A 115,343-nucleotide genomic window follows, 5' to 3' on the forward strand; every position below is an offset into this window, starting at 1 on the left:
CCTGCGACACAACAAAGAGGTGGAATGGGTTTATCACGATATAAGCCCAAGCTACATTGTCGAAGAGATGCTGTGCGATAACAACAACCTGCCCCTGCCCGACTATAAAATCACATGCTTTTTCGGCAAACCAGTCATGATCTGGAAGGACACAGACCGGTTTGGAACCCACTATCAGGATATCTTCACACCGCAATGGGAGCCCATCAAAGCTCAGCTCCTGTATCCAGGCAGCCCTAATAAGAAACCCGAAAGACCAGATAGTCTCGAACGGATGCTGGAAATCGCTCGCATCCTTTCCGAAGGGTTTAGCTTTATTCGCGTCGATCTGTATTCAGACAATCAAAAAGTATACGTGGGAGAACTGACCAGCTTCACTGAAGCAGGTAACTTTGTGTACACCCCCAGAGAATTCGACCAGCACCTTTACAAGCTCTACCTGCAACACCGAGCCGATTGGATCAGTAAGCAACGGAAACACTATAAAAACAAAGCAATGCAAAAGCTTAGGAAAGTTGATACCCCAGCTTACTAGTCGGTTCAAATCCGCCCACCACATTTGAAAGACGGACTTCACCTTTCATAGGTGCTACTTTCAGGAATGCCCTACACATCCATTTCTAATCAAGATTCGCTCTTCATCCTACGTCCAAACAAAGGGGTGCATACGCCCCAGCTTTGGAGCCCCACGATGAACAGCGATCTGGAAGCAGCAGTTAAAAAGGGAAGCCAGAAGTGGCGAAATGCCTTTAACTCCGGAGATGCAGAAGGCTGTGCAGATTGCTACGAGGCCAATGCCATCATGGAAGCCCAGCCCTTTGGAACCTATCATGGACGCGCTGAAATTCTGGCATTTTGGCAAATGCTCATCCGCGAGGGCTTCTCCAATATGGAATACATCAACCCCAAACTCGTCGCGGCAGGCGACTGCTCAGCTATTCTCTCCGCTGACTGGAAAATGAACAAAGCCCACGGCAATATCTCAAAAGAACTATGGATCCTACAGTCGGACGGCACGGCACTGTTGCGGGAGGATTACTTCAAGGCTGCCTCGTAAAACAGGGAGCCTAAGCCAATGACCGCAGGCCTGTCAAAAAGGCAGATTCGCCGCCATTCCCTTCCACGCGCACCCGCTTCCAATACCTATAAAACCACGATCCCGGAATGTTTCGCGTGATTTTCAGGCTCAACATGTATCGTAACACGCGCACCTGGCATTTTATCTGCAATGCCTTCCTCGATGCGGTCACAGATCGCATGAGCATCCAGCACACTCATCTCACCGGGCACCACAAGGTGAAAGTCAACGAAGGTCACATGTCCGGCATGACGCGTTCTCAGGTCATGCGCTTCCAGTGCCCCATCACCAAACTTTGAAATCAGGGCCCGGATCGCAATTTGCTCTTCCTCCGGTGCAGCTTCATCCATAAGGCCACCCACAGATTCCCGCATAAGCTTCCAACCGGACCACATGATGTTCAGCGCGACAATACCTGCAAGGATCGGGTCAAACATCTGCCAACCCGTTGCCCAAACAAGCGCGATACCAACCAACACACCAACAGATGTATAAACATCTGTCAAAATGTGCCGCGCATCTGCTTGTAAAGCGGGTGACCTGTGTACCTTACCAATTCGCATCAACGCCATCGCCCAAACGCAGTTGATGACGGAGGAAAGGAAGTTCAGAGCAATACCTTCAATGCTGAAATCAAGTTCATACGGCTCGGTCAAACCCATATAAACCTTACGCAGAATAAGGATTGCGGCCAGAACGATCAGCACACCTTCCAAGACAGCAGCAAAATACTCGACTTTGTAATGCCCATAAGGATGGTTTTGATCAGCAGGCTTCCGCGCCAGGTACAACGCCCCGGCAGCAGCACACGCACTGGCAATATTGATCGAACTTTCAAGAGCATCAGAGTAGAATGCGATGGAGCCAGTCATCACATAGGCAAAGTATTTTAGCGCTAATACCAAAATACCGATAACGATGCTGCCCAGCGCAAAGCGCATGCTCTGGTCCATTTACCACGCCCACCTTAATTCAAACTCAATGACTGCTACGAAGGTTGTTCGTCATCTATCAGGTTTCAGCGGCATATTAAACAAAGGAACGTATTCAAAAAGGCAATTTTTCTCTTATTTACGCGCAGACTCTCGAAAAAATATCTCTTGGCTTCGATCAATAAATTCTACTCATCATAGAACGCGGCACCAATGATTTCCCCTGGCATGTCGCCAGAGTTTGCCTGCACCAAAACAGCCCAGTTTTTAGAATTGAACATCTTCAACGCGGTACGCGGTAAGCGGAACACCTCTGCGGTACCAGACCACATTCCAATCGGCAGAATGCTACGCACCACGTTTGTGTAGGTTTGAGTTGTGCCTGCGTTTTCACCGCGCAGGATCTTCACCACAGCTTCTTTTTCGATCCCAAGAAGATAGACATCAGCTTTCTTATCTAGCTCTTTTAATGAGCTGGAAAGCTGAACCTCCAGCGCATGCTCGTCCAGCATTGCATCAACCTTCACGCTCATACCAGACGCGTCCTTGATTGCGCGTTTGATCGCATCGCGGTCACTGCCAACCATATGCGTAAGCCCGTTTATAACCACCTGAGGCGTATAGACCTGTGCATCACCACGGCTCTTGGCATAATCCTTCTGGCGCTGCGTAAACACGGGCGAAGCCAGCGTGTCCTTCCAGCCGAAGTAGTCCCAATAATCAACGTGATATGAAAGGGTGATAACGTCCGTCTGGTCAGAAACAAGATCTTCCAGAAATTGATCTGCGGGAGGGCATGAAGAGCAGCCCTGACTGGTAAACAGCTCAACCACCGCTGTGGGGTTTTGTGCCTGAGCAGCAAGAGAAGCCGCAGACACTGCCCCTGCTGCAAAAAACCCAATCGCTAAACTAAATAATGAAAACCGCCGCATTTAGGCCCTTTGCAATCGTTCAAGTCATCGCTAACGCAGGGCTAACCTAAACAATAACCAGGTAACTGTAGAATCACATCCCAGTGAGCCCCTAAGAACTATTAGGCTTAGGGGCCTTGGTTTCACTTCGCTTCATTTAGAATTTTTTCTAGCTCAGGCAAGAAAACATCGCGGTAGCTGGCCTCACTTAGTGGCCCGACAAACTTGTATCGGATCTGTGCCTTCTCATCGACGATGAAAGTCTCAGGAACGCCGTAAACACCCCATTCGATACCAACACGGCCAGTGTCAAAACCAACCCGATCATATGGATTTCCCAGCTCGCTCAAGAACCGGTTCGCCTTCACATCGGTGTCCTTATAATTAAGACCTGCGATCTGAAAACGGTCATCCTTGCTAAGGTCCATCAAGTATCTGTGCTCAGCACGGCAAGGCGCACACCAGGATGCAAAAATGTTTACGACAGTGACCTGACCAAGCAAATCGCTGTGCTGGAACCCTGGAACCGGCATGCCATCACGCTCCAGCCCAATAACAGAAGGCAACTTAAACTCAGGCGCAGGTTTATTAATCAGCGCAGAAGGAAGTTCCTGCGGATCACGATCCGAGAACATCATTGCTGCAAACAAAATTGTAAGAGCCCCAAAAATAATCAGTGGCATAAGAAAAAGCGGTGAAATACCCGTTTTTTTTTCTTCGTCCATATCGTTTGCCATTCCCGCTAGGTCCCACTTTTTTCGTCAGGTGAAGTAGAGTTCACCTGATTTTTCTCAGTAGCTGCCCGACGTGACGAGCGGCGGCGAATACCGCTTGCTTCCAACGCCTGCATTTCTTTTTCCAACCGTGATTTGTCTGAACGTATCCAAAGGATAAGCCCGGCAACAACAACCGCAGCCATCGAATAAGCAGCAACCACATATTCAGCGTGACGACCAAACTCTGAAAAATCCATGATCCTTACCTCACACCTGCAGGAGCTGCTTTTGTAACTGTGCTGCTCGAAGCAGCTGGTGCAATGGATGCCGCACGCATCCGCATTGCTCTGATCCGACGGCGCATAATCTCGTTACGCATACTCATCAGGTGCAAAGTCAGGAACAAAAGCACAAAAGCTATAGCCATCGATGCAAGCGGAATGAGGATGGAAGAGTGAATGGAAGGGCCACCGCTACGAATAATGCTGGCTGGCTGGTGCAAGGTGTTCCACCACTCAACGGAAAACTTAATAATGACCACATTGATCACGCCAACCAGTGTGATGATTGCGTTCACCTTTGCCGCCTTAATGGGGTCTTCAATCGCCTTCCACAGCGCAATAATGCCCAAATACATTATCAGCAGCACGAGAAAAGACGTCAGTCTTGCGTCCCACACCCAGAACGCTCCCCACATTGGCTTCCCCCAAACAGCTCCGGAAAACAGCGCAAGGAATGTAAAAGCAGCGCCGATCGGGGCAGAAGCCTTGGCAGAAACGTCTGCCAACGGATGCTTCCAGACCAATGAGCCAACAGAAGACAACGCCATCATCACATAACACATCATCGCAAGTTGAGCCGCTGGCACATGCACAAACATAATGCGCACCGTCTGGCCCTGCTGATAGTCTTCAGGAGAGGCAAAAAACGCGAAGTACAAGCCAACTGCAAGAGCAGCGACAGTCGCTACGACAAGCCATGGAAGCACAGCTTTCACAAGCTTCAGGAACCGGGTTGGGTTTGCAAGATCGTATAAGGTCATAGAGCCGTTCTAAACTGAGAATGACGAAGCATCAATGTGTACATAGTGTCACGGATCGACCACAGTCTTTGATTACGCGCAATTTGTAGCTTCACTTCTTTAAAATTCACCAATTTTAGGCGAATTTACATAGACTTAATGCTTCAGGTATTTTCTTCTGTGCCACAATCGCACGTGTTAGTCACCTGAAATGCGAAGCGCAGCTGCTGCTGCAAGCGGTCCAATAACGAGGCCAAAAAGTGTCAAAGCACACAAGAACAAGAACGGAGCTATGAAGTTATTCGAGCTTATCGTGTCCGCAGTTGCCGCACTCACACCAAAAATCAGAATTGGAATTGCCAGCGGAATAACCAAAATGGAAAGCAGAACCCCGCCACGGCGCATGGAAACAGTAACGCCTGCCCCAACCGCACCAAGCAGTGTTAACGCCGGAGCCCCAACAAGCAACGTCAGTGTCACCATGAGGATACTTTGAAAATCCAGGCCCACAAAGAGCGACAGGATCGGCGTTGCCAGGACGAGTGGCAATCCAGTAGCTGCCCAATGTGCCGCGCATTTTATCAACACCACCAATTCAAGCGGTCGCCCAGACATAATCAAAAGCTCAAGAGTGCCATCTTCCCGATCAGCCTGAAACAGGCGATCCAGCCCCAACAAGGTCGCCAGCAACGCGCCGATCCATAAAATCGCAGCCCCGATGCGGGACAACAAAATCATATCCGGCCCGACACCAAATGGAAAAATGGTCACCACTGCGAGAAAGAACAAAACACCGATCAAAGCACCGCCACCAACACGATTCGCCAATTGGTATTCGCGGAGAAAAAGGCTCTTCATCCACCCCATGATCAGTCCTCCCCCTGCTCAAAATAATCATCGAGATCTCTGTCAGCAAACATATGCTCACTCTCAGTCGTAATTGGTGACAGGTTGAGAAACTTGGTGTTTGGCAGGTTGAGTGGCAAATGGGTTGCAGCAACAACAAGGCCACCAGAGTGAATATGGTTGGCAATCAGGCCCAGCAGCACTTCTTCAGAGGCTTTATCCAGCGCAGATGTCGGTTCATCAAGCAACCAGATAGGGCGAGGAACCACAAGCAACCGCGCCACGGAAAGGCGTCTGCGTTGCCCGGCGCTCAAGTACCCAGCTGGTAAGCTGGCAGTATGCGCGATACCCAGAGTTTCCAGCGCTTCCAGCTCAGTCATGTTTTCGCGTTCTTTGCCGTCACCAAAAGGCGCAGGTTCAAAGAAGCTTCGCCAAAAACTCAGGTTCTCAAGCACTGACTGCAGCGGCTTCAAAGCATCAAGATGCCCAAAGTAATGAGATTGTTCAGCAACTGATCGCTCATCCACTCCGCCATGCAGCTCGATAGAGCCATGGGCCTTTGCCACAAGCCCTGCTATCACGCGTAGCAAGCTGGACTTGCCAACCCCGTTGGGGCCTTGCACAATCAGCGCTTCACTTGAGCCAACTTCAAAGTCGACGTGGTTTAATACTCTGCGGCCACCACGATCACAGGCAACACCTTGGCAGATTAACTTCAAATTGAACATCGCGCCCGAAATCACCACAACAGCTCACGCCATATCCCCGAAAAATGGATCCTAATTTCGGATAGGAATACGCTTCAACAACGATTTAAAGCAGTCTGCATGATCCCGTTTTGCGCATACCACTTCATTCAGAAGGCCGTATCACATTCGGCACTCCCTTTGCTCCCATAAACACGGCTAGAATTCGCGTCGGCACTGTCCCGGTATTTTGTCCGTAGTGCCAAGTGTTTAAGGCCTCGATCAACGCCTCTCCCTTTTTGACGGTCACAGGAGCCTCTTCCTCATAGGTGATCGTCAGCTCCCCATCAAGTATATATCCGTAAAGCGGAACGGGGTGCTTATGCTCTTTCACCACCTCACCAGGGGCAAGGGTGATAATCAAAGACGTGATCTGAGCCTTCCCTTCACTCGGATAATAAAAGGGCTGCTTCGTGATCGTTGTCTCGCTCTTATCGAGCAGAACCTCAGGAGCATTATAAGCCTTTTCGGAGTCCTGAGCTGCCGCAGCACCCGGAAAACCACTCATCAACAAACAGCATGCACCTGCAACAATGAGAGATCTCATAGTGACACCCTTCCTATAATTCTTGCGGTTATCCGCCCATTTCCAGCTAGAATGAAGTCTCTGTATCTCATGGGAATCGACGTTTTTAAAGCGCGCACTGTGCTCGCTCCTGAAATCCCCGCATGCGCCCAAAGAACGCTGGACAAATTGTATACCGATGTATATAAGCCGCGACAAACAGATCACAATTTGACGGGGTGGCGAGTGCTGTACCAACTCCACCTCGCTCCGGATAATTTATTAGCCTTCTGCCGCGGTTCGACTGGAACCTGCGTCAGAAAGACGCTATAGGGACGACAACTATAAGCTGATTGATTTTCGCGAAGCACTTTTAATGCATATGTTAATTAATCAAGCTAACGCCATGACAACGAGCCGCTCAACTCCGGTAAGTCCCGGAGCAGTTCGTAAGATCAAAGCTCCGTGCTCTGCTCAGCGCAGATTACGAAATAAGGAGATCGCCGAATGACTCAATCTCTAGACAGTTTTAAGGCCAAAAGAACGCTGCAAGTCGGCGACAAGTCTTATACTTACTATTCCATTCCAGAAGCAGAAAAAAACGGCCTGACTGGCGTTTCCAAGCTGCCTAACTCTCTGAAAGTGGTACTGGAAAACCTGCTGCGCTTTGAAGATGGTCGCACCGTCACCAAAGAAGACATTCAGGCAATTGCTGATTGGCTCGGCTCACGCAAATCCACGCACGAAATCGCTTACCGCCCAGCACGTGTGCTGATGCAGGACTTCACCGGCGTTCCAGCTGTTGTTGATCTCGCTGCTATGCGCGATGCAGCGGTTAGCCTGGGTGGCGATCCGAAAAAAGTGAACCCACTGGTTCCTGTTGATCTGGTAATCGACCACTCCGTAATGGTTGACTACTTCGGCACCACCTCCGCTTTCGCACTCAACGTTGAGCGTGAATATGAGCGTAACGGCGAGCGCTACGAATTCCTGCGCTGGGGCCAGTCTGCATTTGATAACTTCCGCGCTGTTCCTCCAGGAACCGGTATCTGTCACCAGGTCAACCTTGAGTACCTTGCACAGACCGTTTGGACCAAAGAAGAAAACGGCGAAACCATTGCATACCCAGATACTCTGGTAGGCACTGACTCCCACACAACCATGGTGAACGGCCTTGCTGTTCTGGGTTGGGGTGTTGGCGGAATTGAAGCTGAAGCAGCAATGCTCGGCCAGCCAATCTCCATGCTGATCCCAGAAGTTGTTGGCTTTAAGCTGACAGGCGAACTGGCAGACGGCATCACCGCAACTGACTTGGTTCTGACTGTTGTTGAAATGCTCCGTAAACAAGGCGTTGTTGGCAAGTTTGTAGAATTCTACGGCCCTGGTCTCGACAACCTTTCCCTGGAAGACGAAGCAACCATCGCCAACATGGCCCCAGAATACGGTGCAACCTGTGGCTTCTTCCCGGTTGACGGCGACACCATCAAGTACTTGAAGGCAACTGGCCGCGAAGCCGACCGCATCGCGCTGGTAGAAGCTTACTCAAAGGCACAGGGCATGTACCGTGAAAGCGGCGCAGCTGAGCCTGTCTTCACCGACACTCTTGAGCTGGACATCTCCAACGTTGTTCCATCCATCGCAGGTCCAAAGCGTCCTCAGGATCGTATCTCCCTCGTAGATGCATCTGAAGGCTTCGCTAAAACCATGGCGGATGAGTTCAAGAAAGCTGGCGAACAAGGCAAGCGCGCTGCAGTTGAAGGCCGCGACCACGACTTGGGTAACGGCGATGTTGTAATTGCTGCGATCACATCTTGTACCAACACCTCCAACCCATCTGTGTTGATCGGTGCTGGCCTCGTGGCTCGTAAAGCGCTCGCAAAAGGCCTCAAAGTTAAGCCTTGGGTGAAGACATCACTGGCGCCAGGCTCTCAGGTTGTTACCGACTACCTGGAAAAAGCTGACGTTCAGAAAGACCTTGATGCGCTTGGTTTCAACCTCACCGGTTACGGCTGTACAACATGTATCGGTAACTCCGGTCCGCTGCCGGAAGAAATTTCCAAGTCCATCAACGACAACGATCTCGTCGCGTGTTCCGTTCTGTCCGGTAACCGTAACTTCGAAGGCCGTGTAAACCCAGACGTTCGTGCAAACTACCTGGCATCTCCGCCACTGGTTGTTGCCTACGCGATCGCTGGCTCCCTGAACATCAACGTTGCAACTGATGCTCTTGGCGAAGATCAGGACGGTAACCCAGTTTACCTGAAAGACATTTGGCCAACCACTGCTGAGATCACCGACCTGATCCGTTCTTCCATCACTGAAGAGATGTTTGAAGAGCGCTACGGCGATGTATTCAAAGGTGATGAGCACTGGCAGGGAATTAAAGTTGAAGGCGGCATGACCTACGGCTGGCCTGCAGCGTCTACCTACGTTCAGAACCCGCCTTACTTTGAAGGCATGACCATGGAGCCAACGCCACTGACTGACATCGAAGATGCAGCAGTCATGGGCTTGTTCCTGGATTCCATCACAACCGACCACATCTCTCCTGCAGGTGCGATCAAGGCAGACAGCCCGGCTGGCGAATACCTTGCGTCTCATCAGGTTGCAGCGAAAGACTTCAACTCCTTCGGCTCCCGCCGTGGTAACCACCAGGTTATGATGCGCGGTACCTTCGGTAACATCCGCATCAAGAACCAGATGGTTCCAGGTGTTGAAGGTGGTTACACCATGAAGGACGGCCAGCAGCGTTGGATCTACGACGCTTGCATGGAATACAAAGACGCAGGCACTCCACTTGTAGTATTCGCTGGTAAAGAATACGGCACCGGCTCTTCTCGTGACTGGGCTGCAAAAGGCACCAAGCTTCTGGGCGTTCGCGCTGTAATCGCACAGTCTTTTGAGCGTATCCACCGCTCCAACCTTGTTGGCATGGGCGTTCTGCCATTTACCTTCAAAGAAGGCGAAAGCTGGCAGTCTCACGGCATCGAGGGCACTGAAAAAGTGACCATCCTTGGCGTCGCAGACCTCAAGCCACGCCAGATGGTCAACATTCAGGTTGAGTTCGCCAACGGCACCAAGAAAGATATCGAAGTGCTTTGCCGCATCGATACCGAAGACGAACTGGAATACATCAAAGCTGGCGGCATCCTGCACTACGTTCTGCGTAACCTCGTAACCAGCTGAGACTATTCAAGACAACGCAAATAAAGAAACGGGCCTCCAAGGCCCGTTTTTTTTGACCACAGTACTTTCCTGAGCGAACGCTCCCCTCGTGCCCCTTCACCATCCCCCACCCAGGACATCCCGGACAAGCGAAGCGCAGAGCCGGGGGCCATAGCCGCCTGACGGTAAACACAGAACTCACGCCATGCAGCAATCGCCGGGTGGATCCCGGCAAGCCGGGATGACACCAATACGGGTGCACACGCCCTAATTCGGCGTTGCCTCCATCACCCTGACTAAGCGCTGCCCCATCTCTCCCCAACCAACACGGCGGGTGCGTGCGAAAAAAGTTATTCCCGTAGGCCAAAGCCCCCCTATTCTAAATCCTGTGCTCACGTAAACGGGCAGCTGGCGGACCGTCCGTCAGTGCGGCGTGAGCTGGGCGGAGCTACTGGAAGAAGTAACGTATCTTTCAGCGGGTTCGTTGAAACACCCCTTGAAAGCCAACAGTGCAGAGGCCAAGCGGAAGCTGGTCAACCTGATGGGTGTCGGCACTGGTAGGTAACTGTCGCAAACAGTTATTTACTCACAATGCCTGTCGGGGATGACCTTGTTTCATACAAAAACGCCCAGGCAAGGTGTTCAGCCAATGCCGAAGAATTATATTTAACAAACAGCGCAGGTATTGCCTGCTCGCCTTGCCACTCCCGTTCCTACGGTACACAGGAGCGCTAACACTGCATGGGAATCCATGCGGTGTTATGCGGGTTTTCCAGACACAGCACAAAACCAGCGCCTCAAGCTGCGGCGCGCTCTTTGGTCATGTGCAACCGCTGGGTATCTTCCCCTTGAAACTTATAGCCAAGCTGCTCGATGAACACTTTCGCAGGGTGCGTTTTGATCGGGCAGAACGTCCAGTGGCTAAAGCCTTTTCGCTGAATATCCTCTTCAGTACGCTCAAGCAGGTATTTCGCTAACCCGTACCTGCGAAAGTCCGGATGAACATAAACATTGAAGATATGGGCACTCTCGTTTTTGAGCCCCCAATAACAATAGCCTTTGATCTCATCGGCGATCTCGGCAACAAACGTGCGCTGCAAAACATCTTCCATACGCTTGCGGTGCACTGCTTCGCACGCTTTCCAGCGCTCAAAATTGTGCGGTTCCAGCTCAGCCATATAGTGAGACTCAAGCTCAAACACTGCCGGAATATCCTTGGAATCAGAAATTTTGATAATGGGAACAACCATGTCCGACCCTTTTATGTCACCAGCGTTACCTTGCCCGTTTCAAGGTCATAAACCCCGCCAACAACCTTTAAAGTACCATCTGCAAAGTGTTTGGACAAAATAGGAGAAGCCTGCTGCAGCCCTTTCACGCCCCAAAGAACATTTGCCATAATAGCATTCTTCAAGATGTCGCCCTTTTCTGCCTGCGCCTTCTCCACCGGTGGCCGCATCAGATCAACAAGGTCCTGAATATGACCGGGGAACTGGTTTCCACTTTGAACAGAAGAAATAGCAGCCTTTACCGCACCGCACCTTTCATGACCCAGCACCATTATGAGCTGGGTTCCAAGCACATCAACGCAGAACTCAAGACTCGCCAGTCCCTCAGTGGTGACCACATTGCCTGCAACACGCACTACAAACAGGTCCCCCCGTCCAGTATCAAAGGTTAGCTCCGGCGCAACTCGGGAGTCAGAACAGCCTAAAATCGCGGCAAATGGGTTTTGTCCAGCAGCCAGTGCTTCACGCGTACTGGCGAAATCAACAGGCGAAACACTGCCCTCTACATAGCGTTTGTTTCCATCCACAAGGCGCTTGAGAGCATCGCTTCCATCAATCTCATTTTTCGGAATTGGAGACTGCTGCGCATTGGCGGAAGTTGCCAGACTCACGCTACCTGTCGCCAGCGCTGCGCCGAACACGCCGGCTGTTTTTAAAAACCGACGACGCTCTGGGGACCCGATCAGCCCCGCTTTTTCATTGCACATCCAACACATAGGCATCTCCTGGCCAAACCAACGAATGTTGCATCCAGCTTAAAAGCCCATTCTGGAAATTCTGTTGTTGAATTAAGTGAAACAGCGCCAAACAGAAAGAACTCGCAAATGCGCCTAAATTTCTCTTTCCAACCGCGGGCCAATTTCTCTGAATTCGTTATGAAGATAAAAACTCAGAGTTGTTTTCCAGGCTGGCTGTCGCGGCGCACCCACTTCTAGGTAAGGCCAACCCATCTCCCGGCCCTTGTGCATCGCATGATTCAGCAAGGTTTTGCCAACACCAGCACACCGTCCGGAAGGCACAACATAAAACTCGATGATTTCGCCAAAGCGCCCGCCAGCATAAATGGCTTTCTTCTCAACCAGAGTAATGAGCCCCAAAAGCTCTCCTTGAGACCGCGCCAGAAAAGCCCAGTAGCGCGAGCCATCATCAAAAAGAATATCCTCTGCGACCAACCTGAATCGCTCTACATCAAAGCCACCTTCAGGCCAGAGTTCGCGCTCCATCGCAAAGACAAGCTCTCCAAGGCGCTGCGCGTCCTCTTTTCTGGCAGGCTCAACTATAATCTCTTCAAATATCACCGACCAATCTCCCAAACCCAGTCGCCTTGAAGAACCTAGCAACTTTGCCAAGACCAACACACTCTCAAAAAAAGCGGGAGAACCGGCACAAGGATACTCGCCGCTAAAGGGCTTTACTTGCCCTCCGTCACAACAACAAAGCTATAATCAAAAGGGTACTTCGACCAATAATAATATGGCGCTGACTCCCTATGAATTTCTGAAGGGGGTAAAGGCTCGCCTTTTAATGTCTGATAGAGTTCAGCCATCTTCGCAGGTATTCTTGGTCCATGCCCTGTCCAGACGACGGCAACAGGATACGGATAACTTATATCAAGGCCAGAATACTCAGGGATAGTAACAGCCCAGCCGGGTTTCAAATTTCCGATATTCCCCGCAATGCTATGCGACGTGGCAAAAACACTCCGCACTCCATATTGAGCAAGCGTGTCGACAATAGCTTGGGATGGTAACGCGTGCGCACTTGGCTTTTTAAAGTTGCCCCACGCAAAGTTGAGAGGAATGAGGATGATGATAATGACCGCCAAAATACTCGCAGTGCCGAGAATGATCTTCGCTTCACGCAAAGACACATCAGCAAACAACCAAAGCGATGCGACCAGAGGCGCTAAGAACAAAATTGGCTGCAACCAGCGGTCTTTCACAACATTCGCTCCGCTCAACACCACCGCGACCAACGCCAAAACCAACCCGAAAATAACAACGAGCGTGAGTAATTTGCGAGTAGATTCAATTACGTACTGATCATGCTGTTCGGTATCTTTCCAATAAAAGCTCGTCGCCCACGCACAAAAATACAAAACCACAGCCACACTTACAAACCGCAGCGCTGCGCTGGTTAGAGAATACACGCCCGTCAGAAGCTGGTGCTCAGTCCTGTCGATCCCGAATTTGTGAACGCGGGAGTAAATCAAATCTTGATGTTGGAACACCCAGAACAAGGGCGGAAGGATCAGCACAAAAGCGACGACAACAGAACACAAAAAGTACTTGGAGCGAAGGAACTTACGCGCATCTGCAACACAAAACCCTGCCGCAAACAAAGCCACCAGCAAAAAGAAGTAGTTGTATTTTGAAAGCGCTCCGGCTGCGATTACCAGACCCAATATAACGGCCCGCCACCACCGAGGTTTTTCCATACAGCCAATGAACAGGTAAACCGTCCAAGCCGAGCAGGCGAACATTAATACTGAGTGGCTCAATGCCCTTTGAGATTCCCATGCGATCTGAGGCAAAAAGATCAAGGATGCACTGGCAATCGCGGCCAATGTAATATCAGAGGCTTTCTTTGCACTCAGCCAAACCCCCAGATAACCTAGAAACAGCAGAGAATTTTTTAATAGGGCCGTAGCAAATAACCCTTTGCCAAAAATGGAGAAAAACAAAATCGTTAACCACGTATAAAGTGGAGGCTGTGGCCCGTATCCTAATTGCAAACTCTGACTTGCAATGATCTGCTCTGCCTCATCCAACCCTAAAACAGGGGATGCCAAATACCGAACACCAGTCTGGATCAAGAAGTATCCCGCAAGAAGCCAGACAAAATAGGTCGTTATGAAGGTAGCCCAACGATCAGAGGCCAAGAACGATCTTAGTTTTGATGAAGCCTGCAGCATTCTCACCACGCGCACTTGCGTCTATTATTGTTCCCTCCATCTTAGATCGCGCATTTAAGGAATGACTTGCGGTATTGTTTAAAACCGCTGGCCCAAAAAAAAAGCCTTCGCAAGCATAACCTGCGAAGGCTCAAGGCAAAAAACGAAGATTTCTTAGTGTCGGAAGTGGCGCATTCCTGTAAACACCATCGCCAACCCAGCTTCATCAGCTGCTTTGATCACTTCGTCATCGCGCATTGAACCGCCTGGCTGAATAACAGCCGTTGCACCAGCTTCAGCAGCTGACAAAAGACCATCAGCAAACGGGAAGAATGCATCGGAAGCAACAACGCAACCTTTGGTCAATGGCTCTGCCAATCCCGCAGCTTGCGCAGCATCTTCTGCCTTACGTGCAGCAATGCGGGCACTGTCAATACGGCTCATCTGGCCAGCACCAACACCAACCGTCGCACCGTCTTTCACGTAGACAATCGCGTTAGACTTTACATGCTTGCCAACACGGAATGCCATCTTCAGATCAGCCAGCTCCTGCTCGCTCGGAGCGCGCTTGGTCACAACCTTCAACTCAAGATCATCAACCACACCGTTATCGCGGTTCTGTACCAGCATACCGCCAGAAACAGTCTTCACGAACAAACCTTCAGCACGCGGATCGGAAAGACCACCAGTCAAAAGCAAGCGGAGATTTTTCTTCTTGGCAACCAGCTCAATCGCCTCAGGGCTTGCATCAGGGGCAATGATCACCTCAGTGAAAATCTTGGTGATCTCCCGTGCAGCGTCAGCGTCCAAAGTACCATTCAGGGCAACAATGCCACCAAAGGCAGAAACAGGATCGCACGCCAGAGCCTTCTCGTAGGCTTCCTTCAGCGTTGGCGCTTCAGCAACACCGCAAGGGTTCGCATGCTTGATAATCGCAACGGCAGCTGTACGAGCTGGATCAAACTCAGAAACAAGCTCAAATGCTGCATCAGTATCATTGATGTTGTTGTAAGAAAGCTGCTTGCCCTGCACCTGCTGCGCAGTCGCCACACCCGGACGCTTTTCGCCCGTAACGTAGAAACCAGCTGCCTGATGCGGGTTCTCGCCGTAGCGCATCACTTCGCTCAATTGCCCACCAACTGCACGGTAGTCCGGAGCACTTTCGCCGATCTGGGCAGCCATCCAATTGGAGACCGCAGCATCATATGCAGCGACACGCGCAAATGCTTTTTGTGCCAGTTTCTTGCGCAATGCGATTGGAGAACGCCCACCATGGGCGTCCATTGCCGCAATCACTTCCTCGTAATCGGAAGGATCAACAACGGCAGTGACATAGGCATGGTTTTTTGCCGCTGCACGGGTCATAGCAGGACCACCAATGTCGATGTTCTCAACACCGTTTGCATAATCAGCACCGGAAGCAACAGTCTCTTCAAACGGGTACAGATTCACACACAGCAGATCGATACCAGTGATACCGTGCTCGTTCATAGCAGCAACATGCTCAGCATCATCGCGGATACTCAACAAACCACCGTGGACCATCGGATGAAGCGTTTTCACACGGCCATCCATAATTTCAGGGAAACCAGTCACCTCAGAAATATCTTTGACTGTGAGGCCCGCCTCCGCAATGGTTTTGCGAGTGCCGCCGGTTGAGACAAGCTCAACTCCACGCTCAGAAAGAGCTCGAGCAAATTCTACAAGACCAGTTTTATCGGAGACAGAAAGAAGCGCACGCTTAACCGATACGAGTTCAGGTATCGGAACGCCTTTGGAGACAACGGCCATAGTTAAAAGCCTTATTCTCTACATGAGGAAATGAACGGGGTTTGACGCCCGCCAGATAACACTTATTCACAGCTGTGGGAACCCATTTAATGTGTCTGCAAAGCCGTTTGTAAGGTAACCTTTAGGAGCAGTTGATAGCTTATTAAGACGCTTACAGATAGCTGACGTCAGGTGTTCCGCCGAACTTTACCAGAAGCTGTCTTACGCAACATCCAGGTTACACTTTGGCTCTCTTTAACAGCAAGCGTGATTACGATTTGCTGTGTCTGCTGATGACCGAAGACATCAGAAAGGTAAATCGATTCTTCGACCGAGAACGCAAGTCCTTCAGCCGTAAATTCCCACGCCTCGCCATCAGCGCATTGCAAAACAGCAGCATCGCCCATCGGCAACATCGAGCATGTTACACGTGGGTGGAGGTGGAAACGGACCGTAACCTTCTCCTCCTGCTCTTTATCCTCATTAGGCTTAAACCGATCAATACCATCAAGCACCGTACCATCACGCGAGAGGGTTAGATCACGTTCATGTACAATGCCGTAGCGTTCAACATAACCATCGTGGCTAGCGATAACCCGATCGGACAGCTCAGTATCCTGGCGCTCAGCCGTCACATTTTTGGGACCAGACAGAACTGGATTTCCTAGCACATTTTCAAAACGTGAGGACGTCAAGAAGCGACAGGAGGACGTATCTCCAATTCCTGCTGTTGAATGAGCAGCTGTAGAACGGGCTACGAGCTTCCATGCAACTTGTCCACGAGTGGAAACGCCACAGTTCACGAAGATGCGGTTGCGTTTGGAAGAAAACTCAAAAGAAAGGCACCCGGCATGCGTGGTGTTGGAAAAGCGCGTAGGAGGTGGAGTACCCACATCCATCACAACCAGACTATCGCCGCCAATAAGACGCTGATAGCCGGAGTGAGGTGCGCTCACAGGCGGCGTGCCACGAGCATCATCATAGGCCAGGATCGTTGCAACCACATCGCCCGGTGTTGATGCCATGCCATTAAAGTGCACAAAGGAGCCATCGCCATGCCGGAAGAAGCGGATCATAGGCATCATCCGGTCAATGGACTCCATCATAACAGGCGACACTGTTTGTCCCTGCATAATGAGCGCTTGCCGGATCGGTAGCAGGTCAACCAGAATTTCGATGATAGCACCCGGATGTCGGGAAATATGCCCACCATCAGGAAGGATCTGGCGTTTAAGCTCGTAATCGAGCTTTTTCAACGCTTGCTTGATATGCCGCCCCTGCCCGTCCATCGACACCGTCGCACAAGCATTTGCCATAGCAACAATCAAACGCGGCAACCCATCCGGAGCTCTATTCATAGTGCGACGTAAAAACCGCACTTGCTTATAAAGCGACCGCATGAACGCTCGATAAAACTCCGCCTCACACCCAGTAAGCAACAAGGGAGACTGAGCCATCCAACTCAAGACACGTCGAGCAACGACTTCCTGATTCCAACCGATACTGTGCCAACGACCGCAGGTTTTAATCCAGTCTTCGACAAGAGCGCGTGCATTCTGCTGCGCCATGTTGGTTTCGGCTGCACGCAGATGGCGGAGCCAAGAAAACCCATGCAGCGCCCTCGCCCACTCTAGGTTTGGCGGCTCGATATCAAAGGGGGACTGTCCACCGACCTCAACCAAATGCCCAGCAAAAAGGAATCGGCCAGCATAAATATCAGCTGCGTTCGTGGCGTCTGCAGTACGCAGGTCCTGGGGAGCAATAAGCAGACGTGACGGAGCGCTCCCAAACGAGACCAGGCGGAAAAATGATCCACCACGTGCCCAGTTCAAGCCGTTTTCAGCCGTATTTTGTGTCAAAAGGCTAAGGATTCTAAGCCTTTCGGACACCGTTGCGCCCGTCATACCTCTGGCTCACTCCACTAATAAAACTTAATGAATGGTTTGCGCCCAAGCTCTTTAAATCTCGTTAACCATTCCCAATTAGCGCAAATCCTTAATGACATTCCACCATCTCTTTTTAAGAGAGGCGTAATCGGGCAGCAAAAAAGCCATCCAATCCACCGGATGTTTCACCAGAGGATTCGTTATGGCCAGGCATCGCGCGAAAGTCCCCTTGCAAGTTAATCGCTGCTGAAACACCGCCCAGCTCATCAGCAGTCACAGGGACACGCTGAAACTCAGGGTGTTCGAGCAATAAGCGCTGAACCTGAAGCTCACCCTCTTCTTGCTCAAGAGAACAGGTGCAATAAACGAGCGTTCCGCCCGGTTTCAGCCAACCCAGCGCCTTCTCGAGCAATTCGTATTGCAGGTCTGCAAGCTTGAGAACATCATCCTCTCGCTTCAGCCAAGCAACGTCTGGATGACGGCGTATCGTTCCTGTCGCAGAACACGGGGCATCCAACAAAATGGCGTCGAACAAATCCACAGGAACGAATTCGCGCAGATCTGCAACCTCAGTTTCAGCTTCCAACCCAACGCGTTTCAGATTCTGAGTTAGGCGTTGCAAACGACGTGCAGAAATATCAACAGCCGTTACATCCGCACCAGCAGCGGCAAGCTGCATGGTTTTACCGCCAGGTGCTGCACATAAATCAGCAACCGATTTACCAGCGATATCTCCCAGCAACCGGGCTGGAACCGCAGCGGCGGCATCCTGCACCCACCATTTGCCGTCATCAAAACCAGCGAGTTTTTCAATCGGTCCATCTGGCTGCAAGCGCACAGAGTAGCCCAGTTGAACATCACCACCGAGTTCTTTGGCCCACTCATCGCGATCTGCAGGTACGCTCAAATCCAAATACGGCTCTTGCATATGGGCAGAGGACATCGCACGAGCGGCCTCCTCGCCATAAACCTCGCACCACCGCGCGAACATCCACTCAGGTGCATTCAATTTTGCTGCATCCTGCCCATCAATAATCGCGGCTCCCTCGCGTGTTGCGCGACGCAGAACAGCATTGACAAGGTTCTTGTATGGCTTTGCCCGTGCATCTCGCCCAGCTAATGTTACAGCCAGCGAAACAGCCGCATGGTCGGGTACTGACATAAAGAACAGCTGCGCCATAGAAACATGGAGAATATCCAAGACTCGTCCGGTTTTCTCAGGGATCGGACGATCAAGGAAACGATCGATCACATCTTGAATCTGTCCGCGACGACGCAAAGCGGTCCCAATAATAGCACGCACAAGCGCTCGGTCATTTGGCTCAAGGCGCTTGTAACCAGGGTGACCATTGTTCAGATCAAGCTCGCCATCAAGAGGCATGCGCTTGGTCAGCACCTTACCAAGCAGATCAGTTGCTGCTTTGCGCGCTGCGTATCCCGGGTCCTTAAAGGTACCCTCAGGGTTTTCGCTTTCAGGCGTTCTATCATTTTCCGTTGAATTAGTCGGCCCTGCAGAACGTTGTCTCCCCCTGAACTTGGAGTTTTGGTTCTGAGAAGATGTAGTTTTACGCTCTGCGCTCATTGTTAATCCATGTATTCCAGAAAGTGTCGCCAGATCGTGGGCGCCAGCAATTTCGTTTATGATGCATTCATGCTTAAAAGATCAGGATGCATCCTGATCTGCTTTTTCCAGTTGCACTGGAAGTTTTGGCAGATTACTGCCAGTTGTAACCACAAGGTAACTGTTAAATCCTGCTCGGCTAACCACAGAACCCTTAATATTGCAAAGACATTTTGGGAAGCAAGAAAAGTTATTCAGGTAAACACGGCACAATCAACAAAGTAAATGTAAGGCCGTTCTACCAATTGCGAATTACCTTGCATTTACCCCCAAGGCCCTCTGGGTTTTCTCTGCTTATCACGCCTTGTCCGATCGCTTCCGCTAGGACGTCGTGAAGCGCCCCATGGGCCACTAGGGCGACGTGTGTCATCTCTCGGCGCTTGCGTGTCACGAACACCAAAATGGTCATTACCGGAGTTGCGCGTTTCAGAAAAACCTCCAGCTGCTGCCATTTCACGAAGCGCTGAAATTCGGTTATCGGTATTAGGGTGTGTTGAGAACAGGTTATCCATGTTCTGACCGGAAAGTGGGTTGATAATAAACATATGTGCTGTTGCGGGGTTATGTTCTGCATCTTCATTCACAACCCGCGCTGCGCCACCTGCAATCTTATGCAGAGCTGAAGCAAGCCACAACGGATTACCACAAATTTGCGCGCCCATACGGTCAGCTGCATATTCGCGTGTTCTTGAAATCGCCATTTGAACCAACGCGGCTGCCATTGGTGCAAGGATCATCATCAAAATAGTTCCAAGAAATCCTAGCGGATTATTACGGCTCCCACCGAAGAAGAATGCAAAATTCGCCAGCATTGAAATTGCGCCTGCAATCGTCGCTGTGATGGTCATAATCAATGTGTCGCGGTTTTTCACGTGCGCTAACTCGTGCGCCATAACGCCAGCAACTTCTTCTTTTGACAGGGTATCTAAGAGGCCCGTCGTCGCTGCAACAGCGGCATTTTCAGGATTACGACCCGTCGCAAATGCATTCGGTTGCGGATTATTGATCACGTAGACCTTAGGCATCGGCAATTCTGCTCGCGCTGCCATGGCACGTACCATGCCATAGAGCTCAGGGGCCTGACGCTCATCAACTTCCTGGGCATGGTGCATAGCCAGAACCATGCGGTCCGACTTCCAGTAGGAGAAGATATTCATGCCGCCTGCGATCAGAAGCGCAATCAGCATACCTGCCTGCCCGCCGATCATGAAGCCAATGCCCATAAACAAAGCGGTCATCGCCGCAAGCAGCATGCCGGTCCGTACATAGTTCATTGTCTAAGTGCTCCAATCTGTCTTATTGAGCTTAATCCCGCTGTTTGGTTTCCCCCAAAGGCAAAGACTCTTCTCAAATAAAAGTGTTAGCGTAGAGCTCATTTGCGCAGTTTGATGCAACACGCTCTACCAACCAAAATCTCGTTTTCAACCACTCTAAATGCGCTCGGCATATTGCAAAACACCTACGCTCAAGCCTATATCGAGTGTGTATTCGCGAGAAGTTCACACCGAATGTTTGGTCAAGAATACGCGATGATACAAAAATCTACGCAATCATTGTGAAACTACCGCTACCTGCTTAAGTGGTAGCTCCAAATGGCAAACGCAAGCTTACCCAAATGATAAGCTGTATCAGCCAACGGGGAATAAAATGGATACAGAGAAAAAGTCTGCCGTCGAGAGTTTCAAGGCGCAAGAGGTCGACACTTCAGAGCAAGTCGATGAAAAGCCAAAGAAACGCAACTTTGAAGACCTACCGCCAGCAGCACAGCGCGCTTTGCAAGAAGCAGAAGCGCGGCGCGCCAGTATTGATGCGAACCAAAAGACAATGCCCAAAGAGCTCGATGGCCGTGGCGGTCTAGATCCCGCGCGCTACAATGATTGGGAAGTTAAGGGCATCACCAGTGATTTCTGAGCGCTAGAAAATTTTAAACCAGCGCACAATAACAAACAGTACAAGTCCGATGAGAACCAAAAAGCCTGAAACGACAGTAAAGGCGACAGGGTCATTACTACCTGGAATGCCGCCCACATTGATACCCAGCAAACCGGTTATGAAACTCAGCGGAAGAAAAACAACAGCAATCGCTGCCATGATCAACATATAGCGATTGGTCGCTTCTGAGCGCTTAAAGACAATTTGGTCGTGAATAATTTCTGCCCGCTCACGTATAGCGCTCATCTCTTCAGCGATTCGAAGTGCGCGGTCCCCTGCCTCACGCACCCGGCGTTTGTTGATACGATCAATCCATTTAAAGTTTTCGATTTCAAAATTCTTCAAGGCGTCAAGAAAGGCAAGCATACTTCGTCTCACAATCGTCGCCAATCGACGCACATGAGCCAATTCGCTCTCCCACGGATGATCACCCGTTTTCAGAACCACATCCTCCAGGTGGTCAATCCGGTCCTGCAAAACCTCCGCAATGCTTTCTGCGCGTTCAGCGATCGCAAGCACCAGTCGCGCCCACAACTCAGCTGTACTTTCTGGAGGAAGGCGTTTGTTGAAGCTCTCGATCAGGCTTTGAAAAGCATCAAGGGGACCATCCCAGACACAAACCATTTTGCTTTCATCCACCCAGACATGGGCAAACTCCATGTCCCCACTTTCCTGTTTTGGCAACTCGTTGAAGGCATTAACTGCCACAAAGGCACCTGAAGATCTGATATGGCAATGTGGCCGTACATCTTTGGCAAGGAGTTCATCAATATCGCTGTGCTCAAGTTCAAGTTCTTCCAAAAACTCGCGATTTTGCGCAGCACTGCGTTGAAGATAAGCCAAATAGAATTCACCTTTTTCCAGTTCATAGTCACGTAATTGGTCAAGCGTAAACCGACGCATGCCTTTCAACTTGGAAAAGACGACAACAAACGAAGAATCCAGATGAATACGGTCTGCCACGATTTTATTTGTGGTTTGCGCCATTTCGACAAATCCCGGCCTAAGTTCAGTCCTAACTCAGCGGCTCTATCAAAACTCACACTTCTAAAAAATCAGATGACAAACCCTAGAAGAAACACTTATTCAGCTTAGCGCACACTAAATTGGTTAACAGCCAATTTACCAAAAAACATTAGAGTTTTGGTGTCCTGTGCAATTGTTGTAAATCATTCCTGCGAGAATTCTTGTGTCCACGAAAGAAGTTGAAAAAAAATCTAATGGAGGAAACCCGTTTCAGCGACTGAACCAGCAACTCGCTGACATCGCACCGGGTCTTGATCCAATCATCATGACAATTGGTGAACCGCGCCATGAGCCGCCAAGCTACGTCGTTGAGGTTCTTGAAGAAAACAAGGATGGGTTCCGCAAGTATCCAGCTATTCGTGGGACAGATGAATTTCGCGCCGCCATTGGAAAATGGCTCACGAACCGCTTTAACCTGTCTGAGGACTTAGACCCGGACAAGAGCATAATTCCGCTCAACGGTTCTCGCGAAGGTCTCGTGTTCGGTTGTATTTGTGCACGCGACTATTTGCAAAAAGACAGCAAGCCCGCTGTTATTTTGCCAAATCCGTTTTATCATTCCTATGGCGCAGGTGCCCATATTGCGGGCGCAGACGAAATTTTACTGCCCGAACCAGCAGATGGGGTTCTGCCTGATCTCGACGCTATTGACCCTTCTCTGCTCGACCGCACTGTCGCCTTTTACTTTGCTTCCCCAGCCAACCCGCAGGGCACTGTCGCGCCAATGGAATATTGGCAAAAGCTGATCAAACTAGCTCGCAAGCACAATTTCATGCTCTTTGCGGATGAGTGCTATTCTGAGATTTATCGCCAAACCCCGCCAACAGGCATTCTTGAAGCAGCTCAATCCATTGATGGAACGCTCAAAAATGTCGTAACCTTCAACTCATTGTCCAAACGCTCTAACCTGCCGGGCGCGCGTTGCGGTTTTGCTGCTGGGGACCCGGATTTCATCCAGTTCTTTGCAAATTTCCGCAACCTTGCTGCGCCGCAGGTTCCAATGCCCATTCAGGCACTGGCCGTGCGTGCTTTTGGTGATGAAGAGCATGTGATTGAAAATAGACGCTTGTACAACGAAAAGTACGATGCTGCGGAAGAAATGCTCTCGCCTTTGTTTGGGCCAGTGCGCAAGGATGGTGGATTTTTCCTCTGGCTTGATGTTTCCCGTTGGGGTTCTAGCACTCTGGTTGCCGAGAAGCTCTGGCGTGAAGTCGGTGTGAAAGCCCTTCCCGGCTCTTACATTGCCTCTGATATGCCGGACGGATCAAACCCCGGTGAAAATTACATTCGCCTCGCCCTCGTAGGAACCTTGGAAAGCAGCAAGGAATCCTTCCGAAGAATTTTGGACTCTCTGGAGTAATAGAATGCGTCAGGCTGCTGCAATGCAACGACCAAAAGCAAACTCTGTTTCACTTGCTGATACAGAGAGCCCACTTAAACGCTTTATCAAAAGCAACATAATCGTCATTGGAGGCGCTGCAATCCTCGTCCTCGGTGTCTGTATCGCGGCAGCCCTTGCAACATGGTCAACCGACGACCCGAGCTTCAATCATGCCACTAATGCAGAAATCCACAATGCCCTGGGGCAAACCGGTGCCGTTGTCGCTGACCTTTTGATGCAGACAATCGGTCTGGCAACAGCCGTTTTCCTCGTACCAATCTTCATCTGGGGTTGGCGCTTATCGCTCAAATATACATCCGGTATCACCCGCAAACGGTTCCTGACATGGTTTTTGGGAACAACATTGTTTGCAGGCGGGTTGGCCGCCATTCCAGTGCCTGCAAGTTGGCCACTTCCAACAGGGCTAGGTGGCTTCCTCGGTGACTGGATTTTCTCCATACCCTCCGCAATCTTGCCGGAGATTTCAACCGGCATCAGAACGCTCACAGGTGCTGTCGGCCTAGGCTTACCCGCAACTATTCTTCTGGCTTATGCAGCAGGACTGATCGGCAAAGAAGGCTCTGCTGCGGAAGCCATTCAGGATGACGCTGTTGAAGATGAGTACACCCCTCACGAAGCGCTCCCGTTCTCAGAAGATTCAGAGGACGACTACGAAAGTGAGAACAACCGGTATTACGCGATCATTGGAGCGTTAAGTCACTGGAAACTCATGGCAAGCAGTGCCATCCAGCGCACATTGTTCAAGCGTAAATTGGTTACCGAGCAAAACTGGCAGGAAGAAGAATACGCACCGGTTCCGGCTCAAGATGGTCAGGACCAACAGCACCCTCAAAACGACTACGAAGAAGACCAGTACGACGCTGAGCAACCGCAACAGTGGGATGATCAGGAAGCCTACGAGGAAGAGCCAGCTGAAAAAGGCGGCCTTATTTCTCGTCTAAGGCGCAAAGTTGCTGCACGGCTTATGCCAGATGAAGATGATGGACTCGGTGAGTACTACCAAGGGAAAGCTCCGGAAGATCACAACGATGTGCAATTCAATTCACATTCCGACGATCCTAACTTCCCATCACAGCAGGAACGCTACCCAGAAGAAGAATGGGAAGCAGGTACTGATGCCGTGCAACCAGCCTACGAAGATCGGGGTTATGATGAGGAAGAGTTTTTCGAGGACAACGACCTCCAAAACGATGCTCATCTAGGCCCTCCACTTGGTCCAATTGGTATCGCCAGCCCGGAGGAAGCAGCAGCTAAGATGGCAGCGGCCCCTCCTCAACAGGCAGCTCGCCCAGCTCCAGGCCGCTCAGTTCCTCGTCCATTTGCGCAGGAAAAGAAATCCACTGCGATCATCAAGCAAGCCCCATTTGAACTTCCATCAATCGAGCTTCTCTCTGAACCGCAGCAGGATGGCAAACAACGACTGAGCAAAGACGCCCTAGAGCAAAACGCCCGCATTTTGGAAGGCGTTTTGGGTGACTTCGGCGTCCGTGGTGAAGTCATCGCAGTACGGCCTGGTCCTGTCGTGACGCTATATGAGTTGGAGCCAGCTCCGGGCATTAAGTCTTCGCGAGTAATCGGCCTTGCTGATGATATCGCGCGCTCCATGAGCGCAATCTCAGCACGTGTAGCTGTTATTCCGGGCAAAAACGCTATTGGTATCGAACTACCTAATGCCAAACGCGAGACAGTTTACCTGCGTGAACTTCTTGATTCTGCTGACTTTGACGGGTCCAAAGCCAAGCTGGCTATGGCTCTAGGAAAAACCATTAATGGTGAAGCCGTCGTTGCCGATCTGGCACGAATGCCTCACCTGCTTGTGGCAGGTACAACAGGTTCTGGTAAATCCGTTTCTGTTAACACCATGATCCTTTCCCTGCTCTACCGGCTCACGCCTGAGCAGTGCAAGTTGATCATGATCGATCCTAAAATGCTGGAACTATCTATTTATGATGGAATTCCGCACCTTCTCACTCCCGTTGTGACCGATCCGAACAAAGCAGTTGTTGCTTTGAAGTGGACGGTTCGCGAGATGGAGGATCGCTACAAGAAGATGTCCAAAATGGGTGTCCGTAATATTGACGGCTACAACACCCGTATCGGGCAAGCGATGAAAAAAGGCGAACGGTTTACCCGCACGGTTCAAACCGGCTTTGACAAAAACACTGGCGAGCCGATCTTCGAAGAAGAAGAGCTGCCAATGGAAGAAATGCCATATATCGTTGTAATCGTCGACGAAATGGCAGACCTGATGATGGTTGCAGGCAAAGACATTGAGGGCGCAATCCAGCGTCTGGCTCAGATGGCTCGTGCTGCTGGTATTCACCTTATCATGGCAACGCAGCGCCCATCTGTAGACGTCATCACCGGCACCATTAAGGCGAACTTCCCAACGCGTATTTCGTTCCAGGTCACCTCAAAAATTGACAGTCGCACGATCCTTGGAGAAATGGGCGCAGAGCAGCTGCTTGGAATGGGTGATATGCTGTATATGGCAGCTGGTGGCAAAACCCAACGCGTGCACGGACCTTTCGTCGCTGATGACGAAGTTGAGGATATCGTGAACCACCTCAAAGAACAGGGCTCGCCTACCTACCTCTCCGATGTCACCGAAGAAAGCGAAGCAGCTGGTGGTTATGATGCTTTGACACAAGGCTCTGGAAACGCAACCAACGACCTGTTCGATCAGGCAGTCGCAATCGTCGCCAGAGACCGCAAAGCCTCGACTTCTTACATTCAGCGACGCCTCTCCATTGGCTATAACCGCGCTGCATCATTGATCGAACGAATGGAACAGGAAGGTATGATTAGCCCATCAAACCACGCAGGCAAGCGCGAAATCCTGCTTCCAGAAAGTGATGAGCAGTTTTAGGGCACTCTGAAAACGCTAAGTTACGCCCTCTGGCGCTATCAAATATTCAATGAGAATTTGGGGTACATGCCCCATCTTCGCCTTATGGTAACGATAGCGTCGCAAAATAAGGATTGAGAGATCACTGAGGGCGTGATTTAGAGAAGAGTTAATCAACTCGCTTTACGGTTGATCAAGTTTTGACAGCGGAGTTTTATTTATGATTGCATTTCAAGCGATCTTTTTTCGTAGGATTGGCAAGAGCCTCGCACTTGCAGCGGCACTTTGCATAGGGTCAGCACCACTAACTGCGGAAAACTCCGTCGCTCAACCGACAGAAAAACCGCAACAGGTTGCGCTGTCAAACGTTCAGGCCATCGACTCTGTAAGCCGATACTTCAACTCTGTGCGTAACATGCATGGCAAGTTCGTTCAGTTTGGCCCAACTGGAGGGCGCGTTGAGGGACAATTCTTCATCAGCCGTCCAGGTAAAGTGCGTTTCTATTACAAAAAACCATCCACGTTGGACATTATCTCCGATGGTAAAATGGTTTCAGTGAAGGATCGCAAGCTTCAAACGCAGGACATCTGGCCGCTATCTCAAACCCCTCTGCGCTTCTTGCTCTCCGACAAAATTGACTTGAGAAAAGACACAAACGTCAGCAATGTGGTTGTCGAGCCAGACCTCATCACAATTACCATTGATGATAAAACCCGCTTCACGTCTGGCCGTCTGACGCTGATCTTCGACGCTAGAAATTTTAAACTGAAGCAATGGACTGTCCGCGACGCACAAGGCTACGATACCTCTGTTGCGATTTACGATGTGGTTGAAAATGGCAAGACCAACCCAGATCTATTTAAGATCGACTACATCGCGAACGCTCGACAAAAGCGCGGCAACAAATAAGCTTGCCTGCATCCGTTGGGCGACGCTTTAAGACGAAATATACTGTAAGAGAGAGGAGTGCTTCGGCGCTCCTTTTTTATGATCTAGAGACCTGAAATGCTTTTTGCACCTGTTTCACCCGACCAGCCGAACCTTCCACTGGCCCCTCGCTTACTTGCCCAACTGTGCCAGAAGAAGAAAGTGAAGCTCGCGCTGGACAGCGAGTTCTTCTATTTCGGCTACATCGAAACAGCCAAAGGCATCCGCTTTCCCATCAAGGGCGGTGCGTTTGCGTTAAACAGCTATGCTGCTGGTGAAGCTGCAAGAGACAAAGAGTTTTGTGGTCGCCTGCTGCATGATGCTGGCCTCCCTACTCCGCAATTCCAGCTCATTCACTCAGACAGAGCAATCAGGCAGCTCAGCACAGCCAGCCCTCACGTTGCTGACAGGCTCAACTCACTTGCCAAAGCACAGTCCCTAGCAGAGCAGTTCGGTTACCCACTCTTCATCAAACCAAATGAGGGAACGCAGGGCATTGACGTGCATAAAATCAACACCCCTGCGGCGCTGCAAGAGCACCTCGCACAAGCGTTAGAGCACCATGAACGCATGCTTATTCAACAAGCTGTCACGGGCAACGATTACAGAGTGATTGTGTTGGATGGGAAAGTTCTGGCAGCGATAGAACGCCAACCTCTTTCAATTCAGGGAAATGGCTCTGACACAATTTTGAGGCTACTTGCTGAAAAACTGCAAATGCTGACAACACGCAGCGGCGGACACAAAATAGAACGGGGCGATCCACGCCTCCTAAAAGCCATTCAAGACGCCGGATACCAGCTTAATTCCATAGTGCCCAACGGCCAAATACTGCCACTTCTTTCCAACGCAAACCTCTCAACGGGCGGTACAGCAATTGATGTTACAGACCATGCCTCGCCCCACTTTAAAGACCTTGCCATTAAAGCAGCACAGGCCTGCGGCTTACAATACGCAGGCGTGGACATTCTATGTGAAGATTTATCGCTAAATGAAGGGGCAGCAAATGTCTTGGAGCTCAATGCAGGGCCGGGCCTGACGAACTTCTGGCAAGCCTCACCTGATCATCATGACCGCATTCGGGCCATCTATGAGGGCGTGCTGGACGCGATACTCAGTACCAAGCAACCGTCCTGGTGAAATGGCGGGAATGCTCCCGCCATCGAGTTCTTACCAAGCACCAAGCTTAGTCTCTGGCGTGTACGTCTCACCATCAACATGCTTAACCACAGCCTGACCACACATGGTAACGCCTTTGGTTGCATCGTAAGTCATGGTTGGAGAACCCTGAAGTTCCCAGCCCTTATTCAAAGCTTCAGTCACACGGTGACAAAACTTAGCAGAATCCGGTTCAGTGATGAGGCGGTAAAGGCGCATTGCTTCTTCCTTGGTTATTCGTTGAGTTGGCGGAAACTATCAGCCAAACACGAAATAGGCTAGAGCCAGACCACCTGTTCGCGATCACAATTATGCGTTGGCGTCTCGTGTAATTGCCTCAGCAACAGCGACTGTTTTCTTGCCAATCTCTGCATGCAAACGCTCTACCATCTTGCCTTCGACCTGAACTGCGCCTTTTCCGGCATTTTCAGGCAGCTCAAAAGCAGCAATCATCTTCTTGGCCCACTCAACCTCTGCTTCACTTGGAGAAAACGCTGTGTTGCAAGGTTGTAGCTGCTTTGGATGAATAAGCGTTTTGCCATTCATACCCATCTCAGCGCCCTGATCACACTCCGCGGTAAAACCTTCCAGATCAGAGAAGTTATTGTACACACCGTCCAAAATATCAGCACCACCAACACGGGCGAGCGCGAGGAAGGTCATGAGCCATGGCATCAACACAGCACGGCCCGGTAAGATTTGCGCACCGCTTTCCTTGCTCAAGTCATTCGTGCCCACAATAAAGACATCCAAGCGATTGTCCGGGTCCTGTGCTGCCTCTGCGATTTCAGAGGCGTTCAAGATTGCCCCTGGCGTTTCCAGCATCGCCCAGATGCGAACATCATCAGGCGTGCCCTGCTGGGCCATGTAGTTCGCTACTGATTTAATATCGGCAAGGCTCTCAACTTTAGGCAAAAGAACCGCGTTTGGTTTCGCAGCAACCGCTGCTTTCAAGTCATCATTCCCCCAGGGGGTCTTCAATCCATTGATGCGGATGACAAGTTCCCGGTGCCCGTACCCACCATTTGCAACAGCCTCACAAACCTGTTCGCGCGCCATCTCTTTTGCATCTGGTGCAACAGCGTCCTCAAGGTCTAAAAGCAAGACATCCACATCCAGCCCTTTGGCCTTTTCCAATGCCCGCGCATTTGAACCGGGCATATAAAGCGCACTCCGGCGCGGTCTGATGGTGAAAACTTGCTCTGAGCTAGACATGACGCTTCCTGTTGCATTGCAAAACAAGAGGAGTTTAGAGCGCCCTATTCTGCTTAACTACCCACCATTCGAGCTAATTTCCTAATTTGATTGCCCAAACAGTAAGCCTTTGGCTGCAGTAACCGCAAACAAGAAGAATAAATGCCCTCCTTGCAGAAACCTCACTTTGATTTAAGCGCTCGAGCAACAAGAACACGAAGGGAATAGAGGCTCATTTCCCATGATCAAATGAGGATCGCGACAATACAACGCGGAAAGAAATCCCATTGGCTAAACCTCCCACACAATTCGATGTTCCATCAGACTATCGTCCCTTGATTTTGGAAGATTTTTGGGGTCACTTTATAATTCAAAATCTAACGACGGAACGGGAAGAGGTAGAATGGCTGATCTTTCTTATAGAGCCTTGAATCCTGCTGATGCGCCAAACTTGGCCCCTCTCATTGCGCAGAACGCGCAGGCTCTGAAGCGTGGGGCGCCACGCCGCCCTGACGAAGTTTTCGCCGAGCGCTTGATTGACGACAAATCAATCGAACTTATTGGCGCATTTGAAGCCGAAACTCTGGTTGGCTTCGCCGCTTTCTTCGATATTCCAGACCTGGTTTCGGGCCTGAGAATTGGCCAGCTGGACGATATCTACGTCGTTCCAGAGCAGCGCCATAAAGGCATTGGCCGCACACTGGTGGAAGAGCTCTCTAAAATTGGCCAGGACCGTGACTGGGTTCACGTCCGTTGGTTGGTGCCAAACAAAAACAAAGTCGATAACAGCTTGTTTGAGAACCTGGCAGAACCAGGCGATAAAGACAGTCTCATCGTGCCGATTGACCGCCTGGCACTTGCATAAAGTTCAGTCTTTGAAAGCGGCTCTTAGGAGCCGTTTTCTTTTAGGATCAGCTTTGGCACAGGTCCAAGATCAAAGAACGCGATGCGAGCACGACCATTTTCGATTGTAACGGGCAGCCTCAGCGTCGGGACCCCATTTTCAGCACTTCCCTTGCCAATGCTCATTGCCGTCTTCTGCAGCGCTTCAAGCGTCTTTGAGCCATGAGGAAACAGTGGCTTCAGCGCATCCTCAAGCTGATGAATGCCGGTAATCACCAGCGGCAGTGTCCCATTCAAACGGCCCTCCCGGTCAATCACCAAATCACCACCGGTTTGGATCGAAAACTCACCACTTTTGAGTTGCGCGCTTGAGACATTGACCTTTAGCTCTTCATCAACCATCAAATCAGCAATGTTGCTCACCTTACCATCAAGAAGCTGCGCGCCTGCTGGCAACTGCACGAGTAGGTTGATATCGAGCGGGACTGCACCAGTGGCATTTTCTGCTATCAGGCCTTGAACCAGCAAGGCTGCCTCAAGCGCATTCTTATCCCCTTCAAGGCGACGCAGATGCAGCTCGGTTAGATTAGCATCGAGCTTAACAGATTGGTCGCCGACCGTATAAGCCAGCTTTGGTTCCTTGAAAACAGCATCAATTTTCCCAGGTTTGCCATCTTGCGCAAGGACACTCGCCTGAGCAGTTTTCCAATTTGCAGAGTAAGCAGGACCCTTTTGACCAAAGTTTGCTTCAGCTGGGCTGATGGCCTCAAAAATCAGGTGGTTTGGATTATACGCCAGCGCAATACCGCGTAACTCCTTGATAAAGTACCACTCCCCATTCTTATCCATTCGAAATGGAGTACAGGTCAGCTCAAACCGGAACGGGTACCCACCGAGCGTTTGATCCCCACATTCAAGACTTCCACCGTCAGCTTCTGCAACCATCACGCCGTTGCGGATCACGTCAGAAACAACGCCGCGCCCAACTGCCCAATAGGCAGACCACCCGCCAATGATCAAGGCGACAAGGATCGCTAAAACGAAATACGCCGACTTTCTAGGGGGCCGGGATACTTTTGGTTCAGTCATCTACTCTCCGTTACCCTCACACATTGCTTGTGAGTTGCATGCTGATTACGAGCCTGTTAGGTCGTGTGTATCTTAGAATTCTACGAGAAAATAGCTATGCGAGATTTATGGATATTTGGCTACGGCTCGCTAATTTGGCGCCCCGGCTTTACGTTTGAGCAAGCTATTCCAGCAATCTTACATGGCGTGCATCGCTCGCTCTGCGTTTATTCTTGGGTTCACCGCGGGACGCAAGAGAACCCTGGTCTGGTATTTGGGCTGGATAAAGGTGGCGCATGTATCGGCAGGGCTTTCAGGATCGCCCCACAAAACTGGCAAGCCACACTTGAGTACCTTCGCGAGCGTGAGCAGCAAACAATGGTTTATCTAGAAGCACACCGTCGCGTTCGCCTGCTTGATGACGAAGGCACCAAAGTCAGGGCTGTCACCTTCGTTGCAGACCAAAAGCACGAGCAATATGCAGGTGCGTTACCGCTAGACAAACAATTGCAGATTGTAAAGGGAGCCGTGGGGCGGTCTGGCGCAAATCCTGAGTATGTACTCAACACGCACGCCCACATGAAGGAAATGGGGATCAAAGATCAAAACGTAGAATGGTTGGCACGACGGCTTGCTTTATAAGATCAAGCGCGACCTACTCGTCCTCTGGTTTGATATATGAAAAAATCCCCGTGCGCAGATCGTTATGAGCATGATCTCTCTCTACAGAGTCGGCAGCCAGAAGGTGGACGTAAGCCTCGTGTGACGACTTGATCACAGGCATTGGGTTCTTCTCATTCGGCATACCCATATACCCGAGCCAAATCACGGCTTCACTCTTCCCATCCTTAATCAGAACCAGATTTTCTGCATAGTCAGCCGTCTCCTCCGGAGAAATCCGGGTGAAGAGATACCTGTGCCCGGATGTACCAGACCAGTACTTGAACTGACTACCAGACCCTAGCTCTTCTGACACGCGCGCGGACGTGCCACCTGGCAAGTGATCATCAAACAACGAGTACTGCAACGCACTCTCCTGTTCTCTCCTGCTACTTCCCATAGTACTTTATAGAACAAACTGTGAACATATTACAAGTTGACCCAGAGCATTGTCAAAAAAGAAGCCTCCTTTAAGGCAAAGGCGGCTTTCTTTCCTCTAAACAACTGATTTCCACGCAAAATCTTTATTTTTTCTTATTTTCTGCCTGTAGTGCACGGGCTTCTTTGATGATTATGTTATCTGGCGTGGCTTTTTCAGCCTCATCAAGCAAGCGATCAGATGCCGTTTCAATCCGACCTTGGAGCAACTTGAAGAATTCCTCCGGCGGCAAACCCGGCTGAATTGGCTCAAGGAACTCTGCTGTCGCCGTACCTGGAAAACGGAAGAAACGACGCCGCGGCCAATAAACACCAGAGTTGATCGCGACTGGCACCACCGGACAATTCAGTGTCTTGTACAGGTGCACAATACCATACTTGTATTGCGGCTCAGCTCCAGCTGGACGGCGCGTGCCCTCTGGGTAGATGATGATATTGCGCCCCTCGGCAATCGCCTCAGCTGCTTTACGGGACATCTCCGTGAGCGCTTTACTCTTCCTACCCCGATCGACAGGAATCTGACGAAACTTCATGAGGTACCAGCCAAAGAAAGGAACCCAGCGCAGCTCCTTTTTAAGAATATATGTCGGCTGGTGACAGTATTCTGCCAGTGCAAAGGTTTCCCATGCGGACTGGTGTTTGGATACGATGATACAGCCCGTATCAGGGATATTCTCCAGGCCCCTAACTTCAGACTTCAAGCCCGCAACCCAATGCAACAGAAATTTCTCGGTACGGCTCCAAAATGAGAGAAGCCACCAGCACCACTTTGTTGGCAACAGAAAGAGAAACAGGCACGCCAGCATAATAATCAAAGTGCTGAGGTAAAAAAGAACGTTGAAGAGGATGGAACGCAGAACGATCATAGTACCTTCACAAACATATTCGAGTGGCCCAAGCCAATGCCAATTTAGAACTTACTTCGCGAATCTAAGAGAGTCGGTTTACAGGAAACACGACATCCAGCTCAACCCGCAGTCGAACGAGGATATACTTCACATATTCGCGTAGGAGAAGCTTTGTTATCGAAGAACTTTCATACCACCGCTCTAAATCCAGCTCTCTGTGGTAGACAGGGCTCGGATAAAGGCTCGCATTTGGTAGGCGAACCTGCAATTCCGCCAAGGCTCTAGGCATATGATAAGCGCTAGTCACAACCAAAAGTGAATTAAATTGATTTTCTCGAACCCAGCTCGCTGTTTCCTCAGCGTTTCCGATCGTATTCTGTGCTTTTCTGTCCAAATCAACACAGCAATCAAACAACCACATCCGCTTGGAGTTCATGCGAGCGATCTGTTTTGCACTGGTTGACGGGTGTACACCGGAGATAAGAAGCCGCTTCGCGCTCCCAGTCTCCAGAAGGTCCAGACTTTGCGAAATCCGGTCGCGACCACCTGTCAGCACAACAATACCGTCTGCATGTTTGGGAACAACAGTTTGCACGGCAGGCTGCAACACTTCCACAAACCACAAGAACCCGCCGATAAAAGAAATCGCGCACACACAGCAAATGAGGAGAAAAAAGCGAACGGCTCCGCCGACAAACCAAGGCCAACCAGAACGTTTCTCAGAACCGATTGCAGCCGGACCTTGCTCCCCGGATTTTCTTATATTTGCCGCTGAATCGCGCGTATTCAATGAATGCTCCCTGATACGGCTACTACAGTTATAGCCACAAACTTGAACAAGAATTTTCCTGACTACATATCAGAATTGGCAAAAATAGGAAGAATTCGGACCTTAATCCATATTTCCCAAATGTCTGTGGACAGCCAGACGAGATGTGAGTGCAGTCAACACGGCGACCAGCACCACAACAGCAACAATACCAAGATACCCGATTGCACTCACCTGCGCGGAGCCAAACAGCGCCTGCACCTGATTACCACTGACTGAGCTAATATCGCCGCCCCCAAAAAAGCCGATGATCAGAAAGCTGAGTGCAGCCATCATTCCACCAAAGATACCACCTTTTAGGCCCAGCCACAAAAAGTGTCGCTGAAACTCAGAAGCAATAAAACCAATCTCCGCGCCAACGAAATGCAACACCTCAACAACATCCTTGTTGCCGGACATAGCAGCTTGCGTTGCGAAAATAACTGAGAGCACCATAGAAAACAGAACAAGCACCAATATACCGAAACCAGCCAGCACGGCCGTATTTGCCATTGCTGAAAGCTGGCGGTTCCAAACCCGGTGGTCATCAACCGATGCCGCGCGAATATCCTGCTCAATCTGGTTTTTCATTGCCGGTAGATCCAGCAATTCAGGGTCACTGATCTCCACCAGCACCAAACGCGGAATCGGAAGCTCTTCCAGCTCCAACCCCTCACCCAGCCAGGGCTGAAGCAGGCCTTTGGTTTCCTCATCAGAAAGCGCACGCGCATCCCCAACTCCAGGGAACTCGCGCACCAACGCAAGAGTACGGTCAATCTCAAGCAGCATATTGACGCCATCTGCTGGTCGGATCTGCACCGTCACCTCACGTACAAGATCGTTGGTCCAGTCATTGGCTGCGTCATTGACAATTGCAACGAAACCCACGGTCAGGCAGGCAAGGAAGCTCATGATCGCCACAACAAGCATCAAAGCTTGTCCCGAAATAGCTTGAGGTGGAACAATTGGAGCTGTTTTTTCTCTAAGGCTAAATCTCAGATTAGAAGATTTCGGGCGCGTAGCTTTTTTGACCGGGCGCTTTGCCTTCTTCTTAGGCGTCGCCGCTCTGGCCCCATCCGGCCTTCTCGCCTTAACTGTCGCACGCTTTGCGCCGGTCATGGGCGGATCTCTTCTTTGCTGAGTATCAGACATGAACAGCCAGCCGCCCGTCGTTGAGAATAAGATGTCGAGCTTCAATCTGCTCTAGCAAATGAAAATCGTGCGTTGCGATGACCACGGAAGTTCCAAGCCTGTTCAACTCAATAAAGAGTCGTAACAGCCGGCGTGCAAGAGGAGGGTCAACGTTACCCGTTGGCTCATCTGCCAACAGCACCTCAGGCCGCGTAATCAAAGCGCGCGCGATGGCTGCGCGCTGCTTTTCGCCCCCTGATAGAACCGGCGGCAACACATGCATGCGGTCGCCAAGCCCGACCCACTTCAACAAATCGATTACATCTGGACGATATTCGGATTCAGATTTCCCTGCGACACGGTGCGGTAAGGCAACGTTTTCGTAAGTCGTTAAATGGTCCAGCAAACGAAAATCTTGAAAAACAACGCCAATTCGGCGGCGCATAGAAGGCAACTCTGCCTTCGCTAACTTGGTGGTATCTTTACCAAAAACTGAGATCAGTCCACGTGTGGGGCGCATAGAGAGAAACAACAAACGCAAAAGACTCGTTTTCCCCGCGCCCGAAGGGCCAGTGAGAAACTGAAAAGACTGCGGCTCAATGGAAAAGGTCAAATCCCGAAGGACTTCAGGGCCCATTCCATACCGAAGCCCCACATTCTCAAAGCGTATCACCGAAAATTCCCCTAGCAGACGTATGGTTTTGCCCTATCAGCAGAATGAGGCCAAACTCGTTCAAATTACTCTAAAAAATAATCATCTCGTGTTCAATTTAGTTCGACACTTACCCCGGCAAATTTATGCGAGCCTGTTCCTTTAGACATCCAAATAACAAATTAACACTTCATTAAGAAAATAAATGCCCTCATAGCTTTGGGAAACTCAATTTCAGGGACTTAATCTGACATGAAACCCCTGCATTTAGGCTGGTCAAAGCCTTAGGTTTTGGCTACTTGTGCGTATTGTGCATATTTGGTGGCTCTGAGGCGTATTTTTAAAAAGAACCTTTGGTTTTTTAAGCTAGAAACACGCGAAAATGAAGGATTAAAGCAGTTTACCTGAGGTTATTTGACGGCAAACTTCTTTTGGATCGCACTCGATGAAAATTATCTGCCCACAATGTAATACTGCCTATAAAATTCCCGCCGATAAAGTTGGCGAAACCGGTCGCAAGGTGAAGTGCGCAAGCTGCAATCACATTTGGCAGGTTGCGTCCAAGGTAGAAGACGAGTGGGCTATCGAGCTCAATGGAAATACCGAAGTACACAACAATTCAACACCAATTAACGAACGCGCAGAGCCGTTTTTCTCTCAAGGCTTTGACGAAAGTGCCTTAGCTGGAGCAAATAAACGAGCCTCTCGCCATGTCGCCTTTTCTGATGACGACCTTGGCATCGGCTCTAAAGAAGTGTCTTCAGATTCAATCAGTTCTAAGGATAAGCCAACTGGCCCACAATCCTCTGGTCCTGGCGATGAGCCCAATGAAACTCCGCAGGATTCGACCAGTGCAGATGAGGAACCCTCAAAGGAAAAAAACCAATCTGAGGGCACCCCACAAAAGCCTAGGGCACGAACTGGAAAAAAAACCAAGTCAGCGCGCAAATCAGGTGCTATAAGCGCGAAAGGCCTGCTGGGAGCAAGTCTTCTTACTATGTCACTCGCACTCTGTTTTACAGCTGTGCAATATCGTGAATCATTAGTAAGAGCCTTCCCCGATTTGGCTGGTCTTTACCAGTTGGCTGGTATGACCGTAAATCTGCGTGGTCTTGTTTTTAAAGATCTGAGAACCTTCCGTGAGGTTGACGATGGTTCCCTAATACTCGTTGTAGAAGGGGCTGTAGAAAACATCACTGGAAGTGAGACGTATATTCCAGCCATCAAGCTGGCGCTGCGCTCTCAAGACACACAAGAGATACATTCCTGGATTGTGGAACCGCAACAAGAGCGGCTTGCACCAGGAGACAGAACACGGTTCAGAACTCGGCTCGACAATCCACCAGAGCGAGCCGCCGACATTCAATTGCGCTTTATAGAGCGCCAGAAAAAAAGAGCGAGCATTAGATGACCGGTAATCCGGAAATCCGCGTGCTGTTTGATGAAGAAGCAATTGCGACGCGTGTAGACGCCATTGCAACTGCTATCGCGCAGGACAATCCTCACAACCTACTTGTTATAGCAGTGCTGAAAGGAAGTTTTATTTTTGCAGCCGACCTTGCCCGTGCATTGCATAAAGCAGGTTCCGCTCCGGAAATGGAATTTTTACACCTTTCGAGTTATGGAAGTGGAACGGTATCGTCTGGAGAGATCAAAGTACTCCGCGATGTCGAAAGCGATGTGTCTGGAAGAGACGTCATTTTGGTAGATGACATTCTCGAATCTGGCCGCACTCTAAAGTTTGCACGCGACATGATCGCCGCACGTGGAGCCAAGTCTGTCCGGATCGCTGCACTTCTGGACAAACCGAACCACAGGAAAGCTGACGTTAAATCGGATTACACGGGCTTCAATTGTCCTGATAAATTCGTTGTCGGTTACGGTATGGACATGGGGCATGCATGGAGACAGTTACCTTTCATCGGCTATGTGCCGCAGGAAGGTGACGACTAACGAGGGGGGCTAAAATGGCTCACATACTCCTGACGGAAGACGATGATGCAGTCCGCGCCTTTGTAAAACGCGCATTGGAGCTGGACGGGCACAAAGTAACCGCTGTGGAAGATGGCGCCGAAGCCGCTCTTGTTTTGCTGCAACAGCAAGGTAAGTTCGACCTTCTTCTCTCCGACATTAGAATGCCGGAAATGGACGGGATCGAACTTGCAATGCAAAGTAGCCAACGTTACCCCGGCCTGCCGATCCTTCTGATGACTGGTTATGCTGATCAGCGTGAACGCTCTGAAGAAGTCGGCAAATGCGTGAAAGACGTTCTGACGAAACCATTTTCATTGGTTGAAATCCGCAAGGCAGTTTCAGTTGCCCTTGCTGATGAAAGCTCAGAACAAACCGCCGTCGCATAACAGCCCGGAACACTTCCAAGAATTTTGAACGCGATCACTCCCTGAGCGATCGCGTTTTGCATTGACACAAACCCCTCAAAAACACGCGTTCTTAGCGCCTCAAAAACGTCAATGAAATCAGACCAGCTCTTTAATTTGAAATGCAGACGCCAGCACTATTGAAACAAAAGCCTTCGCTGTTTGGCTTCCATCATCGGCCAGATAGACATTCGTCTCGGGCAACGCAGGAAGGCCATAGTCTGCTGGCACTTCGACCAACTCCTGACTAACAAGCGATCTCGGCAACGCTGCAATGGCCAGATCCCCTCGCAATGCCGCAACCTGCCCCATCGAAGTATCGCTGGAATAGGCAATCCGATAGTCACGCTCTGCAGTTTGCAGCGCCGATAAAGCTGCCTCTCGCCATGCACAGCCAACTTCGGAGATCGCCAGCGGCAACGGTTCGCGTTCAACGGCACGCCCACCCTTCCTCATCAGCCACATAAGCGGCTCAGAATACAACCGATGAACTTGAAAATCGGGTTCAGTTGCTTCATTGAAAAGCGCAAGATTGGCCTCTCCGGCATCAAGCAAACTTTGCACGGCATGACTGGTATCTAAGCGAACATCGACAATGATACCCGGGTGGGTTTCTGATAGCCCTCGCAAAAGACCGGGAACCAGCGAAACACCAAGATCATGCGGTGCCGCCAAACGCAAGTGACCAGTAAGCGCAGAGCCTTTAAAGGCCGCGATAACCTCATCGTTGAGCCCTAACATTTTACGCGCAAAGCTTAGCAGGATCTCGCCGTCTTCAGTCAAACGAACATGACGAGCGTCTCTGGACATCAGCTTAGCGTTAAGCAGCTCTTCCAATTTCGTAATCTGAAGACTTACAGCAGATGGAGACCGGTGCACGCGGGTCGCAGCGCGCCGGAACGTGCCAGTTTCACAAATCGCAACGAAAGTCCGCAGGGCATCCAGATTGAGCGTCCGGCTTGCCCGCACCAAATTCTGCTCCAATGTTGAGAATACCTGATCCATAAGTTCGGAACCTACCGTTTTTCTAAACCTGGGTCAAAGCCTATACTCCCACGAGACAGGGAGAGCCGGATGACCACTCACCACAACAACTACATTCAAGGTACCTTTTGGGCACTCACCGCCGTCCTTATATGGGCCGGATCTCTGGTCCTGATGCGGCTTGGGGTGACAACGAGCTTGAATGCTTACGACCTCACCGCACTGCGCTTTGGCACAGCGGCAATGCTTCTTATACCTGTCATACTCAAGCATGGCTTTGCGTATGACAGGCTGAAGCTGCGGGGCATCGTTTTGATAGTCACCTGCTTTGGCGCACCCTATATTTTGTTAATATCCTTCGCCTTAACCACCGCATCAGCCACCGCTGGGGGCGCAATAAACCCCGGCTTCATGGCCGTCATCACAGTCTTTCTGGCACCGCAAGCCTTTAAGACGAGGATAGGTCGGGCACAGCTCCTCGGGATTGGGCTTATCCTCATGGGCGTGCTTTTTACGATAAGGCATGAGGAAAGTGGTCTTCCAATCGGCCCTGCTCTTTTCGTCCTGACGGGCAGCCTATGGGCACTTTATGGACTAACCGTCCGCAAAGCCAAAATCCTGGCACTCCACGCAACCGCTATCGTTGCTGTTGGGTCTGCGCTTTTTTACCTCCCGCTCTACATTATCGCTCTACCCAAGCAAATCTCCACTGCATCCGCGCGGGACATCCTCTTACAGCTGGGGTTTCAGGGCGTATTGGTCAGCGTCGTCGCGGTGTATTCCTTCAATCGCTCTGCCGAACTTTTGGGGCCGGTGATGGGCGCAACGCTTCCAGCCCTCATTCCAATTGCCACACTGGGAATTGGAGCAGTGGTTTTGCACGAACCTGCAGGCACGGGTGAAATCACAGTCGCAACAACCATTGGCTTAGGTGTCGCCCTGATCCTCATCGGTCGCAAACCCAAATTCAAAGAAAAAGCGATTTTGCAGGAGGCGCAGCCTCCACTAAAGGCGAGCTCACCGAAGCGTAGCCAACTCAATAGCGCTTCATCAGCCGCTCTAAATATTCCAGCTCCAGCTGTGGCCGCTCGGGATCAGAAAGGCGGCGGCGGAGTTCTTCAAGGATGCGCCGCGCCCGCTGAACCTCTATCTCGTCGGGAACCTTCACCTGACTGCCAAACTCAGGCCCCTCAACACGGCGCATCCGACCCAGCGGGTCTTCATTGAGCGGCGCGTTGGCAGACTGCCCTCGCCCGCCGTTTTGGCCTGCCAGCTGCTCAGCAAGCGACTGCGCCCCTTTGCGCAAAGACTCCAGCGCCTGGCTCTGTTCAGAAACCGCCTCGTCCGCTTGTTGTGCCCCAAGCGCCTCGCCTGCTTCTTCCATGGAGTTTCCAGCACTGTCGAGGTCTTTGCTTGGCTTGGCCCCGTTATTCGCCATGCTATCGAGCAGTTTTTGCAGTTCGTCAGAAAGGTTTCGTTGCTGCCTTTGAAGTTGGCGGAAAGCTTGCTCAGCCTCCTCGTCACTCATCTGATCAGCCGGGCTCCGCTTCCCATTTGGTCTGTTTGCGCGCGGATTTTGGCCATCAGGATCAAACTTATGCGTCTCATCCATCAAATTGCGCTGCTTTTCGATCATGTCGCCCAGGCCTTCTAAAGCTTGCAGCATCTGTCGTTGCTGTTCACTTGGCGTTGGTTGTTGCTGCGCATTTTGCATGTTCTCCAGCATCTGCTGCATTTGCGCCAACAGCTCGCGGGCAGCTTCCAAAGAACCGGTTTTGGCGAGTTCTTCCATACGGCGCAGCATGTCATCCAAATCACGAGGCGTAATCTGCTGAGCATTTTCATTCATCGGCATTTGGCCAAGCTGCTGCGGATTGTCCTTCATTTGTTGCGCCATCGACTTCAAGTAATTATCCAGTGCCTTGCGCAAATCACTCATCAATTCAGCGATTTCCTGCTCAGAAGCGCCCTGCTCCAAAGCGCGTCGCAAGGCTTCCTGTGCCTCTCGCAAAGCTCTCTCGGCTGCAGAAAGCCCGCCATCCTCAATGGTGAGCGCCACATTCCAAAGCACATCCAACATGGTGGTGAGTTGTTCATCTGTGTTGGCGGCAACAAGCTCACTATACGCAAACCGCAGCGGCAAATAAGAGCCTGCATCGTTGATGAAACGCTCTGGTGCAATCATCACCATATCCAGCGCATCAACAACCTGAGGGTAACTCTCCACGTTCATCGCAAGTTTACGCCGTTGCTCAACCACTGCACGCGCTAAAGGCTTGTTGAACCGTCTCTCAGGCAGCTTGATATACACGGGCTGCGAGCGCCCTTCCTGCTCGGCCTCATCCCGGGCCACAAGCACAAGAGCAACCTCAGACCCAGCCCACGGATGCGCTGTCAGGTCTTGATAGGTCTGCCCCACAGACATGCTCGCATCTTTGGGCGGCAAGCTCAGGTTAAATCGGGGCGCCTCAACCAGAGACCGGCCCGGCTCATCATTTGCATCGCCACGCTGCACTTTTTCCATGATTGCTTCGGCAGAAACCACGCGGTAGTCATCTTGAACCAGATAAGTCAGCTTAAGGCTGCCAGAAAGTTGCTCCTCCGGGTCGTCAAACAAGCGAATACGGGGCGGTAAGTCCGGGCGAATGGCAATCTTCCAGGAATATTGCGGCGACCCATCTTGCAAGATCTGTAAACGTCCACTCGCATTCAGCGGAAACCGCCATTCAGTGCTCTTCAGCTCCTCTGAGGTTTCACCAGCTCTTGTTTGCTCCCGTTCCGGCTCCACAAACTCCTGCCCGCGGGCAGAGAAGTAGACAACCGAGAAATCACTGGTTCCCTGTGCCCGCACTAGCACCTCACTTCCACTCGCAATGGAAAGCGCGTCATCCACGTCACGAAGTTGATTTGCATCTCCGCTCAAGAACACCGGAGCCTCTCCAGTGTAGGGAGGCGGCGTTATCCAGGCATCAATTCTTGCAGATATGACAGTTCCAACACTTTGAGACTGGAAAGGTAGGAGAAGATTCGACCATCGGTTCGCATCCGAAATGGAATATCCAACCACGAGCAACATAACGGCAAGAACTCGTAGCCCGTAAGGGTCCTTTGTAAAACCGCGAGGGTTTACGCCGCCTACTCGCAGGTTTTTCAGTCGCTCGCGTAAACGCTTTTGGTGCACAGCCCAAAGAGCAAGGGCTGCTTCATCGTCTGTGCCTGTTGCCTGCTCATCGTTGTAGGAGAGCAAGGGCCTGTGTAGTAAGTCGCTTGCAATCTCAACTTTGCGCAACCCCTCCGCTTCATCAGGAAGTTTCAGGTTTAACAGCGGATAGCAGCTCCACATGAACCCGGCAAGCAAGGCAATAGAACCGAAAGCTGAGAGATAAAAACCAAGCAGCTGCCAAACCCCAAGAAAGCTCAGGGCCACATAAAAGCAGGAAATAATCAATGGAATCTGCGCAACGGGCCAGAACCGCTCCCAAAACAAATACAGCCGAGCTTCAAAAGCCAGCCTCTTCAATCTGTGGGGGAGTTTTTGAGAAAACAGGTATTTCCAGAAAGCGATAGTCTCGGCATTTTCGCCGCAGTGCCCATCATGCCCTCGCAAATCATTTGCTGAAGCAATGACATTCTCAGGGGTGTTGTTAGCGCTATTCTCTTTCTGATGCGTCACTTAGGCCTCGCTAATCGCCGCCTGCCTTTTTTCTTTTTAGCATACGGCGATTAACGTCTATCGACAATCTGGCAAACCTTAGGGGCTTCTATATAAGGTTAAGCCTTTTCAACCCAGTTAGGCACAACGTCCTGGTTGAGCAATTCATCATAGCTCTGGCGCTGACGAATAATGGCAAACTTATCGCCATCAACCAAAACCTCTGGCACCAGCAGGCGTGTATTGTACGTACCAGACTGCGTCGCGCCATAAGCGCCGGCAGAGTAGACAGCCAGCAGGTCGCCTTCTTCAAACTTCGGCATTTCGCGGTCACGAGCAAGGTAGTCGCCAGTTTCACAAACCGGACCAACAACATCAGCGAGCATAGTTTCACCGTTTTGTCGCTCTTCACTCACTGCACCAATATCATGGTGTGCTTCATAAAGCGTTGGGCGGATCAGATCGTTCATTGCTGCATCAACAATGACGAAATTCTTCGCTTCGCCTTCTTTACGGTAGATCGTTTCGGTAACGAGAATACCCGCATTTCCGGCGATCAGGCGTCCAGGTTCGGTGATAAGCTTCACACCAAGACGCTCGATATGCTTACGAACAATCTTTGCGTACTCTGTTGGCAAAGGCGCTTCAATGCCGCCGCCGTAAGGAATGCCAAGACCACCGCCCACATCAAGGTGTTCGATCTCGATACCATCTTCCTTGAGCAGCCCAATCAACACACCAAGGCGTTCCAGTGCATCATCGAATGGCCCAAGCTCAGTGATCTGAGACCCAATATGCATGTCCATACCGGTCACTTTCAGGCCCGGCAGTTGCGAAGCTTCTTTGTAAGCAGCGCGCGCATGGTCCCAGGCAATGCCAAACTTATTTGCAGCCAAACCGGTAGAGATCTTGGCGTGGGTCTTTGCATCCACATCTGGGTTGATGCGCAAAGAGATCGGTGCAACCTTGCCCATCTCTGTGGCGACCGCAGAAAGACGCCTCAGTTCTGGTTCGGATTCCACATTGAAACAAAGGATGCCAGCATCCAGCGCAAAGCGCATTTCCTGACGAGTTTTGCCAACGCCGGAGAACACAACCTTGTTTGCAGGAATACCCGCTTTCAGCGCACGGCGCAGTTCCCCTTCAGAAACAACATCCGCACCAGCGCCAACCTTAGCCAGCACTGTCAAAATGGCGATATTGGAGTTCGCCTTCATTGCATAACAGGTCAGGTGCTCTATGCCATCAAACGCACCATCAAAAACCTTGAAGTGACGTTCAAATGTTGCGCGGGAATAGCAGTAAAATGGTGTACCAACGTCCGCCGCGATGTCAGTCAGCGCAACGTCTTCAGCGTGAAGCACGCCATCCTTAAATTCGAAGTGGTGCAATGTAAGTCCTCTGCGCTGGTCCTACCCTCGCGGGTTTAGCAAACCAGTTTAAAAATTGAAGTCGGGATCGCTGCTATCCGCACCAATCAATGGATCCAGAAACAGGCTTTCATCCTTGTCACCTGGAACCTGAGGAACAGGAGCATCATTCAGGGGCGGCGTTGCACCATCTGCACTCGCCTGAGCCTGACTTGGTGATTCCAAGCTGCCTTTACGCCCACACGCCGAAACACTCAGACCAAGCGCAACAATTGTGAGGCCAATCAGAAGTTTGGAACTACGGCTTTTTGTAATAACTGTCATGCCTTGCAAGCTCATTGTTGTCTGCTCCAACTTGGATGGTCTTCCCAAACCAGAAATCCTACCTAATGACCGGCTCAGTCAAGCCCAAGCCGGTTCTCTGCATCATTTCTGCACCGGAACACCAGTGACTGCAAGATCATCCGAAGAACAGGATTACTTTTCTGTCTTCTGCTCTCGTTCAAGCTGCTTAAGCCAACGGCGAGATTGCTTGCGCACATTCACCGGGCTTGTGCCGCCGTATGAAACACGACTGCGAACAGATTTATCAACGGAAAGAACGCTGTAGATGTCATCTGTTATTTTCGGCTCAACACTTTGCATCTCTTCAAGCGTCAGGCGGTGAAGCTCCACCCCTTTGTCGACAGCTATCTTAACAAGTGCACCAGTTACATGGTGAGCATCACGGAAAGGCATGCCAACAACACGAACACACCAGTCCGCCAAATCGGTCGCAGTCGAGTAACCAGAACCAGCAGCTTTCTTTAGCGTTTTCACGTTTGGCTCAAGGTCGCGCATCATACCGGTCATCGCAGCAAGAGCGAGCGAAAGGTTCGGCAACGCATCAAATGCCTGCTCTTTATCTTCCTGCATGTCTTTCGAGTACGTCAGCGGAAGACCCTTCATCATCACAAGAAGAGAGTTCAAAGCACCGTAAATACGGCCCGTTTTCGCGCGAATAAGCTCAGCAGCATCCGGGTTCTTTTTCTGCGGCATAATGGAAGAGCCGGTCGAGAACTTGTCAGAAAGCTTGATGAAACCGAACTGTGCAGAACACCAAATCACAATCTCTTCAGCCAGACGAGACAAATGCATTGCACAGATAGACGCATCCGCTAACGCTTCAATGGCAAAGTCACGGTCAGAAACTCCGTCCAAAGAGTTGGCTGTTGGGCGGTCGAACCCAAGCGCGGCAGCCGTCATTTCGCGATCAATCGGGAAAGAGGTGCCAGCAAGAGCGGCACAGCCAAGCGGGCTTTCGTTCATCCGAACACGCGCATCTTGAAGGCGCGAGCGGTCGCGGGAGAACATTTCCACATATGCCATCAGGTGATGACCAAATGTCACAGGCTGAGCAGACTGAAGGTGCGTAAAGCCCGGCATCACGACCGCAGCATGTTCCTCAGCCTTCTCGGAAAGCGCCTGCATCAGGTCTGTCACCTGCGCCTCAAGATCGTCAAGGGAATCGCGGACCCATAAGCGGAAATCGGTAGCTACCTGGTCATTTCGGGAGCGACCCGTATGAAGCCGGCCAGCCGTCGGGCCGATCAATTCCGCCAAGCGCGCTTCGATATTCATGTGAATGTCTTCAAGCGCACGAGAGAAGGTGAAAGTGCCGCCTTCGATCTCTGACAAAATTGTGTCTAGACCCTGAGCTATCTTTTCGGCATCTTCTGCGCTAACGATGCCCTGTGACGCCAACATGCTAACATGAGCCTTGGACCCGGCTATGTCTTGTCGGTAGAGCTTTCGATCAAAATCGATGGAAGCGTTGATCTCTTCCATGATTGCGTCTGGCCCTTCCGCAAAACGGCCCCCCCACATGCGGTTGCTCATGTCTAGCCTCATTATGATTTGGGTTTAATATGAAGAAACTGACAGTTACCGGAAAGTTCAGCCTTGGAAAAGGGCTTATTGTAGCATTCGCGGGATTTGTCGTCGTAGGTGGAGCCGTATGGGCGCTTAATCAGCAAAAAAGCGCTGAACCACAAGCCCTCGCCTGCGCTTCTTCAATGAATACAGCAAAAAATCTCAAGAGTTTGACCACCGGCGAAATGGCGTCTTTTCTGCCCTCACAGAAGCCTTTGAACCTCTCACAACTGAAATTCAACGATGCCGACGGCAATCTGATCAAAATGTCAGATCTTAAGGGCACCAAACTGCTCAACCTGTGGGCCACCTGGTGTGCCCCATGCCGCAAAGAAATGCCTCACCTTGATAAGCTCCAGCGCGAAGCCGGTGACGAGGCATTTAACGTGATTGCTGTGAATATGGACCGCGGTGAAAATAATCCAAAGCCGCTGACATTCCTCAGTGATATTGGCGTGACGGATCTCGCATACTTCTCAGATCACACCATGGCCACGTTCAACAACCTACGTGCCAAGGGCAAGGCACCGGGCCTGCCAAGCACAATCATGATTGGCGAAGACGGCTGCGAAATCGGCACCATGTTCGGCCCCGCGGACTGGGCATCCCCTGAAGCCTTTACGCTGGTAAATGCAGCACTGGCCGGACAGAAAGAAGATCAGACCGCCCAAGCCAATTAAAGAACTGATGAGCCTACCTCAAAATTCTTGGGGCAGGCTCTAACTCACATTTGTTGTATCCGTTGCGCACACCCGCAGCCGATGTCCATCTGGATCAACAGCAACAAACGTATACCCAAAATCCAGATCAACCGGTTCCATGAGTATTGAAATGCCCTTCTCTTTCCAAACGGTAAAAACCTGATCGACCTTTTCACGGCTAACATCGCTCAGTGACAGCTCAAACCCTCCAAAGGATGGTTCAGGCTTAGGATCAATGCCCTGTGCAAATTGCAACCCGAGAGTGACATCTTCTCCCAAAGAGAACAGCGAAAATTCCTGAAACCTCTCGATCGGACCGCTTTGCAGAACATCCGAATAAAACTCAGTGCTTTTCTCAACGTCGTCGACATAGAGAATAACGCTATTGGGCTTAAACATACTCACACCCCGTTATCTTGAAAATCAAAGAAACAAACAGATTGCTGCAATCTCAGAATAGCCCCTGCACCAAGAAATATCTTTGATCTTACCCCTTACCCGGGACCGGGCGTTCTCTCATTCTCATCAAACCTTCCTGCACAGCAGAAGCGACGAGAACGCCGTCACGCGTATACAAGCTGCCACGGCTAAATCCGCGTCCTCCGGCAGAGCGTGGGCTGTCCTGCGTATAGAGCAGCCATTCATCACAGCGAAAATCACTGTGGAACCACATGGCGTGATCCAGACTTGCGACCTGCAAGTTTGGCACAAACACATTGATGCCATGGGGGAACAGAGCCGTGTCCAGCAAGGTCATATCTGAAGCATAGGCCAGAACACACTGGTGAATACGAGGATCATCCGGCAGTTTTGCAGCGGCACGCACCCAGACATGCTGCACAGGCTCCTGCTTTTTGCGAGAAAAGTACTGCCCCAGATCCAGCGGACGCAGTTCAATCGGGCGCTCACGCTTCCAGTATTTTTGAACAGGCTCTGGCGCTGTGGCGATCAACTCCTCGGAAATGTCAGAGATCGGCATCAAGTCTTCCGGCATCGGCACATCCGGCATTTCGATCTGATGCTCCAACCCCTTTTCCACGCGCTGGAAAGACGCGGACATAGAAAAGATCGCATGACCATGCTGGATCGCCACAACACGACGTGTCGTAAAGCTGCCACCGTCACGAATACGGTCGACCTCGTAGATGATCGGGATCTTCGGGTCGCCCGGCCGCAAGAAGTAGCCATGCAGGGAGTTTGCCTGCCGTTCCTCACCAACCGTACGCGAAGCCGCAACAAGCGCCTGACCGACAACCTGGCCTCCAAAAACGCGCTGCCAACCACTTTGCGGGCTTGTTCCTCGGAAGAGATTTTCTTCCAATTTTTCCAGATCCAAAAGGTCCAGCAAATTTTCAACAGCCTTCGTCATAGCAGACAAACCTATTTTTGTAGTGATTTCGATTGCATGTGAGTAGTGTGGCGCTATATCGATAGTGTCAACGGTTAATTGGGCTAACCGAGCGATTACAGGAAAGAGTTCTATGAGCAAGAAACAGGCTGCTACTAAGGATCTGTATGACGTTGCCATTGGTGGCGGTGGTTATGTTGGACTTACGCTGGCACTTGCTTTGAAGCAATCAGAACCCTCCATGAAGATCGCATTGGTGGACCTGCGCCCTCGCTCAGCAATTGAAAACGATCCACGCTCCTCGGCCATCGCCGCAGGTGCAGTTCGTATGCTGGAACAACTCGGCATCTGGCACCAACTGGAAGCAGAAGCCCAACCCATCAACGAGATGATCGTCACAGACAGCAAGCTGCACGACAGCGTCCGCCCTGTGTTCCTGACGTTTGCTGGTGATGTCGATGAAGGCGAACCATTTGCCCATATGGTTCAGAACAACCATATGGTCGGCGCATTGCATGATGCTGCCACGCAGGAAGGCGTTCACATCTTCGCGCCAGACAGCGTCAAAGACTTTGCAGTTGAACCTGCCAGCGTACAAATCACGCTTGGCGAAGGCAAAACGATCCACTCCCGCGTTATGATTGCCGCTGATGGTGTGCGTTCCAAACTGCGCGATCTGGCTGGCATCCATTGCAATCGCTGGAGCTATAATCAGAGCGGCATCGTCACCACCGTTGCACATGAGCGCCCGCACAATGGCCGCGCAGAAGAACATTTCCTGCCATCAGGTCCATTTGCAATCCTGCCCCTTAAAGGCAACCGCTCCTCCATCGTATGGACCGAAAAAACGGCAGAAGCCAACCGTTTGGTCAATGGCGACGAGTTCACCTTTGAAATTGAGCTGGAACGCCGTTTCGGTCATCACCTTGGCGAGGTTAAACTCGCAGGCCCACGTCAGGCCTTCCCGCTCAACCTCGTTCTGGCGCGTTCCTTCGTCTCTAACCGCTTCGCTCTTGCCGGTGATGCGGCACACGGTATTCACCCAATCGCTGGTCAGGGCCTCAATTTCGGCTTTAAAGATGTTGCCGCCCTTTCAGAAGTGCTGGTGGATGCGCACCGCCTTGGCCTCGATATTGGCGCAGCTCACATTTTGGAGCGCTATCAGAGCTGGCGTCGCTTCGACACATGGCAGATGGGCATGACCACCGACGTGCTTAACCGTTTGTTCTCAAACAACATTGACCCGGTCCGTGCAGTACGAGACATCGGCCTTGGCCTTGTTGAGCGCATGCCATTCCTAAAGAAGTCTTTCATTGGAGAAGCTGCTGGTATGGCCGGTCCATCTCCAAAACTTCTTATGGGTAACCCACTGTAATACAGTTCTGAAGCAGGTTAGGAACACACGTGACAGACAAGCGTTCCATCCTCATCACCGGGTGTTCCACCGGTATTGGTTATTCTGCAGCCCACATTCTTAAAGATCGCGGCTGGCAGGTTTTCCCAACCTGCCGCAAGCCAGAGGATGTAGAACGCCTGTGCAACGAAGGCTTTACTGCTTTTCATCTGGATTATTGCGCTTCCGAATCGATCCACGCTGCAGTTGAGTCAGTCCTAACCCTCACCAATGGCCGCCTTGATGCGCTTTATAACAATGGTGCGTATGGCCTGCCCGGTGCAATTGAGGACCTGCCAGTCGATGCTTTGCGCCGCCAGTTTGAAGCCAACTTCTTTGGCTGGCACGAGCTAACACAGCGCGTCATTCCAACCATGCGCAAGCAAGGCCATGGCCGCATCGTACAATGCTCTTCCGTCCTAGGCCTCGTCGCCATGGATTATCGCGGAGCCTACAACGCCACCAAATTTGCATTGGAAGGCTACACCGACACATTGCGACTGGAGCTTCATGGCTCCGGCATACAGGTTAGCTTAATCGAACCGGGTCCGATTCAATCCCAGTTCTCCAAAACAGCCGTCAAAATGTTCTATGAAGAGATCGGCGAACCCGCTAAAAACGCCTCCCATTTCCGCGAAAGCTACAACCGCCGCCTTGCCATGCTCGCCAAAGGCGGCACCACAAAATTCAAACTTCCACCCGACGCAGTCGTCAATAAACTCATCCACGCGATAGAAGCCCCCAAAGCAAAAGCCCGTTATTACGTAACCGTTCCAACCTATATCATGGGCACATTACGCCGCATTTTGCCAACCTCCATGGTCGACATGATCCTACGCAGAGCTGCAAACTCGGAGGAGTAAGGGGCAAGCCTTTAATCAGTTGGGTTGAAGCTGATTTGGCTCACATTGCCATTCTCATTGTTATGACAATCAGCTATTCTCAAAACTTAAAATTGTAATTTCTGTTATTATTTGGAGTGTTGCAGATTCGGGAGGATACATGCAGGTACGGCTTCTAACGGTAGCTCTGGTGGCTTGTGCCATTTTGATGCCAAGCCAGTCTCTCCTCCCTGCATACGGATCGTGGCTCAATACCACGACCAGATCTGCGGAACGCGGCTCTGCCCACCACCAATATAAACTTGGATACGCCTACCTTAAAGGCACTCGTGTAGAACGGAATTATGAGACCGCATTAAAATGGTTCCTGCTCGCCGCTGAGCAGGGCCATGCCAGCGCACAGCTAGACGTCGGGTATATGCATGAAAAAGGAAAAGGCGTTCCCAAAGACTATGCAAAAGCTGCCAAATGGTACCGGATGTCCGCAGACAAAGGCAATGCAATCGCTCAGACTAATCTTGGTCTTTTGTATCATAACGGGAATGGCGTTCCCAGAAACGCCAAGGAAGCTGTGAAATGGTATCGCCTCGCTGCAAAACAAGGCAATACCAGAGCGGAACTTGAATTAGGGTACATGTACGAGAAAGGACTAGGCGTACCGCAGGACTATCAAGAAGCCTTTAAATCGTACCAAATTGCGGCTCAGCGCGGGAACACGTGGGCAAAATATAACCTCGCAAGCCTATATCACAATGGACGAGGTGTGCTGCAAGACTACAAAAAAGCTGAAAAATGGTACCGACTAGCAGTTACGAAAAGCCATGCAGAGTCGCAATGGCAGCTTGGGTACATGCATGCTAAAGGCCAAGGCATGCCGAAAGATTACCAGACTGCTGCATTATGGTACCAAAGAGCAGCTGATCAGGGAGTAGCAGCAGCACAATATCGACTTGCACAGCTCTATCAAAATGGGCAAGGTGTTCAGCAAGACCATTATGAGGCCGCAAAGTGGTACCGCCTCGCCGCCGATCAAGACGATGCCAAAGCGCAGTTTGAGCTCGGATATATGCACAGCAACGGCCTTGGCGTTAAGCTGGATCATATCGAAGCAAAAAAATGGTACCGACTAGCAGCCGATAACGGCATCTATATTGCAAAAAGTCGCCTTAACAACCTCGCAGAACTCAAAGAAGACCTGAAGCAACACTATGCCAATGTTGTGACGGAGTACCGCGTAGCCTTTGAGGACCGTCTTGCTAAGTTCCAATACAATCTCGGACGTGCCTACACCAATGGACAAGGCCTAGCCCAAGACTATTCTAAAGCTGCTGAAAGGTTCCGCATTGCAGCCACGCAAGGCCATTCTGACGCACAATTTAATCTTGGTCGCATATATGAATTAGGTCTAGGTGTAACACAAGACGATGCCACCGCTGCAACATGGTACATTCGCGCCGCTGAACAAGGTGTTGCCAAAGCTCAGTTTAACCTCGCCGCCATGTACGCCAACGGGGTCGGCCTGCCAAAAGACCTGACTGAAGCCGTAGCATGGTACCGTATAGCCGCCTCGGCGGGCCTTGCCGACGCACAATTCAAACTCGGGTATATGTATGCGACCGGACAAGGTGTGAAACAAGACGAAGCTGAAGCGGCGAAATGGGTCGGTCTGGCTGCTCAGCAAGACCATGCTGAAGCACAATATCGTTATGGAGTTGCCTTCGAAAACGGTGCTGGCTTGGAAGAAAACCGTTGGCAAGCTGTGCACTGGTACTACCGCGCCGCCAAGCAAAACCATGCAGAAGCACAATATAACCTTGGCCGTGTCTACGCCACTGGGCAAGGCGTTTCACGCGATGAAACCAAAGCTGCAAATTGGGTTTACCGTGCCGCAAAACAGGGGCATGTAGATGCGCAATACCGTATGGGCCTAGCGTTTTATAAGGGAAGTGGCGTAGAAAAGAATATTCATAGCGCATATGTCTGGTTTTATATTGCGGCCGAAAATGGCAGCAAACCTGCACTAAAGAGTCTGGACGACACCGCCAAACTCCTTAGTTCTAAAGAAATCGACCAGGCAGACCGCAAGGCAAGGGCCTTCATGAAAAGCCTGAAAAGCAACAATGAGAAAGATCCGTCGAAATTGCCAGCTAAGCGCAACTTTCTCCCTGTCCTACCCACCTGACCAAGTCTCCGACTAGCACAAGTGCGCCAAACATCAGCATAAAGCCGCTTGATTGCCGAGGTGACTGACAGCAACACGGATGATCAGGTTTCCGTCACACACAACTTGGATCAACAACACTTACTAAAAGCTCTGCCCGCTCAGCGATGGGCACTGCGAGAGAGCCGAAATCTCTGCAAGCGCACGCACATAGACAACGCCGGATTTTTCAAAGGTGTCTCCCTCTATCCGAAAACCAAGGCGCTGATAAAACAAAACAGCATCTTGTCTGGCATCACACCAAAGCTGCTCGGCTTTTTGTAAGTCTGGCTGGCTTGCTGCAAACCGTATGAGACGGCTTCCCACCCCGCAGCCTTGTTTTTCAGGTAAAACCGCGAGCTTACGCAGCCTCACAAAGGGCAGATCGGAAAAGAATGACCCAACACCGATCAAGTTCTCTCCTTCGTAGGCCCCGATATGAAGCGCCTGCTCATCCTTGGGAACTTTTACGCGCTCTATCGGCGAGTCTGGCCAAAGCACGCTCTGACGCAAATTATAGGTCAGAACAGCGGGAATACTTCGAAAACTAACTCTCATTCCAATCACACTCATTGCTCATTTAATCAATGATCGGCTCAGCACCAAACTCATCGCCAACGCTGGCAACAGCAAAATGAAGCCACCTTGGATACCCAGATGGTCCGCAGCATAGCCAATGACCAGCGGACCAACAAGGAAACCACCGAGCGCAATCTGCGTCATCAGCCCCACATTGATTGCTGGAGAACGACCCGGTTTCTCCGCAGCTGCTGTCACCGCAAGTGGAAAACCACCAGAAACACCAAGCCCCACCAAACCAAAGCCAAGCAGCGAGACCATATAGTTGGGTGAAACGACCAGAATACCGACCCCAACCAGCGCAACAACGCAAATTCCCACCGCGGCGCTTTGAACGGAAACGCGAGCACGCAGCCAGTCTCCGCTTAGGCGTCCAACGGTCACCATCATGGCAAAGGCGCTGTAGGCCAGCCCCGCATAACCTGCTGACAGGTCGAAAAGATCTGATACATAAATTGCTGACCAATCAGCAATCGCACCCTCTGTCATAGTAATGCCAAACGCGAAGAAACACACAGCTATCAACGCAGCACCGGGCATCTCAAACCCGCTTGAATGCTTTTCCGCAATATCGGGCACTCGTCCTTCACTCAAACTGTAGGAGGTATAAAGCGCTGGCAACAAAGCCATGCCACTCACCATCAAAACACTTTGAGATGGCCCATACCCAACCCAGGAAAAACCAGAGCTGACCAAACTTCCAACCAACACCCCAAGGCTCCACAACCCGTGACAACCCGACATAATAAGCTGCCCGCTTTTCCGCTCAGTTTTATCCGCAATCACATTCATGCACAGCTCAACAAAAGCAAGCGCACTCCCCACAACCGCCAAATATGCAAAGAGCTGAAAAATGGACCCGGCATACGTTGGAAGCGGCATCAGGCAGATGAAACCAAAAAGCCCTCCTATCAAAAGTTGCCGCACTCCAACTTTCTCAGTCAGCCGCCCTGCGAACATCAATGTCACCAGCAAGCCAACCGGCATACCAACCAAAGCCAGCGCGAACTCGCCATCACTCACATCGAGACGCGATTGAATTTCAGCAATACGCGGAAACCACGCTCCCAGAGCGATAGGCTGAAGAAAAAAGACACCGCGAATAAGTCTCACATCGCGCGCATCGAAAACGGCTTGTTGTGTCATGAAGTGTACTTTGAAGAGAGGGACAACTAATATAAATATCTAGTCTGATATTTTAGAGGAACGCAAGCTGGATACAGCACCTAATAGAACGCTACTCCAAGCATTGACGTAACAACGCAAACCAACGCAGAGATATGCGCATAAAACGCAATTCCGCGCAAAACCGTTCAAAAGGAATTTCCGTGCCCCTGAGCGACACCACAAAAGCAAAACTTAAAAGCCGAGTTGTCTGGAGCCGCCTCGTGGGATGGGGACTTTTATGTTACGCCACAGCAGCTTACGGCGGCATCATCACCTCACCCGCTATTCCAGAGTGGTATGCATCCCTCAACAAGCCCGCTTTCAACCCACCAAACTGGGTCTTCGCACCGGTCTGGAGCATCCTTTATACCCTGCTCGGCATAAGTGTTTGGATAGCAACGGAATTTATGAGCGAACCAGCAAAAGGCAAGCCAACACCGCCTGCCAAAACAAGCATTCAGGTTACATTCGTTATCCTGTTGTTTTTAAATGGAATTTGGTCCTGGGCCTTCTTCGGCCAACAAAACCCCACAACAGGTCTTATTGTCCTTATCCTACTGCTCGCGCTAAGTTTTTTCACGTTTCGACTGTTTTATAGAGCACAAATCTTTGCAGCCTGGCTTTATCTACCCTATCTCCTATGGGTTAGCTTTGCAGCCCTACTTAATATCTCTATTGTGGTCTTGAATTAATCTTACACCTCAATTGAGGTACTCAATTATTGGAGATGTTGATGAGCGGTATTGTTGCCACTCTTGTTCCTATTGCTCTTTTTGCTGTCGCACTCGTCCTTGGGCTTGGTCTTTGGAACATGATGCGCGGCGGAGATCCAAACCGCTCACAGAAGCTTATGAGATACCGCGTCATCCTTCAATTTGCCGCTATCATATTGATTATGATATCTGTTTATCTGGCGAGCACATCCTGATTTTCTCTGGGGGACGGGTATAAAATGGTCACTCTCAATAAGATTTATACAAAAACCGGCGATGACGGCACCACCGCTCTGGGCAGCGGCGAACGCAGGCAGAAGCACGACCTGCGCATCGATGCCTATGGAACGGTCGATGAAACTAACTCAGTAGTAGGCCTCGCCCGCCTGCACGCAGCCAAAGAGTTTCCAAACCTGGATGAACTCTTAGGACAAATTCAAAACGACCTTTTCGATGTCGGCGCAGACCTTGCAACACCAGAGACCGATGAAGATCTCGGCTACGAACCATTGCGCGCCACAGCCAATCAAGTCACCTCATTGGAAGTCGCTATCGACCAGATGAACGTTGAACTTACACCGTTGAAATCATTCGTATTACCTGGTGGAACGCCACTGGCAAGCTACCTGCACCAGGCCAGAACAGTAGCCCGCCGCGCAGAACGTCTGGTCGCCGCACTTGCAGAAAAAGAGCAAGTGAACAAACACGCGCTCCAATATCTCAATCGCCTGTCCGACCTCTTTTTCGTCGCCTCTCGCTACGCAAACCTAAAAGGTGAAGGCGATATTTTATGGGTCGCAGGCAAATATCGTTAGTTTTTTCCAATTCTTGCAACGGCCAAACGATTGACCAATAGGTAAACTATCAACACTTATGGACAACTATCGCCGCTTAAAGGCCACTTCGCATTATACATTGGTTGAAACCCGATACCTATTTACCCTAGGCGATCGTTGACAGCCCTCAAATTGCTGATTACGGTCGCCCAAATTGCAATGCAATATGCATTCCCTTTTGGCTCTGACAGCCCGGCGGAAAGTGTGTCTTATCAACTTTGTTGCGACGCAAACTTCCCTGCATTTCTAGTGGAGGTTCTAGGAACATGAAAATTCTCGTGCCCGTAAAACGGGTCGTAGACTACAACGTAAAAGTTCGCGTTAAGGCGGATGGCTCAGGCGTTGAACTCGCTAACGTCAAAATGTCCATGAACCCTTTCGACGAAATCGCTGTTGAAGAAGCTCTCCGCCTTAAGGAAGCTGGTAAAGCAACAGAGATTATTGTGGTTTCCATTGGCCCTAAACAGTCTACTGAAACCATCCGTACTGGCCTTGCAATGGGCGCGGATCGCGGCATTCTCGTACAAACAGACGATATCGTTGAGCCTCTGGCAGTCGCGAAAGTCCTTAAAGGCATCGTCGAAGAAGAAGAGCCAGGTCTTGTGATCCTTGGCAAGCAGGCAATCGATGACGATTGCAACCAGACAGGTCAGATGCTTGCTGCACTGCTCGGCTGGGCACAGGGCACTTTCGCTTCGAAGGTCGACCTTGGCGACAGCACTGTTGACGTAACCCGCGAAATCGACGGCGGTCTGCAAACTGTTAAGCTGAATATGCCTGCAATCGTAACCACCGATCTGCGCCTTAACGAACCTCGTTACGCTTCTTTGCCGAACATCATGAAAGCGAAGAAGAAGCCGATCGCTGAGAAAACGCTCGCAGATTTCGGCGTTGAAGCAACCCCTCGCCTGAAGGTTCTGAAAACAGCTGAACCAGCATCACGCCAGGCAGGCGTTAAAGTCGCTTCAGTTGACGAGCTTGTATCAAAGCTCAAAAACGAAGCCGGCGTTCTTTAAGATAGGTCAAAAGGAGTTAGCAATATGACCACGCTTCTTGTGGCTGAACATACCAATTCTGCATTGAACGAAGCTACCGCTAAAGCGCTGACAGCAGCTGCTGAAATGGGTGGAGACGTTCATATCCTTGTTGCTGGTAAAGACTGCGGTGCAGCAGCCGACGCTGCTACCAAGTTGGCAGGCGTTTCAAAAGTGCTTGTAGCTGACGATGCAGCTTATGAGCATCAGCTCGCTGAAACAGTTGGCGATCTGATCGTCTCACTTGCAGGCGACTACGACGCTATTGTTTCTGCCGCTACAACAAACGGTAAAAACACCCTGCCACGTGTAGCTGCAAAGCTTGATGTGATGCAAGTCTCAGACGTTATCGCTGTGGAATCTGCCGATACATTCCAGCGTCCAATCTACGCAGGCAACGCAATTCAGACTGTACAGTCGACTGATGCTAAAAAAGTGCTGACTGTTCGCACAGCATCATTCGCAGCTACTGCCGAAGGCGGCGCGGCAACAGTTGAAGCTGCTACACCTGCTGCAGACCCAGAAATCTCCTCCTTCGTTGGAGAAGAAATCGCTGCTTCTGATCGTCCAGAACTGGCAGGCGCAAAGATCATCATCTCCGGTGGCCGTGCTCTTGGCTCCGAAGAGAAGTTCAACGAAGTCATCACTCCAGTTGCTGACAAGCTTGGCGCTGCAATCGGTGCATCCCGTGCCGCTGTAGATGCAGGTTATGCTCCAAACGATTGGCAGGTCGGTCAAACTGGTAAAGTGGTAGCGCCTGATCTTTACATTGCTTGCGGCATATCCGGTGCAATTCAGCACCTTGCAGGCATGAAAGACTCCAAGGTCATCGTTGCAATTAACAAGGACGAAGAAGCGCCAATCTTCCAGGTTGCGGACTACGGCCTTGTTGCAGATCTCTTCGAAGCTCTGCCGGAGCTGGAGAAAGCCCTCTAATCATATTTGATTAGCGTTTCATGAACCCCAAGATGTTAATATTTCATTCTGGGGTTCTTGCTGTTTAAGGCAAGGCTTGCGATGTATGTTTTGCGAGAACGCCAAACTGCGTTCAAATGGTGCTTGTAAGAATTTGGATCTGACAATGGTGGTCGAAGTAAAAAAAGTCGGTGTAATTGGCGCTGGTCAAATGGGCAATGGCATCGCGCATGTGAGTGCATTGGCCGGATATGATGTGGTGCTTCACGACATATCCCAGGATCGGATCGACAACGGTCTTGCCAGCATCAGCGGCAACATGGCCCGACAGCTCGCAAAAGGCACCTTAACTGAAGAGGCTCGCAATCTTGCTCTTGCACGTATCACGACCTCTGAAAATGTATCCTCGCTAGCGGATGCAGACCTCGTTATAGAAGCCGTCAGCGAAAACGAGCAGATCAAACGCAAGGTTTTTCAAAGCGTTTGTCCCATTCTTAAGCCTGAAGCAATTCTGAGCACAAATACGTCTTCTATTTCCATCACGCGCCTTGCATCTGCAACTGACCGTCCAGAAAAATTCATTGGTATCCACTTTATGAATCCGGTTCCAGTTATGGAGCTTGTGGAACTTGTGCGCGGCATCGCAACCAGTGATGATACCTTTGAAATTTCCAAGGGCTATACACTCGGTCTGAAAAAAACAATCGCGGTTTCCGAAGACTTCCCAGCCTTCATGGTGAACCGTATTCTGCTGCCAATGATCAACGAGGCAATTTACACTCTCTATGAGGGTGTTGGTTCTGTTGAAGCCATTGATACAGCAATGCGCTTGGGCGCAAACCATCCAATGGGTCCGCTTCAGCTGGCCGATTTCATTGGTCTGGACACTTGCTTGTCCATCATGCAGGTCCTTTATGAAGGCCTTGCAGATACCAAGTACCGCCCCTGCCCACTATTGGTTAAATATGTTGAAGCAGGTTGGCTTGGTCGCAAAACCCAACGCGGTTTCTACGACTATCGCGGTGAAGTCCCAGTCCCGACGCGCTAAGACATAGATAGATACAAAAAAGCCCGCTCACTTTGCGGGCTTTTTTAATATTTGAAGCAGTCGGCTACTTAAACGTGCCGCTAAACCCGCCGATGGACAGCGGGTTATCCATCATAGCGGTTTGATCAGGCGTGTCAGACGCAACGCCGCCTGTGAAGGCATCAAATATCTTCCTGACAAAGCCCTCAGACAGTCCCTTCGTGATAAACACTAGGCGTGTGCGATGGTCCTCATCAGGCCATGCTTCAAGGCGCGTTGGCGGGTGGAATACATGCTGCACGCCATGAACGACCAAAGGTTTGTCTGGGCATTCCACGGTCTTAATAATTCCTTTAATGCGCAATAGCTTAGGTCCATGAGCCGAACGTAACAGATCTAAAAACATCTCCAGAGCAGCGTTTGATATCGCCCGATCCGTCTCCATTGTAAATGCACGAATATCTTTGCCATGCCGGTTTTGATCATGGGAGTGGTGGTGCCCCTCACCATGATGATGGCCATGAGCGGCATGATCTTCCTTATATGCCTCTTCTCGCAGCCATCTTTGAACATCTGGGATCTTTGTATCAGGATTATAAAGACCACAATTAATGAGTGCTGAGGCGCTTGCGGAGCCATCTTGCGCGTTTAAAACTTGCGCACCTGGATTGAGGTGCTTCAGCTCAGTCATCAGTCCTGCCGAGGGTTCCTGCAAATCGGTTTTGGTAAGGACAATCCGATCTGCCACTGCAATCTGCTTGACCGCTTCTTCCTGTGAATTGATCGTATCCAAACCGTTCACTGCATCAACAAGCGTCACCACACCGTCTAGCCGATAGCGCATCAGCAGATAAGGGTGCAGCATGACCGTGTGCAGTACCGGAGCAGGATCAGCCAAACCAGTGGTTTCGATGATCACGCGATCGATCTTCTTCATCCGGCCATTATCAATACGGCGCAAGATATCTTCCAGTGTATTAATGAGATCGCCGCGAATAGTGCAGCATAAACAACCGGATGAGAGCTCAATTATACCATCATCAATGTTATCGACCAGAAGATGATCCAGACCGATTTCACCAAACTCATTGATGATAACGGCCGTATTCTCCAAAACAGGCTCTTTCAGGATTCGATTGAGAAGCGTGGTTTTGCCTGCTCCTAAAAAGCCTGTAATCACACTCAATGGAATTGGGGTCGGCGGACTCCGCCTCTCTTGTGTACTAGCCATATTTCTGCACTGCCTGTAGCTACGGTTACTGCCTTCTACCGAAGACAGCTGTATTAGCATATAGGCCACCAGGACTGCCAAACAAATCTCTTCTGGTGTTCGACCTCAACGGATGCAAAGAGGCGCCCTTTCCAATCGGGACATTCAAGATCCCTCCGATTGGCTTGTTCTCCAAACTAGTTTCAGAACCCGGCTTTGGCATCGGTAAGGGAACACCATTTCCTAACTTTTTAAGTGCCACAACAGGATGCTCGTTTCCAATACGAACGGTAACAGGTGCATAATCCTTAAGTTGCGGACCTAGAATTTCTTCATACACCAGAGACCAATTTACCTTCTTCTTAGAAAGGCGGATAGACTTGCCACTTGGACTTGGGCTCGCAGCATCAGCATAAGCCATCATGCCAACCGCACCACGCTTGCTGCCGAATCGGTCAACGAGTTGCTGAGCTGTTGGTTTCGCGTTGCGCTTACAATAATGGTCTTTAGGCGGATTCGGGTTGCCGCTTCCTCGAAACGAAGAAATCCTAGCTCCGTTGGTTTTCTTAAACCCGCTATCAATGAGTTTTTGCGCAAACGCTGAACGTTCCAAACTGGATGCAGCTCCCAAAATAACAGCTATAATAGTTCTGCCATTCCGTGTCGCTGACGTCGCCACATTGAAACCGGAGTTACAAATGTAACCGGTTTTCAACCCGTTAGCCCCGGCAGTGCGCAGCAGGTAGTCTCGGTTCCCAGAGCGGAATGTTCTGCGGCCAAAGCGTATGCCAGGGTGACTCAAATAGGCACGGTATTGCGGAAACTCCTGCCAAAGTGCACGCGCCAGAATTGCCATATCACGCGCACTCGTTACCTGGCGATTATCCGGCAAACCGTGCGGGTTAACAAAATTGGTATGCGTCATACCTAACCGGCGCGATGTGGCATTCATCCTTTTGATGAAATTTTCTTCCGTGCCTCCCAACCGCTCAGCGATGGCAACCGCAATATCGTTTGCTGACTTCACAAGGATCATTTTCAGCGCATTATCGAGCGTAATTGTGGTCCCGACTTTAAAACCCATTTTGCTGGGAGGCTGATTGAGTGCATTTTGTGAAACCATCACCATATCACTCATAGCCATCTCTCCTTTGGAGATGGTCTGAAAAGCGACATAAGCAGTCATCATTTTCGTGAGGGATGCTGGGTACCAACGATCAGAGGCACCATGCTGCTCTAAAACACGGCCATTATCTGCATCGAGCAATAACCAAGTGGCAATATCTGCACGGGCACTCGAAAGTGCTGCAGCCAGCGCCACAGCAAAGAAAGAAACAAATCGAATGTTGCGCGCAATCCAATAAATCGAAAAATTCACGATCCTGTCGCTCCACACCTACAAGTTCTTGCGGCAAAAAATTACTTTCAAAGCCGACTTAGATAGCACCGCGGCTGAATAAATTTCGTGAACAGCCCAAGCTACCCTTTGGCAGTACCGTAGGGGTAAACAATGAAAACTATGTCACCAGACGCCCACAATACAGACGGTGTCTCTCCCAAAATATTAGGGGCAACGATACCAGTAAAAGGCTGCCACCTCCAAACATTTCAGCGCATTTTTTTCGATGGGTATTGTTGGAAATTAAGTTATCAAAGACCCATTGCACCAATCACCCCTTTAGTTATCGGGGGCGACGGCTTTAGAGCAACGATTACCTGTCAACACTGCCGATTTGAAAGACTCTCATTTCTTTGACGAAACCTTATCCTCAAGTAGCAATCAAAGAGCCTTTTCTTTTCTGCAATCCCCACGGATGATCAGGCTCAACAGGAGAACCTCATGTACAAAGTTATTGGCCACCCGCAATCACGAACCATGCGTGTATTATGGACACTGGAAGAGTTGGGGTTGCCCTATGAGGTTGTGCCTTGCAAACCTCACCAAGATGAAATTCGTGCGGTAAACCCATCAGGAAAGATCCCTGCTTTAACGGTTGGCGATGACACGATCTACGATTCAACTGCAATCTGCACGTATTTAGCAGACAAACACGACGCTCTTACTTTTCCTGCGGGAAGCCTCGACCGCGCGAAACAGGATAGTTTTACAAACTTCGCCCTGGATGAAATGGACTCCATCCTTTGGATGGCTGCAAAGCACTCATTTATTCATCCAGCAGAAAAACGTATTCCTGACATTAAGGCCACTTGTAAGTTTGAATGGGCAAACTCAATGAAGCAGTTCGAACAACGGCTCAGCGAGAATACCTGGGCGATGGGCGACACATTCACGATTGCAGATATCATCATCGGGCATTGTGCGTTCTGGGCCCGGCTATCTAAGTTTGAGTGGCCAGAAGGCGCCGTCAGTGAATATTTCACTAGGGTCCTAGCACGTCCAACACTGGCCAACGCCTCTGCTAAACTGTAACCGGACACAAGGTGAGGGCGCACATTTTTGCCCTCACACAATTCACCTGTCTCTGTAAGATCGTCGTGCAAGCTTGAACCAGACCTAGGGACAATAGGACCTACGAAAGTTCGAAGCATAAGCGCTAGACGCCCTAACGGCACCTGCCCATAATACACTCAAGAGTTGGGTATGTGATTACCCGTGGAGAAAATGGGGAGATTGACCATGATTGGTGATGTGTATCCAGTACCGGCTGAGATTGCCGAGAATGCCCTGCTCAACAACGAGCAGTATTTGGAGATGTACAAGAAGTCCGTTGAAGACCCTGACGGTTTTTGGGGCGAACACGGAAAGCGGATTGACTGGATCAAGCCATATTCAACGGTCAAAAACACGTCTTACGACTATCACAATGTTTCCATCAAATGGTTTGAAGACGGCACATTAAACGTAGCGGCAAACTGTATTGATCGACATTTGGCCGAACGTGGCGACCAGCCTGCGATCATCTGGGAGGGGGATGAACCGGATCAAAGCAAGACAATCACGTACAAGCAGCTTTCCGAGGCGGTAAACCGCTTTGCGAACATGATGCTTGCGAACGGCGTTAAGAAAGGTGACCGCGTCACCGTTTACATGCCAATGATTCCAGAAGCAGCCTATGCAATGCTGGCATGTGCCCGCATCGGCGCTGTCCACTCAGTTGTATTTGGAGGCTTCTCGCCCGACAGTCTGGCAGGGCGCATCGAGGATTGTGAATCCCGTTTCGTTATTACAGCTGACGAAGGTGTCCGAGGCGGTAGAACCGTCCCTCTCAAAGAAAACACGGATCGCGCAATCGAGAAATGCGGCAACGTCGATAAAGTCTTCGTGGTAAAGCGGACCGGTGGCGACATCAAAATGATGGAAGGCCGAGACCTCTGGTATCACGAGGAAATCGAGAAAGTTTCTGCAGAGTGCGCCCCAGCTGAGATGAATGCTGAGGACCCACTCTTCATTCTCTACACCTCAGGCTCCACAGGGCAGCCAAAAGGTGTCATGCACACCTCTGGTGGCTACCTAGTCTATGCATCCATGACACACCAATACGTCTTTGATTACCATCCAGGAGAAGTCTACTGGTGTACTGCGGATGTCGGGTGGGTAACTGGTCATAGCTACATCCTGTACGGGCCCCTTGCAAACGGTGCTACAACACTCATGTTTGAGGGCGTTCCAACCTATCCGACCCCTGCCCGCTTTTGGGAAGTATGTGACAAACATAATGTCAACATCTTCTACACCGCTCCCACTGCGATCAGAGCTTTAATGGGTGCTGGAAACGAGCACGTCACGAACACATCACGCAAGTCACTTCGCATCTTGGGCTCTGTGGGCGAGCCAATCAACCCCGAGGCATGGCTGTGGTACCACAACATAATCGGCGATCAACGCTGCCCTATCGTTGATACGTGGTGGCAAACGGAAACAGGTGGCATCCTCATTACACCTCTACCAGGTGCAACTGATCTCAAACCCGGTTCGGCAACACGCCCGTTCTTCGGTATCCAGCCGGCAATTGTTGATGCAGAAGGCAATTTCCAGGAAGGTGCCACCGAAGGAAACCTCGTCATCACAGATAGTTGGCCGGGTCAGATGCGCACCGTTTACGGCGATCATGAGCGTTTCATCCAAACTTACTTCGCAACGTACAAGGGCATGTATTTCACAGGCGATGGCTGTCGCCGGGATGAAGATGGATATTATTGGATCACGGGACGCGTGGATGATGTGATCAACGTATCTGGTCACCGCATGGGCACGGCTGAAGTAGAAAGCTCCCTCGTCGCGCACCCAGACGTCTCTGAAGCGGCTGTAGTGGGCTATCCGCACGATGTGAAGGGACAAGGCATCTACGCATATGTAACCCTCATGGAAGGCTTAGAGCCGACGGAGGAGCTGAAAAAGAAACTCGTTCACCATGTGCGTGCAGAGATCGGTCCGATTGCCTCGCCTGATCTCATTCAGTTTGCTCCCGGCCTACCAAAAACTAGAAGTGGAAAAATCATGCGCCGCATCCTGCGGAAAATTGCTGAAGATAGCTTCGACAACCTGGGCGATACATCGACCTTGGCAGACCCAACCGTTGTGGGTGACCTGATAGACAACCGACAAAACAAAGTTGAAGTCATTTAAGACAGCAGAACTAGTTCCATCCTCCCGCATAATATGCGGGAGGAATTTTTACTGCGAAATCAATTTATTGAGACAGATATATATCTTTAATGTCGTTTGCAATCTTCTCAAAAGCCAGGATCAACGCACTTTCATTGGTAGCTAAATAGAAGGTGTCATCATTAGAAGCACAGTCTTCCATCACACGCCTTTCCCGATTGGAAGTGCCAAAATAAATAGAGTATATTGTGATATTCTGCGACTTCATATTGGAACAGACTGCCTTTGCTCTCATAGAAGAGGTTCCCTTGGGGCCGCTTGAAGATTCCTCATCCCAGTCTACAAATTCAGCCAGATCCTCATGCTCTTGGCGAGTGAACTTATTTGACCCGTCTGGATTAGGGCCAGGGGTCCAAGTTCCCTCGTCAATTTTGTCGTCAATCAGTTCTTTTCTTGCATCCTCAACATCCTCATAGTCGTCCCTATCACGATGATAGCGGTTGAAATCTCCATCGGTCATGAACACTGCATATTTTCGAAGATTCTCCGTTTCATAAGCAAGAGGCTCACTTCCAGAGGGCCAAAAATCCGCCCACTTTGGGGATATTGTGTACCAACCCCATGTGATCCCAATGTGCCCTGCAGTTCCATCATCAGCAGACAGGTCACTAATTACAGAGAGTATTTTATTGCGATCAGCAGTGAGTGAGACCACTTCAGCATCTGCAGGACAATCTTCAAAGCCAGCGCCGATATAGTCCGTATTACCTTCATCATCTTCAAAATCATGGGCGACGTCTGTAGCGGCTTGATCAGTTATCCGCTCATGGACACATCCTGACTCGCTTATCGTGAAAGTAGCTTGTTCGGCCAGGTCATTAGCAAGCTTCACACCTTCATTGTAAGGAACAAATGACATTCGAATCTTACTTTTCGCTTGATTCGTACCTTCTGGGAGTAGCGCATCCAGCAGTCTCGTCGAGGCTGTTTTCAATGTATCGATATCAGATGACATCGAACCGGTGACATCAACAACGACCGCCACCTCAACGTCATTTCGTGGAAACCGCGCTGTCGAACTTGTGGCAACAGTGATCTTATCAAGGCTATCATCATCTGAGCGTGTCAAAATATTAAGCAGTGGACTAAAGCTATTATTCAATTCGGCTGTCGCACTGGCCGAAATAAAATCGGCACCGACCGTATAATTCACGACAGGAGTAGCGACAACGGTATCGCTACCCTCCGACAAAGCAAGGTTGGCCGCGAAGTACTCTTCGACCATTGTTTGAACGTCGTCTTCACTCAAAGTCGTCGTTGCAAGATTATTTGCTACAGCTAGTACTGCCGCATCCAATGACTGATTGACAGCACGGCGTGTGTTAAAAGCTAATCCAAAATCTATTGCCATTCCCGCAAATACAATGAGCAAGACCATCAAAAAGGCAACAAGGACAGCAACCACACCACCTTCAGAGCGCTTGAATTGCTTGAATATTTCGGAAATCCGTCCCCAGTAACCCATATTGAAGCCCACCATCTACACCCGTGCATTTATATCAAGCATAATATAACGGGCGTGACAGAGGAAATAATGCATCAACTTTGAGGAGAGTTTTGAGTTGAATGGATAATAGAGTGTTAACTCAATATTACGGCTCTAGCTCACTGTCCCAATATAGGAAGTCCAACCAGCTCTCATGCAGGTAGTTTGGCGGAAACAAACGTCCGTTATTGTGCAGGTCCTGAACGCGTGGAACGAATGGCATTTGCACCGGACGCATGTTCATTTCCTGCCAGGACTTATTTGCCTTACGGAGATTGCAAGGAGAGCATGCCGTTATGACATTGCCCCAAGTCGTCAAACCGCCCTTACTGCGCGGTATCAGATGATCAAACGTGAGATCATTTCTAGACCCGCAATACTGGCACTCGAACCTGTCTCTCAAAAAGACATTAAATCTCGTAAACGCTGGATTTCTTTGAGTTTTTACAAACGATTTTAACGCAACAACGCTTGGAAGTTGAAACTCAAAACTCGGGCTACGCACCACCTGATCATACTTGGAAACAATGTTTACACGGTCCAAAAAGACAGCCTTGACTGTTTCTTGCCAGCCCCACAAGGATAAGGGATAGTAAGACAAAGGCCGATAGTCTGCATTCAATACCAGCGCTGGGAAGGCGCCTTCTGAAACAATTACGCTCACACCATGCTCCCAAGTCTCTTTCGGAACATCCATGCCAAACAAGAGGCACTTTGAGATGCTGTGATATTGTAGACAGTAAATGACGACAATGTGAAGTCACTAGCCCTCTTACTTCAAGGAATGAGGGGTAATTTAATGATCAGCCTCAATACATCTATAGATATCAAATAGTTATGCCGCAAAAAATATTTCTAAATTGCTTTGAAGACAACAAAAAAGCGAGAATAGCCTACTATTCTCGCTTCCCGTATAACATCAAATTTTAAAGCTGATTACTTCCAGTCACGGACATCAACGAAACGACCTGCAATCGCCGCCGCAGCAGCCATACCTGGAGAAACAAGGTGGGTACGCCCCTTAAACCCCTGACGGCCTTCAAAGTTACGGTTGGATGTTGAAGCACATCGCTCACCTGGCTTGAGCTTATCTGCATTCATCGCCAAGCACATGGAGCAACCAGGCTCACGCCATTCAAAACCAGCTTCCTTGAAGATCTCGTCCAAGCCCTCGGCTTCAGCCTGAGCTTTCACCAAACCGGAACCCGGTACAACCATCGCACTTACACGGTCAGAGACCACCTTGCCTTTGACAACCGCAGCCGCTTCACGAAGATCCTCGATCCGGCCATTGGTGCAAGACCCAACGAACACGCGATCAACTTTGATATCCGTGATCTTCTGACCAGCTTCGACACCCATATATTCAAGTGCACGCTCTTTGGAAGCACGACGGGCTTCATCATCAATATCAGCAGGATCTGGTACGTTTCCAGTTACAGAAACAACATCTTCAGGTGAAGACCCCCAAGTTACGATTGGCGGTAAGTTGGCTGCATCCAGAACAATTTCTTTGTCAAACACAGCACCTTCATCGGTGTACAGACCTTTCCAGTAATTCAACGCCTGTTGCCATGCAGCCCCTTTCGGAGCCTTAGGGCGGCCATCAAGATACTCAAAAGTCTTTTCATCTGGAGCAATCAATCCAGCACGCGCACCCGCTTCAATGGACATGTTACAAACCGTCATGCGACCTTCCATAGACAAGCTGCGGATTGCTTCTCCTGCATATTCGATGACGTAACCAGTTCCACCAGCTGTACCAAGCTCACCGATGATAGCCAACACGATGTCTTTAGCTGTAACCCCGCCCGGAAGCAGGCCGTTTACAGTCACGCGCAGATTTTTTGCTTTTTTCTGGATAAGCGTCTGGGTTGCGAGCACATGCTCAACCTCAGAGGTGCCAATGCCATGTGCCAGAGAGCCAAAGGCCCCATGTGTAGATGTATGGCTGTCACCGCAAACAATAGTCATACCCGGCAGAGTAAAGCCCTGCTCTGGCCCAACAATATGCACAACGCCCTGACGCTGATCCAACTCAGAATAATACTCGACACCAAACTCGGCCGCGTTCTTAGCAAGTGTTTCAACCTGCAAAGCGCTTTCTGGGTCATCAATGCCTTTAGAGCGATCCGTTGTAGGCACATTATGGTCAACAACAGCAAGAGTACGCTTCGGGTGGCGAACCTTGCGACCAGCCATACGCAGGCCTTCAAATGCCTGGGGACTTGTAACTTCGTGTACCAGATGACGATCAATGTAAAGCAGGCAAGTTCCATCTTCTTGCTCACTGACCACGTGGTGGTCCCAGATCTTATCGTAAAGAGTTTTGGCCTGCGACATTGCGCTTGTCTCCTGGAAATAACTGATCGTTGCCCTTCGTTAAAATTCTGATCGCACCAACCAAGCGCTCAAGAACCGAAAAATGATCAGTCACTTTATTCTTGCAGCTCTAAGCGGCCGCATAACTAAGTTGACGGGGCCACCAATAAAAGCAGCACTCGCTATACTGTCCTTATTATTTGACCCAGAACCGCAAAATATCAAGCGCCTTTGCCTTGAGATTCTCTCAAGATGAAGGTGTAATGTAAGCAAACTGGAAGCAGGCTCATATTCAGAAGAGCTCGCCCATTCATGTTCGCTCTAAACATATATTTCAATTAGCAAAACTTCTGGCGGACATAAAAATCGAATTGGGAGACCAGAACACCCCAGACCACTTCCGACGATCAAAGTGCTTTCGTTTTCCTCAAAAGCTCCTCTTGCATATTTTAGATCAAGTCTAGACGGAATTGTTAATGCACCGATAAAGGGCAGCCGCACCTGACCTCCATGAGTATGCCCACTTATCGTTACATCCACATGGTCTTTTGACTTCACAAAAATGTCGGGCTCGTGCGCCAGCAGAACTCTTAAGGCAGCATCCTCTTCAACCAGGCTCAAGGCTGCATCAAGATCATCTCGGCGCCCACTCCCATGAAGTTGCTCAGCTTTTCCGTATTGATCACCAAGTCCTATGAACCACACATGAGAGTTTCCACGCGTAGAGACACGCAGCGCCCTGTTTTCTAGAACCGTCACCCCGTTTGCTTCTAAAGCCTCTCTGGCTTCCTCTCCTCCTTCCAACCAATCATGATTACCCAAAACACCTAAAACGCCCAGAGGAGCCCTTAAAGCCGACATTGGCTTAGCCCATGCAGATGCCGTCTCCAGCGGTTTTGCAAATGGACTGTGCATTCCAGTGTGATAGTCGCCGAGCAGCGCGACAACATCTGCATCCAACTCATTCACACGAGTAACAATCCGTGTAATCCGCTCTGGCCCCATCCAGGGCCAGCAAGCATGTAGATCTGTAATGACGGCGACCTTCAGAGGTTTTTGCCCCAACGCTTCAGGAGATTTAACGACTTTATGTCGCACGACTTTGAGCAATAAAAGCGGCTCGACAAAAACCGCATACATGCCAAGTACAACAACAAAAATGAAAATGAAGGCCAGCATTACGCCTCCTAAGAGCGCCTCGTGAAAGAGTATTCCATATACCAAAAAGGCTTACAAAATGAGGTTGAGCATCTGATAGTGGAACACTTTCCTAAGACGCAAAAAACCCCGCTGATTTCTCAGCGGGGTTTTAGAAACCAAACAGGTTTGCGAGTAAATCTTACTCTGCAGAACCTTCAGCTTCAGCAACCTTAGCAGCAGCTTTTGCAGCTTTTGCTTCAGCAGCAATAGCACGAGCTTCTTCGTTAAGGCGCTTTGCGCGTACGTTGGTAGCTTCAACAATACGTGCAGACTTACCGCGACGCTCACGCAGGTAGTAAAGCTTCGCACGACGGACACGACCGCGGCGAATAACTTCCACGCCTTCAACCATTGGGCTGAAGATTGGGAATACACGCTCTACACCTTCGCCGTAAGAAATCTTACGAACTGTGAAGCTTTCGTTGATGCCGCCGCCGGAGCGTGCGATGCATACGCCTTCATAGGCCTGCACACGAGTACGAGTACCTTCAGTAACGCGTACGAGAACACGTACGGTGTCACCTGGGGAGAACTCAGGAAGCTTACGCTTACCTTCGATGCGAGCCATTTCTTCGGCGTCGAGCTGCTCAATGATATTCATGGCAGTTTCTTCCATTATAAATATTGGTCAGAGCGTCCCGCAATGATCAAGCCATCGGGACGAGTACACCAAACCTTGGCATATGCCGGGAAGTGAAGTGGAACTAAGACCCTAACGGTAAACGTTAGACAGAATCCACTCCGGTCGGCGCGGGTTTACCGGATTTTTGTTGGCTTGTCATGATAAAAGTGTAAAAACCAACTTATCAACGGTTATTCTTTAAGTAATTCTGCCAAAGGTCTGGTCGACGTTCTTCAGTTATCTTTTCAGAGATCTCTAAACGCCACTGATCAATTAATTTATGATTGCCGCTTTTAAGCACTGCCGGAATCTCGCGGCCTTCAAAGTCAACAGGGCGCGTATAGTGTGGGTGCTCCAACAAGCCGTTCTCAAAACTCTCAGACTCACCGCTCTCTTTATTCCCCATAACTCCAGGAAGAAGACGAACGATACTATCTAAAAGCACATGAGCCGCCACTTCGCCGCCTGAGAGTATATAATCGCCGATTGACACTTCTTCGAGCTGACGGCCTTCAATAACGCGCTCATCGACTCCCTCAAATCGACCGCATACAATCACAATACCTGGGCCATCAGCCAGCTCACGCGCCTTCGCCTGAGTAAGCGGCTTACCGCGAGGGCTCATAAGCAGGCGCGGACGCAGGTCATTCTCTTCAGTGACATCATCGATGGCTTTACCAAGAATGTCAGGTCGCAGAACCATTCCAGCTCCGCCCCCGGCAGGCGTATCATCAACAGAGCGGTGCTTATCCGTCGCGCAATCTCGGATATTGTGCGCGCTCAATGACCAGTCTCCCCGCTCCATCGCGCGGCCAGACATGCTCATTCCCAGGTTCCCAGGAAACATCTCAGGATAAAGGGTCAATACAGATGCACGAAAGCTCATGGTGATCCTGCTATTGTTGTATTCATCGAGATTGCAATAACTCAATTCCCGCTAAAAAAAAAGCAAACAAAACTTCAGGCAGGGAGGATGAACAAAGCCGCAAGGGCAAATATGAAGAGCATCACTGCAGCGGCAATCCCAAGTTTCCACAATCTAGCCCGCCAACGCAGGAATTCGTTGTCGTCACGAACAGCTAGCATGCGATAGAAATAGAAAATGGACAGTGATAATGCCACTACTGTAGCGATTGCTTGAGCAGTGTTGAACACCGACAGCATCTGCTCCCCCTAATTTAGGATAGAGATTTGGGAGAGTATTTCATGGATGCTTTCGCTTGGCTCCCCAAAAACCATCCCGAAAGCGAGGAAGCTAAGCCCAAGCAGAATAAAATACGAAAGAAATCGAAGTGACTTCCGAAGGTTAAGAAGAAAATCACCCTTCGTCTTTGATGCACAGGCATTAATCCAGAAAACGCCACTCATCGTCACACAGAAGAACGCGACTGCAAAAACTATCAGTAGAACGGCAGTAAGCATAAAATTATCCGAAATATGATCATTGATTTCCGGGTAGCATGCTAGAACATTAATTAGGCGTCAATTTCTGAAATAAGAAGTTTCTAAGCCCTATTTATACCGGCTCAGAACCATCTTCCGGCTCTTTCTCACCTTCCTCATAAAAGCCGGTCGGAGCATGAATCTCCATATATCCTTCATCAAGGTCAATGACTGGGACAACAGCTTTTGTGAATGGAAACATGAGAGAGTTGCCACTTTTTGGAGCAACTTCAATCAACTCGCCAGCGCCAAAATTCAAAAGTGTAAGAACTGTCCCAATCACATCACCATTCTCATTAACGGCTTTCAGGCCAATGAGATCAGTGTGATAGAACTCGTCTTCGTCTTCTGTTTCAGGGAGTTTTTCGCGAGCAATATAAAGCTTCAACCCATTAAGCGCTTCAGCTTCATTACGGTCATTCACGCCTTCGAACTTAGTTACTACCACATTCTTTTGGACGCGTGCCCGTTTCACTTTGAATTTGCGATTACCGTCTTCGCTTTCCAGCTTACCGTAATCGCCAAAAGAAAGCGGGTCATCGCCAAAAGGCTTGACCCGCACTTCTCCACGTATGCCGTGAGCAGCCCCGATCTGAGCCATTAGAATGCGGTCTTCAGGCGTGTTTGCCATTGCCGGCGTCTCCTTATCAGATCGGGTATGCTTAACTTATTCGGAAGTTGCTTCTTCGCCAGCTGCCGCAGCTTCTTCAGCAGCAGCTTTTGCTTCAGCTTCTGCTGCCAACTTCTCGTCAAGACGCTCTTGAGCTTTCTTGCCGAGCTTAGCTTTGTTAGGGTTGTTGCGTGGCTCACGCTTCAACAGGCCAGCTACGTCGAGGAAGCGGTGTACGCGGTCAGTTGGCTGTGCGCCATTACCAAGCCAATGCTTGATGCGCTCTTCGTTCAGCTCAACGCGGTTTTCAGCGTCTTTAGGAAGCATTGGGTTGTAGCGACCAACAACTTCGATAAAACGGCCGTCGCGCGGGGAGCGAACGTCTGCAATTACGATACGGTAGAAAGGACGCTTTTTAGCACCACCGCGTGCCAGGCGAATTTTTGTAGCCATTGTTTATTACTCCTAGGTATTCAGTCTGTGCTGTGTTCAGCAGCAATAGCTTCATGATGCCGAATAACTTCCTTCACAATGAAGTTCAGGAATTTTTCAGCAAAGTCAGGATCAAGATTGGCATCGGTCGCTAAACGACGCAGACGCTCAATCTGAAGTTTTTCACGGGCTGGATCAGCCGGTGGAAGGCCGTGGCTTGCCTTAAGCTCACCAACTGCCTGAGTGCAGCGAAATCGTTCAGCCAACATGTGCACCAAAGCCGCATCAATGTTGTCTATACTGGAACGAAGCGCACCAAGGACTACCTTGGCTTCTTCAGTCTTTTCGATCTCACTCAATTACTTTTTCCCCTTGCCAAGCCCTGGCAAACCAGCAGCGCCACCAAGACCAGGCAACTTCGGCCCGCCGACACCCGGCAAGCCTTTAGGCATTTCCATGCCACCTGGCAGCTGTCCAGCTTTCGCCATTTGCTCAAGAGCTTTGGGGTCAATGTTCGGCATTCCGCCGCCCATGCCAGGCATGCCGCCACCCATGGCACCCATCATCTTGCCAAGCATGCCCTTGCCTTTGCCCTTACCCATAGCCTTCATCATATCGGCCATTTGGCGGTGCATTTTCAAAAGCTTATTGACTTCAGCAACCTGCACACCAGAACCAGCAGCAATACGTTTCTTACGGCTTGCTTTCAAAAGTTCAGGCTTGGCACGTTCCTTCTTGGTCATAGATGAGATGATCGCCATCTGGCGTTTGAACATGTTTTCATCAAGGTTGGCCGCAGCAAGCTGCTTCTTCATTTTGCCAACACCCGGAAGCATGCCCATCATGCCGGACATGCCACCCATCTTTTCCATCTGCTTCAGCTGTTCAGAAAGATCATTCAGGTCGAAGTGACCCTTCTGCATCTTCCGAGCCATCTCAGCGGCTTGTTCCGCATCAATCGCTTCAGCAGCCTTTTCAACGAGCGAAACAATGTCGCCCATTCCAAGGATGCGATCAGCAATACGCTTTGGGTGGAAATCTTCAAGTTCATCTGATTTTTCACCGGTACCAATCAGCTTGATCGGCTTACCGGTAACAGCACGCATGGAAAGAGCCGCACCACCACGACCATCACCATCCATACGGGTAAGCATGATACCAGTAATGGAGCAGCGCTCGTCAAAGTTCTTCGCTAGATTGACGGCATCCTGACCAGTCAGAGCATCAGCGACCAGAAGAACTTCATGTGGGTTGGAAGCAGCTTTGATCTGCTCCATTTCCAACATAAGTGGCTCATCAATATGACCGCGACCAGCCGTATCAAGCATAACAACGTCATAGCCACCAAGCTTTGCGGCATTCAATGCGCGCTTGGCGATATCTACTGGTTGCTGTCCCTCAATGATTGGGAGCGTATCTACATCGTTCTGCTCACCAAGCACTTTCAGCTGCTCTTGCGCTGCCGGCCGGCGCGTATCAAGAGAAGCCATAAGAACTTTGCGTTTATCGCGCAGTGTCAAACGGCGTGCAATTTTACCGGTTGCGGTGGTTTTACCTGCACCCTGCAGACCAACCATCATGATGCAGACCGGAGCCGGCGCATTTAGGTCAATCGGATGAGAGTCTTCACCGAGCATCTCAACAAGCTGGTCATGAACGATCTTAACGACCATCTGCCCCGGCTTAATCGACTTAACAACCTCAGCACCAACAGCGCGGTGTTTCACCTTATCGACAAAAGAACGCACGATCGGCAACGCCACATCAGCCTCGATGAGCGCGCGACGCACTTCGCGCAGAGCTTCATTGACATCGGATTCAGAAAGCGCACCACGTTTTGTGAGCTTATCAAGAATGCCGCCTAGGCGATCTGACAGATTATCGAACATGCCGTTCCTTTAACAAATTCGTTTTTCCGAAACGATGGAGGTGCAGTTTAAACGACTAACACGTTCCAACTTCAGGTGAGTTGCTTTACCGCTGACTTTCACTCATGCACTCGCCGTATCATGCGAACTTACATAGCAAAAAATCACCCGAGGGCGCATCGCGCTGTCGGGTGTTGATCTCTGGGATCGCTTTATACCTTTTCGGGTCCCAGTCAATGGCTCAAGAACAAACCTGTTCAGAATTCCAGCACTAACTAGTTCTTCCGAGCAAGTGAGTCAAGCCAGAAGGCATTATTATTTTTGAAAAGAACCACTGAAAACCCAGTAAATTCCCATGATTGCCCGCATACAGCAGATCTCGTAGCTTGGTATGACCACAGACCTCACTGGACCAGTAATGATCAAGATACTCTTTGGCTTTCTTATTGTACTTGCGGTTGTTGTTTGGGGTTATGGTTGGGCCACCAATCAATTCACCCCTATCACCGTGAGTTTCTCGCCTTCACAAATAACAGGCGACGTTGAGCGATACCTAAGAGAAAAAGAGGCTAAGTTTCTTGATATAAAGCCTGGCCTTGAAAAGCAAATTATCTGGAATGACCCGCAAACCAAAGAAAAGACGCGCTATTCTGTTATTTACATTCATGGTTTTTCTGCCAGCAAAGAAGAAATTAGACCCGTACCGGACAATGTTGCATCGCTGCTCGGAGCAAACCTATATTTCACTCGCCTTCCTGGGCACGGCCGTACAAGCGCCGCTATGTTGGAGGCCTCATATAATGATTGGGTCGACGACTTAGCTGAGGCAATCGAGATTGGCAGGAGAATTGGTGAAGAAGTAATTATAATTTGTACGTCTTTGGGCGGCACTTTAACTGGATGGGCGGCCATGGATGCGCCCGCACAGCAAAAAGATGTTGTTGCGATAGTATTTGTCTCGCCAGTCTTTAAGATTTATGCCAGTGGCAGTTTTATGCTCACCGCTCCTTACGCAGACATCATAGTCCCACTCGCAATAGGCCCTTATCGCAATACCGACCCTAATGCTGATATGGACAAACTTTATGCTTGGAATATTTGCTACCCAAATGAAGCTTTGCTTCCTCTAGCCCAATTCATCAAGCTGGTGTCCATTGCTAAACCGGAAGCAGCTAAGATACCTGCCCTATTCATATATGATCCCAACGATATCGTTTCTGATGAAACCGTGACAGCCAGTTACTTCGAAAAATGGGGCGCGCAGAAAGACAGGCTGATCATCAAGCAATCAGGTGATCCCAACAATCATGTTATTGCCGGAGATTTATATAGTCCGGGCAACAACATTATCGTGACAAATAAGATTATGACGTGGCTGAGTACAATGGGCATTCAGGGTCTTAGCGAAAAACTCTGATTACAGCGCAAGAGAGTCCTTCCAAAGAGCTTCATACTTATTGTTTTTGCCAGCTTCCCCTCACTCGTTTCTTTGCCATGGCCCATTCAAGCCAAAGAGCGTCTTAGGCGAAAGCTTAGCGCTTATCTCCTCAAAACACGTCTCCCACATGCTTCGATTTAATACTTCTGCCAAGGGGGGATGAATTTCTAGACCTCCGCCAGGGCACCGCTAAGCGAATTATTTGGTTCGACGATAAAAAAGATAGCAAAACCCCACTGTCTATCATCTATATACCTGGTTTTTCAGCAAGCAGTTATGCGATCCATCCTGTTTCAGGCCGCGTCGCACATGCAATGGAAGCCAACCTTTATTACACTCGGCTGACAGGACACGATCGCACCGGCGAAGCTTTGGCTGAAGCTACCTTATATGACAGGATCAACGACCTTGCAGAAGCCGTCGAAATTGGTCGCCAAATCGGTGAAAAAATAATCATTGTATCCACCTCAACAGGCGCAACGTTGTCGGCATGGCTTGCCATGCAAGGCCACCACTGAATGAAGATGTCGCGGCAATGGTGTTTCTCTCGCCAAACTTCGGCTTAAAAGCTGCAGGAGGCTTTCTCCGCGATATACCATTTGCAAGAAAGTATGTGCCTTTGGCCCTAGGCAAAGCTCGAACATTGTTCACCAAGCCGTCAAAAGCAGAACGGCTTGGGTGGGCCCATCAGCTATCCAAACGTGGCATTCCTACCGTTGGCAGCATCTATCACCGTTGTGCAGGAGTAAGATCCTGTAAAAGCAACTGCTCCATCGCTATTTATCTATAGCGAGAAAGATGAAACCGTTGACGCAGCCTTGACCGATATACACTTTGAGAAAGGAGGCGCGCACAAGCAGAGACTGATCGTTGCAACATCAGGTGATCCGAACAACCATGTCATCGCAGGCGATATCCTCAGCCCACAAAACAATGACCTCTTGGTTTCAACTATAGTGGAATCGCTTAACGCCAACCATCGGCTCCTGCAAGTGATAAACGGGCAAGTGCTCTTTTGCCCGTCCACCCCTTAAACAGAGAGCCTAGTGCGAATAATCTCGCACTCCAAAAACAGCAGAACCAACGCGAACATGGGTGGCCCCGTGCTGCACAGCTATCTGATAATCTGAAGACATTCCCATTGAAAGCTTTTTCAAACCATTCCGCTTCGCAATCTTCTCAAGCAAAGCAAAATGCATACCTGGAGCTTCTTCAACTGGCGGAATACACATCAAACCTTCTATCTCAAGACCCAACTCATCGCGACACTTCGCAATGAAATTGTCAGCCTCTTTGGGCGCTATCCCTGCTTTTTGCTCTTCTTCCCCGGTATTAACCTGAATAAACAGCTTAGGGTGCTTCTCTTGCTTATCCATTTCGGTCTTCAGCGCCTGAGCGATTTTTTCTCGGTCAACAGTATGAATCACATCGAAGGTCTGGACAGCTTCTTTAGCTTTATTGGACTGTAGCGGGCCGATCAGGTGTAATTCGACACCTTCAAACTCATCACAAAGCTCTGGCCACTTCCCCATCGCTTCCTGAACACGGTTCTCACCAAATACGCGTTGTCCTGCTTCTAATACATGCTTAATAGCTGATGCTTCAAAGGTTTTCGAAACTGCAATCAAGGTTGCAGAGCCACTTGGACGCCTGGCATCCTTCTCAGCTTTTTCAATATTTTCCTTCACCTCTTTGAGGCGTTGTGCAGCTGCATCGCTCATTTCAAACTCCAGGCAAAAATTGATGGTGGGCACATGAAATGCGCGTACCAAGGCCCAAAAGCAAGAGTAGTTGCACACCATTGAGAAATTTCTGACAAATCTCCTAGGTTTTTCCTTTGCCTACCGCTTGACCAAGCTGGTAATTTCTGGTGACAGTCCGAACAAACGTAATTTGCTTTTTCGAGACAAAAAATCAAACACACGGCGGAATAAATGGCTACGGATAGGTATAATGCACGCGCAACGGAAGCGCGCTGGCAAAAAGTATGGGACGAAAAGAACGTCTTCGAGACGGACAACGATGATCCGCGCGAAAAATACTACGTACTAGAGATGTTCCCTTACCCATCCGGTCGTCTACACATGGGGCACGTGCGCAACTACTCCATGGGTGATGTGGTTGCACGCTTCAAACGCGCACGCGGCTACAACGTTTTGCATCCGATGGGTTGGGATGCATTCGGCATGCCTGCAGAAAACGCAGCGGCTGAAAAGAAAGTGCACCCAAAGGGCTGGACCTACGACAACATTGCAGCAATGCGCGGCCAGTTGAAGACAATCGGCCTGTCGTTTGACTGGAGCCGCGAATTCGCAACCTGCGATGAAGACTACTACGCACAGCAGCAGGCGCTGTTCCTGGACTTCTTGGAAGCTGGCTTGGTTTACCGCAAAAACGCAAAGGTAAACTGGGATCCGGTCGACATGACCGTTTTGGCAAACGAACAGGTGATCGACGGCAAAGGCTGGCGCTCTGGCGCAGAAGTTGAACAGAAAGACCTGACCCAGTGGTTCTTCAAGATCTCTGATCATTCCGAAGAGCTGTTGGAAGCAATCGACACTCTGACCGAATGGCCTGAAAAAGTTCGTCTCATGCAGAAGAACTGGATCGGCAAATCTGTTGGTCTGAAAGTCAATTTCGAGTTGACCGAAACAGCTCCAACCGGTGATGAGACTCTGGAGATCTTCACGACCCGTCCAGACACGCTGTACGGCGCGTCCTTCATGGGCCTGTCACCAGATCATCCAATTACGCAGAAACTGGCTGAAGACAACGCAGAATTGCAGGAGTTCATTGCTGAATGTCGCCGCATCGGCACGACAGCTGAAGCAATTGAAACCGCCGAAAAGCTTGGCTTCGACACTGGCCTGCGCGTCAAACATCCGCTGGATCCATCTTGGGAGCTTCCAGTCTACGTGGCAAACTTCATCCTGATGGATTACGGCACAGGCGCGATCTTCGCATGTCCTGCACACGACCAGCGCGATCTGGACTTCGCTCACAAGTACAAACTGCCAGTCACAGCAGTTGTGCTGCCAGAAGGTGAAGACCCGGTCACATTCGACGTTGGCACCGAAGCTTACACCGGCGAAGGATCCATCTTTAATTCCGAGTTCATGGACAGCATGTCCATCGAGGATGCGAATAATGCTGTTTCTGACAAGCTGGAAGCGCAGAGCACCAAAGGCAAACAGCAGGCACACCGCGAGACCAACTACCGTCTGCGCGACTGGGGTATCTCCCGTCAGCGCTACTGGGGTTGTCCAATCCCTGTCATCCACTGTGATGACTGTGGTGTTCAGCCTGCGCCAAAAGAAAGCCTGCCAATCGTTCTGCCCGAAGACGTCACGTTCGACCGTCCGGGCAACCCGCTGGATCGCCATCCAACATGGCGCAATGTGAAATGCCCATGTTGTGGCAAGGATGCTCAGCGTGAAACCGACACCATGGATACCTTTGTGGATTCCTCTTGGTACTTCGCGCGATTCACCGATCCAAAGAACAGCAATCCGACCGATCCAAAGGTTGCCTCTGAGTGGCTGCCAGTTGATCAGTACATCGGTGGCATCGAGCACGCGATCCTGCACCTGCTCTACTCTCGCTTCTTTGCACGCGCCATGCAGATCACCAAGCATCTGGATGTGAAGGAGCCATTCAAAGGCCTCTTCACACAGGGCATGGTGAACCATGAGACCTACAAGGATGTCGATGGAAAATGGATAACACCAGCTGAGATCAACATCATCAGCACCGAAGGAGACAGAAAGGCCGTTCACGCAGAAACCGGCGCTCCTGTCACCATTGGTTCTATCGAAAAGATGTCCAAGTCGAAGAAGAACGTTGTTGACCCAACCGACATTATCGACACTTACGGCGCTGATACAGCTCGTCTCTTCGTTCTGTCTGACAGCCCGCCAGAGCGTGACATCATCTGGACTGAAGACGGTGTCATCGGTGCATGGCGTCACGTACAGCGCGTATGGCGTATCATTGGTGAAGTCTCAGAAAAAACTGAAGCCAACATCGCAAAGCCTGCTGAGTTCAGTGATGAAGCAACAGCCCTGCGCCGTGCTTCTCATAAAACTCTGGCTGCCATCACAAAAGACTTTGATGGCCTTGGCTTCAACCGTGCTGTTGCCCGTCTTTATGAGTTCACCAACGCGATCAGCAAGGCGCTTCAGGCAGACCTGTCCAAACCGGACATGGCGTATGCTCTGCGCGAAGCAACTGGCTTCCTCCTGCAGCTCATGGAACCAATCACACCTCACCTTTCTGAGGAATGCTGGTCCATGCTTGGCAATGAAGGACTGGTATCCACATCAAACTGGCCAGCTATCGAAGAGGATCTGCTGGTAGAAAACACCATTACGCTTCCGATTCAAATCAATGGGAAGAAAAAAGGTGAGCTTTCTGTAGCAAGAGACTCTTCCAAAGAGCAGGTAGAAGAAGCTACTCTGGCACATGAGGCTGTTCAGAAAGCTCTGGATGGCAAGGCCCCACGTAAAATCATCGTGGTACCTCAGAGGATTGTAAATGTCGTTGTTTGATCGCCCTGCTAAATCAGGTCGCCCTTCCCGCCGGGTTCTACTCGGCGGGGCAACAATTGTTGCGGGTGCACTTCTTCTTTCTGGTTGCCAATTTCGCCCCCTTTATGGAGTTAGCCCGAACCTGACTACTGATGGTTCTGAGCAAACCCCGACGGTCCAGAACCGCATGGCGGCGATCTCTATGGAATTTCCAGGTTACGGAGATTCAAGTTCGATTAAACGCATCAACCAAGTGTTGAGGAACGAACTTATCTTCGCATTTAATCGCGGTGGAGAAGGTCTTCCTTCACAGTACCGGTTGGAAATCCTGACAGATAAACGCCGTGCTGAGGTGGGTGTTGAGCAGCTGGCTGACGTCCCAACAGCTTACAACATTACGCTCAACACAAGTTTTGTGCTCTCAGATATTGCAACAGATCGAACGCTCTACACCGGGCGATCCTTTGCTTCAGCATCCTTTGACTTTTCAAGTCAGCGTTTTGCCAACCTGCGGGCAGAAAGAGATGCAGAAAACCGTGCCGCTAAGGTTGTCGCAGCAGATATCAACACCCGCATCGCAAGCTTCTTTGCCACGCATCCTGTAGAATAGGACCATTATGGTAGCCCTCAAAGCTGCTGAGATAGACCGATATATCGCCAACCCGCCAGACTCTGTAAACCTCATTCTTGTTTATGGGCCTGATACCGGGTTGGTCAATGAGCGTGCGCAAGCACTCATTTCAAAAGCTGCAGCAGAGAATGACGACCCCTTCTCACAAGTAAAGTTAGACGCAGCTGACATCGCCGCAGACCCAAGTCGGCTGATCGACGAAGCGCTGACAATCCCTCTTTTTGGCGGTCGGCGAACCATTTGGGTTCGTGAGAATGGAACAAAAAGCGTGCTGCCAGCAGTTGAAACGCTCCTTAAGAACAACGACTTCTCAGCGTTCGTGGTCATAGAAGCGGGCGATCTCAAAAAAACGGCAGGTTTGCGCAAAAAATTTGAGTCCAGCAAAACGGCTATCGCGATCCCCTGCTTCGCAGACACCATCAAAGACGTAGACCGCCTTATTGACGAAGAAACGCTCTCAGCAGGCCTCCAAATAACCAAGGAAGCACGCAATTCGCTACACACCTTACTAGGTGCTGACCGCATTGCCAGCCGCGGCGAGCTGAAAAAGCTATGCCTTTATGCGATGAAAGATAATCGTATTGAGGTACATCACGTCGAAGAGATTATTGGTGATGCATCTGCATTTGCAATGGATGAGTTGATTGATGCTGCAGCTCTTGGTGACACAGTTACACTGGACCATGGCCTGGAGCGCCTCTCAGCCTCAGGGACGGACGCCGGCGTAATTGCATCTCAAGCTCTTCGCCACTTCCAAATGCTACACCTGTGCCGTTTAAAAGCCAATCAACGTATTCCTGTAGAAGATGTGATCGGCGGCATGCGGCCACCCATTTTCTGGAAACGTCGTGCAAAGATCGTCAGACAGGTTGAAGTCTGGAACGAAGATTTTCTAGAACGAGCACTCATTCGCCTGAATGATACTGTTAAAGACGCTCGCTTAAATGCAAATCTGTCATTCGCAATTGTTTCACACACCCTACTGGCGATCGCACAGGTCGCGAAAGCTTCTAACAGGCGACGCTAATACTTACGACTTGAGATAATAAGATATCGAGGTTCGTTATGCATGTGAAAGGCAGACATATATTTTTGATAGGCCCCGGAGGTGTCGGAAAAAGCACTGTAGGTCCATATCTTGCGCAAAATCTATGTTTGCCGTTTCATGATCTAGATGATTACTTCTGCGCTAACATATCCAACATAAGAAGCTTCATAGCCCAGTATGGCTATGGCGGTTATGTTCGGCAAAACTCTTATTGTTTCTTCGACATGATGAACTCAGCAAAGCATGAGGCTGTTTTTGCTCTTTCCTCTGGCTTCCTGATCGAAGAGAAAGAAAATCAATTTGTAAAAAAAACCAGCAGGCTGTACGTTCCTTGGGTACAACGGTTTTATTAACCCCTGCGCACGACGTCGAGACTGCAACCGACATCGTTGTAAAACGACAAGTCAGTCGAGGGTTCGACTTAGAGCCAGGAAATGAACGACTTAAATTTCTTAGTCGGATCGAAATCTATAAATCCCTAGCTGATCACATAGTGCGCTCCGCTGATGAACCGCAGCTCGTTGCAGATAGAATACAAAAACAGCTATCAAAAGAGATCGCTCTTTACCAAATTTAGTTTTGCCTCCGAATCTAAAAAGGCCGCGCCTCAATTCAGGGACACGGCCTTTTCGTCATCTTAAAGCGGGAACAATCAGTTCTGGATGCCCAGCAAGCGGCAAACTTCGTCTAACTGCTCCACATTCTTGTACTTGATCTTAAGCTCACCAGTGCCCTTTTCAGTCTTGTGAGCAATAGCCACCTTAAGACCCAGACCATCAGCCAAACGCTTTTCTAACGCACGTGTATCCGCATCCTTCTCAGGCTTCGGAGCAGCCTCTTTTTTCTGGAACAAGTCAGGGTTCTGAGCCAGACGCTCTGCATCACGAACTGTAAGCCCCTTCTCCACGATCAACTCAGCCAAAGCTGCAGGATCTTCTGCAGTGATCAACGCACGTGCATGACCCGCGGTGAGAAGCCCTTCTGCAAGATAGTCTTTCACAGAGTTTGGCAGTTTCAGCAAACGCAATGTGTTGGCGACATGACTGCGGCTCTTGCCTATTACCTTTGAAAGCTCGACCTGGCTGTACTGGAACTCTTCTATAAGTTGATCGTAACCCAAAGCCTCTTCGATAGGATTTAGGTCTGCACGCTGAACATTTTCGATGATTGCAAGTTCAAGCGCTTCTTGATCAGTCACCTCACGAATAACTACCGGGGCATCATGAAGTCCTGCTTTCTGGGCGGCCCGCCAACGACGTTCACCAGCGATAATCTCGAAGTAACCAGGTTTATTCGGACGAGGACGAACCAAAATTGGCTGTACAATCCCCTTTTGCCGGACTGACTCAGTCAGGTTATTGAGATCATCTTCTAAGAATGATTTTCGAGGGTTCCGTGGGTTTGGTTTAAGGTATTCAATCGGCACCTTCCGCACGTCACGGCTTCGTTCTGTCGTGGATACAGCTGGCTCTGAGTTCACATCCCCCAACAGTGTAGCAAGGCCGCGCCCTAGTCGCTTATTGCTTCGCCCTGCTTCCTCAGTTTTTGCCATTTCAATTCCACCTATCTACATCCAAAAGAGCCTCGGAGTCGAAGGCTCTTTCCCGCACCGTTTGCGGGCCAAATATCAAACTCTTTTAAGTATAAGCGGCAACCTGATCAGGCAGCCGCCATTCGCATGTCACGTTCACGCTGAATAATTTCGGAAGCAAGTCGTAAATAAGCCTGTGAACCAGAACACTTCAAATCATAAAGCAAAGCTGGCTTACCGTAGGATGGAGCCTCAGAAACACGTACGTTACGAGGGATCACAGTATCATAGACGGCATCACCCATCGTTTCGCGAACATCCTGCACAACCTGGCTAGAAAGGTTATTACGGCTATCGTACATCGTAAGAACAATGCCATGAATGCTCAGTTCAGGATTGAGAGACTGCTTTACCTGTTCAACCGTGCTGAGCAACTGACTAAGGCCCTCAAGAGCAAAAAACTCGCACTGAAGCGGCACCAGAATACTGTGAGATGCAGCCAAGGCATTGATAGTTAACAGGTTTAGAGACGGTGGGCAGTCAACAAGAACATAGGAATATCCTTGTGCGCGTCCTTCTTCAGCCTCCTGAGCCATACCTGAAATAGCATTACGTAGACGGAACGTACGATCAGCGGCAGCTGAGATTTCCAGTTCGACCCCAAGTAAATCCATAGTTGACGGAGCGATCCACAAACGAGGTACAGCCGTTTCCAAAATAGCTTGCTCAAGTGTGGAGTCACCGCTCAAAACATCATAAGTGGAGTATTCGCGGTCAACCCGATCGATACCAAGACCAGTGGAGGCATTACCCTGCGGGTCAAGGTCAATAATCAGTACGCGCTCGCCAATAGCAGCAAGCGCAGTGCCAAGATTGATGGCTGTTGTCGTTTTGCCTACGCCACCCTTCTGGTTGGCTATAGTCAAGACACGTGGAGATTGCGGCAGTAAGCTCATCCGACAGCACCCTAGTTAGTTGGTTTTTGGATCAATTTTTGAAAGGACCAAAACGCGACTTAGCGGATCTACTAGACTTACTTTTTCTACCAGATCAATCGACCAGTCGGCAGATGCTTCTTCGATTTCCCGACGAAAATCTCGTCCTTTGTGGAAAACAGCCTTTGCGCCCCCTTGCACAAACTGCGATGAAAACCCACAAAGAATCGGTAAGGAAGCCAAAGCACGGGCAGAAACACCTTCAATTGGCGTATCCCAATCTTTCGTAACGGCTTCGATTCTACCCGCATGAACTTTAGCATTACAACCAGTTTCTCGCGCGACTGTCCGCAAAAATGCGGCTTTGCGTTGGTTACTTTCAACCATGTTCACGATACCAGCGTCGCCTTCTTGTTTCAGGAGTATAGCCGTCACAAGGCCTGGAAAGCCTGCTCCACTACCAAAATCAATCCAATTGCGTGCCGCCGGTAAGCTTCGCTGTATCTGGATAGAATCAGCGACGTGCCTCATCCAGATATCATTCATCGTAGATGGCGCGATGAGATTCTGTGCCGGTTGCCACTTTTGGACTAAGTCCACATAAATGCTTAGCCGCTCAAACGTTTCACGTGAAACATCATTATACATACGCATCACAGGCGTAATCTGGCTGTAATCAGCCCTATTTTCAAATGACATACTAAACAACACCAGCAATATTTCTGCCTGAACGGCGAATAAACGCGAGCAACAATGTCAACGCAGCAGGAGTAATCCCATCCATGCGTGACGCCTGCCCGATTGTTGAAGGACGCAAAGCTTCGAGCTTCTGGCGAACTTCGTTAGAAAGCCCAGCTAGAGCAGCATAATCAATCCCTGCAGGAATGACCAGATCCTCATCCCGTTTCAATGCTTCAATATCAGCAGCCTGGCGCTCCAGATAGACGGCATACATTGCGTCAATAGCCACCTGCTCTGCGATCTGCATTTCAACATCATTCAACTCATCAAAGATCTCGGCCAGGTCTTTGAGAGAGATATTTGGATATGCTAACAAGTCGAAGGCGGAGCGTTTCACGCCATCCTGGTTGATTGGCAGACCGTGCTTACGTCCTTCATTGGGCGTAATCTTTAAGGACTGCATCAAGTCTTTGGCTTTAATGAGCTTTTCAACCTTCGTCTCGAAAGCGACTCGACGTTTTTCACCAATACAGCCCCATTCGATGCCCATTGGAGTAAGACGCTGGTCAGCATTATCAGCACGCAGTGTAAGACGATACTCCGCCCGCGAGGTAAACATCCGATACGGCTCAGAAACACCTCGTGTAATGAGATCATCGACCATAACGCCGATATACCCATCAGCACGACCAACCGTCACTGCGGGGCCATCCTGAGCGGTTCTGGCAGCATTCAAACCTGCCAAAAGACCTTGTGCGCCAGCTTCTTCATAGCCAGTAGTACCATTGATCTGACCCGCGAGGTAAAGGCCCTTTTGCTTCTTCACCTCAAGCGTATTGGTCAGTTCGGTTGGATCAATATGATCATACTCGATTGCGTAGGCTGGCTTGAAGTACTCGACCTTCTCCAGTCCTGGAATAGTCCGTAAAAATTGAATCTGAACGTCTTCCGGAAGAGATGTAGAGATCCCGTTTGGATAAACAGTCGGATCATCCAATCCTTCGGGTTCCAAAAACACCTGATGGCCATCACGATCACCAAAGCGCACAATCTTGTCTTCAATAGAAGGACAATAACGTGGCCCCCTTCCCTTAATTTCTCCTGAATACATCGCAGAGCGCTTGATGTTATCACGGATGATCTTATGGGTCTCAGGTGTGGTGCGCGTGATATAACATGGCACCTGTCGGATCTGAATTTCATCTGTCAGCGTTGAGAACGGAACTGGTTCTTCATCACCTGGTTGTTCCTGCAGGATGTCCCAGTTGATAGTACGACCATCCAAACGCGCCGGAGTACCAGTCTTCAAACGACCAAGGCGAAGCCCAAGCTCTTCCAGTGACTCAGACAAACCAAGAGCAGGTGCTTCCCCATCACGCCCCGCCGGGATCTGTTTATCTCCGATATGAATGAGCCCACGAAGAAACGTGCCGGTGGTGATAACAACCGCTTTCGCCGAAACTCGGCGACCATCGGCAAGGGTCACACCTTTAAGGACACCACCCTCTCGGACGAGCTTGTCTGCTTCACCCTCAACAACATTCAGGTTTTCAATAGCTTTGATCTCTGCCTGCATCGCCTCACGGTAAAGCTTGCGATCAGCCTGAGAACGAGGCCCTTGTACGGCTGGTCCTTTACGTCGGTTAAGCATGCGAAACTGAATACCAGACGCGTCAGCAACCCGTCCCATCAGTCCATCAAGCGCATCAATCTCACGCACCAGATGTCCCTTCCCCAAACCACCAATGGCGGGGTTACAAGACATCACACCAATCGTGTCAAAGCGATGCGTGATCAGCGCGGTATGCGCACCCATACGAGCAGACGCAGCAGCAGCTTCACAGCCAGCGTGACCACCACCGATGATGATAGTGTCAAACTCGAGATCAAAATTATCAGACATTTCGGTCCTGCATTTCGCCGTTCTAAGTACAAAGATACGTCTGTTGCATACTTTGCAAGCTTCTGGACCTATGTAGGCCGCAGATAAAACTTGGGGGAATTAGAAGGGCAATTACCTATTTTCTTGAAAACTTGATACAACAGCTCACGCTTCGGGTCAAAGAAAACAGCGCACTGAGTCGCAGATACCGCAACTATTGTTTTCCACGAGACTCACCAAGTTCTCCCCAATGAGTCCCAATTTTCTAAAAACGTTTCACGTGAAACATGGTATTTTTTACTTACCGACGCAAAAATCACGGAAAATCACATCGAGTAAATCTTCAACATCGATTCGACCTGTGATGCGACCGAGCTGGTCAGCAGCCCGTCGAAGATCCTCGCCGCGCAATTCAATTGGATAGCCGACAGCTTTAATGGCTCTGTTCAGATCATCGGTACACTGAGTAAGGTGACTACGATGACGTTCACGCGTTATCAGCGGGTTTTCGATAAGGCCAATATTTCGTTCCGCAAACGACTCGAGGCTTGAAAGTAGCGAGTTCATCCCCCCCGTACCATGCACGGAAACGTCTATCACTTCGCTTGTTTCGAAAGAGTCATGACCGGCACAATCACCTAAATCGCTCTTGGTGTTCAGTCGCCAAATCTCAGCTCCACTTGTCAGCAAGCTCTGCGGCAACTCTTCAGCTTCGACGTTTGGTGCATGTGTCCAGAGTATAAGATCCGCATTTTCTGCTTGTACAAGAGCCCGGCGGATACCCTCTTTCTCGATCATCCCAGCACTCTCGCGAATGCCAGCTGTGTCGATGAGGGTTACCGGATAACCTCCCAAATCCAAATGAACCTCAAGCACATCACGCGTTGTACCAGCTTCGGGTGTCACTATGGCAACATCCCTCTGGGCCAGTTTGTTCATCAAACTGGATTTCCCTGCGTTTGGCGGGCCTAGCAAAACAACCTGAAGACCGGAACGAAGCCTCTCCCCTCGCCGCGCATCAGAAAGATGATCCAGCATTTCAAGACGCAGCTTCTCAAGCTCAACCCAAATTTCATCGGCTACAGAATCCGGAATATCGTCTTCATCGGAAAAGTCGAGTTCAGCTTCAATCATCGCGCGGCTGCGAATAAGGGTCTCGCGCCACTGCGAGTAAAGCTGACCTAGAGCGCCATCCATCTGCCTTTGTGCCTGACGACGTTGGGCATCAGTTTCCGCATCAATCAGATCTGCAAGCCCTTCAACTTCTGTAAGGTCAAGCTTGTTGTTGTGAAAAGCTCTCCGCGTAAACTCACCTTGCTCCGCTGGTCTGCACCCTTCAAAGCTGGAAAGCACACGCAAAACAGCAGCTACAACAGCTCGTCCACCGTGACAATGCAGCTCTACTGTGTCTTCTCCTGTGAAGCTTCCTGGTCCTTCAAACCACAAGATCAACGCGTGGTCTAACAGTGAACCATCTACAGGATCCCACAATTTCTTCAGGTTAGATTCACGTGAAACAGGGAATTTACCTTTAATAAGCTTTCTTAAAACTGGTCCGGACTGAGAGCCAGATAAACGGATAACAGCTACACCTGAAGGCAGTGCGCCGCTAGAAACTGCAAAGATTGTTTCCTGTTGTGTATTCATTCTAAGCCCGGTTCTTTATTCGCTATGAGATCACATATGGACTGCGTTAAACCTACCCTAATCGCCAAGCAATACCTTGAACTCAGGATCACTTCTTTATGAGCAGAAATCGCTTAACGAACGCTTCAAGCCCTTACCTTCTTCAACACCAAAATAACCCTGTCCACTGGTGGGAATGGAGTAAGGAAGCACTCGAAGAAGCCCAAAAAACAAACAAGCCTATTCTGCTGTCTGTTGGTTATTCCGCTTGCCACTGGTGCCACGTCATGGCCCACGAGAGCTTTGAGGATGATGCAACAGCGGCGCTCATGAATGAGCATTTCGTTAACATCAAGGTAGATCGTGAGGAGCGTCCTGACATTGATCAGATCTATATGCAAGCATTACATATGCTAGGTGAACAAGGTGGCTGGCCACTCACAATGTTCTTAACACCGACCGGTGACCCTTTTTGGGGTGGAACGTATTTTCCAAAAGAGGCTCGTCATGGCTCTGCCGCTTTCAAAGAAATCCTGTCAGCCATCGCACATAGTTTTTCATCTGACAGAGACACAATCGAAGCCAACAGGCAGGCGATCAGTCAAGCCTTAAACACACCACCCGCTGTCGCCGCCCCGCTCTCAAACTTTATGATCACCGCTGCCGGCAAACAACTTTTTTCAATGCAGGATGAAGAAGAAGGCGGAATGAAGGGCGCCCCGAAGTTTCCGCAGGCCGCAGTTCAGGAGCTGATTTTTAGAACGGCAAAAGGGCAGAAAAATGCCTTCATGCGTGAACAATTTCTCAGAACCACAAGAGCAATTTCCCAGGGTGGAATAAACGATCACGTGGCAGGAGGTCTGGCTCGTTACGCAGTCGACTCTATTTGGTTGGTCCCACATTTTGAGAAAATGCTCTACGACAACGCTCAGTTTATAGAACATCTGTGTTGGGCCTATCAAGAAACGGGAGATAAACTGTTTCATATCCGAATCCAAGAAACAATTGATTGGCTTTTGCGGGATATGAAACTTCCAGAAGGTGGCTTCACTTCTTCTATGGATGCAGACAGTGAAGGCGTTGAAGGCAAGTTCTACGTATGGACTTATGACGAACTTAAAACCATTTTGCCAGAAGAGCACTTCGAGCTGTTTTGTAACACCTATGATGTGACCAGCAGCGGCAATTGGGAAAATCAAACGATCCTTAATCGTCGCCACTCCCTTGCTCTTTTAAGCGCCTCTGAAGAGGAAACACTAGCCGAATGCCGAGCGCTCTTACTCAAACACAGAGCCACGCGCATACCTCCTCACAAAGACGACAAAGTCCTTGCTGACTGGAACTCGATGCTCATCTGCGCACTTATCAAAGCAGACGAGCTAGTTTCACGTGGATCTTATCGCAATTTTGCAAAGGCAGCTTTTAGCTTCATCACAGAACATATGTTGGTCGAAGGAAAGCTCAGTCACTCATGGCGGCAAGGTCAGCGCTTAGAAACCGGTTTCGCATCGGACTATGCCTGGGCGGCAAGAGCTGCGCTGGCTTTATATCGTTCGGAGGTAGATCCATCTGAAAAACAGAGCTACCTTACAAAAGCCGAAGAGCTTCTGGAAATATTGAAAGAACGCTTTACGCACGCCAATGGTGGTTTCTACATGACAGACAAGGACGCGGACGATCTCATCCTTCGTCCTTATCATCCCTATGATGAAGCAACTCCAAACTATAACGCAGTGGCCGCCCTCGCCTTTTCAGAGCACTGGATCCTGACAGGAGATGTATCTTCACGCGATATAGCAGACGGCACCTTCAATGCATTCACCGCAGATGTCCATAAGAACGTCTTCGGCACAGCCGCACTTCTCAATGCATTGGATACCCGCACACGATTCAAGAAAGCACTTGTAGTTCTGGGTGCTGGTACGGAAGCGATTCCATTTTCAGATACGCTAAAAGAACAATCAGACCCAGCTTTCTACATAGACGAAATACCAGCAGGTGCACCTCAGCCTATAGAGCTCGAAAACTCATCTTGGAACAACGGCGAAGCAACTGTTTTTGTTTGCTCGGAGAAAGGCTGTTCGCTTCCTGCGACCACATCAGAAATGGTGAAACAACAAATTCTGTAAGAAATAGAACACCACTGACTCACAGTTTCACGTGAGTCAGTGGTAGAAATTAGAAGATTGAGTTTGCACGTGATTCACGTGAAACATCACAACTTTACTAACAAAGCTATTTTGTTATCCCATTAAGTTTAGTTCTGTAAAACAGAAGCGAAACAATCCTTATTCAGACGATACAAAACATGTCTCACCAGAGGATGATCAGGTTCCAACATTGGATGATCAAAATCCTCTGCTGCATCAGTCATCATATGCAATCGCTGCATTAGTTTTTGAGAACGGACATTGGTAACCGTCGTAAAGCTGACAATCTCTTCAGCCTGAAGCGTCTCAAATCCAAATCGTATCCAGGTACGTGCCGCTTCCTGCGCAATCCCCTTCCCCCATGCATCAGGAATAAGACGCCAGCCAATCTCAATACACGGATCGAATGGTAAAGGTATTGGGTAGGTAGGTACATTCAATCCACAAAATCCAAGAAAACGCCCGCTCTCAAGATCCTCAACAACAGGACATGCAAACCCCAGTTGATCCTGCTTTACCATCAACCGCTGGAGCATAATCTCACTCTCAACCCTAGGCATCACAGCCGGAAAAAACTCCATGACGCGAGCATCAGCGTTCATCTCAACCAAACCGTCAAGATCCCGCTCTTCCCACTTGCGAAGCACAAGACGACCACTCTCAATACGTGGGCATTTGTCGATGACATCTTCAATCATAATCCAGTTCCCCAAAACTGCTCATATGTAATCTTGTAAAGGAAGTTTTTTGCAAGAGGATCACCGGCATCCAAACCTGAGTCAATAAAATCATCACCTTCGCAGTAGGTCATACCCAATCGTTTCATTGTGTTCTCAGAACGACGATTCCCCTCAACTGCAATTGCAAAGACCTCACGTAGCTTTAAGGTTTTGAAACCGAATCCAAGCCAAGATACAGCCGCTTCTGTGGCTATCCCTTCTCCCCAGACCTCCCTCTTAAGTCTCCACCCTATTTCAACACCTGGCCCGCTAGGAATGTCAGTTTCCTGATAATTGAGACCACAGAATCCTAAGAACTGGGCAGTTTGCTTGTCTTCAACCACTGGAAAGCAATAGCCATATTTGTACTGCCTCGCCAGAATCCTATCCAACATCCTTTCCACTTCCGCAGGTGCCTCAGCACCACCAAAGAATGCCATAACTTCAAGGTGCCCACACATCTCGGTCAACCCCTCCAGATCCCGCTCTTCCCACCTACGAAGAACAAGTCTCTCAGTTTCAACCCGTGGGCATTTATCCAGCAACACCTCTTCCATATTCCCCTCCCCTAATTTCGTAATCGAATCCAACTATTAAAAGCGCCAAAAATCGGCTTAAAAATAAAAAAAGCCCCGCGCACCGAAGTGAGCGAGGCTCTGAAATTCGGTTCTAATAAAGACCTATGTATTCATAGAGTCAAAGAAGTCATCGTTAGATTTCGTCTGACGTAGCTTATCAAGCAGGAACTCAACAGCATCTACTGTACCCATCTGGCTTAGGATACGGCGCAGAACGAAAGTCTTCTTAAGCTTATCAGCTGGAACAAGAAGCTCTTCCTTACGCGTACCAGAGCGTTGAATATCAACAGCCGGGAAGACACGTTTGTCTGAGATCTTACGATCAAGGATAATTTCAGAGTTACCTGTACCCTTGAATTCTTCGAAGATAACTTCATCCATGCGGCTACCGGTATCAATCAACGCCGTTGCGATGATGGTGAGTGACCCACCTTCTTCAATGTTACGAGCCGCACCGAAGAAGCGTTTAGGACGCTGTAGGGCGTTCGCATCAACACCACCTGTCAGAACCTTACCAGAGGAAGGAACAACGGTGTTGTAAGCACGACCAAGTCGAGTAATGGAATCCAGAAGGATAACAACATCACGACCATGTTCGGTCAAACGTTTTGCCTTCTCGATAACCATCTCAGCTACCTGAACGTGGCGCGTAGCTGGCTCATCAAACGTTGAAGAAACAACTTCACCATCAACTGTACGTTGCATATCCGTCACTTCTTCAGGACGTTCATCGATCAAAAGAACGATGAGGTAGCATTCAGGATGGTTTGTTGTAATAGACTTCGCGATATTTTGAAGAAATACTGTTTTACCTGTCCGAGGAGGCGCAGTGATCAAAGCACGCTGGCCTTTGCCAAGCGGAGCTACAAGATCGATAATGCGGGAAGAAATATCCTTGGACGTAGAATCTGGGATTTCAAGATTGAAGCGCTCTTCTGGGTACAGCGGCGTAAGGTTATCAAAGTGAACCTTGTGACGCGCTTTTTCAGGGTCTTCAAAATTGATTTTATTTACCTTCAGAAGGGCAAAATAACGCTCACCTTCTTTCGGACTACGGATCTGGCCTTCAACAGTATCACCAGTGCGCAGAGAAAAGCGACGGATCTGTGAAGGTGAAACGTAAATATCGTCTGGGCCTGGCAAGTAGTTAGCATCAGGAGAGCGGAGGAATCCAAATCCATCTTGGAGGACCTCTACGACACCTTCGCCGATGATCTCAATATCTTGCTCTGCAAGTCTCTTCAAGATCGCAAACATAAGTTCCTGTTTGCGCATGGTGCTTGCATTTTCAACTTCGTGTTCCTCAGCAAAAGCGAGGAGTTCAGTTGCGCTCTTAGTTTTCAGGTCTCTGAGTTTCATTTCCCGCATCAATAGGGATCGTCTTTACTATGGGTTCTGGACTTGATTTAGCTTTAGAAGGATCAAGAACTTTCGAACACAAAACGTTAGGGGGGAATAGTAGCTCATCTAGATACGAAATTTATCGATCTTCGAAAATCGCTATGAGACAAGCGATCGCATAAGCTACATCGTGAAGTTGCGGGGACAATAACTAATCGAATTCAATTCGGCAAGTGCTTATTGCCCACTAATTTTCCTAATTTTCAATATAGGTTTCAAATTTACGGAACATCTAGGGTTTAAAGATCACGAGGAACACAATTGCAACCATTAAAAGGGTCGGAATTTCATTAATAATTCTAAAGTAGCGCTCGCTATTCTTATTTTGATCCTGCGCAAACTTAGTGACATGACGCGAAAGCATCACGTGATATATCGTCATCAGTATAACAAGTGAGAATTTCAGCATAAACCAAAGATCAAAATACGCGTCGAGCAAGTAAACCAACCAAAGCCCAAAAATCCAAGTTGCCATCATAGACGGAGCCATAATTGCTTTGAGCAAACGGCGTTCCATCACTTTGAAGGTTTCACTCTTGTCTGAACCAACTTCAGCGGTGGTGTGGTAAACAAAAAGGCGCGGGAGGTAGAACAATCCTGCCATCCAGGCCACCACGGAAATTATGTGTAGGGACTTAGCCCAAGAATACGCATCTACCATAATCCGCGCCTCATTTATTCACAATTGCTGCTTACAACCCTTTAACCCGCTTCACCATCTCAGCCACATGCTCTGGTGGAGTTTGTGGAACAACACCATGACCAAGGTTAAAGATGTGCGGACCATTACCTAAAACGTCGAGAGCGTGATCTATTCCAGTTTCAAGTGCTCGTCCACCGGCAACCAGCCGCATTGGATCCATATTTCCCTGAACAGGAACGATTTTTTGAATTTCCTGCGCAACTTCTGCAGGAACCGTCCAGTCAAGACCAACGGCATCAACACCAGTTGCCTCAACATAGCGCTTCAAACGAGCAGCTGATGCTTTCGGGAAACCAATAATCTTTGCGCTTGGACGCTGCGCTTTTACGCCTTCAACAATCTTGCGTGTAGGGCCAACAGACCATTGCTCAAAACCGATGTCATCAAGAACCCCTGCCCATGTATCAAAGATCTGCAGCGCATCGGCTCCGCCATCTAATTGGGCAACAAGGTATGTGATGGAAGCTTCAACGAGTTGATCGATGAAGGCAGTGAGCAATGCAGGATCCTTATAGGAGCCTATACGAGCGGCCACTTGATCCTGGGTAGTGTGACCTGCCACCGAATAGCAAGCGACCGTCCACGGTGCTCCGCAGAAGCCTAGAAGTGTGGTTTCTGTCGGGAGCTCAGCTCTCAAACGTTTGACTGTTGCGATAACAGGCTCCAGATGCTCCATCGTCCGAGCTTGATCAAGCTTTTCAACCTGTTCGATCGAAAGTGGTTCGAGAACAGGTCCACGACCCTCCTCAAAATTTACAGGGTAGCCAAGGGCATCTGGAACTACGAAGATGTCAGAAAACAGGATGGCAGCATCAAAGCCATACCGTCGAATTGGTTGGAGGGTAACCTCTGTTGCAAGATCGGTATTGTAACAGAAATCGAGAAAATTCGGAGCTTGAGCTCTTACAGCTCTGTACTCAGGTAAATACCTACCTGCTTGGCGCATCATCCAGATTGGTGGGCGTTCCAGTTTCTCGCCTGCCAAAACGCGCATTACCGCTCTTTCATGAGATTGCATCAATCGCCTCTTTTTTTTCCAAAGCCTGCTTTAAAAGAATCTTCTTATTTGGAAGTTTCTATTTCTATTAGTGACTGAATAGCAGGGATCAATTTCATTCCACAATTCCTATCTCAGAAAACACTTATGGGAAAAGTCACAGATCAAAAACAGCTAAGACTCTTCACAGGAGTCGAAAACAATTTGTTTTGTCCTTAGATTCAATAGGTTGTGATCTATATAATAACCACAGATCACAGCTCATCCCACAAGCTGTCCTGTGTATTTTTTGCGTGAGCAATGTGCAATCCCGTTTACCCGGTTCGTTTCATAGTCAATATCCTCAAAATATTGAATTGTTGACCAAATAGGGGCAGTGGGCATTAAATTGAAGGTATGACGAAATTTGGGTACTTTTCCAAATCTTCGAGGATTGTTGAGGATGATACCTTGGGTAACCACTCTAACTACTTCCATTTACACATGGTTTCGGATTCTACCGGCGAGACTTTGATGACTGTGGTACGGGCTGCGACCGCTCAATATGAGAATATCCAGCCAATCGAGCATGTGTATCCGCTGATACGGCATGACAAACAGTTAAGTAGGGTGCTGGAAGAGATTGAATCTGCACCCGGAATCGTTCTGTACACACTTGTGGAACAAGCCTACGCGCGCCGCCTGGAGCGCAAGTGCCAAGACTTAGGCCTTCCCTGCGTGAATATCCTAAAGCCTGTTTATCAGGTCTTTCATAGCTATCTTAATGTCACGGAAACCTGGCGTGTGGGTGGGCAGCACGTGTTGGATGAGGAATACTTCCAAAGAATGGAAGCAATGAACTTTACCATGCTGCATGATGATGGCCAGATAGCTGGGGCTTTGGACGAAGCAGACGTTATATTGGTCGGTATTAGCCGAACCTCGAAGACGCCAACGTCGATTTATCTGGCAAATAGAGGGATAAAAGCAGCAAATATACCGCTTATTCCAAACATGCGCCCTCCCCGCCAGCTTTTGAAAGCGAAAAAGCCTCTGGTCGTTGGCTTGATGGCGACTGCTGAACGAATTCGGGACATTCGGCAAAATCGCATACTTTCCCTCGATGCTAAAACAGATAACGACACTTACGTTGACCGAAAATCAATTGCTCAAGAGATTGCGATGTCGAAACGATTATGCGCTGAACATGGGTGGCCTTTGATAGATGTTACACGCCGCTCAATTGAAGAAACTGCAGCAGAAATTATGGATTTGCTCCGAAAACATAAAAATGAGCAAAAAGAAAAAGAAGAATATTGAGAAGCGCTGCGCTTTATCCCAATAAAGAACACAAGAAATCCTCAGACTGAGAAAGTAAAGTATGACTCGACTGGTATTAGCGAGCGGAAGCAAAATTCGTGCGACTCTCCTTGAAAATTCAGGTCTGATCTTTGACCGCATTCCTGCAAACGTTGACGAGCGCCAAATAGAAGAGCCTCTACTTTCCACTGGTGTGGATCCAGCGGCAATTGCAGCTAAATTATCCATTGCGAAAGCGAAAGAAGTTTCCGAACGAAACCAGGGTGCATATGTGGTTGGCGCTGATCAGATCCTTGCCTTCGAGGGAAGTCGTCTTGTTAAGCCAGAAAATTTGCAAATTGCTCGCACTCAATTGGAGAGCTTTTCCGGCAAAAGCCATGCGCTTCATTCAGCTGCGTGTGTGGTAAAAGACGGCGAAGTGGTTTGGGAAGGCATGTCGACAGCAGTTCTTCATGTACGTGAACTTACTGCGGACTTCCTTGATTGGTACATTGATAGAACTGGTCCCGACATCCTTTCCAGCGTAGGCGCATATCAGTTAGAAGCTGAAGGTGTTCAGTTGTTTGAGAAGATTGAGGGTGATTACTTTACCGTCTTGGGTTTGCCCTTGTTAGATCTCCTGTCTTTCCTGCGCAAAATTGAGGTTTTGATAAAATGAGAAAAGCCGCGGTCACTGGCCATCCGATCGGTCACTCAAAATCGCCTTTGATCCATGGATACTGGCTAAAGCAGCATGGCATTGAAGGCAGCTATATTGCACAAGACGTTCCACCCGAGATTGCTGAGAATTTTTATCGGTCTTTGCCTGAACACGGGTTTGTTGGGTGCAATGTTACCATTCCAAATAAAGAGATCGCCTATAACGCAGCAACCAAGCTGGATGATGCAGCCAAGATGATTGGCGCTGTAAACACGCTTTGGCTCGATGAAGATGGTGTTTTGAACGGTTCAAATACAGATGGCCTTGGTTTTCTTGGCAATCTGGACCAAATGCAACCGAACTGGGATAACAACGGGAATAAAGCTGTTGTCTTGGGTGCTGGAGGTGCATCGCGTGCAATCATCTGGGCGCTTCTCAAACGCGAATACACAGAAGTGTATATTGCCAACAGAACTTTAGAAAAAGCCCAGAAACTTGCGTCTCATTTTGGCCCAAAGACCATTGCCATATCCTGGGATAAATTGGGGGAAACGCTTGGAGAAGTAGACTTCCTTGTGAATACGACTTCACTTGGCATGTCTGGGCAACCAGAATTGGGGTTGAACCTTGATAACCTGTCGAAATCAGCAGTCGTTACAGATATAGTTTACTCTCCGTTACAAACAAACCTGCTTCACGTTGCAGAAGAACGAGGTAATCCCACGGTGGATGGTTTGGGAATGTTGCTTCATCAAGCTGTTCCGGGGTTTGAAAAATGGTTTGGTGTTCGACCAGAGGTGACCACCGAACTTCGTAGGATCATATTGAAAGAAATGGGGCTTCTCTGAATGGTTATTCTCGGTCTGACCGGTTCTATTGGTATGGGGAAATCAACCACATCAAGACTGTTTGCTGAGGCTGGCGCTGCGGTCTATGACTCTGACGCAGCTGTACATGACCTGTATTCTGGAAAAGCGGTAACACCTGTAGGAGATGCCTTTCCTGGTGTGGTCAAAGAAAACCAGATAGACCGGGAAGCGCTTGGTAAAATCGTCCTTCAGGACAAAGCAAAAATGCTGCTCCTTGAAAGTTTGATCCACCCGCTCGTTCAGGGGATGGAAATGGAGTTTCTAAAACAAGCCAAGCAGGACCGCCGTAAAGTTGTTGTTTTAGATGTCCCGCTTCTCTTTGAGGTTGGTAAGGACAAGGCAGTTGATGCCGTTGTCGTCGTTTCTGCACCATATGATGTGCAGCGCAGGCGGGTTCTTGAAAGACCGGGCATGACAGAAGACAAATTTGAGGCTATTTACGCAAAACAGTTAAATGACGCAGAAAAACGCAAAAGAGCGCACTTTATTGTTGATACTAGCCGAAGCTGGGAATCGGCTCGTCGCTCCGTCAGTGCAATCATGCGGGCTGTGTCTTCGATCGCTTCAAGAACGGTGTAATTATGCGTGAAATCTCCTTCGATACTGAAACCACAGGCCTGAATCCGCTTGATGGTGATAGGCTGGTTGAAATCGGTGGAGTGGAACTCATCAATTTCATCCCAACAGGCCGAACTTGCCATTTGTATGTAAATCCCCAACGGGACATGCCGGAAGAAGCATTCCGCATTCATGGTCTTTCAGCAGAGTTTCTCTCAGATAAGCCGTTGTTTGCTGATGTTGCAGATGAATTTTTGGAGTTTGTGGGAGATTCCCGCCTCGTCATTCACAACGCCCCGTTTGATATGGGCTTTATCAACATGGAGCTCGGGCGCTGTAACAAACCGAAAATTTCAAATACTCAGGTATTGGACACTCTAAAGCTCGCGCGCAGAAAGTTTCCGACCGGCTCGGTCTCTCTTGATGCTCTTTGTTCGCGCTTTGGAGTTGATAACACAAAACGTGTCTATCACGGCGCCTTGCTGGATGCTGAGTTGCTTGCAGAAGTTTATCTGGAGCTGAACGGCGGCAAGCAGAAAAATCTAGGCCTCATGCCAGATGATGAAGCGCTTGATCTCAATGCACTTAACGACGAACCGAAAATGCGCATAGCGGCGAAGCAACGCCCTGCCCCCCTCCCCTCTGTTTTATCTGAGCAGGAGATTGAGGAGCACGCCAAATTTCTGGCAGGAATGAAATCTGACCCTGCCTGGAACAAATACCTGAAGTAAGGCGAAGCAGTGCCGTATAATAAGCGCTTCAGCTACCTGAAGCGCTTTGCAATTAATCAGAGCATGGATGGCAGAACGCGATCTGGTGGACGGTGGCCGTCCATAAAGGCTTTGATGTTGATAATCACCTTTTCCCCCATATCGATACGCCCTTCAATCGTAGCAGAGCCCATATGCGGCAGCATAACAACCTTATCGGACGCTGCGAGCTTTGAATTGATAGCTGGCCCATGCTCGAACACATCGAGCGCAGCACCAGCAAGCTCACCTGCTTCAATCTGACGGATCAGAGCGTTTTCATCTACAATCTCACCGCGGGCTGTGTTCACGATGTATGCATCAGGCTTCATCAGCTTGAGGCGGCGAGCGGAAAGAAGGTGATAGGTTCCGGGTGTATGCGGGCAATGAATGGAGACCACATCCATCCGTGCAAGCATCTGGTCTAGGCTTTCCCAAAATGTTGCCTCCAGCTGCTCCTCAAGCGCGTGTGGCTCGCGAATCCGGTTGTGATAGTGGATAGACATGCCAAATGCTTTTGCGCGTCTGGCGACCGCCTGGCCGATCCGACCCATGCCAATGATACCAAGACGTTTACCCCAGATCCGATGACCCAGCATCCAGGTTGGGGACCAGCCTTCCCATTCATTGTTCTGGATCTTTCTCATGCCTTCAGAGAGACGGCGTGGGACTGCAAGAATAAGTGCCATGGTCATGTCAGCGGTGTCTTCGGTCATCACACCAGCAGTATTGGTGACGGCGATGCCGCGGTTGTTCGCGGAGATAACGTCGATATTGTCGACGCCATTACCGAAATTGGCGATCATCTTCAGGTTGGGACCTGATTGAGCTAAAACGGAAGAATCAATGCGGTCAGTAACGGTAGGGACGAGAACATCGGCAACTTTAACGGCTTCAACAAGTTCGGCTTGCGTAAATGGCTTGTCGTTCTCATTCAGTCGTGTGTCAAAAAGTTCGCGCATCCGCGTTTCAACAACATCTGGCAGCTTCCGTGTCACAACCACAATAGGCTTCTTTTTTGGCATCGTCCCCGCCTTCTGTCAAAAATCTGAAGTTTTTTAACCCTGCCCTATCTGCCTTATGAGTCAATGACTCAAAGGTCTTAGGGGCTATTAAAGTTTCATTACCAAAAGTTCCGGTGAAAACAAGACTTGTCAAACACGTCTACATCTAATAGCAGCCACTATCGGAAATCGCGAGATCTAAGCTATGATACTTGTGTCTCGATTTTAGTGAAAATCACGGATTAGCCTACGGAAAGTTTTGGTATCGCTATGAAAAATAAAAGTTTTCGAGCTTTTGGTGCCCTTGCAGCTGCTTTTCTTTTATTCCTCTCTGTTTTTTCATTTGCAGTTACGGCTCAGGCGCAGTCTGTGGGTTCTGGTGTGTCAGGCCTTCCTGTTCCAAGGTTTGTGAGCCTCAAGTCAGACAGAGTAAATGTTCGTAAAGGCCCAAGTCGAAACCACGACATTGGTTGGACTTTTGTGCGCAGCAGGCTGCCGGTTGAAGTCATACAGGAATATGACGACTGGCGCCGCATCCGCGATTGGGAAGGGAAAGACGGCTGGGTTTTCAAAACTCTGCTCACTGGTTACCGTTCCGCGCTGGTAACACCGTGGTTGGAAAATACCACAGAAACGTCACCGCTGCGCAGGAAGCCCGGACCTAATGAAGATGTTGTCGCTTATCTTGAGCCTCTGGTTCTTGCCGGTGTTGTTGAGTGTACAGATGGTTACTGCCGCGTTTCGGGTAAAGATTTTGAGGGTTGGATAGATCAGAGTAGATTGTTTGGTGTTTACAAGAACGAAACGATAAATAATTGATCTGATCAGACTGATACATAATAAAAAAGCCCCTGAGAAAACTCAGAGGCTTTTTTATTATCTTTTTAAAAGTGACAAAAAGCTTATACGGATTCTTTTTCTCGCATTAGCTTGTCTGCTGCCTTCAACTCTTCAAGGCGGGGCATGGATACGATGTTGTAGCCGGAATCCACGAAATGCACTTCACCTGTGACGCCACCGGATAGGTCAGAGAGAAGGTACAACCCAGACCCACCAAGTTGTTCGTTTGTTACTGTCCGCTTCAGCGGAGAGTTCGTCTGCTGGAAGTTGAACATCAAACGAGCGTCGGAAATACCAGCACCAGCAAGTGTGCGAACCGGACCGGCAGACATCGCATTTACGCGAATGCCCTGATCACCAAAGTCCATTGCCAAATAGCGCACAGAAGCTTCCAAAGCAGCCTTTGCAACACCCATAACATTGTAGTTAGGCATCACGCTTGTAGCGCCACCGTATGTCAATGTCAGCATGGAGCCGCCGTTTGGCATCATCTCTGCAGCTCGCTTGGCAATCTCTGTGAATGAAAAACAGGAGATTTGCATGGTACGAGCGAAGTTCTCGCGAGAAGTTTCTGCATAGCGGCCACGGAGCTCAGATTTGTCGGAAAATGCAATTGCATGCACGAGGAAATCAATAGTTCCCCATTTTTCCTTCAACTGATCAAAGACATTATCAACGCTTTCAATGTCTTCCACATCACATGGAAGCAACATGTCGCATCCAATGCTATCTGCCAGCGGCTTCACACGGCGGCCAAATGCGTCACCTTGATAGGTGAACGCCATTTCAGCGCCTTGTTCCGCAAGAGTCTTGGCAACGCTCCAGGCGATACTGTGATCATTGGCAACGCCCATAATCAGACCACGCTTGCCTTGCATAAGCTTGCTCATAGAAAACTCCTGTAATCAATATCTGAAAGAGCTGAGTGTTTTCAGCTCTCCGTAACTTAGTCTTTGTAGCGCTTAAAGACGACGGTAGCGTTGGTGCCGCCAAATCCAAAGCCGTTTGAAAGAACACAATTTAGCTCTGCATTATTTACGCGCTCTGTGACGATTGGCATATCCTCAAAATCAGGATCTAGTTCTTCAATGTGAGCAGAAGCCGCAATGAAGTTGCCTTCCATCATAAGTAGAGAATAGATAGCTTCGTGCACGCCAGCAGCGCCCAAAGAGTGCCCAGACAACGCTTTTGTCGCTGAAATTGGTGGAACTTTTTTACCGAATACGGCACGGATCGCTTCAATTTCTTTGGTATCGCCAACTGGTGTCGAAGTTGCATGCGGGTTGATGTAATCAATATCGCAATCAACGTCTTTCAACGCAATTTTCATGCAGCGCGCTGCGCCTTCGCCACTAGGGGCAACCATGTCATGACCGTCAGAGGTTTGACCATAGCCTACGATTTCCGCGTAGATTTTTGCGCCACGAGCCTTCGCATGCTCCAGCTCTTCAAGAACGAGCACGCCGCCGCCGCCAGCAATAACAAACCCATCACGGTTTTTGTCGTATGGGCGAGAAGCTGTAGAAGGCGTGTCGTTGTATTTGGAAGACATCGCACCCATAGCATCAAACAGGTTGGAAAGACTCCAATCCAGTTCTTCACCGCCGCCAGCAAAAATCACGTCCTGTTTACCCCATTGGATCAACTCATACGCATTACCAATACAGATATTGGTTGTCGCGCAAGCTGCGGAAATCGAGTAGTTGACGCCGTGAATTTTAAATGGTGTTGCAAGTGTCGCTGAGTTTGTTGAGCACATTGCTTTCGGAACAGCAGTTGGCCCAATCCGGCGAGGGCCCTTTTCACGAGTGATATCTGCAGCTTCAACGATAGCCTTGGTGGATGGACCACCTGACCCCATGATTAGACCGGTCCGCTCGTTGCTGACCAAGTCTTCTGTCAGGCCTGAGTCTTCAATCGCCTGCTCCATGGCAATGAAATTCCATGCAGCACCTTCACCCATAAAGCGGGAAGTACGACGGCCAAGCTTTTCAATAGCGTCTAAGGTAGGTGCGCCATGAACTTGACAACGAAAGCCGAGCTTTTCGTAGTCGTCGGCTTTAACAATACCAGACTTACCTTCGTAGAGGCTTGCTTTCACTTCTTCGGCGTTATTGCCAAGAGGCGAAACAATACCCATACCTGTAATAACCACACGCCTCATTTAAGGTCTCCCGTGGGTAAAGTGGTCCTTAAGGACCTAATTCCAAAAAAGGGTTCGTCATTTTACGTGACAAACCCTCGCATAAGTTGATTACTTATTTTGCTTCGTCTTGAAACAGACCAACGCGGAGGTCTTTAGCAACGAAGATTGTTTCTCCGTCAGCTTTGACCCAGCCATCTGCAATCGCGAGTTTGAGGCGAGAGCGCATCACGCGCTTCATATCAACACCAAACTCAAGCACTTTTACGTCAGGAGTGACCTGGCCTTTGAATTTCACTTCACCTGTAGAAATCGCGCGACCACGACCAGGCTCACCGAGCCAGCCTAGGTAAAATCCAGTCATTTGCCATAGAGCATCGAGACCGAGACAGCCAGGCATCACTGGATCACCCTGAAAGTGACATTCGAAGAACCAAAGGTCTGGATTCACGTCGAACTCAGAACGAATTACGCCCTTGCCGTTAGCTCCACCTTCCTCAGAAATTTCGGTGATGCGATCAAACATCAGCATTGGTGGTAAAGGAAGCTGGGCATTACCCTTGCCAAACAGTTCTCCGCGGCCGCAAGCCAGCAGAGCTTCTTTATCGTAGCTTGAACGCTTCTCGTGCATTCTATTCCCGCATAATTTGTCGTTTTTTTAGGCGAGAAAACGTAGGGTTCACCTTACCTAAACGTAACGATGGTTCTAACTATTAACTGTTCGGGCCTTCCTAACACACGTGCCCGAATATCGAAAGAGCGATGTATGTGTCTTTGCGTGTGCTCAATGTACGCAGTTGTGTTAAACTTACACTATTATTATTATTGTTACAGGCAGACATCTTGTTCTTGTCCGCACCTGTTGAGAAATATCAAGGATCATCGCCCTAATATTGATAGTGCTTGTGTGTAGGTCAATAGGTTGCTTTTAATCTAATGCTGGTAGAAATGGTGCCCAGGTGTTAAAACATCGCGGCCGAGAAAACTAAAGTAGGAAAAAATGAGTTCGCAGATCGCTAACGACCATCAAGATGTAACGGGGATGCTGAGAGACGCAGGTCTTCGCCCTACACGTCAGCGCGTAGCACTGGCTGAGCTTCTATATTCCCAGGGTAACCGCCACATCTCAGCGGAAGTCCTTCACGAGGAAGCCATACTTGCAAACGTGCCCGTCTCGCTTGCAACAGTTTATAATACGCTCCACCAGTTTACCGAGGTTGGTTTGCTTCGTGAAGTTGCTGTTGAAGGTACAAAGACTTACTTTGACACCAACATTTCCGAGCATCATCACTTCTTCTTGGAAGATGAAAACCGTGTTGTCGACATTCCGGAAAGTGGCTTGACACTAGAAAACTTGCCAGTGCCGCCAGAAGGTATGGAAATCTCACGCGTAGAAGTGGTTGTTCGTCTTCGTAAGAAGCAACTCCAGTAGGGACTTCTAAGCTACTTTAGATCGGTTCCTTCAAAACCTTCTCTTTGCTCTTGCAGAGATCGAAGATGATGCAGCGATCACAAGCTGGTTTGCGTGCTTTACAGATGTAACGGCCGTGCAGAATAAGCCAGTGGTGTGCGTGCTGCATAAACTCTTCCGGGATGATCTTTTCCAGCTTTTGCTCAACATCCAATGGTGTTTTACCAGGGGCTAGGCCTAGTCGGTTTGCAATTCTGAAAAGGTGGGTATCGACGGCTATCGTCGGTTGCCCAAATGCGATGTTCAGTACAACGTTGGCTGTTTTCCGCCCCACACCTGGCAATGCCTCAAGCTCTTCGCGGGTTTGAGGAACATGTCCTCCATGATGCTCGATGAGCATTTTGGAGAGAAGGAATGTATTTTTAGCCTTGTTTTTGTAAAGGCCAATTGTACGAATCTCATCTCGGATCTTGTCTTCACCCAAAGCCACCATTTTTTCGGGCGTATCTGCAATTTTGAAAAGGTGCAGAGTCGCCTTATTCACACCAGCATCCGTTGCCTGTGCAGACAAAACCACGGCCACCAACAGCGTAAATTCATTGCTATGGTTGAGCTCGCCTTCCGGCTCTGGGTTGTCTTTTTCAAATGCCGAAAAGATCTCATAAATCTCGGCTTTAGAATACCTTGACCTAGAAGCTGGCTTTTTGCGTGGACTGGAAGAAGTTGCAATCTTCTTTGTTTTCGTAGCGTAAACCATAGGACTCTCGAGGGGAATAAGTGACTTTGAGTATGCGGCGAAAGCTCTATACTCTTACGTGATAAACACTAGCAATGAAACAAAGTGCGAAATAGCACCAATGCCCCATGATCTTCAAAAGCGAGAGTCTTATCCCCCTTTCTTTCAGGCTGTTCTAACGCCTCACCGTTCTTTATCTCGAAGGGGAATGAACATTGTATTGTGGTGTACCGGCTCGATTGCGGGCTTCTATTCGCTCCTGCTTGTTCTGATGGGCCTTTGGCCAGCTCCCATTCTCTTAGCTATGCCGGTCCTCTTTCTCTGGCTCGCTTTCAGGCATAATTTTGCAACAGCGGAGACCTATGAAGAAGTGAGCGTTTCCCCTCTCGAAGTCCGCCTTAAGCAGGTCACGTACAAAGGTGAGGTTCAGGAATACGTGTTGAACCCGTTTCACATGAAACTCCATATCGAGAAAGACGATGATATTGGCGTGACACGAATTCTGATCAGGTCTGAACAACTATTTCTCGTCATAGGTGCGTTTCTTAATCCAGATGACCGGACCAGTTTCGCAACTGCCTTTTCACAGGCCGTACACTCCGCAAAAAACCGGGGTCTCGATCTGGTTTAGTTGCCACAAAGGCCGCGTAAGCAGCGTTAGCTTGCTCCTCGCGTTTCGGGTGGCTCTTGTTGCCAAGATCAATTAGATTTTGCTTACACACCACTGAAAACTAAGAGCCGTGAAATAGATGTTTACTCCGTCAAATCTCTCAAATGGTGCGTTTGTGGAAGACAGGTCCGCTCTTGAGGACTACCGTGTCGTGCAAAAAACGCTTCAAGCGATCTCAGAGAATTGGAGAGATCAGCCAACATTGGAAGAGCTGGCATATAGTGTAGGCCTTCAACCAATTCAGCTTCAGCGAGTGTTTTCCAGATGGGCTGGAATCACGCCAAAGCAGTTCCTTCAGGCTATCACAATTGATCATGCACGAGCACTTCTTCAAGAGTCGGCCAGTATTTTGGAAGCGTCTTTGGAGGTTGGTCTTTCTGGTCCAGCGCGACTGCACGACCTGTTTGTGACTCATGAGGCGATGACACCGGGTGATTATAAAAAGCGTGGTGCAGGCGTTAAAATAAGCTGGGGCTTCCATCCGTGCCCGTTTGGTCTCGTCCTTTTGATGATCACGGATCGTGGATTGGCTGGCTTGGCATTTGCAGATCCAGGGGACGAAGCCAAAGCGCTGGCTGATATGTGTAAACGCTGGCCAGCCGCAGAGTTTGAAGAGAACCAGGCCGCGACAGCTCCCTATACGGCGAGAATATTTGAACCTCAAACTTGGAATGAGGACCAGCCCCTGCAGGTTGTCTTTATCGGCACTGACTTTGAAATCCGCGTATGGAAAACACTGCTGAAAATCCCGATCGGAAAAGCGACGACTTATTCGGAAATTGCCAGCAACCTAGGAAACCCCAAGGCCTCGCGAGCAGTGGGGACGGCGGTCGGGAAAAACCCTCTTTCTTTTGTTGTTCCTTGCCATCGTGTGCTTGGAGCAAAAGGGGATATGTGTGGTTATCATTGGGGTATCACGCGAAAGCGCGCTATTCTTGGTTGGGAAGCAGGTGTTTCCGGTGTTTTAGATGGTTTGGCGGGTGCACACTGATTGTTTCACTTCGGATTCAATGCCGTAAATGAAAAAGGCGAGCATTGAGCCCGCCTTTTTATCTAGTTATTTGAAGCTTTTAGAGGTCAAATCCAAGAAGCTTGCCCACCGTGAACACGTCTTTATCACCACGACCACAAAGGTTCATGACGATAACCTGATCCTTGTCCATTTGCGGCGCCATCTTGATGACCTGAGCAAGCGCATGGCTTGGCTCCAAAGCCGGAATGATACCTTCAACGCGTGTTAGCATCTGAAATGCATCAAGCGCTTCTATATCCGTTGCGGGGACATAGTTGACGCGGCCTGTATCTTTCAGCCAGGAATGCTCAGGGCCAATGCCAGGATAATCCAAGCCAGCTGATACCGAGTGCCCTTCGAGGATCTGTCCGTCGTCATCTTGAAGCAGATAGGTGCGGTTGCCGTGCAGAACGCCCGGTTTACCTGCGTTCAGGGACGCACAGTGCTCTTCGCCCTGTAGCCCTTTACCGCCCGCTTCTACGCCGTAAATTTCAACTGATGGATCGTCCAGGAACGGGTGGAACAGGCCAATTGCATTGGAGCCGCCGCCAACAGCAGCAACAAGGGCGTCAGGCAATTTGCCTTCTGCTTCCATCAGCTGCTTCTTGGTTTCTTCGCCAATTACAGATTGGAAGTCACGAACCATCTCTGGGTATGGGTGCGGGCCTGCGGCTGTTCCAATAAGGTAATATGTGTCACCCACATTTGTGACCCAGTCACGCAAAGCTTCGTTCATTGCATCTTTGAGCGTGCCTGCACCAGCAGTTACCGGGATAATCTCAGCGCCAAGCAGCTTCATGCGGAAAACATTAGGCTTTTGTCGCTCAACATCAGTTGCGCCCATGTAGACAACGCAAGGAAGACCAAAACGCGCACATACGGTTGCGGTTGCAACGCCATGTTGCCCTGCTCCGGTTTCTGCGATGATGCGGGTTTTGCCCATACGCTTCGCCAGCAGGATCTGACCGATACAGTTGTTGATCTTGTGTGAACCGGTGTGGTTGAGCTCATCCCGCTTGAAGTAGATTTTTGCGCCACCCAGCTCTTCAGTCAGGCGTTCAGCAAAATACAGCGCAGATGGCCGACCCGTATAATGGGTGTTCAGGTTTTTGATTTCCGCAGCATAAGCGGGGTCAGCTTTTGCATCGGTATAGGCTTTTTCGAGATCCAGGATCAAAGGCATAAGTGTTTCGGCAACGAAACGGCCTCCAAAATCACCGAAATGTCCGCGGTCATCTGGACCGGAACGCAATGTATTGGCTTGCTGGTTCATAAAATCTTCCCAAATTCACTCGGCAACGCTGCGCACTTCTTGCACAAAAGCCTTAATCAACTCGATGTCCTTAACGCCTCTTTCTCGTTCAACGCCAGATGAAACATCAACAGCATGAACACCAGAGATAGCCAAAGCTTCACGGACGTTTTCAGGGCCTAAGCCGCCAGAAAGCATGATTGGCTTTCCAAGTTCTAAGCCTTGTAGCAGTTTCCAGTCAAAGCTGACACCATTTCCTCCTGGTATATCGGAACTTTTTGGCGGCTTTGCATCAAATAACAAACGGTCAACAAATGGAACGTAGGCGTGTACCGTTTCTAGGTCTTCCGCACAGGAAATTCCAAAGGCTTTCATCACCGGGATACCAAAAGTCTTACGAATTTCAGCGCAACGTTCAGGGCTCTCATTCCCATGCAGTTGAAGGATGTCGGGTGCAACATTATCAATGACTTCCCTCAGTCCAGCATCATCCATGTTGACGGTGAGTGCAACAATTTGTGCCTTTCCACGCACGTGCTCGGCCAGCTCTTTGGCCTGCTGAATGGAAACATTGCGCGGACTCTTAGAAAAAAAGACAAATCCGATCATATCGGTTTGCTGGTTGATAACCGTATCCGCAGTTTCTTTAGTTGAGATGCCGCAGATTTTTATCGTAGCGGAAGTGTCCATATTTGCACCGTGTTCAAGCAATACCAGAGTGAGCGTTAGACCAAAATAATGGGGGCTTGTCACCCTGTTCCAGTTATTTATCGAGCCTGAGAAGGATAGAACTAATGAGAACATCTGGAATTGATCGCACTAGTTTGATGGTCCTTTGCATATGTGTTGGTTTGTTTGGCTTTGCAAGCAACTCTTCTGCGCAAACCGTTTACCAATACCAGCCCAAAGTCCCAATCGGTTATAACTCAAACTGCGCAGGTGTTTATGCCGTAAAACCATTGAAGTCCGGCATGCTTAACCTCAGAACAGGACCTGGAACCAACTATCGGATCATTGGCCATCTTGTGCCCAATCAGGCTATCAGTGTTTTTGACTGCAAAGGCAATTGGTTAGGCATACGCAACTCGCACACCTCTGAACAAATTGGCTGGGTTCACAAGGGTTACATGAAGCGCGTTTAATCACTATGTCACTACCGTTCAGATAGCTTCTCAACTCACCTGTTGAGAGGCTTACTCCGCCTTTTTGTAGGTGAGCTCCTCATCAAAATGCAAGATCGACAGCGCCTCGTTCTTATGCCGTGCTGATTGAGTTTTGATGTAGTCTTCAAGATCAATTCGTTTTGAACCATCCTCAAGGCTATCAACCTCGAACCACTCATCCTCTGCGTTCTTTCGAAGAGCGATGAAGTGCCCGCCAGCACCAATAACCAGCCGATCAGCCCCATTTTTCTCCGTTATCTCTTTGACTTTTTCAACATTGGCTTGAATGTCTGCGCCGGACTTGGGTTTTTCGAGCCATGTGTTTTTAAATTCAGGCAGGCCAAGTTCTTTTTGCTTTCCATTCACAATCGCCAAACCCATCGTAGGCTCAGATCCGTTTGCTCTTATAATCTCAGCGGGTGCTTGGCCGTCAAAAAGCATACCAAATTGAGCTTTTGCGGCATTGCGATAAAGCTTGTCCGGGTCCGCTTTAATCTGCTTGCGCATTTCCTGCAGCGTCAGCTCGGGATAATACCCGTTGAGCTCACTAAACAGCTGGGTTTCAGTCTGCGTCTTAAAACCTTCAACATTGGCCTGTAAGAGGCCGTCCTCCATGTCTTGAACAGATATAGCTCCAAAACCGAGACACGCATTCATTGCGTGCTTAAGACAAAACTGGCCATCCTGAACTTCGCAATAGAACTCGGGGTTAGGGCCGCTTGGCTTCTCTCTCGCATCGACATTATTGCGAACGCCCTTTGCGCTGTTTTTATATTTGATCTTTTTCCGCTTTGGCTCTTTTGCCCTTTCGGCAGCGGCCAGCAGCACTTCATCGATAATAACCTGTGCCTTTGGCAGGACAGCTTGAAGTTCTCTACTCAGTAAATCAGCTTTTTCAAGGCTATCAGATTTAGCGTGCGAAAGCGTATCTCCCAGCAGTACTGTGGCCTTATCAATCTGCTGCATAAGAAGGTTGAATTCCTTCAATTTCTCTGGGTCAATAATCTTGGACTTCTGAGTGATGAGCTGCTGGTGGGTGGCTCTCGCGTTCTTCAGGATATCTTTATAGTCACTCGCCTTTTTGTTTTCGTTAGCGCTGTGTTCCCCCGCCCTTTCCGGGGGCTTTTCCTTGTTCGGTTCGTGGTCGTTCTGCGCTTTGAGAGCGATTGCTTGGTCAATGCAAGCCTGAAGGTTGTTTGCCAAACCTTCAAGTGCGGTGAGCTGAGCCCTTGCATCGTTTACGTAATTTCTTTGCAGGAGGTCAGAGACTTGGCTATCCATCTGTTCTGCAAGCATTTTATAGGTCGCGTAATCTTCAAGCAGTTTTTGATCTTGAATTACAGAATGTTGGCTAAGCAGTTTGTTGATGCGATCCATCAGTTTTTGATGCTGAGCGCTGCATTCTTCTGGTTTTGACTGCAAATGGGGCGACTGAGTTAGTGTTTGATTGCTCGTATCGGGGGCGTTTGCCTTCGTTATGGCATCGACTAAACAATTCTCCAGCGACTGGATTTCTTGTTCCAGCGCAGCAATATCATTTTTCACTTTCTCCTCAGCTGCCCTGCCCTCACCTTCAATCAAGACCTCTAAATCGGCGATCTGGTTGATTGCCCTTTGATAATGCGCCTCAAATTCACGCTTGGCGGCTTTATCTGCGATTGTATTGATCTGCTGATAATAAGATTGGATTTCAGTCTTATGAAATTTTGTGGAGCGGCTGTATTTGGCATCGAGTGGAGCCCATGTGTTGGTGCCAACTGCATATTCTACCTGCTCGACTGAAGCGGAAACTGATGCGAGGACAGGCTGCGCTTCCTCAGTTTTTTCTTGTTTGATAAGCTTTTCTGCGGCCTTAATGTCATTTTTCGCCTGTTTATAGCGCTCTTCAAATTCTTTTCTGAGCTTCTTATCAGAGATCGTTTTGCGCAGCTTATAGGCAGCGTTTATTCTGGCCTTTGCATCTTTTATGTTTGCTCTTGCAGTGTTCAAGCCAACAGTTTGCTGCTTTCCCGCACGCGTTATGTTTTCTAGTCCCTGCAAGTTGGCCTCGACCTGAAACAGCAGGTCATCGGTTCTTTCCAGATGACCACCCTGAAGCTCTTTTGCCGCTTCTCTTTCAAGCCAAACTGTTTGTTTGTAGAGCTCATCAAAGAGCTCTTCTTGTTCAGGTGTGTGGAGTTCATTTCTCTTTGATTTATACGATGAAAAGTTCTTGGCTTGCTCGTTGAGCCTAGCGAGGCAAGTTGCAAACTTGGGGTCGTCTCTAACGCTTTCTTTTTTCCCGCTAGATCGTGTACCAAATAGCGACCCTATCGCTTCCAGACAGGCTTCAACTTCATCCAAAGCACTGTTTGCATCTGCAATATCGCCGTCTTTAAGGTGGCTATCGACGCCCGAAATTCGATCTGTGCAGTTTTTGTAAAGGGATACGAAGGTATCGCTCTGAGCTTGCTTCGTGAGAGCCTGCTCTTGAGTGTCATAGGCTTTGAGCGCTTTTTTATAGCTTTCGTTCTTTAGCTTGCAATGTTCAGCAATTTTGGCTGGCGTTGGGTCTCCATCCAGATCATCGAACTTCCACGAGAATAAGTTGAAAACCTTTTGTGCCCATTGGTGCTCTTCAACTTCAATCTTTCCCTTAGACATCAACAGGCTCCCAACTTCGGTCATTTCCCAAAGCCTATCAATTTTAGGGTCAATAATATCTATCGATGGATGGTCTGGGTGCGTGTATTTAAGAAGCAGAGTAAAGAGAGATTTGAAGCGACACGAATATTTTGAAAGAGCTGTAACTCACTAGGATCGTGTCTGAATAGAATTATGAGGGCTGTTGTTGCCAGGGGCATAAGAAAGCGCCGCAAAACGGCGCTTTCAAAGCTGTTGTTCTTCTCATTCCTAAGTGATGTTGTAAGCAGCGATCGCCGCCATATTGAAAATCTCGCTGTCTTTTGCACCCATCGGCACGATTTGAACTGGCTTGTCCATGCCAACCAGCAGCGGCCCGATCAACGTGGAGCCACCGAGCTCTTCCAGAAGCTTGGTCGCAATTGATGCTGAGTGGAACGCAGGCATCACCAAGACATTTGCCGGCCCATTCAGACGGCAGAATGGGTACGCTGACATCTTTTCCATGTTGAGTGCAATATCTGCCCCCATCTCACCATCGTATTCAAAATCTACACGCCGACGATCAAGGATCTTAACGGCTTCTTGAAGACGTTCTGTGCGTTCACCGCGCGGATGCCCAAAGGTGGAATATGCAAGCATTGCAATACGCGGTTCTGAGCCGAGGCGACGAGCAACATGTGCAGCTTCCTCTGCAATATCAGCCAATTCCTCAGAGGTTGGCATGTCATGTACCGCAGTATCGGCGACGAGAACGGTTTTGCCCGGTGTGATAACAATGGAGACACCAATCACCCGGTGTCCCGGTTTGGTGTCTATGCACCGGCTGACAGTTTCCAGTGCAACGGAATAATTTCGTGTCGTACCCGTTACAACACCGTCCGCATCACCCAGCGCAACCATAATGGAAGCCCAGTAGTTACGGTCGTTGTTGACGAGGCGCTGGCAATCGCGCTGTAGATAGCCTTTCCGCTGCAAGCGAGAGTAAAGGTATTCTGCATAATCAGCGTTTCGGGTTGAAGAGCGAGCGCTTTCAAGGCGAATGCCCGGACGACTTACATCTATACCTGCCGATGTCGCGTTGGCCAGAATCTCATCTTCACGGCCAACAAGGATAGCTTCACCAAGTCCTTGAGAAACAAAAGCAGAAGCGGCACGAATTACAGCAGGCTCCTCCCCTTCAGCAAACACAATCCGTTTTGGGTTCTGGCGAACTTTAGAGATGATCCGCTGCAATGTTCCTGCAATTGGATCGCGGCGACCCTGCAACTGAGCGCCATAGGCCTCCATATCTACAATAGGACGACGCGCAACACCGCTGTCCATAGCTGCTTGCGCAACTGCTTGAGGAATACGGGAAATCAAGCGTGGATCAAACGGTACTGGAATGATGTATTCGGGCCCGAAACGAGGACGGCTGCCACGGTAAGCAGCAGCAACTTCATCGGGCACGTCTTCACGCGCCAGTTCTGCAAGTGCATTGGCACAGGCAATTTTCATCTCATCATTGATCGTCGTCGCGTGAACATCCAATGCACCGCGGAAAATGTAAGGGAAACCAAGAACATTGTTCACCTGGTTTGGATAGTCAGAACGCCCCGTCGCAATGATCGCATCAGGGCGAACTGCCTTCGCTTCTTCCGGTGTGATCTCTGGGTCTGGGTTTGCCATTGCAAAGATAATTGGGTTCGGAGCCATGGTCTTGACCATGTCAGGGGTCAGCGCACCCTTCACCGAAACGCCAAAGAACACATCTGCACCATCCAAGGCATCTTCCAGTGTTCTTTTATCTGTCTTAACCGCATGCGCGCTCTTCCACTGGTTCATCCCAGCTTCACGGCCTTGATAAATCACACCCTTTGTATCGCAAAGAAGGACATTCTCATGGGGAACGCCCATCGACTTCACAAGTTCAATACAGGCAATACCGGCAGCGCCAGCGCCATTACAAACCACTTTAACATCGCCAATATTGCGATCTGTCATGTGAACAGCGTTGATCAGACCCGCTGCAGCAATAATCGCTGTGCCGTGCTGATCATCATGAAAGACAGGAATATCCATCAGTTCGCGCAGGCGCTGTTCGATAATAAAGCAGTCAGGCGCTTTGATATCTTCCAGATTGATGCCGCCAAATGAAGGGCCAAGGTGCTTTACACTGTCGATGAATTCTTCAACATTAGCTGTGTCCACTTCAAGATCAATGGAATCCACATCCGCAAAACGCTTGAAGAGAACGGACTTTCCTTCCATCACTGGCTTGGATGCAAGTGCGCCAAGGTTGCCAAGGCCCAAAATCGCGGTGCCGTTAGAAATAACCGCAACCATGTTGCCTTTGGTTGTG

109 protein-coding genes and 1 pseudogene (2 of these 110 cut by a window edge) are annotated in these 115,343 nt (G+C 49.6%); 43 read left to right on the forward strand and 67 right to left on the reverse strand.

Annotation, left to right across the window (positions count from 1 at the left end; all coding sequences use genetic code 11):
* Both BMZ51_RS05725 and BMZ51_RS05730 read left to right on the forward strand, forming a co-directional pair.
* On the forward strand, positions 1–535 hold the 3' portion of the coding sequence (locus BMZ51_RS05725) for an ATP-grasp fold amidoligase family protein (RefSeq protein WP_068001359.1). The gene continues 416 nt to the left of window position 1, outside the view; the window shows 535 of its 951 coding nt (coding positions 417–951); its start codon lies beyond the left edge, outside the window; its stop codon occupies positions 533–535.
* Positions 536–691: 156 nt separating this feature from the next.
* Complete coding sequence (locus BMZ51_RS05730; protein ID WP_068001362.1) at positions 692–1,057, forward strand: YybH family protein; 366 nt, start codon at positions 692–694, stop codon at positions 1,055–1,057.
* 86 nt (positions 1,058–1,143) lie between these two features.
* Here the strand turns inward: BMZ51_RS05730 and BMZ51_RS05735 are convergent, their stop codons facing one another.
* The 8 genes from BMZ51_RS05735 to BMZ51_RS05770 all read right to left on the reverse strand — a co-directional run bounded on the left by BMZ51_RS05735 (position 1,144) and on the right by BMZ51_RS05770 (position 6,797).
* Positions 1,144–2,031, reverse strand: coding sequence for a cation diffusion facilitator family transporter (locus BMZ51_RS05735; protein ID WP_068001365.1), 888 nt, complete (start codon positions 2,029–2,031; stop codon positions 1,144–1,146).
* Between the two features lie 167 nt (positions 2,032–2,198).
* Complete coding sequence (locus BMZ51_RS05740) at positions 2,199–2,942, reverse strand: DUF1223 domain-containing protein (RefSeq protein WP_068001367.1); 744 nt, start codon at positions 2,940–2,942, stop codon at positions 2,199–2,201.
* A 122-nt stretch (positions 2,943–3,064) separates the two neighbouring features.
* Positions 3,065–3,658 (reverse strand): DsbE family thiol:disulfide interchange protein, encoded by a 594-nt coding sequence (locus tag BMZ51_RS05745; RefSeq protein WP_068001369.1) that lies wholly within the window; start codon positions 3,656–3,658, stop codon positions 3,065–3,067.
* Positions 3,659–3,663: 5 nt separating this feature from the next.
* Entirely contained in the window at positions 3,664–3,894 is a 231-nt protein-coding gene (gene ccmD / locus BMZ51_RS05750; RefSeq protein WP_068001373.1) for a heme exporter protein CcmD, read from the reverse strand.
* Between the two features lie 5 nt (positions 3,895–3,899).
* Entirely contained in the window at positions 3,900–4,679 is a 780-nt protein-coding gene (locus BMZ51_RS05755; protein ID WP_068001376.1) for a heme ABC transporter permease, read from the reverse strand.
* A 177-nt stretch (positions 4,680–4,856) separates the two neighbouring features.
* Complete coding sequence (ccmB, locus tag BMZ51_RS05760) at positions 4,857–5,525, reverse strand: heme exporter protein CcmB (protein WP_068001379.1); 669 nt, start codon at positions 5,523–5,525, stop codon at positions 4,857–4,859.
* 2 nt (positions 5,526–5,527) lie between these two features.
* Complete coding sequence (ccmA, locus tag BMZ51_RS05765) at positions 5,528–6,223, reverse strand: heme ABC exporter ATP-binding protein CcmA (protein WP_139201353.1); 696 nt, start codon at positions 6,221–6,223, stop codon at positions 5,528–5,530.
* Between the two features lie 133 nt (positions 6,224–6,356).
* Positions 6,357–6,797 carry a cupin domain-containing protein gene (locus tag BMZ51_RS05770; RefSeq protein ID WP_068001385.1) on the reverse strand — a complete coding sequence of 147 codons (441 nt, stop codon included), beginning with the start codon at positions 6,795–6,797 and terminating at the stop codon, positions 6,357–6,359.
* A gap of 465 nt (positions 6,798–7,262) precedes the next feature.
* Here BMZ51_RS05770 and acnA point away from each other — a divergent pair, with 465 nt between their 5' ends.
* Complete coding sequence (gene acnA, locus BMZ51_RS05775) at positions 7,263–9,941, forward strand: aconitate hydratase AcnA (protein WP_068001388.1); 2,679 nt, start codon at positions 7,263–7,265, stop codon at positions 9,939–9,941.
* A gap of 776 nt (positions 9,942–10,717) precedes the next feature.
* Here the strand turns inward: acnA and BMZ51_RS05785 are convergent.
* From BMZ51_RS05785 to htpX, 8 genes are all read right to left on the reverse strand, one after another.
* Positions 10,718–11,170 (reverse strand): GNAT family N-acetyltransferase, encoded by a 453-nt coding sequence (locus BMZ51_RS05785; RefSeq protein WP_068004739.1) that lies wholly within the window; start codon positions 11,168–11,170, stop codon positions 10,718–10,720.
* Positions 11,171–11,181: 11 nt separating this feature from the next.
* Complete coding sequence (locus tag BMZ51_RS05790; protein ID WP_244271367.1) at positions 11,182–11,925, reverse strand: carbonic anhydrase; 744 nt, start codon at positions 11,923–11,925, stop codon at positions 11,182–11,184.
* Between the two features lie 114 nt (positions 11,926–12,039).
* Positions 12,040–12,507: a GNAT family N-acetyltransferase gene (locus tag BMZ51_RS05795; protein WP_068004737.1), complete on the reverse strand. Its 468-nt coding sequence runs from the start codon at positions 12,505–12,507 to the stop codon at positions 12,040–12,042.
* 113 nt (positions 12,508–12,620) lie between these two features.
* A complete protein-coding gene (locus BMZ51_RS05800) occupies positions 12,621–14,090 on the reverse strand; it encodes an ArnT family glycosyltransferase (protein WP_208979322.1) in 1,470 nt (489 codons plus the stop codon).
* 186 nt (positions 14,091–14,276) lie between these two features.
* Positions 14,277–15,893: a bifunctional phosphoribosylaminoimidazolecarboxamide formyltransferase/IMP cyclohydrolase gene (purH, locus tag BMZ51_RS05805; RefSeq protein WP_068004735.1), complete on the reverse strand. Its 1,617-nt coding sequence runs from the start codon at positions 15,891–15,893 to the stop codon at positions 14,277–14,279.
* A 167-nt stretch (positions 15,894–16,060) separates the two neighbouring features.
* Positions 16,061–17,776 (reverse strand): heparinase II/III family protein, encoded by a 1,716-nt coding sequence (locus BMZ51_RS05810; protein ID WP_068004734.1) that lies wholly within the window; start codon positions 17,774–17,776, stop codon positions 16,061–16,063.
* A gap of 115 nt (positions 17,777–17,891) precedes the next feature.
* The gene (gene rsmB / locus BMZ51_RS05815; protein WP_074881862.1) at positions 17,892–19,340 is read right to left on the reverse strand and encodes a 16S rRNA (cytosine(967)-C(5))-methyltransferase RsmB; all 1,449 of its coding nucleotides are present in this window, start codon (positions 19,338–19,340) and stop codon (positions 17,892–17,894) included.
* 302 nt (positions 19,341–19,642) lie between these two features.
* Positions 19,643–20,653, reverse strand: a complete 1,011-nt coding sequence (gene htpX / locus BMZ51_RS05820) for a zinc metalloprotease HtpX (RefSeq protein ID WP_068004733.1) — start codon at positions 20,651–20,653, stop codon at positions 19,643–19,645.
* 373 nt (positions 20,654–21,026) lie between these two features.
* On the opposite strand from htpX, the gene BMZ51_RS05825 reads away from it, so the two are divergent.
* Positions 21,027–21,290: a DUF1674 domain-containing protein gene (locus BMZ51_RS05825; RefSeq protein ID WP_068004732.1), complete on the forward strand. Its 264-nt coding sequence runs from the start codon at positions 21,027–21,029 to the stop codon at positions 21,288–21,290.
* A 3-nt stretch (positions 21,291–21,293) separates the two neighbouring features.
* On the opposite strand, the gene BMZ51_RS05830 is transcribed toward BMZ51_RS05825, so the two are convergent.
* The gene (locus BMZ51_RS05830; RefSeq protein WP_068004731.1) at positions 21,294–22,298 is read right to left on the reverse strand and encodes a CorA family divalent cation transporter; all 1,005 of its coding nucleotides are present in this window, start codon (positions 22,296–22,298) and stop codon (positions 21,294–21,296) included.
* 202 nt (positions 22,299–22,500) lie between these two features.
* On the opposite strand from BMZ51_RS05830, the gene BMZ51_RS05835 reads away from it, so the two are divergent.
* The 4 genes from BMZ51_RS05835 to BMZ51_RS05850 all read left to right on the forward strand — a co-directional run bounded on the left by BMZ51_RS05835 (position 22,501) and on the right by BMZ51_RS05850 (position 28,655).
* Positions 22,501–23,697, forward strand: a complete 1,197-nt coding sequence (locus tag BMZ51_RS05835; RefSeq protein WP_068004730.1) for an aminotransferase class I/II-fold pyridoxal phosphate-dependent enzyme — start codon at positions 22,501–22,503, stop codon at positions 23,695–23,697.
* Positions 23,698–23,701: 4 nt separating this feature from the next.
* Positions 23,702–26,608, forward strand: coding sequence for a DNA translocase FtsK (locus tag BMZ51_RS05840; protein WP_068004729.1), 2,907 nt, complete (start codon positions 23,702–23,704; stop codon positions 26,606–26,608).
* 199 nt (positions 26,609–26,807) lie between these two features.
* A complete protein-coding gene (locus BMZ51_RS05845) occupies positions 26,808–27,497 on the forward strand; it encodes an outer-membrane lipoprotein carrier protein LolA (RefSeq protein WP_068004728.1) in 690 nt (229 codons plus the stop codon).
* Between the two features lie 96 nt (positions 27,498–27,593).
* Positions 27,594–28,655, forward strand: coding sequence for a cyanophycin synthetase (locus BMZ51_RS05850; RefSeq protein ID WP_068004727.1), 1,062 nt, complete (start codon positions 27,594–27,596; stop codon positions 28,653–28,655).
* A 30-nt stretch (positions 28,656–28,685) separates the two neighbouring features.
* Here the strand turns inward: BMZ51_RS05850 and BMZ51_RS05855 are convergent, their stop codons facing one another.
* Complete coding sequence (locus BMZ51_RS05855) at positions 28,686–28,892, reverse strand: DUF1737 domain-containing protein (protein ID WP_068004726.1); 207 nt, start codon at positions 28,890–28,892, stop codon at positions 28,686–28,688.
* Between the two features lie 90 nt (positions 28,893–28,982).
* Positions 28,983–29,888 (reverse strand): HpcH/HpaI aldolase/citrate lyase family protein, encoded by a 906-nt coding sequence (locus BMZ51_RS05860; protein WP_068004725.1) that lies wholly within the window; start codon positions 29,886–29,888, stop codon positions 28,983–28,985.
* A gap of 382 nt (positions 29,889–30,270) precedes the next feature.
* On the opposite strand from BMZ51_RS05860, the gene BMZ51_RS05865 reads away from it, so the two are divergent.
* The gene (locus BMZ51_RS05865; protein ID WP_068004724.1) at positions 30,271–30,732 is read left to right on the forward strand and encodes a GNAT family N-acetyltransferase; all 462 of its coding nucleotides are present in this window, start codon (positions 30,271–30,273) and stop codon (positions 30,730–30,732) included.
* A gap of 23 nt (positions 30,733–30,755) precedes the next feature.
* On the opposite strand, the gene BMZ51_RS05870 is transcribed toward BMZ51_RS05865, so the two are convergent.
* Positions 30,756–31,799 (reverse strand): DUF2125 domain-containing protein, encoded by a 1,044-nt coding sequence (locus BMZ51_RS05870; RefSeq protein ID WP_068004723.1) that lies wholly within the window; start codon positions 31,797–31,799, stop codon positions 30,756–30,758.
* A gap of 96 nt (positions 31,800–31,895) precedes the next feature.
* Here BMZ51_RS05870 and BMZ51_RS05875 point away from each other — a divergent pair, with 96 nt between their 5' ends.
* Positions 31,896–32,420, forward strand: a complete 525-nt coding sequence (locus BMZ51_RS05875) for a gamma-glutamylcyclotransferase (RefSeq protein WP_074881866.1) — start codon at positions 31,896–31,898, stop codon at positions 32,418–32,420.
* Positions 32,421–32,433: 13 nt separating this feature from the next.
* Here BMZ51_RS05875 and BMZ51_RS05880 read toward each other — a convergent pair whose 3' ends face one another.
* The 5 genes from BMZ51_RS05880 to ftsE form a co-directional block, all read right to left on the reverse strand.
* The gene (locus BMZ51_RS05880; protein ID WP_208979323.1) at positions 32,434–32,805 is read right to left on the reverse strand and encodes a hypothetical protein; all 372 of its coding nucleotides are present in this window, start codon (positions 32,803–32,805) and stop codon (positions 32,434–32,436) included.
* 157 nt (positions 32,806–32,962) lie between these two features.
* Complete coding sequence (locus tag BMZ51_RS05885) at positions 32,963–33,742, reverse strand: lysophospholipid acyltransferase family protein (protein ID WP_068004722.1); 780 nt, start codon at positions 33,740–33,742, stop codon at positions 32,963–32,965.
* Positions 33,743–33,806: 64 nt separating this feature from the next.
* Positions 33,807–34,514 (reverse strand): YdcF family protein, encoded by a 708-nt coding sequence (locus BMZ51_RS05890; protein WP_208979324.1) that lies wholly within the window; start codon positions 34,512–34,514, stop codon positions 33,807–33,809.
* A 102-nt stretch (positions 34,515–34,616) separates the two neighbouring features.
* Positions 34,617–35,651 (reverse strand): cell division protein FtsX, encoded by a 1,035-nt coding sequence (locus BMZ51_RS05895; RefSeq protein WP_068004720.1) that lies wholly within the window; start codon positions 35,649–35,651, stop codon positions 34,617–34,619.
* A gap of 25 nt (positions 35,652–35,676) precedes the next feature.
* Positions 35,677–36,336, reverse strand: coding sequence for a cell division ATP-binding protein FtsE (ftsE, locus tag BMZ51_RS05900; RefSeq protein ID WP_068004719.1), 660 nt, complete (start codon positions 36,334–36,336; stop codon positions 35,677–35,679).
* Positions 36,337–36,760: 424 nt separating this feature from the next.
* Here ftsE and BMZ51_RS05905 point away from each other — a divergent pair, with 424 nt between their 5' ends.
* Genes BMZ51_RS05905 through BMZ51_RS05915 form a run of 3 tightly spaced genes read left to right on the forward strand, consistent with a single transcriptional unit; the run spans position 36,761 to position 38,675 of the window.
* Positions 36,761–37,726, forward strand: a complete 966-nt coding sequence (locus BMZ51_RS05905; RefSeq protein WP_068004718.1) for a zinc-ribbon domain-containing protein — start codon at positions 36,761–36,763, stop codon at positions 37,724–37,726.
* Complete coding sequence (hpt, locus tag BMZ51_RS05910) at positions 37,723–38,268, forward strand: hypoxanthine phosphoribosyltransferase (RefSeq protein ID WP_068004717.1); 546 nt, start codon at positions 37,723–37,725, stop codon at positions 38,266–38,268. The genes BMZ51_RS05905 and hpt overlap by 4 nt, the downstream gene beginning before the upstream one ends.
* 14 nt (positions 38,269–38,282) lie before the next feature.
* Complete coding sequence (locus BMZ51_RS05915) at positions 38,283–38,675, forward strand: response regulator (RefSeq protein WP_068004716.1); 393 nt, start codon at positions 38,283–38,285, stop codon at positions 38,673–38,675.
* Positions 38,676–38,792: 117 nt separating this feature from the next.
* Here BMZ51_RS05915 and BMZ51_RS05920 read toward each other — a convergent pair whose 3' ends face one another.
* The gene (locus tag BMZ51_RS05920; RefSeq protein WP_068004715.1) at positions 38,793–39,698 is read right to left on the reverse strand and encodes a LysR family transcriptional regulator; all 906 of its coding nucleotides are present in this window, start codon (positions 39,696–39,698) and stop codon (positions 38,793–38,795) included.
* Positions 39,699–39,767: 69 nt separating this feature from the next.
* Here BMZ51_RS05920 and BMZ51_RS24480 point away from each other — a divergent pair.
* Positions 39,768–40,613 (forward strand): annotated as a pseudogene (locus tag BMZ51_RS24480) (DMT family transporter); the annotation flags it as partial.
* A gap of 100 nt (positions 40,614–40,713) precedes the next feature.
* Here the strand turns inward: BMZ51_RS24480 and BMZ51_RS24485 are convergent.
* From BMZ51_RS24485 to argH, 4 genes are all read right to left on the reverse strand, one after another.
* Entirely contained in the window at positions 40,714–43,350 is a 2,637-nt protein-coding gene (locus BMZ51_RS24485) for a TIGR02302 family protein (protein WP_068004714.1), read from the reverse strand.
* 98 nt (positions 43,351–43,448) lie between these two features.
* Positions 43,449–44,720: a diaminopimelate decarboxylase gene (gene lysA, locus BMZ51_RS05935; protein WP_068004713.1), complete on the reverse strand. Its 1,272-nt coding sequence runs from the start codon at positions 44,718–44,720 to the stop codon at positions 43,449–43,451.
* Positions 44,721–44,768: 48 nt separating this feature from the next.
* Positions 44,769–45,023, reverse strand: coding sequence for an LPS translocon maturation chaperone LptM (gene lptM, locus BMZ51_RS05940; RefSeq protein ID WP_208979325.1), 255 nt, complete (start codon positions 45,021–45,023; stop codon positions 44,769–44,771).
* Between the two features lie 153 nt (positions 45,024–45,176).
* Positions 45,177–46,577: an argininosuccinate lyase gene (argH, locus tag BMZ51_RS05945; RefSeq protein ID WP_068004711.1), complete on the reverse strand. Its 1,401-nt coding sequence runs from the start codon at positions 46,575–46,577 to the stop codon at positions 45,177–45,179.
* A 29-nt stretch (positions 46,578–46,606) separates the two neighbouring features.
* Between argH and tlpA the strand changes: the two genes are divergently transcribed.
* Positions 46,607–47,290, forward strand: a complete 684-nt coding sequence (gene tlpA, locus BMZ51_RS05950) for a thiol:disulfide interchange protein TlpA (protein WP_068004709.1) — start codon at positions 46,607–46,609, stop codon at positions 47,288–47,290.
* Between the two features lie 39 nt (positions 47,291–47,329).
* Here the strand turns inward: tlpA and BMZ51_RS05955 are convergent, their stop codons facing one another.
* Both BMZ51_RS05955 and tesB read right to left on the reverse strand, forming a co-directional pair.
* On the reverse strand, positions 47,330–47,710 hold the full coding sequence (locus BMZ51_RS05955; RefSeq protein WP_068004707.1) for a VOC family protein: 381 nt from the start codon (positions 47,708–47,710) through the stop codon (positions 47,330–47,332).
* Positions 47,711–47,798: 88 nt separating this feature from the next.
* Positions 47,799–48,680: an acyl-CoA thioesterase II gene (gene tesB / locus BMZ51_RS05960; protein ID WP_068004706.1), complete on the reverse strand. Its 882-nt coding sequence runs from the start codon at positions 48,678–48,680 to the stop codon at positions 47,799–47,801.
* Positions 48,681–48,792: 112 nt separating this feature from the next.
* On the opposite strand from tesB, the gene BMZ51_RS05965 reads away from it, so the two are divergent.
* The 3 genes from BMZ51_RS05965 to BMZ51_RS05975 all read left to right on the forward strand — a co-directional run bounded on the left by BMZ51_RS05965 (position 48,793) and on the right by BMZ51_RS05975 (position 53,076).
* Entirely contained in the window at positions 48,793–50,034 is a 1,242-nt protein-coding gene (locus BMZ51_RS05965; RefSeq protein WP_068004704.1) for a ubiquinone biosynthesis hydroxylase, read from the forward strand.
* A 29-nt stretch (positions 50,035–50,063) separates the two neighbouring features.
* Positions 50,064–50,915 carry an SDR family oxidoreductase gene (locus BMZ51_RS05970; RefSeq protein WP_068004702.1) on the forward strand — a complete coding sequence of 284 codons (852 nt, stop codon included), beginning with the start codon at positions 50,064–50,066 and terminating at the stop codon, positions 50,913–50,915.
* Between the two features lie 139 nt (positions 50,916–51,054).
* A complete protein-coding gene (locus tag BMZ51_RS05975) occupies positions 51,055–53,076 on the forward strand; it encodes an SEL1-like repeat protein (protein ID WP_068004700.1) in 2,022 nt (673 codons plus the stop codon).
* Between the two features lie 123 nt (positions 53,077–53,199).
* On the opposite strand, the gene BMZ51_RS05980 is transcribed toward BMZ51_RS05975, so the two are convergent.
* Both BMZ51_RS05980 and BMZ51_RS05985 read right to left on the reverse strand, forming a co-directional pair.
* On the reverse strand, positions 53,200–53,652 hold the full coding sequence (locus tag BMZ51_RS05980; protein WP_068004752.1) for a GNAT family N-acetyltransferase: 453 nt from the start codon (positions 53,650–53,652) through the stop codon (positions 53,200–53,202).
* Between the two features lie 18 nt (positions 53,653–53,670).
* Positions 53,671–54,819, reverse strand: a complete 1,149-nt coding sequence (locus BMZ51_RS05985) for an MFS transporter (RefSeq protein WP_068004698.1) — start codon at positions 54,817–54,819, stop codon at positions 53,671–53,673.
* A 182-nt stretch (positions 54,820–55,001) separates the two neighbouring features.
* Here BMZ51_RS05985 and BMZ51_RS05990 point away from each other — a divergent pair, with 182 nt between their 5' ends.
* From BMZ51_RS05990 to BMZ51_RS06015, 6 genes are all read left to right on the forward strand, one after another.
* Positions 55,002–55,532, forward strand: coding sequence for a TspO/MBR family protein (locus BMZ51_RS05990; protein ID WP_208979326.1), 531 nt, complete (start codon positions 55,002–55,004; stop codon positions 55,530–55,532).
* 41 nt (positions 55,533–55,573) lie between these two features.
* Positions 55,574–55,768, forward strand: coding sequence for a twin transmembrane helix small protein (locus tag BMZ51_RS05995; protein WP_068004749.1), 195 nt, complete (start codon positions 55,574–55,576; stop codon positions 55,766–55,768).
* Positions 55,769–55,792: 24 nt separating this feature from the next.
* Positions 55,793–56,368 carry a cob(I)yrinic acid a,c-diamide adenosyltransferase gene (locus BMZ51_RS06000; RefSeq protein WP_068004697.1) on the forward strand — a complete coding sequence of 192 codons (576 nt, stop codon included), beginning with the start codon at positions 55,793–55,795 and terminating at the stop codon, positions 56,366–56,368.
* 287 nt (positions 56,369–56,655) lie between these two features.
* Complete coding sequence (locus BMZ51_RS06005; protein WP_068004695.1) at positions 56,656–57,405, forward strand: electron transfer flavoprotein subunit beta/FixA family protein; 750 nt, start codon at positions 56,656–56,658, stop codon at positions 57,403–57,405.
* A 24-nt stretch (positions 57,406–57,429) separates the two neighbouring features.
* Positions 57,430–58,359 (forward strand): electron transfer flavoprotein subunit alpha/FixB family protein, encoded by a 930-nt coding sequence (locus BMZ51_RS06010; protein ID WP_068004693.1) that lies wholly within the window; start codon positions 57,430–57,432, stop codon positions 58,357–58,359.
* A gap of 145 nt (positions 58,360–58,504) precedes the next feature.
* Positions 58,505–59,386 (forward strand): 3-hydroxybutyryl-CoA dehydrogenase, encoded by an 882-nt coding sequence (locus BMZ51_RS06015; protein ID WP_068004747.1) that lies wholly within the window; start codon positions 58,505–58,507, stop codon positions 59,384–59,386.
* 64 nt (positions 59,387–59,450) lie between these two features.
* On the opposite strand, the gene BMZ51_RS06020 is transcribed toward BMZ51_RS06015, so the two are convergent.
* Together BMZ51_RS06020 and BMZ51_RS06025 are read right to left on the reverse strand one after the other, a co-directional pair.
* Complete coding sequence (locus tag BMZ51_RS06020) at positions 59,451–60,596, reverse strand: CobW family GTP-binding protein (RefSeq protein WP_068004691.1); 1,146 nt, start codon at positions 60,594–60,596, stop codon at positions 59,451–59,453.
* 25 nt (positions 60,597–60,621) lie between these two features.
* On the reverse strand, positions 60,622–61,953 hold the full coding sequence (locus BMZ51_RS06025) for a D-alanyl-D-alanine carboxypeptidase family protein (protein WP_068004690.1): 1,332 nt from the start codon (positions 61,951–61,953) through the stop codon (positions 60,622–60,624).
* Between the two features lie 462 nt (positions 61,954–62,415).
* Here BMZ51_RS06025 and BMZ51_RS06030 point away from each other — a divergent pair, with 462 nt between their 5' ends.
* Both BMZ51_RS06030 and acs read left to right on the forward strand, forming a co-directional pair.
* Entirely contained in the window at positions 62,416–63,006 is a 591-nt protein-coding gene (locus BMZ51_RS06030; RefSeq protein WP_068004688.1) for a glutathione S-transferase family protein, read from the forward strand.
* Between the two features lie 207 nt (positions 63,007–63,213).
* Complete coding sequence (gene acs / locus BMZ51_RS06035; RefSeq protein WP_068004687.1) at positions 63,214–65,163, forward strand: acetate--CoA ligase; 1,950 nt, start codon at positions 63,214–63,216, stop codon at positions 65,161–65,163.
* A gap of 64 nt (positions 65,164–65,227) precedes the next feature.
* On the opposite strand, the gene BMZ51_RS06040 is transcribed toward acs, so the two are convergent.
* The 11 genes from BMZ51_RS06040 to ffh form a co-directional block, all read right to left on the reverse strand.
* Entirely contained in the window at positions 65,228–66,682 is a 1,455-nt protein-coding gene (locus BMZ51_RS06040; protein WP_068004685.1) for a TadE/TadG family type IV pilus assembly protein, read from the reverse strand.
* 112 nt (positions 66,683–66,794) lie between these two features.
* Positions 66,795–67,385 (reverse strand): HNH endonuclease, encoded by a 591-nt coding sequence (locus BMZ51_RS06045; RefSeq protein WP_208979327.1) that lies wholly within the window; start codon positions 67,383–67,385, stop codon positions 66,795–66,797.
* 239 nt (positions 67,386–67,624) lie between these two features.
* Positions 67,625–69,031, reverse strand: coding sequence for a 3-isopropylmalate dehydratase large subunit (gene leuC / locus BMZ51_RS06050; protein WP_068004684.1), 1,407 nt, complete (start codon positions 69,029–69,031; stop codon positions 67,625–67,627).
* 300 nt (positions 69,032–69,331) lie between these two features.
* A complete protein-coding gene (locus BMZ51_RS06055) occupies positions 69,332–70,189 on the reverse strand; it encodes a metallophosphoesterase (protein WP_068004682.1) in 858 nt (285 codons plus the stop codon).
* 160 nt (positions 70,190–70,349) lie between these two features.
* Positions 70,350–70,811, reverse strand: a complete 462-nt coding sequence (gene rplS / locus BMZ51_RS06060) for a 50S ribosomal protein L19 (RefSeq protein WP_068004743.1) — start codon at positions 70,809–70,811, stop codon at positions 70,350–70,352.
* A 205-nt stretch (positions 70,812–71,016) separates the two neighbouring features.
* Complete coding sequence (trmD, locus tag BMZ51_RS06065) at positions 71,017–71,718, reverse strand: tRNA (guanosine(37)-N1)-methyltransferase TrmD (protein WP_068004680.1); 702 nt, start codon at positions 71,716–71,718, stop codon at positions 71,017–71,019.
* 74 nt (positions 71,719–71,792) lie between these two features.
* Positions 71,793–71,996 carry a hypothetical protein gene (locus BMZ51_RS06070; RefSeq protein ID WP_068004678.1) on the reverse strand — a complete coding sequence of 68 codons (204 nt, stop codon included), beginning with the start codon at positions 71,994–71,996 and terminating at the stop codon, positions 71,793–71,795.
* A 352-nt stretch (positions 71,997–72,348) separates the two neighbouring features.
* Complete coding sequence (gene rimM / locus BMZ51_RS06080) at positions 72,349–72,906, reverse strand: ribosome maturation factor RimM (protein ID WP_068004674.1); 558 nt, start codon at positions 72,904–72,906, stop codon at positions 72,349–72,351.
* A gap of 36 nt (positions 72,907–72,942) precedes the next feature.
* A complete protein-coding gene (gene rpsP / locus BMZ51_RS06085; protein ID WP_068004671.1) occupies positions 72,943–73,338 on the reverse strand; it encodes a 30S ribosomal protein S16 in 396 nt (131 codons plus the stop codon).
* 20 nt (positions 73,339–73,358) lie between these two features.
* The gene (locus BMZ51_RS06090) at positions 73,359–73,676 is read right to left on the reverse strand and encodes a chorismate mutase (protein ID WP_068004669.1); all 318 of its coding nucleotides are present in this window, start codon (positions 73,674–73,676) and stop codon (positions 73,359–73,361) included.
* A complete protein-coding gene (gene ffh, locus BMZ51_RS06095; RefSeq protein WP_068004667.1) occupies positions 73,677–75,206 on the reverse strand; it encodes a signal recognition particle protein in 1,530 nt (509 codons plus the stop codon).
* Between the two features lie 397 nt (positions 75,207–75,603).
* Here ffh and BMZ51_RS06100 point away from each other — a divergent pair, with 397 nt between their 5' ends.
* A complete protein-coding gene (locus BMZ51_RS06100; protein ID WP_082825590.1) occupies positions 75,604–76,602 on the forward strand; it encodes an alpha/beta hydrolase in 999 nt (332 codons plus the stop codon).
* A gap of 335 nt (positions 76,603–76,937) precedes the next feature.
* On the forward strand, positions 76,938–77,141 hold the full coding sequence (locus BMZ51_RS06105) for a hypothetical protein (RefSeq protein WP_068004663.1): 204 nt from the start codon (positions 76,938–76,940) through the stop codon (positions 77,139–77,141).
* A gap of 525 nt (positions 77,142–77,666) precedes the next feature.
* On the opposite strand, the gene BMZ51_RS06115 is transcribed toward BMZ51_RS06105, so the two are convergent.
* The gene (locus tag BMZ51_RS06115) at positions 77,667–78,344 is read right to left on the reverse strand and encodes a YggS family pyridoxal phosphate-dependent enzyme (protein ID WP_068004742.1); all 678 of its coding nucleotides are present in this window, start codon (positions 78,342–78,344) and stop codon (positions 77,667–77,669) included.
* A 213-nt stretch (positions 78,345–78,557) separates the two neighbouring features.
* Here BMZ51_RS06115 and leuS point away from each other — a divergent pair, with 213 nt between their 5' ends.
* The 4 genes from leuS to BMZ51_RS06135 are packed head-to-tail and all read left to right on the forward strand — an operon-like array spanning position 78,558 to position 83,181.
* A complete protein-coding gene (leuS, locus tag BMZ51_RS06120; RefSeq protein WP_068004659.1) occupies positions 78,558–81,170 on the forward strand; it encodes a leucine--tRNA ligase in 2,613 nt (870 codons plus the stop codon).
* Positions 81,157–81,759, forward strand: a complete 603-nt coding sequence (gene lptE / locus BMZ51_RS06125) for an LPS assembly lipoprotein LptE (RefSeq protein ID WP_068004657.1) — start codon at positions 81,157–81,159, stop codon at positions 81,757–81,759. Before leuS ends, lptE begins: the two co-directional genes overlap by 14 nt.
* A 7-nt stretch (positions 81,760–81,766) precedes the next feature.
* Complete coding sequence (holA, locus tag BMZ51_RS06130; RefSeq protein WP_068004655.1) at positions 81,767–82,807, forward strand: DNA polymerase III subunit delta; 1,041 nt, start codon at positions 81,767–81,769, stop codon at positions 82,805–82,807.
* A 38-nt stretch (positions 82,808–82,845) separates the two neighbouring features.
* On the forward strand, positions 82,846–83,181 hold the full coding sequence (locus tag BMZ51_RS06135; RefSeq protein ID WP_074881871.1) for a shikimate kinase: 336 nt from the start codon (positions 82,846–82,848) through the stop codon (positions 83,179–83,181).
* 299 nt (positions 83,182–83,480) lie between these two features.
* On the opposite strand, the gene BMZ51_RS06140 is transcribed toward BMZ51_RS06135, so the two are convergent.
* The 5 genes from BMZ51_RS06140 to mnmE form a co-directional block, all read right to left on the reverse strand.
* A complete protein-coding gene (locus BMZ51_RS06140) occupies positions 83,481–84,380 on the reverse strand; it encodes a ParB/RepB/Spo0J family partition protein (protein WP_068004653.1) in 900 nt (299 codons plus the stop codon).
* A 107-nt stretch (positions 84,381–84,487) separates the two neighbouring features.
* A complete protein-coding gene (locus BMZ51_RS06145; RefSeq protein ID WP_068004650.1) occupies positions 84,488–85,315 on the reverse strand; it encodes a ParA family protein in 828 nt (275 codons plus the stop codon).
* Positions 85,316–85,330: 15 nt separating this feature from the next.
* A complete protein-coding gene (rsmG, locus tag BMZ51_RS06150; protein WP_068004741.1) occupies positions 85,331–85,948 on the reverse strand; it encodes a 16S rRNA (guanine(527)-N(7))-methyltransferase RsmG in 618 nt (205 codons plus the stop codon).
* A gap of 46 nt (positions 85,949–85,994) precedes the next feature.
* Positions 85,995–87,878: a tRNA uridine-5-carboxymethylaminomethyl(34) synthesis enzyme MnmG gene (gene mnmG / locus BMZ51_RS06155; protein WP_068004647.1), complete on the reverse strand. Its 1,884-nt coding sequence runs from the start codon at positions 87,876–87,878 to the stop codon at positions 85,995–85,997.
* 276 nt (positions 87,879–88,154) lie between these two features.
* Entirely contained in the window at positions 88,155–89,504 is a 1,350-nt protein-coding gene (gene mnmE, locus BMZ51_RS06160; RefSeq protein WP_068004644.1) for a tRNA uridine-5-carboxymethylaminomethyl(34) synthesis GTPase MnmE, read from the reverse strand.
* A 98-nt stretch (positions 89,505–89,602) separates the two neighbouring features.
* On the opposite strand from mnmE, the gene BMZ51_RS06165 reads away from it, so the two are divergent.
* Positions 89,603–91,612: a thioredoxin domain-containing protein gene (locus tag BMZ51_RS06165; protein WP_068004642.1), complete on the forward strand. Its 2,010-nt coding sequence runs from the start codon at positions 89,603–89,605 to the stop codon at positions 91,610–91,612.
* Positions 91,613–91,740: 128 nt separating this feature from the next.
* Here BMZ51_RS06165 and BMZ51_RS06170 read toward each other — a convergent pair whose 3' ends face one another.
* The 5 genes from BMZ51_RS06170 to hemE all read right to left on the reverse strand — a co-directional run bounded on the left by BMZ51_RS06170 (position 91,741) and on the right by hemE (position 96,052).
* Positions 91,741–92,331 carry a GNAT family N-acetyltransferase gene (locus BMZ51_RS06170; RefSeq protein ID WP_068004640.1) on the reverse strand — a complete coding sequence of 197 codons (591 nt, stop codon included), beginning with the start codon at positions 92,329–92,331 and terminating at the stop codon, positions 91,741–91,743.
* A complete protein-coding gene (locus BMZ51_RS06175; protein WP_068004638.1) occupies positions 92,328–92,909 on the reverse strand; it encodes a GNAT family N-acetyltransferase in 582 nt (193 codons plus the stop codon). The genes BMZ51_RS06170 and BMZ51_RS06175 overlap by 4 nt, the downstream gene beginning before the upstream one ends.
* A gap of 123 nt (positions 92,910–93,032) precedes the next feature.
* Positions 93,033–94,298, reverse strand: a complete 1,266-nt coding sequence (gene rho / locus BMZ51_RS06180) for a transcription termination factor Rho (RefSeq protein WP_068004637.1) — start codon at positions 94,296–94,298, stop codon at positions 93,033–93,035.
* 265 nt (positions 94,299–94,563) lie between these two features.
* Positions 94,564–94,992 carry a protoporphyrinogen oxidase HemJ gene (gene hemJ / locus BMZ51_RS06185; protein WP_068004635.1) on the reverse strand — a complete coding sequence of 143 codons (429 nt, stop codon included), beginning with the start codon at positions 94,990–94,992 and terminating at the stop codon, positions 94,564–94,566.
* Between the two features lie 31 nt (positions 94,993–95,023).
* Positions 95,024–96,052, reverse strand: a complete 1,029-nt coding sequence (gene hemE, locus BMZ51_RS06190; RefSeq protein WP_068004633.1) for a uroporphyrinogen decarboxylase — start codon at positions 96,050–96,052, stop codon at positions 95,024–95,026.
* A 429-nt stretch (positions 96,053–96,481) separates the two neighbouring features.
* Between hemE and BMZ51_RS06195 the strand changes: the two genes are divergently transcribed.
* The 5 genes from BMZ51_RS06195 (at position 96,482) to dnaQ (ending at position 100,128) form a co-directional block, all read left to right on the forward strand.
* Positions 96,482–97,330: a pyruvate, water dikinase regulatory protein gene (locus BMZ51_RS06195; RefSeq protein ID WP_139201356.1), complete on the forward strand. Its 849-nt coding sequence runs from the start codon at positions 96,482–96,484 to the stop codon at positions 97,328–97,330.
* Between the two features lie 61 nt (positions 97,331–97,391).
* On the forward strand, positions 97,392–97,988 hold the full coding sequence (locus BMZ51_RS06200; protein ID WP_068004631.1) for a Maf family protein: 597 nt from the start codon (positions 97,392–97,394) through the stop codon (positions 97,986–97,988).
* Positions 97,985–98,818 (forward strand): shikimate dehydrogenase, encoded by an 834-nt coding sequence (locus BMZ51_RS06205; RefSeq protein ID WP_068004630.1) that lies wholly within the window; start codon positions 97,985–97,987, stop codon positions 98,816–98,818. Before BMZ51_RS06200 ends, BMZ51_RS06205 begins: the two co-directional genes overlap by 4 nt.
* Entirely contained in the window at positions 98,819–99,418 is a 600-nt protein-coding gene (coaE, locus tag BMZ51_RS06210; RefSeq protein WP_068004628.1) for a dephospho-CoA kinase, read from the forward strand.
* 2 nt (positions 99,419–99,420) lie between these two features.
* Positions 99,421–100,128, forward strand: a complete 708-nt coding sequence (gene dnaQ, locus BMZ51_RS06215) for a DNA polymerase III subunit epsilon (protein WP_068004626.1) — start codon at positions 99,421–99,423, stop codon at positions 100,126–100,128.
* A gap of 56 nt (positions 100,129–100,184) precedes the next feature.
* Here the strand turns inward: dnaQ and BMZ51_RS06220 are convergent, their stop codons facing one another.
* The gene (locus BMZ51_RS06220; RefSeq protein ID WP_068004624.1) at positions 100,185–101,171 is read right to left on the reverse strand and encodes a 2-hydroxyacid dehydrogenase; all 987 of its coding nucleotides are present in this window, start codon (positions 101,169–101,171) and stop codon (positions 100,185–100,187) included.
* Positions 101,172–101,420: 249 nt separating this feature from the next.
* Here BMZ51_RS06220 and BMZ51_RS06225 point away from each other — a divergent pair, with 249 nt between their 5' ends.
* Positions 101,421–101,969, forward strand: coding sequence for an SH3 domain-containing protein (locus BMZ51_RS06225; protein WP_068004623.1), 549 nt, complete (start codon positions 101,421–101,423; stop codon positions 101,967–101,969).
* An 83-nt stretch (positions 101,970–102,052) separates the two neighbouring features.
* Here the strand turns inward: BMZ51_RS06225 and fabI are convergent, their stop codons facing one another.
* The 3 genes from fabI to fabA form a co-directional block, all read right to left on the reverse strand.
* Entirely contained in the window at positions 102,053–102,880 is an 828-nt protein-coding gene (gene fabI / locus BMZ51_RS06230; RefSeq protein ID WP_068004622.1) for an enoyl-ACP reductase FabI, read from the reverse strand.
* A 56-nt stretch (positions 102,881–102,936) separates the two neighbouring features.
* On the reverse strand, positions 102,937–104,154 hold the full coding sequence (gene fabB / locus BMZ51_RS06235) for a beta-ketoacyl-ACP synthase I (protein WP_068004620.1): 1,218 nt from the start codon (positions 104,152–104,154) through the stop codon (positions 102,937–102,939).
* 94 nt (positions 104,155–104,248) lie between these two features.
* Positions 104,249–104,764 (reverse strand): 3-hydroxyacyl-[acyl-carrier-protein] dehydratase FabA, encoded by a 516-nt coding sequence (fabA, locus tag BMZ51_RS06240; RefSeq protein WP_068004618.1) that lies wholly within the window; start codon positions 104,762–104,764, stop codon positions 104,249–104,251.
* A gap of 369 nt (positions 104,765–105,133) precedes the next feature.
* On the opposite strand from fabA, the gene irrA reads away from it, so the two are divergent.
* Complete coding sequence (gene irrA, locus BMZ51_RS06245; RefSeq protein WP_068004616.1) at positions 105,134–105,565, forward strand: iron response transcriptional regulator IrrA; 432 nt, start codon at positions 105,134–105,136, stop codon at positions 105,563–105,565.
* A 16-nt stretch (positions 105,566–105,581) separates the two neighbouring features.
* Here irrA and nth read toward each other — a convergent pair whose 3' ends face one another.
* Positions 105,582–106,301, reverse strand: coding sequence for an endonuclease III (nth, locus tag BMZ51_RS06250; protein WP_068004614.1), 720 nt, complete (start codon positions 106,299–106,301; stop codon positions 105,582–105,584).
* A gap of 100 nt (positions 106,302–106,401) precedes the next feature.
* On the opposite strand from nth, the gene BMZ51_RS06255 reads away from it, so the two are divergent.
* A complete protein-coding gene (locus BMZ51_RS06255; RefSeq protein WP_074881874.1) occupies positions 106,402–106,911 on the forward strand; it encodes a DUF2244 domain-containing protein in 510 nt (169 codons plus the stop codon).
* A 118-nt stretch (positions 106,912–107,029) separates the two neighbouring features.
* Positions 107,030–107,941 (forward strand): methylated-DNA--[protein]-cysteine S-methyltransferase, encoded by a 912-nt coding sequence (locus BMZ51_RS06260; RefSeq protein WP_068004611.1) that lies wholly within the window; start codon positions 107,030–107,032, stop codon positions 107,939–107,941.
* Positions 107,942–108,020: 79 nt separating this feature from the next.
* Here the strand turns inward: BMZ51_RS06260 and trpB are convergent, their stop codons facing one another.
* A complete protein-coding gene (trpB, locus tag BMZ51_RS06265) occupies positions 108,021–109,235 on the reverse strand; it encodes a tryptophan synthase subunit beta (protein WP_068004609.1) in 1,215 nt (404 codons plus the stop codon).
* 15 nt (positions 109,236–109,250) lie between these two features.
* Entirely contained in the window at positions 109,251–109,967 is a 717-nt protein-coding gene (locus BMZ51_RS06270; protein WP_068004608.1) for a phosphoribosylanthranilate isomerase, read from the reverse strand.
* 41 nt (positions 109,968–110,008) lie between these two features.
* Between BMZ51_RS06270 and BMZ51_RS24275 the strand changes: the two genes are divergently transcribed.
* A complete protein-coding gene (locus BMZ51_RS24275; RefSeq protein ID WP_068004606.1) occupies positions 110,009–110,356 on the forward strand; it encodes an SH3 domain-containing protein in 348 nt (115 codons plus the stop codon).
* Positions 110,357–110,407: 51 nt separating this feature from the next.
* Here the strand turns inward: BMZ51_RS24275 and BMZ51_RS06280 are convergent, their stop codons facing one another.
* The gene (locus tag BMZ51_RS06280) at positions 110,408–113,020 is read right to left on the reverse strand and encodes a coiled-coil domain-containing protein (RefSeq protein ID WP_139201346.1); all 2,613 of its coding nucleotides are present in this window, start codon (positions 113,018–113,020) and stop codon (positions 110,408–110,410) included.
* Between the two features lie 249 nt (positions 113,021–113,269).
* Positions 113,270–115,343 carry the 3' portion of an NADP-dependent malic enzyme gene (locus BMZ51_RS06285; protein WP_068004602.1) on the reverse strand. It continues 209 nt past the right edge of the window, so only the last 2,074 of its 2,283 coding nucleotides appear in the window; its start codon lies off the right edge, out of view — the gene reads right to left on this strand; the stop codon is at positions 113,270–113,272.

It is taken from the genome of Pseudovibrio axinellae, assembly GCF_900110875.1.
GTDB classification, from domain to species: domain Bacteria; phylum Pseudomonadota; class Alphaproteobacteria; order Rhizobiales; family Stappiaceae; genus Pseudovibrio; species Pseudovibrio axinellae.

Coding starts and splice junctions, on each gene's coding strand:
- BMZ51_RS05730 (WP_068001362.1), top strand. CDS start 692: ATGAACAGCGATCTGGAAGCAGCAGTTAAAAAGGGAAGCCAGAAGTGG.
- BMZ51_RS05735 (WP_068001365.1), bottom strand. CDS start 2,031: ATGGACCAGAGCATGCGCTTTGCGCTGGGCAGCATCGTTATCGGTATT.
- BMZ51_RS05740 (WP_068001367.1), bottom strand. CDS start 2,942: ATGCGGCGGTTTTCATTATTTAGTTTAGCGATTGGGTTTTTTGCAGCA.
- BMZ51_RS05745 (WP_068001369.1), bottom strand. CDS start 3,658: ATGGCAAACGATATGGACGAAGAAAAAAAAACGGGTATTTCACCGCTT.
- ccmD (WP_068001373.1), bottom strand. CDS start 3,894: ATGGATTTTTCAGAGTTTGGTCGTCACGCTGAATATGTGGTTGCTGCT.
- BMZ51_RS05755 (WP_068001376.1), bottom strand. CDS start 4,679: ATGACCTTATACGATCTTGCAAACCCAACCCGGTTCCTGAAGCTTGTG.
- ccmB (WP_068001379.1), bottom strand. CDS start 5,525: ATGGGGTGGATGAAGAGCCTTTTTCTCCGCGAATACCAATTGGCGAAT.
- BMZ51_RS05770 (WP_068001385.1), bottom strand. CDS start 6,797: ATGAGATCTCTCATTGTTGCAGGTGCATGCTGTTTGTTGATGAGTGGT.
- acnA (WP_068001388.1), top strand. CDS start 7,263: ATGACTCAATCTCTAGACAGTTTTAAGGCCAAAAGAACGCTGCAAGTC.
- BMZ51_RS05785 (WP_068004739.1), bottom strand. CDS start 11,170: ATGGTTGTTCCCATTATCAAAATTTCTGATTCCAAGGATATTCCGGCA.
- BMZ51_RS05790 (WP_244271367.1), bottom strand. CDS start 11,925: ATGTGTTGGATGTGCAATGAAAAAGCGGGGCTGATCGGGTCCCCAGAG.
- purH (WP_068004735.1), bottom strand. CDS start 15,893: ATGGCCGTTGTCTCCAAAGGCGTTCCGATACCTGAACTCGTATCGGTT.
- BMZ51_RS05810 (WP_068004734.1), bottom strand. CDS start 17,776: ATGACGGGCGCAACGGTGTCCGAAAGGCTTAGAATCCTTAGCCTTTTG.
- rsmB (WP_074881862.1), bottom strand. CDS start 19,340: ATGAGCGCAGAGCGTAAAACTACATCTTCTCAGAACCAAAACTCCAAG.
- htpX (WP_068004733.1), bottom strand. CDS start 20,653: ATGAACTATGTACGGACCGGCATGCTGCTTGCGGCGATGACCGCTTTG.
- BMZ51_RS05825 (WP_068004732.1), top strand. CDS start 21,027: ATGGATACAGAGAAAAAGTCTGCCGTCGAGAGTTTCAAGGCGCAAGAG.
- BMZ51_RS05830 (WP_068004731.1), bottom strand. CDS start 22,298: ATGGCGCAAACCACAAATAAAATCGTGGCAGACCGTATTCATCTGGAT.
- BMZ51_RS05840 (WP_068004729.1), top strand. CDS start 23,702: ATGCGTCAGGCTGCTGCAATGCAACGACCAAAAGCAAACTCTGTTTCA.
- BMZ51_RS05845 (WP_068004728.1), top strand. CDS start 26,808: ATGATTGCATTTCAAGCGATCTTTTTTCGTAGGATTGGCAAGAGCCTC.
- BMZ51_RS05850 (WP_068004727.1), top strand. CDS start 27,594: ATGCTTTTTGCACCTGTTTCACCCGACCAGCCGAACCTTCCACTGGCC.
- BMZ51_RS05855 (WP_068004726.1), bottom strand. CDS start 28,892: ATGCGCCTTTACCGCCTCATCACTGAACCGGATTCTGCTAAGTTTTGT.
- BMZ51_RS05860 (WP_068004725.1), bottom strand. CDS start 29,888: ATGTCTAGCTCAGAGCAAGTTTTCACCATCAGACCGCGCCGGAGTGCG.
- BMZ51_RS05865 (WP_068004724.1), top strand. CDS start 30,271: ATGGCTGATCTTTCTTATAGAGCCTTGAATCCTGCTGATGCGCCAAAC.
- BMZ51_RS05870 (WP_068004723.1), bottom strand. CDS start 31,799: ATGACTGAACCAAAAGTATCCCGGCCCCCTAGAAAGTCGGCGTATTTC.
- BMZ51_RS05875 (WP_074881866.1), top strand. CDS start 31,896: ATGCGAGATTTATGGATATTTGGCTACGGCTCGCTAATTTGGCGCCCC.
- BMZ51_RS05885 (WP_068004722.1), bottom strand. CDS start 33,742: ATGATCGTTCTGCGTTCCATCCTCTTCAACGTTCTTTTTTACCTCAGC.
- BMZ51_RS05895 (WP_068004720.1), bottom strand. CDS start 35,651: ATGACCGGCGCAAAGCGTGCGACAGTTAAGGCGAGAAGGCCGGATGGG.
- BMZ51_RS05905 (WP_068004718.1), top strand. CDS start 36,761: ATGAAAATTATCTGCCCACAATGTAATACTGCCTATAAAATTCCCGCC.
- hpt (WP_068004717.1), top strand. CDS start 37,723: ATGACCGGTAATCCGGAAATCCGCGTGCTGTTTGATGAAGAAGCAATT.
- BMZ51_RS05915 (WP_068004716.1), top strand. CDS start 38,283: ATGGCTCACATACTCCTGACGGAAGACGATGATGCAGTCCGCGCCTTT.
- BMZ51_RS05920 (WP_068004715.1), bottom strand. CDS start 39,698: ATGGATCAGGTATTCTCAACATTGGAGCAGAATTTGGTGCGGGCAAGC.
- lptM (WP_208979325.1), bottom strand. CDS start 45,023: ATGACAGTTATTACAAAAAGCCGTAGTTCCAAACTTCTGATTGGCCTC.
- argH (WP_068004711.1), bottom strand. CDS start 46,577: ATGAGCAACCGCATGTGGGGGGGCCGTTTTGCGGAAGGGCCAGACGCA.
- tlpA (WP_068004709.1), top strand. CDS start 46,607: ATGAAGAAACTGACAGTTACCGGAAAGTTCAGCCTTGGAAAAGGGCTT.
- BMZ51_RS05955 (WP_068004707.1), bottom strand. CDS start 47,710: ATGTTTAAGCCCAATAGCGTTATTCTCTATGTCGACGACGTTGAGAAA.
- tesB (WP_068004706.1), bottom strand. CDS start 48,680: ATGACGAAGGCTGTTGAAAATTTGCTGGACCTTTTGGATCTGGAAAAA.
- BMZ51_RS05965 (WP_068004704.1), top strand. CDS start 48,793: ATGAGCAAGAAACAGGCTGCTACTAAGGATCTGTATGACGTTGCCATT.
- BMZ51_RS05975 (WP_068004700.1), top strand. CDS start 51,055: ATGCAGGTACGGCTTCTAACGGTAGCTCTGGTGGCTTGTGCCATTTTG.
- BMZ51_RS05980 (WP_068004752.1), bottom strand. CDS start 53,652: ATGAGAGTTAGTTTTCGAAGTATTCCCGCTGTTCTGACCTATAATTTG.
- BMZ51_RS05985 (WP_068004698.1), bottom strand. CDS start 54,819: ATGACACAACAAGCCGTTTTCGATGCGCGCGATGTGAGACTTATTCGC.
- BMZ51_RS05995 (WP_068004749.1), top strand. CDS start 55,574: ATGAGCGGTATTGTTGCCACTCTTGTTCCTATTGCTCTTTTTGCTGTC.
- BMZ51_RS06000 (WP_068004697.1), top strand. CDS start 55,793: ATGGTCACTCTCAATAAGATTTATACAAAAACCGGCGATGACGGCACC.
- BMZ51_RS06005 (WP_068004695.1), top strand. CDS start 56,656: ATGAAAATTCTCGTGCCCGTAAAACGGGTCGTAGACTACAACGTAAAA.
- BMZ51_RS06010 (WP_068004693.1), top strand. CDS start 57,430: ATGACCACGCTTCTTGTGGCTGAACATACCAATTCTGCATTGAACGAA.
- BMZ51_RS06015 (WP_068004747.1), top strand. CDS start 58,505: ATGGTGGTCGAAGTAAAAAAAGTCGGTGTAATTGGCGCTGGTCAAATG.
- BMZ51_RS06020 (WP_068004691.1), bottom strand. CDS start 60,596: ATGGCTAGTACACAAGAGAGGCGGAGTCCGCCGACCCCAATTCCATTG.
- BMZ51_RS06030 (WP_068004688.1), top strand. CDS start 62,416: ATGTACAAAGTTATTGGCCACCCGCAATCACGAACCATGCGTGTATTA.
- acs (WP_068004687.1), top strand. CDS start 63,214: ATGATTGGTGATGTGTATCCAGTACCGGCTGAGATTGCCGAGAATGCC.
- BMZ51_RS06040 (WP_068004685.1), bottom strand. CDS start 66,682: ATGGTGGGCTTCAATATGGGTTACTGGGGACGGATTTCCGAAATATTC.
- BMZ51_RS06045 (WP_208979327.1), bottom strand. CDS start 67,385: ATGGATGTTCCGAAAGAGACTTGGGAGCATGGTGTGAGCGTAATTGTT.
- leuC (WP_068004684.1), bottom strand. CDS start 69,031: ATGTCGCAGGCCAAAACTCTTTACGATAAGATCTGGGACCACCACGTG.
- BMZ51_RS06055 (WP_068004682.1), bottom strand. CDS start 70,189: ATGCTGGCCTTCATTTTCATTTTTGTTGTTGTACTTGGCATGTATGCG.
- rplS (WP_068004743.1), bottom strand. CDS start 70,811: ATGAATATCATTGAGCAGCTCGACGCCGAAGAAATGGCTCGCATCGAA.
- trmD (WP_068004680.1), bottom strand. CDS start 71,718: ATGAGCTTTCGTGCATCTGTATTGACCCTTTATCCTGAGATGTTTCCT.
- BMZ51_RS06070 (WP_068004678.1), bottom strand. CDS start 71,996: ATGCTGTCGGTGTTCAACACTGCTCAAGCAATCGCTACAGTAGTGGCA.
- rimM (WP_068004674.1), bottom strand. CDS start 72,906: ATGGCAAACACGCCTGAAGACCGCATTCTAATGGCTCAGATCGGGGCT.
- rpsP (WP_068004671.1), bottom strand. CDS start 73,338: ATGGCTACAAAAATTCGCCTGGCACGCGGTGGTGCTAAAAAGCGTCCT.
- ffh (WP_068004667.1), bottom strand. CDS start 75,206: ATGTTCGATAATCTGTCAGATCGCCTAGGCGGCATTCTTGATAAGCTC.
- BMZ51_RS06100 (WP_082825590.1), top strand. CDS start 75,604: ATGATCAAGATACTCTTTGGCTTTCTTATTGTACTTGCGGTTGTTGTT.
- BMZ51_RS06105 (WP_068004663.1), top strand. CDS start 76,938: ATGGAAGCCAACCTTTATTACACTCGGCTGACAGGACACGATCGCACC.
- BMZ51_RS06115 (WP_068004742.1), bottom strand. CDS start 78,344: ATGAGCGATGCAGCTGCACAACGCCTCAAAGAGGTGAAGGAAAATATT.
- leuS (WP_068004659.1), top strand. CDS start 78,558: ATGGCTACGGATAGGTATAATGCACGCGCAACGGAAGCGCGCTGGCAA.
- lptE (WP_068004657.1), top strand. CDS start 81,157: ATGTCGTTGTTTGATCGCCCTGCTAAATCAGGTCGCCCTTCCCGCCGG.
- holA (WP_068004655.1), top strand. CDS start 81,767: ATGGTAGCCCTCAAAGCTGCTGAGATAGACCGATATATCGCCAACCCG.
- BMZ51_RS06135 (WP_074881871.1), top strand. CDS start 82,846: ATGCATGTGAAAGGCAGACATATATTTTTGATAGGCCCCGGAGGTGTC.
- BMZ51_RS06140 (WP_068004653.1), bottom strand. CDS start 84,380: ATGGCAAAAACTGAGGAAGCAGGGCGAAGCAATAAGCGACTAGGGCGC.
- BMZ51_RS06145 (WP_068004650.1), bottom strand. CDS start 85,315: ATGAGCTTACTGCCGCAATCTCCACGTGTCTTGACTATAGCCAACCAG.
- rsmG (WP_068004741.1), bottom strand. CDS start 85,948: ATGCGTATGTATAATGATGTTTCACGTGAAACGTTTGAGCGGCTAAGC.
- mnmG (WP_068004647.1), bottom strand. CDS start 87,878: ATGTCTGATAATTTTGATCTCGAGTTTGACACTATCATCATCGGTGGT.
- mnmE (WP_068004644.1), bottom strand. CDS start 89,504: ATGAATACACAACAGGAAACAATCTTTGCAGTTTCTAGCGGCGCACTG.
- BMZ51_RS06165 (WP_068004642.1), top strand. CDS start 89,603: ATGAGCAGAAATCGCTTAACGAACGCTTCAAGCCCTTACCTTCTTCAA.
- BMZ51_RS06170 (WP_068004640.1), bottom strand. CDS start 92,331: ATGATTGAAGATGTCATCGACAAATGCCCACGTATTGAGAGTGGTCGT.
- BMZ51_RS06175 (WP_068004638.1), bottom strand. CDS start 92,909: ATGGAAGAGGTGTTGCTGGATAAATGCCCACGGGTTGAAACTGAGAGA.
- rho (WP_068004637.1), bottom strand. CDS start 94,298: ATGCGGGAAATGAAACTCAGAGACCTGAAAACTAAGAGCGCAACTGAA.
- hemJ (WP_068004635.1), bottom strand. CDS start 94,992: ATGGTAGATGCGTATTCTTGGGCTAAGTCCCTACACATAATTTCCGTG.
- hemE (WP_068004633.1), bottom strand. CDS start 96,052: ATGCAATCTCATGAAAGAGCGGTAATGCGCGTTTTGGCAGGCGAGAAA.
- BMZ51_RS06200 (WP_068004631.1), top strand. CDS start 97,392: ATGACTCGACTGGTATTAGCGAGCGGAAGCAAAATTCGTGCGACTCTC.
- BMZ51_RS06205 (WP_068004630.1), top strand. CDS start 97,985: ATGAGAAAAGCCGCGGTCACTGGCCATCCGATCGGTCACTCAAAATCG.
- coaE (WP_068004628.1), top strand. CDS start 98,819: ATGGTTATTCTCGGTCTGACCGGTTCTATTGGTATGGGGAAATCAACC.
- dnaQ (WP_068004626.1), top strand. CDS start 99,421: ATGCGTGAAATCTCCTTCGATACTGAAACCACAGGCCTGAATCCGCTT.
- BMZ51_RS06220 (WP_068004624.1), bottom strand. CDS start 101,171: ATGCCAAAAAAGAAGCCTATTGTGGTTGTGACACGGAAGCTGCCAGAT.
- BMZ51_RS06225 (WP_068004623.1), top strand. CDS start 101,421: ATGAAAAATAAAAGTTTTCGAGCTTTTGGTGCCCTTGCAGCTGCTTTT.
- fabI (WP_068004622.1), bottom strand. CDS start 102,880: ATGAGCAAGCTTATGCAAGGCAAGCGTGGTCTGATTATGGGCGTTGCC.
- fabB (WP_068004620.1), bottom strand. CDS start 104,154: ATGAGGCGTGTGGTTATTACAGGTATGGGTATTGTTTCGCCTCTTGGC.
- fabA (WP_068004618.1), bottom strand. CDS start 104,764: ATGCACGAGAAGCGTTCAAGCTACGATAAAGAAGCTCTGCTGGCTTGC.
- irrA (WP_068004616.1), top strand. CDS start 105,134: ATGAGTTCGCAGATCGCTAACGACCATCAAGATGTAACGGGGATGCTG.
- nth (WP_068004614.1), bottom strand. CDS start 106,301: ATGGTTTACGCTACGAAAACAAAGAAGATTGCAACTTCTTCCAGTCCA.
- BMZ51_RS06255 (WP_074881874.1), top strand. CDS start 106,402: ATGCCCCATGATCTTCAAAAGCGAGAGTCTTATCCCCCTTTCTTTCAG.
- BMZ51_RS06260 (WP_068004611.1), top strand. CDS start 107,030: ATGTTTACTCCGTCAAATCTCTCAAATGGTGCGTTTGTGGAAGACAGG.
- trpB (WP_068004609.1), bottom strand. CDS start 109,235: ATGAACCAGCAAGCCAATACATTGCGTTCCGGTCCAGATGACCGCGGA.
- BMZ51_RS24275 (WP_068004606.1), top strand. CDS start 110,009: ATGAGAACATCTGGAATTGATCGCACTAGTTTGATGGTCCTTTGCATA.
- BMZ51_RS06280 (WP_139201346.1), bottom strand. CDS start 113,020: ATGTCTAAGGGAAAGATTGAAGTTGAAGAGCACCAATGGGCACAAAAG.